We start from the raw sequence: 112,651 nt of genomic DNA, 5'->3' as shown, positions 1-112,651 counted from the left end.
CGGAGTGGATCTCGCGGTGGCGACGCCTCCCGAGGCGGCTGAACGCACGGAGCGGCGCCGCGCACCGGCTCGCGGCGGCGCCTTCGTCGACGAGTCGGCCCAGCGCGTGGTGTTCCTGGCCCGGGACGGGGCCCGAGGCTGGGGCGAGCTGTGCCGGCTGGTGAGCGCGGCGCATGCGGACACCGCCGGAGACCGGCGCCCCCTGCTGCCCTGGGAGGCCCTCGGCGGTGACCACCTCACCGTGCTGCTCGGTCCCACCTCGGACGTCGGCCGTGCCCTGGCCGCCGGGCGGCCGGACCGCGCCGCCCGGCTGCTCGCGCCCTGGCGGGAACGGTTCGAGGACTCGGCGCTGCGCGTCGAGGTCGTCTGCCACGGCCGCGGCGGCACCGGCGCCGGGTCGCTCGGGCTCGCGGCCCGCGCCCTCGGCTTCGCCGCGGACCAGAGGATCACGCCCGTCCTGAGCAACGCCGTACGCTATGCCGACCCCGGCCAGGGCCCGGTCGCGGACGTCCTGGACTCCGCGCGCCGCCTGGTGCCGATCGATCCGCGCGGCGAGCGCGACTGCGGTGAGCGGTGGCTGAAGCCGGCGGCGGACATGGCCCGTATCGCCGGTCAGGTCGCCGAAGCCGCCGGATACCGCGCGGACACCGCCCGCCGGCTGCTCGAGGTCACCGCGGAGACCGCCGCCGCATGCCGCGTCGACCCCGAGGACGACCTGGGGCTCGGCCGTGTGCACTTCCCCGAGCCGGAACTCGTCGGCGGTCACCGGCGCACCCCCGAGCGGGTGCTGCGTTCGAAGTGCGCCGCCGCCATGGTGCTGCGCGGCTACGACCGCGACCGCCGCCGATGGGCGCGGCTCGAGGACGAACTGCGCCTGATCGAGAGACTGGGATACGCCTCGTACTTCCTCACCGTTGCCCAGGTCGTCACCGACACCCGCGACCTCGGCATCCGGGTCGCCGCCCGCGGCTCCGGCGCGGGTTCCCTGGTCAACCATCTCCTCGGGATCGCCACCGCCGACCCCGTGGAGCACGGTCTGCTCATGGAGCGTTTCCTGTCCGACCGGCGTACGGAACTGCCCGACATCGACATCGACGTGGAATCCGCCCGGCGCCTGGAGGTCTACCGGGCGATCCTCGACCGCTTCGGCCCGGAACGGGTGGCCACCGTGTCCATGCCGGAGACCTACCGGGTGCGGCACGCCGTACGCGATGTCGGCCTCGCCCTCGGTCTGGCCCCGGCCGACGTGGACGGGCTTGCAAAATCGTTTCCTCACATCCGGGCCCGGGACGCCCGGGCCGCCCTGCGGGAACTGCCGGAACTGCGCGGCATCGACCCGGAGTCGTACGGCCCCCAGATGTGGGACCTGGTCGAGGCCCTGGACGCGCTCCCGCGCGGCATCGCCATGCACCCGTGCGGTGTCCTGCTCTCCGACGCGACGCTGCTGCACCGCACCCCGGTCATGCCGACCAGCGGCGAGGGGTTCCCCATGTCCCAGTTCGACAAGGAGGACGTGGAGGACCTCGGGCTGCTCAAGCTCGACGTGCTCGGCGTGCGCATGCAGTCCGCCATGGCGCACGCCGTCGCCGAGATCGAACGGGCCACCGGCCACCGCATCGACCTGGACGACAGCGCCCAGGTGCCGCCGGACGACCCGAAGACGTTCCAGCTGATCAAGTCCTCACAGACCCTGGGGTGTTTCCAGACCGAGTCGCCCGGCCAGCGCGACCTCATCGCCCGGTTGCAGCCCGAGACCTTCCACGATCTCGTCGTGGACATCTCGTTGTTCAGGCCGGGACCCGTCGCGGCCAACATGGTCGATCCGTTCATCAAGTCCCGGCACGGGCGCCAGGCACCCCGCTGTCCCCACCCCGACCTGGAGCCCGCGCTGCGGGAGACGTACGGCGTGGTGGTCTTCCACGAACAGATCATCCGGATCCTGTCGGTCATGACCGGCTGCACCCCGGCCTTCGGCGACTACACGCGGCGGGCGCTGTCGAACGCCGAGCAACTCGGACGAGTGCGGGCGTGGTTCGCGCAGGAGGCCCGCGGACGGGGATACGAGGAGGAGGTCGTCGAGCGGACCTGGGAGATCGTCGAGGCGTTCGGGGCGTACGGCTTCTGCAAGGCGCACGCGGTGGCCTTCGCGGTGCCCTCGTACCAGTCGGCGTGGCTGAAGACCCATCATCCGGCCGCCTTCTACGCGGGACTCCTCACGCACGACCCGGGGATGTACCCGAAGCGGCTGTTGCTCGCTGACGCCCGGCGGCGGGGTGTGCCGATCCTGCCGCTGGATGTGAACGCGTCGGACGCCGCTTATCGAATCGAACTGGTGTCTGATGCGCAGGGGGGTGGGCCCGTTCACGGGATCCGGCTCGCTCTGTGCGACGTGCGCGGGATGAGTGAGGGCGAGGCGGCGCGCATCGCGGCGGGGCGCCCCTACAGCTCGCTCCAGGACTTCGCCTCCCGGGCCCGGCCCTCCCGGCCCGTCGCCGAACGCCTCGCGCAGGTCGGTGCGCTGGACGCCTTCGGCCGCAACCGCCGCGACCTGCTGCTGCACCTCGCCGAGCTGCACCGCGGCCGGCGGAGCTCCGCGCAGGGCCAGTTGACGCTGGGGGAGGCCGGTGGGACCCACGGCACGGTCGCCCCCGCCGGTCTGCCCGACCTGGACGACACCGAGCGGCTCGGAGCCGAGCTCGGGGTGCTCGGCATGGACGCCTCCCGTCATCTCATGGGTGATCACCGGGAGTTGCTGGAAGAACTCGGCGTCGTCTCCGCGAAGCGGCTGCAGGACCTGCCGCACGGCCAAGTGGTGCTGGTCGCAGGGGCGAAGGGAGCCGTTCAGACCCCGCCGGTCCGCTCCGGCAAACGCGTCATCTTCACCACGCTCGACGACGCGACGGGCCTGGTGGACTGCGCGTTCTTCGAGGACAGCCACGAGGCCTGCGCGCACACCGTCTTCCATTCCTGGCTGCTGCTCGTGCGCGGAGTGGTGCAGCGCCGGGGAGGAGGCAGCGGAAAGGCGCTGTCGGTGACCGGCTCCGCCGCCTGGGACCTCACCGAACTGGCCGAGCTGCGCCGCGAAGGCGGTCTGTCCACGGTGACGGAACGACTCACCCGAGCCGACGCGACACCGGGCAGGGCCGAGAACGGCCGGAGCCTCCGGCTGGAAACCGGTTACGCGTTGCATCCCTGGGCGGATCTGCAGCCGCCCGGCGAGTCCGTCAAACAGAGCCGCAAGCTGTGGCACCAGAGTCCCGGGAGCGCAGGGTGAACATCCTTTACATCCACTTCCACGACCTGTCGGACGAGCAGCTCTACAGCCGTCTTCTCGCCCTGCTGGCCGAGTACACCCCGCTGGTGCAGGCGCTGCCCCCGGACGCCGCACTGGCCGATGTCTCCGGCAGTCTGCGCTACTTCGGCACGGACGCCACGGCGCTGGCCGAGCGCATCCGAGCGCGCACGGGCGGACTGTACGGACTCCGTTCGACGGTCGGTGTCGCGGCGAACCCCCTGCTCGCCCGCATGGTCGCCGCCGGCGGCCCGCCCTCCGCGGTCCGCACCCTGCCCGACGACATCGGCACGGTCGCCGCCTTCCTCGCGGAGAAACCCTCCGCCGCCCTGCAAGGCGTGGGACCGGCGACGGCCCGCACCCTGTCCTCGTACGGCCTGGACAGTGTCGGCAGGATCGCCGCCGCACCACTCGGTACGCTGCAGCGCATCCTGGGCACCACCGCCGGGCGCCGGCTCCACGACGCGGCCCGCGGACTCGACCCGACACCGGTGGTCCCCTCGGCCCCGCCCCGCTCGATGAGCGTCGAACACCGCTTCGCCCAGGACGAGCTGGACCGGGACCGGCAGCGCGCCGCCCTGCTCGCCCTCACCGACCGCCTCGGCCTGCGGCTGCGCGGCGAGTCCCAGGTGGCCTGCGCCCTCACGCTCACCGTCCGCTACGTGGACCGCTCCACGACCACCCGCACCCGCACGCTGCACGAGCCCACCGCCCACACGCGCGCTCTGACGGCACTCGCCTACGACCTCCACGACCGACTCGCTCTGCAGCGCGCCCGTGTCCGTACCGTCTCTCTGCGGGCGGAGAACCTGATCGCCGCCGAACGGGCCTCCCGTCAGCTGCTCTTCGAGCCGGCCGACGAGAAGGCCCGCCGTGTCGAGGCCGCCGCCGATCGCGCCCGGGAGCGGTTCGGCGCGCAGGCGGTGCGGCCGGCGGGAGCGGTGACGTTCCATGTCGCCTGACCGGACGCCCTGACGTCAGTTGGCCCACGGCGGCACGATGCGGGTGCCGTCGGCCAGTCGCGCCTCCAGACCGATCGAGGTGGTGACCCAGGAGACCGCGGTCCGGCCGGTCGGGTTCTCGACGGTCAGGGTGGCACCGGGGTTGATGATCACTGTGTCACCGGCCGCGATCCGCTCGGTGCGGCCGTCGAGGGTGATCAGTAGCTCACCGTCCAGCAGATGGAAGATCTCCTCCCGGCTGACCGTGTGCGCGGGCGCCTTGAGGCCGGCCGGGATCTCGCCGCGCCAGGCGCACAGCTCCTTGCTGCCGCTGCCGGGAGTGGCGTACGAGACGAAACGGGCGCCGTGGATCTCGTGGATGACGGCTTCGGACGATCGGACGACGGGCATGAGGCCTCCAAAGTGGTCAAGCTGCTTGACCATATAGTCAAGCAGCTTGACCATCACGTCAAGGGTGTTTCAATGCCCCTGTGCAGAACTCCGAGGCCATGGCCCTGTCAGCCGCCCTGCTCGCCGTCGCCGGCGGACTCACGCAACGCATCAACGAGGGCGTGATCGCCCGCGGCTTCGACGGGGTCCGGCCCGCGCACGGTTTCGCCTTCACCCGGCTCGCCCCGGACGGTGCGACGGTGACCGACCTCGCCGTCCACCTCGGGATGACCAAGCAGGCCGCGAGCCAGCTCGTCGACGAGCTGGTGCGCAAGGGGTACGCCGAGCGGCGGCCGCACCCCCGGGACGCGCGGGCGCGGCTGGTCGTGATGACCGAGCGGGGGTGGGCCTGCATACGGGCCGCGGAGGAGGTGGCGGCGGAAGCGGTGCGGGAGTGGACGGACCTGCTGGGGGAGCGGGAAGTGCGGACGCTGGCGGAGCAGTTGCTGCGGATCGCCCCGCGCGGGCCCGTACGGCCCGCCTGGTGAGGGGGTGTCGGCCCGGGCCGGTTGCCGCCACAAGTTTTTACTGACGCGTAACTTCCCAGTTTGGCTACCCGCCCGTAACTTGACGAATGAACAGCATCCCGTGATCCGGATCACAGGGCCCCGTGCCGTCGCACCTCCCTTGAGCCGCAAGGAGATCACCCGATGCTGCCCTGGAAACGAGTGCTCAGACCCCTGGCCGCGCTGCTGCTGACCGCCGCCGCCGTCACCGTCCCCGCCACCACCGCCCAGGCCGCCGGTGCCCCGAGCTCCGGCTGGAACGACTACTCCTGCAAGCCGTCCGCCGCCCACCCCCGCCCCGTCGTCCTGGTCCACGGCACCCTCGGGAACTCCGTCGACAACTGGCTGGGCCTCGCCCCCTACCTGAAGGTCCGCGGCTACTGCGTCTTCTCCCTGGACTACGGCCAGTTGGAGGGCGTCCCCTTCTTCCACGGCCTCGGCCCCGTCGACAAGTCCGCCGCACAGCTGAAGGACTTCGTGGGCATGGTGCTCACGGCCACCGGCGCCCCTGAGGCCGACGTCGTCGGACACTCGCAGGGCGGCATGATGCCCCGCTACTACCTCAAGTTCCTGGGCGGCGCCGCCCAGGTGCACGCCCTGGTCGGCATCGCGCCCAGCAACCACGGCACCGACCTGAACGGCTTCACCAAGCTGCTGCCCTACTTCCCGGGCGCGGCGGACCTGCTCTCGAAGAACACCCCCGCCCTCGCCGACCAGGTCACCGGCTCCGCCTTCCTCACCGAACTGAACGCGGGCGGCGACACCGTGCCCGGCGTGCGCTACACCGTCATCGCCACCCGGTACGACGAGGTGGTCACGCCCTGGCGAAGCCAGTACCTGAGCGGGCCGGACGTGCGCAACGTCCTGCTCCAGGACCTGTGCCCCGTCGACCTGTCCGAGCACGTGGCCGCCGGGCTGCTCGACCGGGTCGTCTTCCACGAGGTGGCCAACGCCCTCGATCCGGGACGCGCCACACCCACCACCTGCGCATCGGCCTTCGAATGACACGTGTCACCCTTTGGCGTGTCGCCCGTTGACACGTGTCAGGGAAACGTTTCGGGGCCTGTCCGGCCTGAGCCGCCGGACAGGCCCCGAGTCATGGGGCGGTGGTGGGGGTCAGCGGCCGTGCCGGCCGCCGCTCACCGCCCGGCGCCGGGCCGAGAGGAACAGGGCCGAGGCCCCCAGTGCCAGGGCCGCCGCGCCGCCGATCGCGACGTACGGCGTGGCGCCGTCCCCGCCGGTCTCGGCGAGGTTCTCCGTGGCACCGGCCGCCTTGGGCCGGTTGGGCGCGGGCGCGGCGGCCTTGGGCCGGTCCGGCGTGGCCTGCTTCTTCGGGGCCGCGGCCGGTGCCGCCGAGGTGGCGGGGTCGTCGTCGCCGTGCCCGTGGTGCTCGATGGTCGACTTGGCGTTGCCGTCCTTGATCTGCTTCTCGCTGGGAGCGGAGGCGGACGGGGCAGGAGCCGCGGCGCCGCCTGTCGCGGCGCCGCCGAAGCTGACGTCCGAGCAGGAGTAGAACGCCTCGGGGCTGTCCGACCGCTGCCAGACCGCGTACAGCACATGCTTGCCGGAGCGCTGGGGCAGCTTGCCGGAGAAGGTGTAGAAACCGCCGGTGGCGGCCGGGTCGGTGGAGGTCGCGACCGGCTTCGCGAGATCCAGGTCCTTCCAGGCGAGCGGCTTGGCCGGGTTGTAGCCGGGCTTGGTGATGTACACCTTGAAGGTGCCCTTGTGCGGGGCCGTCACGCGGTACTTGAAGGTGTGCGAGCCGCTGCGGACGCCGGTCGCGGGCCAGTCGCGGCGGGGGAGGTCCAGACCCTTGAACTCCGCGTTGTTCGCGCTGCAGAGCTTGCCGTCCGGTATGAGCTGCCGGTGCCGGCCGCCCGCGTCGCCGATGCGGATGCCGTTCCAGTCGTAGAGGGCCTGGGTGCCGCCCGCCGCGACCGCCGCCTTGCAGGCGGCCGACTTCGGGCTCTCGGGCCCCTCGGCGTAGCACTGCGAGACCCTGCTGACCGGGTCGCCCATCGACCCGTGCGCGGCGGCCGGGGCGGCGGTCAGCGCGGTCAGGGCGAGCGGGAGGCCGCCGAGGGCGGTGACGACTGCGGCCGTACGGCGTGCGGGCATGCGGGAACTCCTCGAAACGGTGCATGGGGCAGGTCCGGGCCCGAGTGGGCCGGATCCCGTGGGGTCGTTCGAAACTAACCCCGAAGAACCGTGAAATCGCCTGTTGGGAGCGGGTGGAGGAGATCCTTATGGCCCGCTTAAGGGAGTGTTCGGACTGGCATCAGGTAGGTACCGTCACGACATGGCAGACGAGGAGATCCGGCCGGCCGGGGCCGCCGACGTACAGGTCGTCGCGGAAGTGGTCGACGCGGCCTTCCGCCCCTACATCGAGCGCATCGGGCAGGTGCCCCAGCCCATGACGGAGGACCACGCGGCGAACGTGGCCGCGGGCAAGGTGTTCGTGACGGGCGATCCCGTGACCGGGCTCGTCGTGGTCGAGGCGTTCGACGACCACCTCTTTCTCGACATCGTCGCCGTCCACCCCGCCGCGCACGGCCGGGGAGTGGGGCGGCGACTGCTCCGGTTCGTCGACGCGCACGCGCGGACGCTCGGCCTGCCCGAGATCAGGCTCTGCACGAACGCCATGATGTGGGAGAACCAGCAGATCTATCCGAAGTACGGCTACGAACGCGTGGAACGCCGCGTGGACGGGCCCTACGACCGCGTCCACTACCGCAAGCGGCTGCTGTGAGCGTTGCGTCTCATGACCGGCACCGGCCGCTCAGGCGTCCGGCCACCAGGTGCGGGCGACGTCCTTGCGGACCTCCGGGCGCCCGGCGGGGCGCTCGTCGGCCTCCTCGAGGACCCGGCGGACGTCCGACTTCTTCAGGGGCTTCTGCACGGTCACACGGCGCATGGCTGCCTCCTTAAGGGTCTACCGGGTTCCGCGTTCTCACGGAGGTAGACCTTTCGGGGGAGGGTTACTCATCGCTCCTGGTCTGTCAGTGGCGGCAGTCACGATCCGAGTGTCAGTGGTGGGTGTCACCCTGGGGCCATGACCGACGTGGACTGGGACGCCGAGGCCGCCTCCTTCGACGAGGAGCCGGACCACGGCCTGCGCGACCCCGGGGTGCGCCGCGCCTGGGCCGGACGGCTGCGGGACTGGCTGCCGGGCCGGCCGGGCGACGTACTGGACCTCGGCTGCGGCACGGGCAGCCTGTCACTCCTCGCGTCCGAGCAGGGCCACCGCGTGACGGGCGTGGACGCATCGCCGGCGATGGTGACGCTCGCCCGCGAGAAGCTCGCCGGGCGCGACGCCGTGTTCCTCCTCGGTGACGCGGCGGCACCGCCGGTCGGGGAGCGGCGCTTCGACGCCGTGCTCGTCCGGCACGTCCTGTGGGCCCTGCCCGACCCCGGCCGCGCCCTGCGCCACTGGTACGGGCTGCTGCGTCCGGGTGGGCGGCTCGTGCTGGTCGAGGGCGTGTGGGGGAGCGTCCAGCCGGTCGGCATTCCCGCCGAGCGGCTCACCGGGCTGCTCGCTCCGGTCGCCGGGCGGGTGCGGGTGCAGCGGCTCTCGGACGATCCGCTGCTCTGGGGCGGCCCGGTGGCCGACGAGCGGTACGCGGTCGTCGCGCCGAGCGATGGCTCAGGCCAGGAGCGCGGTGAAGTCGCCGCCCCGGGCGAGTGACTCCAGTTCGTCGAGCGCGGCCAGCGCGGCCCGCGCCGCCTCGGGATCCGACTCGGTGAGGCCGCTCTCGGCGAACTCGTCCTCGTCCAGGCGGCGTACGTCCGTGCCGTCCGCCGAGCGCCACAGGTCGAGGTCGAGGTCCTCCACGACCAGCTCCGGCCCGGAGCGCCGGGCGGGGCGGGTGACGTCGCAGTACCAGCCCTTCAGCGCGCCCGTGGCGGAGCGCACCTCCTTGACCGCGTACCAGCGGTCGCGCCAGTAGTACTCCGTGAAGACGTCCCCCGACTCGAAGCGGACGAAGCCGAAGTCACGCACGCCGGAGCCCGCCCACGGGGCGCGGACCGCGACCCGCGTGCCGTCGTCCGACAGCAGCTCGCCCCGGTAACGGATCTTTGTACGGCCCGCCTTGACGAGCACGACGTCCAGCTGCGGGGCCCCGTCAGCCGAGTTCGCGGACATGGCGCACTTCCTTCGCACAGATCTCGTAACCGAACCACTTGTTGATGGCGATCATCGGCTCGTTGCCGGTGTCGTTGCCGGTGAACGCCTCCGTGCACCCCGCCGCGCGGGCGCGGTGCAGCGAGTCGTTCTTGGCGAGTTTCGCCAGGCCCCGGCCGCGGAACTCCCGCGCGGTGCCCGTCATCGCCGTGCCGTAGCGGGAGGCGCCGTCGGTGTGCGCCACGCTGAAGGCGGCGGGGCGCCCGTCGACGACCGCGACGGTGGTGAGCTCGCGGTTCAGCAGCGGATGCTTCCAGTACTCTTCGAGCCAGGCCTCGTAGTCCGTGAACTCCACGTCGATGTCGCCCGGTTCGTCCGACGCCGTCGCCGCGTCCAGTTCGAACAGGGGGCGCGGGTCGTCCGCGAAGTCGGCGGCCGTGCGCAGCTCCACACCGGCCGGCGGCTCCTCGCGGGGCGGAAGCGTGCCGCCCGCCAGGTCCAGGCGCAGGAAGAAGGCCGAACGGCTGGCCCGGAAGCCGTGCCGCTCGGCGAAGGCGCGGTTGTCCGGCTCGTCCAGGACCCAGGCGAACAGCTTCGTGACGCCCAGCCGCCCCAGACGATCCTCCGCGGTGCGCAGCAGCAGCGATCCGGCGCCGCGGTTCCTGCGGTCGGGGCGTACGTAGACGTTGGCGGAGCCCTGGCCGGGCTCCGGGCTGTCGTGGGCGACGCCGACCTGGGCGGTACCGATGATCTCGCCGTCCTCCTCGGCGACGAGCTGCGTGAAGTGGGCGTCGGGGTGGCTGCGCGTCAGGGCGTGCAGCACGGACTCCGGCGTGGACAGCATGTACGGCAGAGCGAGGCGACGGGTGTCGGAGAACCCCTCGGCGTCGGCTCGGACGTCGGGACGCAGGTCGCGCACGATCACGGTCATGGAGGCGCACGCTACGCGTGGACCCGTGCGGGTGCCTCTCATTTTCCGGCGGGTGCGCGACAATCGGGCCTGTGACCTTGAAGATCGACATCGACGACAGTGCTCCGCCCTACGAGCAGGTGCGGGCACGGATCTCCGAGCAGGCACGGTCCGGTGCGCTGCCGGTGGGCTACCGGCTGCCGACCGTCCGGGGGCTGGCCGAGTCGCTGGGCCTCGCCGCGAACACCGTCGCCAAGGCGTACCGGGCACTGGAGGCGGACGGGGTGATCGAGACGCGGGGCCGCAACGGCACGTTCGTCGCCGCCGCCGGCGCGGCGGCGGACCGCGAACTGGCCTCGGCCGCACAGGCCTATGCGGAGCGGGCCAGAAGGCTCGGACTGGGCGAGGACGACGCCCTCGCCGCGGTACGGGACGCCCTGCGGGCGGCGTACGGCGGCTAGCGGGCAGCGCGGGCCCCGACCGGAAGGGCCTGCGGCGGGCAGGGGCGCCGGAGTCCTGACCGGACGGCGTTCAGCGGGTGGGGGCACTGGAGGCCCCGTTCCGGCGGCCTGCGGCGGACGGGTAACAGCGCGGGCTAACCCGACGGCTGTGTCAGTCGCTGCGGGGTCCGTGTGATGTCCAGCCCCGCCGCCCGGCCCGTCCGTGCGAACGCCATCGCGTCCTCCACCGCCGCGCCGCCCGGGTCGTTGTTGAAGTACGCGTAGACGTCCTCACCGCCGGTCCAGGTCGTGGCGATGCGGTCGAGCCAGGTGGCCAGCGAGCGGCGGCCGTAGCGGGGCCAGGGCTTGGCGCGGCCCTGGTGGAAGCGGACGTAGCCCCAGTCGGCGGTGCGCCACAGCGGGGTCGCCGGGCGGGCCAGCACGTCGGCCCAGCACAGGGCGGCCCGCCGGGACTCCAGGACGCGCCGGACCTGCGGCGTCCACCACGAGTCGTGGCGCGGCTCGACCGCGACCCGGGTCGAGGCCGGGAAGCAGCCCAGGCACGCGTCCAGCAGCCCCGGGTCGGCGTGCAGGGTGGGCGGGAGCTGGAGCAGCACCGGCCCGAGCCGGTCGCCGAGGCCCGCCGCGTGGCTCATCAGCCGGTGCACCGGCTCCTCGGGGTCCTTCAGCCGTTTGATGTGGGTCAGATAGCGGCTCGCCTTGACCGCGACGACGAAGTCGCCGGGCACCCGCCGCCGCCAGTCCTCGAACGTCTCCCGGGCCGGCAGCCGGTAGAAGGCGTTGTTGATCTCGACGGTGGCGAAGTGCCCCGTGTACTCCTCCAGCCAGAGCCGCATCGGCAGCCCGGACGGGTACAGAACGTCCCGCCAGTCCTTGTACTGCCATCCGGACGTGCCGACGAACAGGGTCATACGTCCATCAAAACACCGCCGGGTGCCGGGCTCCTACAGATACAGGCCCGCGTCGACGCCCCCGCGCGGCTCGGGCAGGGCCGTCGGGGACGTGCCCCGGCGCAGCGCGTACAGTTCCGCCAGGGTCGCGCCCTCGCGGCCGACGCCGTCCTCCTGGCCCAGCCAGTTCACCGCCTCCGTCCGGGTCAGCGGTCCGACCTCGATGCGGGCGAGGCAACGGCCGGGACGGACCACGGCCGGGTGCAGGCGTTCCAGGTCCTCGTTGGTCGTGACGCCGACGAGCACGTTGCGGCCCTGGCCGAGCAGGCCGTCCGTCAGGTTGAGCAGCCGCGACAGCGCCTGGCCGGCCGTGTGCTTGGCCTCGCCGCGGATCAGTTCGTCGCAGTCCTCCAGGAGCAGCAGCCGCCAGCGGCCCTTGCCCGTCGCGTCCTCCTCGCCGATGGCGATGTCCATGAGGTAGCCGACGTCGGAGAAGAGCCGCTCGGGGTCCAGGACGCAGTCCACCTGGCACCAGTCGCGCCAGGATCGGGCCAGGGTGCGCAGCGCCGAGGTCTTGCCGGTGCCCGGCGGGCCGTGCAGCAGCAGGAGCCGGCCCGCGATGTCCTCCGGGGTCGTCTTCATCAGGCGGTCCATCGCGTCCGCCACCGGTGCGGTGTAGTTGGGCCGGACCTCGTCCCAGGTGCCGGCGGCGATCTGGCGGGTGGTGCGGTGCGGGCCGCGCCGCGGGGAGACGTACCAGAAGCCCATCGTGACGTTCTCCGGCTGCGGTTCGGGTTCGTCCGCCGCGCCGTCCGTGGCCTGGTCGAGGACCTTCTTCGCGAGTTCCTCGCTGGTCGCCGTCACGGTGACGTCGGCGCCCCGGTTCCAGCGGGAGACCAGCAGCGTCCAGCCGTCGCCCTCGGCGAGGGTCGCGCTGCGGTCGTCGTCCCGGGCCACGCGCAGCACCCGGGCACCCGGCGGCACCAGCGTCGCCCCGGACCGCACCCGGTCGATGTTCACCGCGTGGGAGTACGGCTGCTCGCCCGTCGCGAAGCGGCCGAGGAACAGCGCGTCGACGACGTCGGACGGGGAGTCGGAGTCGTCGACGTTGAGCCGGATCGGCAGCGCCTCGTGCGGGTTTCCAGACATGCCGCCATGATCCGGCACGGGAACGCCGCGTGCACCCGGTTTCCGCGTGCCCGCGGCATGTCGTCCCCGTGCAGGTCAGCCCCCGGAGCGCGAGATCAGCCGGCGTGCCTGCCGTGCCCTGCGGACCACGGCGTACCCCTTGGTCAGGGCCCGGTCCGCGGCGAACGTACGGGCGATCGCGCGGCCCTCGACCACCCGCTCGAACTCCTCGATGCCCGTGCCCCGGCGCACCGTCACCCGCCGCAGCGCGTACGGGCCCTGTGCGCGCCGCGCGAGACCGTTGCCGACGGCGAGCGCCTGGGCGTAGCCCGTCTCGCGCACGGCCTGCCGGACCCGGCGGCTGGAGTAGCCGTAGGGGTAGGCGAACGAGGCCGGGACCGAACCCAGTTGGTCCGAGACGATCTCCTTGCAGTGGATCAGCTCGAACCGCAGCGTGGCGTCGGAGACCTGGTCGAGCTGCGGGTGGCTGTGGCTGTGCCCGCCGATCTCGACGCCGGCCGCCGCGAGGTCGCGGACCTGGTCCCAGTCCAGCATGGTGTCCAGGCCGCCTCCGGTGTCGTACGGCCCCCTGAGCCACCCGGTCGAGACGAACAGGGTGGCCGGGAAACCGTGCTTGGCGAGCGCGGGGAGGGCGTGCCGGTGCACGCCCTCGTAGCCGTCGTCGAAGGTGATGAGGACCGGTCGCTCGGGCAGCGCGCGGCCGGAGCGCCAGCACGTCGCCAGTCCGGCCGTGGTGACCGGCGTCAGGCCCCGGTCGGCGAGCACCGCCATCTGCTCTGCGAACGCCTCCGGGGTCACGGACAGGGCGCGGGTCGCCTCGTTCGGGTCGGTCGCGACCGCGTGGTACATGAGGATCGGGACGCGGACGTCACTCACGGGCCGCCACCTCCACCTCGGGCACCTGAAACGTGGTCCCGCCCCGGCGTGCCCGGACGCTGCCGACGACGTAACCGCCCGCCGCCGTCAGCACCCCGGCCACGATCGCCCCCGCCCGGCCCGCACCGCCCGGCCGGGCCAGCAGGGCGTCCCGCAGACCCCGGGCCACCCCGGCGGGCAGGACCCGGGTGGCGTACCGGCGCTCCGACTCCAGTCCCTTCTCGGCTCCGACGCTCCGCGCCACCAGGGCCTTGGACAGGCCCTCGGCGTAGGCGCGGGTGCGGAAGTAGCGGAAGTGCTCACGGGCCTCGGGCACCCGGTGGTGGATCACCGCCCGGTCGTCGATCAGCAGCACCGCGTCGGGCCGGGCCCGGGACAGACGGATGCACAGTTCCGTCTCCTCGCAGCCCAGCGGGCGTTTGTCACCGTCCCGGCCGATGCCCGTGGCGAAGCCGCCCGCCGCGTCGAAGGCGCTGCGGCGGAACGAGGCGTTGCCGCCGAGCACGTTGCGCACCCGGACCCGGCCGCGCGGCAGGCCCCGGTAGGTGCAGCCCACCACCCAGTCGAACTCCTCGGGAAACCAGTCCGGCCGCCGCCCCGACGCCCAGACCGGCTCGGTGCGCCCGCCGACCGCCATCACCCGCGGGTCGGCGTACGCCTCGGCGAAGTGCCGCAGCCAGTCGCGCTCGGCCACGGCATCGTCGTCGAGGAAGGCCACGATCTCGCCCCGGGCCGCGGCGATGCCGGTGTTGCGGCCGGCGGACAGGCCGCGGGGGCCCGCGTTGGCGAGCACCCGCACCACGCCACCGCCGGCGGCCCCCCTGTCCTCCCGGTATTCCTTGTACTCCTTGGCCAGGCGCTCCCGCAGCGTCTCGTTGTGATCGACGACCAGCAGCGTCTCCAGGGCCGGCCGGGACTGCGCGCGGACCGAGGAGACCGCCGCGAGGATGTCCTCCCAGCGGTCCTCGGTGTACGCGCAGATCACGACGGAGATGCCGGGACCGCTCAAGACACCTCTCCCCGCATCGCGGCCGGCATCGACGACCGGGACGAACGGCGCCGCAGCGCACGGCGGGTGGAGCGCTCCTGGAGAATCACCTTCAGCACGCGAAGCCCGTCCCGCACGGCCCGCAGGTTGCTGACGCCGTGGATGCGCAGGTACTCGTGGCTCGGGATCTCCTGCACCTTGAGCCCGGCCTTGACCACCCGGATGTTCATCAGGGTCTCGACCTCGAAGCCGGTGCAGTCGAGGTCGATCTTGTCGAGGCAGTGCCGCCAGAACGCGTTGTAGCCGTAGCACAGGTCGGTGTAGCGGGCGCCGAACTTGCGGTTGACGGCCGTGCACAGGGCCCAGTTGCCCATCTTGCGGATGAAGGTCATGTCGTCGGTGCCGCCGCCGTTGGCGAAGCGGGAGCCCTTGGCGAAGTCCGCGCCGGAGACCAGGGCGGAGACGTAGCTGAGGATCTCCCCGCCGTCCGCCGAGCCGTCCGCGTCGACCATCACGATGATGTCGCCGGTGCAGGCCTGGAAGCCGGTGATCAGGGCGTCGCCCTTGCCCTTGCCGCGCTGTTCGACGACCTTCACCTCGGGCCACAGCTCGCGGGCCACTTCGACGGTGTTGTCGGTGGAGTTGCCGTCGACCAGGACCACTTCATGTATCCAGTCGGGCAGGGTCTTGAAGACGTACGGCAGGTTCTCCGCCTCGTTCATGGCCGGGATCACCACGCTCACCGGTGGCGCGATGGCCAGATGCGAGGAGACGGGCCGGTACTTGGAGGCGGTCGGCGGACGCTGCTGCGTCGCGGCCGGCTGCAGAACTGAGCTCATGAGTCTGGTCCCTCTCGTCCGGTGGACCGCCCCCCCAGGGCAGTCCGGATCCAGTCCGGTTCGAAAGGGGGGTTCTCACCCGAGGCACGCCGAGATGGCGAGGCATGCCGGGATGACGCTCCGGCACGCCGGGTGAGCTGGCAAAGCTGGCCGGCCGCGCACGACGGCAGCCGACCGCGCGGCACGGCCCGGAGACAGTTGCGGTCACCGAGCACGGCACCCCCCTACCGCGCCCCGCGCCGGTTCGTCGCGGTCCTTGAGCCCTCCCCTAGAGCCGCGTACTGACGGACCGATGCGGGTGAGATGTATGACGGTATTGACGATTGAACCCGTATGGCAAGACCTGGAACGGCCTCTCACGTTTTTGTTGGTTTGGTCGTTGCGAGAGGCGGGTTGTGCGACGCAAGTTGCACGTTCCCGTCCCATAAACATGCGTTCCCCGGAGGCGATCAGGGCCTCCGGGGAACGCATGTTCAGGTGCCGGTGCGGATGCCGGTCACTGCACGATCTGCAGCAGGCGGTTCGGCGAGCCGGACCCCGCGCTGGTGACCTTGCCGGTGACGGCGCCGTTCACCAGGGCCGTGGCGACCTGGGCCGGGGTGGACGAGGTGTGGCCGGCCAGGTAGACCGCCGCCGCGCCCGCGACGTGCGGGGTCGCCATCGAGGTGCCGGAGATGGTGTTGGTGGCGGTGTCGCTGGTGTGCCAGCCGGCCGTGATCGACGAGCCGGGCGCGAAGATGTCCAGGGCGGAGCCGTAGTTGGAGTAGCTCGCCTTGGCGTCGGTGCTGGTGGTGGCGCCGACCGTGATGGCCTCGGCGACCCGTGCGGGGGACGACGAGGAGGCGGTGGTGCTGCTGTTGCCCGCGGCGACGGCGTAGGTGACACCGCTGGCTATGGAGTTGCGGACGGCCGTGTCCAGGGTGACGGAGGCGCCGCCGCCGAGCGACAGGTTGGCGACCGAGGGACCCGAGTGGTTCTTCGTGACCCAGTCGATGCCCGCGATCACACCGGCGGTGGTGCCGGAGCCGCTGTTGTTCAGCACGCGCACGCCCACGATCTTGGCCTTCTTGGCGACGCCGTAGGTCGTGCCGGCGATCGTGGTGGCCACATGGGTGCCGTGGCCGTTGCCGTCCGAGGCGTCGTTGTCGCCGTCGACGGCGTCGTAGCCGTGCGAGGCGCGGCCGCTGATCTGCTGGTGGGTGATGCGTACACCGGTGTCGATCACATAGGCCGTCACACCGCTGCCCGCGCTGTCCGGGTAGGAGTAGGTGCCGGTCAGGGGCAGTGAGGCCTGGTCGATGCGGTCCAGGCCCCACGGGGCGTTGGTCTGGGTGGCGGCGAGCGTGACGCGCTGGTTCTGCTCGACGGAGGCCACCGCCGGGTCGGCGGCGAGCCGCCGGGCCTCGGCGGCGGAGAGGGTGGCGGAGTAGCCGTTCAGCGCCTTGCTGAACGTCTTGTCGACCGAGCCGCCGTACTCCTTCACCAGGCCCTTGCCCGCGGCGGAGGACGCCTTGAGGCCCGCGCTCTTCTTGAGCGTGACCAGGTAGCTGTCCTTGATCGCCGTCGGAGAGCCCGCGGCGAGCACCCGGCCCTCGGCGGGTGCGGCCTGGGCGGGAAGCGTGGTGAGCCCGCCCACGAGGGCGGCGGTCGCCAGCGAGGTGAGTGCGGCGAATCCGAGTCTCTTGCTGCGCTGTTGTGCCATTACGAGGGAGTCCTCCTCCAGGCGGCGCGCGCCTGGGTGGGGCGCGCGTCATGTGGGGGGTGTGCGCGTGCTCGCGCACACGAGCCGGGGAGCGTCGAGTTCCGCTCCCGGCCGGAGTAAAGCGTCTGCCAACTACCGGGGTGGAACAAGAGAGTTGAGGATCAGTCAACAAACCTGTCATGAGCACGCAACAAGAGGGGCTCGGGGCGTGACAAGAGGTGTGGGCTACGCGCCAGGAATCCGGGGAGGAAACGAAAAGGACTTGGCATGGACACTTCCTGTCAACACGCGTAGCTGCTACGACGGTTATGGCAGAGATCCTGCTAAAGGGAGGTTCCATGAGACGTTCCCGACTTGTCGTCCTCGTGAGCTCGCTCCTCCTCGCCGTCGGCACCGCCCTCACGGGGGCAGCGACGGCGCAGGCGTCCTCACTCGCCGCAACCGGCGGCTATGTGGCCCTCGGTGACTCCTACTCCTCCGGAGTCGGAGCCGGCAGCTACATCAGCTCCAGCGGCGACTGCAAGCGCAGCACCAAGGCCTACCCCTACCTGTGGGCCGCCGCCCACGCACCCTCGACCTTCGACTTCACCGCCTGCTCGGGCGCCCGAACGGGTGATGTTCTCGCGAGTCAGCTCACCCCGCTCAGCGCCTCCACCGCCCTCGTCTCGATCAGCGTCGGGGGCAACGACGCCGGTTTCGCGGACGTCATGACGACCTGTGTGACCCAGTCGGACAGCGCCTGTGTCTCCCGCATCAACACCGCCCGCGCGTACGTCGACTCCACGCTGCCCGGCAAGCTCGACGGCGTGTACTCGGCCATCCGCTCCAGGGCCCCCGCCGCCCGGGTCGTCGTCCTCGGCTACCCCCGCTTCTACAAGCTCGGCGCCACCTGCCTCGGTCTGTCCGAGACCAAGCGCAGGGCCATCAACGACGCCTCCGATCACCTCAACACCGCCATCGCCAAGCGGGCCGCGAACCACGGCTTCGCCTTCGGCGACGTACGCACCACCTTCACCGGCCACGAGATCTGCTCCGGCGACGCGTGGCTGCACAGCGTCAGCTGGCTCAACATCGGCGAGTCGTACCACCCGAAGGCCCCCGGCCAGTCGGGTGGCTACCTGCCCGTGCTCAACAGCAACGACTGACCGCTCAACCGTCCTCCGAGTCCGAGCCGGAGCCCGAGCCCGAGTCCGAGTTCGCGTCCGGATCCGTGGCGGAGGGAGAAGGGGAGGCCCCGCCCGTCGGGGTCTCCGTCTCACACGTCACCGAGAAGGGCACCGACTCGGACGTCGTACGCACCGGCTGCCGCACCTCGACGCCGATCTCGTTCTCGAACGTCCCGGTCTGCGCCTGGGTCGACACCCGCACCGTGTCCTGCTTCGAGCGGTCGCCGCCCTCCGGGAACGACAGGGTCTTCCAGCCCCCGTCGAGCACCTGGCCGTCCTGCGTCACCCAGCGGTAGCTGACCTCGGCCGGCAGCCGCCCCACCGTGAGCGTCGCCGTGAACTCGGGCGCCCGCGCGGCGGGCGGCGGGCACGTGCCCGAGTAGTCCGTGCGCCGGCCCTGGAGGGACACCTTCACCGACTGCGGCGGCGGACTGCTCTCCTTCGACTCGCTCGGGGTCGGCGACGGGCTGGACTTCTCCGTCGCGGTGTCGCGGGGCGGGCTCTTGGTCGCGGCGGGCGTGCTGTTCCCTGCCCCCTGGTCCCGGCCGCCGGAACCGTCCCCGTCGTTCAGCAGCGCGTACGTCAGCCCGCCCACCGCGAGCGCCAGCGCGATCACGCCCACGACCAGCACCCGGCCGGCCCGGCGGTCCCGGTCCTGGTCCGTGGCCGTCGTGGTCGCACCCGAACCGGCCGCCGCCGACTGCCCCGGGAACGCCATGGGAGGCGTGGGAGCGGGCTCGGGGTGGCCCACCACCGTCGGCGGGAACGGCACCGCCCGCGTGGTGTCCGCGCGCGGCGACCCGCCCGCGGCGACCACCCGCAGATCCTCCTCGGCCCGCTCGGGCGGCAGCCGCTGCTCGGGGTCCTTGCGCAACAGCCCCTCGATCACCGGGGCGAGCGGCCCGGCCCGGTACGGCGGCGGCAGCTCCTCGTCGACGATCGCCCGCAGTGTGCTCAGCGGGGTGTCGTGACGGAAAGGGGAGTGGCCCTCGACCGCCGCGTACAGCAGCACACCGAGCGACCACAGGTCCGACTCCGGGCCCGGCGTACGGCCCAGGGCCCGCTCCGGGGCGAGGAACTCGGGCGAGCCGATGACCTCGCCGGTCATGGTCAGCGCGGAGCTGCCCTCGACCATGGCGATGCCGAAGTCGGTGAGCACGATCCGGCCGTCGTTCGAGATCAGCACGTTGGCCGGCTTCACGTCGCGGTGCAGCACCCCGGCCTCGTGCGCGGCCCGCAGCGCGGCCAGCACCTCCGCACCGATGTGCGCCGCACGCTCCGGTGCCAGCGGACCCTCGGCGTCCAGGACCTCGGCCAGCGACAGACCACGCACCAGTTCCATGACGATCCACGGCCGGCCGTCGTCCGTCGCCACGTCGTACACCGTCACCACGTTGCGGTTGGCGACCCGGGCCGCCGCCCACGCCTCGCGCTCCAGCCGGGCGTACATCCGCTGCACGTCGTCGCCCGCCAGCCCGGAGGGGGCACGCACCTCCTTGACGGCGACCTCGCGGTGCAGCACCTCGTCGCGGGCGCGCCACACGGTGCCCATACCGCCCTCGCCGAGCGGCGCCAGGAGCCGGTAGCGGCCCGCGATCACACGCTCACGGCCCGGTTCTTCGAACACGGCGCCCCCATTCGCAGCCGGGCGAAATCTCCATGGGGAGTGTCTTCCCCACGCGGTCGGATTTCCTCACGACGTCCGCTTTTTCTCCTGACGTCCGATGCCTCACGAACGTAACTCAGCCGAGTGCGGATGCCGCCCCCTTGAACACGAGTCCGGCCCCGAGAACCAGCACGGCGAGGGCCGAGCCGAGGGGTGCGGTCCGGCGTACCAGGGCGGCCATCGGGCCCGCCGTCCAGCGGGGGCGCCGGTCCAGCAGCCGGGTCATGCCACTGCCCGCCTTGACGACCGCATACCCGGCGGCCGTGAGGGTCAGCGCCAGCCCGACGCCGTATGCGACGACGAGCAGCAGACCGAACCAGGCCTGTCCGAGCGCGGCGGCGCCGACCAGCACCACGACGGCGGACGGGCTGGGCACGAGGCCGCCCGCGAAGCCCATGAGGATCGTGCCGCGGAGGGTGGGGGCGACGGGGTGGGAGTGGGTGAAGCCACCGTGGGTGTGCTCGACCGTGTGGGGGTGGGAGTGCGGGTGGGCGTGATCGTGCGGGTGGTCGTGGTCGTGGTCGCGGTCGCGATCCTTGTGGTTGTGCGCGTGGTCGTGCTCGTGGTCGTGGTCGTGCGGGTGACCGTGGTGGTGGTCGCCGTCGTGGGTGTGGTTTCCGTGGAGGTGCGGGCCGTGCGGATGGTGGGTGTGAGCGCGGTTGCGCAGGGCGCGCCGGACCAGGCTCGCGCCCGCCAGGGTCACCAGCAGGCCGCTGGCGACACCGAGCCAGGCGATCACCGAGGGGGCCGCCGCCGAACCGGCCGTGACCAGCAGGCCCAGGGCGACCACGCCGAGGGTGTGCGTGACGGTCACCGAGGCGGCCATGGGCAGGACGTCCTTCATCCGGGCCCTGCCGCCCCGGGCCGCCGCCGTCGCGGCCATGATGGTCTTGCCGTGGCCCGGGGCGAGAGCGTGCATCGCGCCGAGGACGACGGCGATGAGGAGGGCCAGTGCGGCAAAGCCGGCGGTGAGGTCCTGCCGGGCCACGAGGTCGTCCAGGGCACGTGTCCAGCGGTCAGCGCCGCGCGGGAGCACGGACGCCGCCGGCGCGTCCGACTCCTCACCGTCCTCCTCGGCGAGGGCGGCGCCGCCGGGGCGCACCCGCAGGGCGGCCGACGCGGTGTCGGCCGGGGAGGACAGCAACTCCTCCGGGTAGCTGGTCAGTTCGTCCGAGACCGACTTCTCCGGCACGTCCGACGCGGCGAGCGTCATCCGGTCGCCCCGAGCCGTGATCTCCCGCCAGCCCGGGCCGGTGGAGGTGCCCGCGCCGCGGAAGCCGAGGGCCACGGTCCTGTTCGCCGAGGGGAGTGCGGCGGTCAGCTCGCACTCCACCCGGAGGGTGTCGAGCCCGGCCTGTCCGGGCCGCACGCGCGCGCGGCTGCGCTCGGCGGTGAGGGCGACCCGGCGGCCGTCGACCGTCGCCCGGCTGTCCTCGGCGGCCGTGGCGCACCGCTCGCGCGCCCACAGGGCGATGCCGAGCCGCTCGATGTCCGGACCCGCCTGGGTCGCCGGGATCTCCGCGAGGTCCTCGACGTGGTGGACCCGCAGTTCACCGGGGGCGGCGACAAGCCCGTCGTAACGGTTGACGGTGAAGTTGCCCAGCGGGTGGGCGCTGGCCGTGGCGGCGGGCAGCAGGGTGAGCGCGCAGGCGGCCGTGAGGACGGCGCTACCGGACGCGAACAGCCGGCGCAGGGTCACCGGTTCCCCTCCAGGTCCTTGAGTGCGGTACGGGCCTCGCGCGCGCCGAGCGGCGAGAAGCCGGGGTTCAGGTCCAGGGACGCCTTCAGGTGCGTGCGGGCCTCCCGGTCGGCGCCGGTGACGCGTTCGATGACACCGCGGTGGTAGAGGAAGACGGCGTTGCGGTAGCCGGTGGCGGTGGCCCGGCGGGCGTACGGCAGGGCCTCCTCGTCACGGCCGTTGACGTGCAGGGCCCACGCGAGGGCGTCGGCGGTGTGCACGCTGTGGCGGCGGTCCCACTCGGCGCGGGCGGCGCGCAGGGCTTCCTTCTTGTCGCCGTGGTCGGCGGCGGCCATGGCCGTCTCGAGGTCGGTGTTGGCGCCGCCGGCGCGGGCCAGGGCCGTCCAGGCGTCGACGAGGGCGTACTGGTCGCCGGCCTTCGCACGGTCGCCGTCGGCGCCGCGGTCCTCGTACAGCTCGCCGAGCGCGACGAGCGGGCCGGGCAGCGGGAAGCGGGCGACGACCTGCTCCAGCCCCTTCACCGCCGCCGCCCGGTCACCGCTCGCGGCCTGGGCACGGGCGCGGCCCTCCAGGGCGGGCAGATAGGCGTCGTCGGCGGCGAGGGCGCGGGCGTAGTGGCCGAGGGCCGTCCTGTACTCGCCCTGGTTCCACGCGAGCTGGCCGAGGGCCGTGGCGACGTACGCGACGTCGCCGGGCGCGTTCGCCGAGCTCAGGGCGCGCTCCAGTACGGCGCGCGCCGTACGGACGTCGCCGCGCAGCTCGTGCACGTACGCGTACCGCGTGAAGACGGGGACGCCCGGGCGCCGGTCGTCGGCGGTGTCGGCGGCCTGCGCGGCGTCGTCGTACCGGCCGAGTTCGACGAGGGCGTCGATCCGGGTGCACAGGGCGCGTTCGCTGTAGGGGTTCTGCTTCAGGGCCCGGTCGGCGTAGGACAGGGCGCCGGGGAAGTCGTGCCGGGCGGCGGCGAGGGCGGCGCGGCCCGCCAGGGCCTGGTCGTTGCCCGGTTCCAGGTCGAGGGACCGCTTCAGGGCGCGCTCGGCCTGCGGGTACCGGGACGGGTCGCCCTTCGTACGGGCCTGCTCGACGTAGGCCAGACCGAGGGTGGCCCAGCTGCCGTGGTCCCGCGGCTGGGCGCGCAGGTGCTTCTGCAGGGACGCGATGCCCGCGTCGAGGTCGCCCCGGGCGAGTTCGCCGGGCGACAGGGCCCCGGCCGCCGACACGGCGTCGACCCCTGCCCCTTGATCCTGCACGCCCCCGACGGCGATGGCCCCGCCGGTCACCGCGACCGCCAGCAGCACCGCGCACCCGGCGACGTGCAGGGCCCGCCACCGCCGCCCCCCGTCGGCGGCCCGCCGCACGGCGGCGACCCGCCGGCCGGCGTCCGGCCCGGAGCCGGAGTCGCTCTCGTCGGGGCGGTCGCCGGCGGTGCCGTCGCCGGAGCGGGAACCGACCGTGCTGGAGCCGGCCGTGTCGGAGTCGACCGTGCAGGAGTCGACAGAGTTGGAGCCGGCCGAGCCGGAGTTGGCCGTGTCGGGGCCGACCGTGTCGGAGCCGGCCGCGCCGAGGCCGACCGCCCCGGAGCCGACCGCGCCGGAGCCGGCCGAGCCGGAGTCGGCCCCCGCCCCGGCGGCAGAATCACCGGGCCGCCCCTGGGGCTCCGGGTGCACCGGGGACGTCGACGGCGATCGGTCGTCGTCGGGGCGTCCCGATGTGCTGTCGGTCGTACGCGGGGGCATGACCACTCCTCGGTCGGATGTGCGGGTGCGGAAGTCGGCGGCGCGGCCCGCGCCGTGGGGGATGTGGAACGGGCCGCGCCAGTCGGTGGCAGCGGAGCGGGTCAGTACGCCCGGTTCCGCATGCGGCGCCACCACATCAGGGCCGCGCCGATCAGGACGATGCCGCCCGCCCCGGCCCCCGCGGAGGCGGCCATCAGACCCATGTCGTCCGAGCCCTGCGCACCGGCCGGCTGGAGCGCGTCGCCCAGCTGGCTGCGGACGTCGTTGCCGCCGTCCACGCCCTTGGCGAGCGGGCCGCGCGAACCCTCCGTCGGCAGAGCCACGTACGGGAAGTACTTCTCGAACTTCTTGTCGTTCTTGTCGACCGCGTCACCGAGGTCGTTCTTCGCACCGAGCAGCTCACCCTCGACGACCTGCAGCGACGCGTCGATCACGTCGTCGGTGAGGCGACGGCCGTTCGGGAAGCCCGCGTTGTCACCGTCCAGGACACCCAGGCGCTTGGGCTTGGCGGCCGGCTTGATGGACGTGTTGAGCCGCAGCTGCTCCGACGGCGTCACGTGCGGCGGCTGGTTGAGGTCCTTCACTCCCTTGAGGAAGACGTCGACCAGGTCGTTGCGGGGCTCGGCCGGGGCCGGGATCTTGTAGATCGCCTCGATGAGCTTCGGCAGCTCCGGGTTGGTGACGTTCTTCAGGAACTGGGCGTCGTCGCGCGGGGTGGACGCGTTGAACGTGTCCTTGTCCTTGATGGGGTTGACGACCTCGTTGACCAGCGGGTTGCCGAGGCGCGAGACCTGAGTGAAGTAGCCCTTGGCGTTCTTGCGCTGGGTCGTCGACCAGATGCCGACGACCGGCTGCTCGTGCGACTCGGTGATGAAGCTGTTGGGGACCTGCAGGGCGATCGAGTTGACGTTGTAGCCCTTGAGGGTGTCGTTGCCGACCTCGGAGAGGTTCCCGCCGTACAGCAGGTCGAAGACGCGCAGGTCCAGGAAGAACGGGTCGTCGGCCTGACCGGCGAACGTCTGCGCGCCCCCGGCGAGTTTGTGCACGGCCTGCTGGCGCAGGGCGTTGTAGTCCGGCATCGACGCCTTGCCGACGTTCGACGGCGCGACCGGCACGTCGTCGGCGACCTTGGTCTTCGACACGGCCTTCAGGTGCTTCAGCTTGATCAGTTCGAGGTCGTAGGTCTGCGTGATGTTGAGGTCGGGGTCGTCGAGGCTCTCGACCGGGCCCGTGTTGTAGAGGAACGTCTTGTCGTTCTTCGTGTGTGTCTTGAACGTGTACCGGAAGAGCAGGTCCTCCTGCGCGTCACCGTTGCTGTCGATGCGCAGGTCGTACTGGGCGTCCTCGGCGAACGTGAAGAAGTTGGGCCCGCCGGCCGGTTCCTCGAAGGGGATCCAGTTCGCGACAATGGTCGTCGTGTCCGGCTTGTCCGGGCTGACGAACGCGTACACGTCGGTGTTGTCGTACTGCGGGGTCCCCGAGATCAGCGGGGCCTCGCGGTGGCTGGAGGCGGAGGCCTCCTCGGGTACCAGCGCGGTCACACCGGCGGCTGCGAGCCCGCCGGCGGCCAGCGCGCCACAGATCACGGTCGCGATGCTCGCGCGTCCCGCACCGGTCCTGGAGATAGGTGTCATGCCGTCCGTCCTCCGTGCCAACTTGCCTGACACACGCCATTCGGAGCGGTCGGCGAAGCGGATTGGTCGAATCTCAAACGTTCTTACGGCGCATCGGGAAAGTTGTTTCATCGCCGCGTGACCCGCGTTTTCGGCGCGCTGATCCGTAACCCCATCCGGAGGTGTGTGCGTTGCGAATGCCTCGTGTGAGGGGACAGGCCCGGTGCGGCCTCGGGAAGGGGGACCGAGTGGAGGCGGACGAGCTGCTGCTGCTCGTGGCAGGGGGCGACCAGAAGGCCTTCGAGGAGTTGTACGGACTGGTGTCCGGTCCGGTGTTCGGACTCGTACGGCGTGTGGTGCGCGACCCCGCCCAGTCGGAGGAGGTGGCTCAGGAGGTGCTGCTCGAACTGTGGCGCTCGGCGGCGAAGTTCGACCCGGGCCGGGGCAGCGCGATGTCGTGGATCCTCACCCTCGCCCACCGCCGGGCCGTCGACCGGGTGCGCAGCGCCCGCGCGGCCGGTGAACGCGAGCAGCGCGAGGCACTGCGCGCGAACCAGCCCGCCTTCGACCAGGTCACCGAGGAGGTCGAGGCCGGACTCGAACGGGAATGGGTGCGCCGCTGCCTCGACCGGCTCACCGTCCTGCAGCGCCAGTCGGTCACGCTCGCCTACTACGAGGGCTACACCTACCGTGAGGTGGCCGAGCAGCTCTCCCTGCCGCTGGGCACCGTCAAGACCCGGATGCGGGACGGGCTGACCCGTATGCGTGAGTGCCTCGGAGGTGTGGCATGAGCCTCTTCCGCCGCGAGGACCTGCACTCGCTCGCCGCGCCCTACGCGCTCGACGCCCTGGAGCCCCCGGAGCGGGTCCGCTTCGAGCGGCACCTCGCGGACTGCGACCGCTGCGGCGCCGAGGTGCGCGCCCTTTCCGAGGACGCCGTGCGGCTCGCCTGGTCCACGACCGCCCCGCCCCCGGCCGCCCTGCGCGAGCGGGTCATGCTCGCCGTACGGACGACTCCTCAGGACCCGGCGCCGCAGGGGGCGGTGCGTGAGCCGGCGCGGGCGCGGGCAGCTCAGCTGCCCCCGCACGTGTGGGGCGCCCAGCCGCCGCCGCGGCAGCGGCAACGCCGTCGCATCCCGCTGTTCGTGCCCTTCGCGACGGCCACCGCCGCCGCGGCCCTCGTCGTCGCCTCGTTGTTCGCCGTGCAGGCGAACCGGACCCAGGACCGGCTGACCGCGGAGCAAGATCGGTCACGTGAGATCGCCCACGTTCTGGCCGCTCCGGACGCCCGTGCGAGCACCGGCCGGGACGGACGGGGGCGTACGATCGGAGTGATCGCTTCCGCCACGGAGGGGAGTGCGGTCGTCACCCTCGGCGGATACGGCGCCCCGGCGGGCGGCCGCGTGCACCAGTTGTGGCTCATGCGCCCGGGCGCGCAACCACGCTCCCTCGGCCTCTTCCAGGGCGACACGCCCCTGGTCGCGACGGGTTTGGGGACCTCCGCGACGTCACTGGCCGTGACCGTCGAGCCCGCCGGGGGATCGCCGCAGCCCACTACCCAGCCGTTCGTCCAACTCGCCCTGAAATCTGTTGGATTCGGTGAGTGATCGCAGATACATCGTCAACCCCCTTACGGGGAAGGTGAATCCTGTGACCGCGATACACGAGTGCCGGGACGGGGCGATAGGGTTAGCCTGCCCGGGCCGGGTGGACTCGTACGGGTGGGGAGTGACATGGAACAGATAACAGTGCGCAGCAGGGCCAGGGTCCCTGCGATCACTTGCGGGAGCAGCGCGACCAGTTCGCGCCTCGACCGCCATCTCTCGGTGCTGGGCGGCCCCGCCGTCCCCCAGCGGGAGACGGTCGAGGCGACCTCGTTGATGCGGGAACTGACCGCGCGTCAGTCGCACGACCGCAGTGGCAGGGGTGCGCGCGTCCGTCGCGTCTCCCTCTTCGCGCCGCTGCGACGACTGCGCCGCTCCCTTTTCGGCAGCAGGTAGGGGCCCGCGCTCGGGCGGTCACACCGCCCCCGCGCCGGCGCTGCGACACCCTCAGTCCGTCATCCCCGCGGCACGCAGCGGCGCCAGGTGTGTTCCCGAGCGCGGTACGCCCCCTGTCGGTGCCTCTCCCCGCCCGGCAGTGACCGGGGGCTGTGTCCGCGGCTGCGGCCGCCCGTTCAGCGATCCCCGTGCGCGTACTGACGCACGGCCAGCGGCACGAACACCCCGAGCAGCACGGCGCACCACACGAGCGATCCCGCGACGGGATGGGCCACCGGCCAGGCCGCCCCCGCGGGCACCGGCGCGTTGCCGAAGAGGTCCCGCAGGGCCGTCGCCACCGCGCTGATCGGATTCCACTCGGCGACCGTCCGCAGCCAGCCCGGCAGCCCGCTCGTGGGGATGTACGCGCTGGACAGCAGCGGCAGCAGGAATGTCGCCCCGCCCAGCTGGCCGGCCGCCTCCTCGTTCCGGGTGAGCAGGCCGAGGTGGATCCCCGCCCACGTGCACGCGAAGCGGAACAGCAGCAGCAGCGCGAACGCTCCCACGGCCGCGAGCGCGCTCCCCTCGACCCGCCAGCCCACCGCCAGGCCAACCAGCACGAACGGCACCGTGCCGAGGGCCGTGGCCACCAGGTCCGCCGCGGCCTGTCCCAGCGGCACGGCCGCCCGGCTCACCGGCAGCGTGCGGAAGCGGTCGGTCACCCCCCGGTGCGTGTCCTGGGCCGCCTGGAACATTCCGGCCATGATCCCGCCCGAAGCGGTCGCCACCAGCAGGCCCGGCACGAGGAAGGACCGGTACGCCTCGCCCGGTACCGCCAGCGCGCTGCCGAAGACGTAGCCGAAGAACAGCAGCATGCTGATGGGCATCGTCTGGGTGAGGATCAGCAGGCCCGGGTTGTTGCGCAGCCGCAGCAGCTGGCGGCCCAGCATCGCGGTCCCGTCGTACGCCAGCATGCTCATGCGGCACGCTCCCTCTCGCCGGCCGTCCCGGTCGTCCCGGTCTGCGCGGTCTGCTCGGTCGTCGTCTCGGTCGTCTCGGTCTTCTCGGGCGCGGGCTCCGTGAGGCGCAGGAACACGTCGTCGAGGGTCGGCGGGCGCAGGCTCACGTCGAGCAGCGGCACGCCCGCGGTGTCCAGGGCGCGCACCAGCAGCGGGATCGTGAGCGTCGGGTCCTTGCTGACGGCGCCGACGGCGTTGCGCTCGTGGTCGAGCGTCGGCTGCGCGCCGGTCAGCCGGTCGAGCACGGCCGCCGCCTTCGCGAGGGCCCCGGCGTCCGGCACCACGACCTCGGCGTGCGCCCCGACCAGCGCCTTGAGCTGCGCGGGAGACCCGGTCTGCGTGACCCGTCCCCGGTCCACCAGAGCGATGTCGTCGGCCAGTCGGTCGGCCTCCTCCAGGTACTGCGTGGTGAGCAGCACGGTCGTGCCCTCGTCGGTCAGGCCGCGCACCACGTCCCAGATGAGGGTGCGGCTGACTGGGTCCAGGCCGGTCGTCGGCTCGTCCAGGAAGAGCACGTCGGGGCGGCGGATCAGGCTCGCCGCGAGGTCCAGGCGGCGGCGCATCCCGCCCGACCAGGTGGACGCGGGGCGGTCGGCGGCCTCGGTCAGGCCGAAGCGGTCCAGCAGTTCCGCGCTCCGGCCGGCCGGACCGCGTACCCGGTGCAGCCGGCCGAACAGCCGGAGGTTCTGACGCCCGGTGAGGTCCCCGTCGATCGAGGTGTCCTGCCCGGTGACGCCGATCCTCCGGCGTACGGCGGCGGCCTCGCGGACGAGATCGTGCCCCGCGACCCGGGCGGAGCCGGCGTCCGGCCGCAGCAGTGTGGTCAACAGCCCCACGGCCGTCGTCTTCCCCGCCCCGTTCGGCCCGAGGATCCCGCAGACCGTCCCCTCCGCGACCGCGAGGTCCAGTCCGCGCAGGGCGTGGACCTGCCCGAACCGCTTCTTCAGACCTTCACTAAGTACAGCGTACGTAGAAGTCATGGCAGGACCATAGCGCACTACGTACGTTGTACGTAACTAGGATGGTGGCCGAGGTGATGACCGATGGCGGGCCGAGCTGCCGTACCCGAAGTGATCTGGGCGCGCCCCGAGCGCACCGGCCGTGGGCCGAAACCGGCGTTCACCCGCGCCGACATCGCGGCGGCGGCCGTGCGGATCGCCGACGCCGAGGGGCTGGACGGGGTCACCATGCGGCACGTCGCCGCGGAGCTGGGCTGCGGCACCATGTCGCTCTACAACTACGTCCCCCGCAAAGAGGACCTGTACGAGCTGATGATCGACGCCATCGGTGCCGAGCACGAGATGTTCGAGCCCACGGGCGACTGGCGCGCCGACATGCTGCGCAACGCCGAGGAGACGCGCGCCATCATGCACCGCCACACCTGGGCGCCGCGCCTGATGGCGGGCGTGTTCGGCTTCAGCCCCAACACCCTGCGCTACCTGGAGCACTGTCTGGCCTGTCTCGAACCGCTCGATGTGCCGGCCGGTACGAAGACGGAGCTGGTCGCGCTGCTCAACGGCGTCGTGACGACGTACACCGGGAACGACATCGCGACCGCCGAACGCGCCCGCTCCATGCCGTGGTCGGCCGAGGAGGAGAACGCGGTCCGCATGGCCTACCTGGGCGGCCAGATCGCCACCGGCGCGTATCCGCGGCTGGCCGCGGCCTTCATGGAGCAGAGCGGGCCCGTCGATCTGGAGGCGGTGTTCCGGCGGGCCCTCGAACGCGTCCTGGACGCCTTCGACCCGGAGCTGCGCTGAGCGGCCCGCAGCTGCGCTGGAGGCGGCAGCCCCTGCGCCTAGAGCAGCGCCAGTTGACCCTCGGGGCCCTCCTCGGGCCCCTCCAGCACCGACGCCGGGCGGCGGGCCGCGCCCGGTACCGGGAGGACGCCCGCCTCGGACAGCTCCTTCGCCGTGACCGGGTCGGGGACCTCCGGCTCCTCCGTCGTGCGCAGCTCGGCCAGGAGCGCCAGGACGGTGATGAGCTCCAGCAGCTCCGACGTCCAGGCCTGCGGCCAGGTGGCGGGGCGGATCGCCGCCAGCGTGCCCGGCTCGGGGACCGCGACGCGGGTGGCGAACCACTCCTGGAGGACGCGGACCCCTCCCGCCTCGAAGTCCCAGGCCTCCGGCGGCACCGGGGAGATGCGGCCGTCGTCCAGGAACAGAGCCTCCTCGTCCCGGTCGTAGCGCAGCGCCACCGGGCGGGAGGGCAGCGGGGCGCGGACGTAGGGCCGGCGGCCGCCGGGGAGCTTGGGGCGGTCGCCGTCGCGGCGCATGAGCCACAGCAGCCGGCGGCCCCGTTCGAGGCCCCGCTCCCACGCGGCGGCGTCCCCGGTGAGCGGGACGGTGAGGTCCGGGCGGGCCGTGGCCGCGATCCAGGCCAGGACGTCCAGCGGGGCCGGGACGCCGCCCAGGCGGGCGCCGAGGTGCTCCAGCAGGCCCGGGGCCAGGTTCGGCTCGCGGCCGCCGGGGCGCCGGAACAACGGGCGGATCCGGCCGGGGCGCAGCAGCGGCGGCAGCGAGGTGACGAGCAGGGGCGGGTCGGCCTCGGGTGCCTCCACGACGAAGACCTGCCGCTCGTCCGCCACCCGCCACAGTTCCGGGCGGGCCGCGTCGATCAGCCGCTGGTCGGGGATGAGCCACTGCTCGTCGTAGGGGGCGAGCAGGACGCGCACCGGCTCCGGGCAGGGCCCCGAGGCACGCACCAGCTTCTCGGTGCCGCTGCTGGTCCGGCCGGGCAACTGGCCGACGGCCGTGTGGAGTGTGCGCGAGCGGGTCGGCTCGAACAGGGACGCGCGGTCGGGTCCCTCGGCCTTCACCAAGGCGTCCCAACGGGCTTTCAGGGACGCCGCGTCCGGCGCCGCCGGCCAGCCCCGGCCGAGCCGCGGCGGTGCGACGGACCACGGCATGAGGTCCGCCAGCAGCGGAGCGTCGTCGTGCGTCACGCCGGGCATCGTACGACGCGTCCGAGGGGTGCGGGGCCGGGCCCTGGGCGGTTCCGCCGCGCGGGCGCGGCCGGCCCCCGGGGGACCGGGGGCCCTTCCCTACGCATCCAGGGTCACTGTGAAGGAGAACCGGTCGCCGCGGTACTGGATGACGGCCACGTCCAGCGTCCGCCCCTCGCTGTCGTACGTCACGCCCGTGTAGTGCAGGATCGGGCTCAGCAGAGGGATGCGGAGCAGCTTCGCGGTCTCCGGGTCGGCCAAGCGTGCCTCGACCGTGTCCGTGATGCGGCTGATGTCCGCGCCCACCACGTCCCGCAGCACCTTGGTCATGGGCCACCGGACGAGGTCGTCCGGGTCGAGGCGCGCGGCCAGTTCGGGACGGACGTAGTTGCGGGCGTGGTTGGTGGGCTCACCGGTCTTCTCGTCGCTGCGCAGCCGGTGGTACGTCGACACCTCCCGCACCTCCGGGAAGTACTCGGCGAGTTCGCCGGGGACGGGCGCGCTGCCGTGCTCCAGCAGCTCGGTCGTCATGCCGGACTGCTGGGCCACGATCGCGTCCACCGAGCCGAGCAGACGCACCGGAGAACCCCGGCGCGCGTGCGGCTCGATGAACGTGCCCCGGCGGCGGTGACGCGTGATCAGCCCCTCGTCCTCCAGCTCCTTCAGCGCCTGCCGCATCGTCAGCACACTCACGCCGTAGTGCCCGGCCAGCTGCTCCTCGGTGGGCAGCCGCAGCGGGTCCTGCGGCGAGCGGCCGAGGATCGAGGCACGCAGCGACTGCGACACCTGGTACCAGAGCGGCAGCTTGCGGTTCAGGACGATCGAGTCCGGGGCGAAGGAGGTCACGGGGCCATCCGTACCGTCAGGAAATGATCAGTGCAAGGGGCGGAAGTGCCGTTCCAGGCCCTGCCAGACGTCGTCGTAGTGCTGCTGGAGGTGGTCCGCCTCGGCCGCGTGCGGGGTGAGGGTGAGGGGCCAGCGGGTCTCGAACATGAATGCCAGGCCGTCGTCGATCTTCTGCGGCTTCAGTTCCGCGGCGCTCGCCCGGTCGAAGGTCTCCCGGTCCGGGCCGTGCGCCGACATCATGTTGTGCAGCGAGCCGCCGCCCGGCACGAAGCCCTCCGCCTTCGCGTCGTACGCGCCCTCGATCAGGCCCATGTACTCGCTCATCACGTTCCGGTGGAAGTACGGCGGCCGGAACGTGTCCTCGCCCACCAGCCAGCGCGGTGCGAACACCACGAAGTCGACGCCGGCCAGGCCCGGGGTGTCCGACGGGGACGTCAGCACCGTGAAGATCGACGGGTCCGGGTGGTCGTAGGTGATGGTGCCGAGCACATTGAAGCGGTGCAGGTCGTAGACGTACGGCACATGGTTGCCGTGCCAGGCGACCACATCGAGGGGGGAGTGGTCGTAGGTGGCGGTCCACAGGTTGCCGCAGAACTTGTTCACCACCTCCACCGGCCCCTCCACGTCCTCGTACGCGGCGACGGGGGCGCGGAAGTCCCGGGGGTTGGCGAGCCCGTTGGCCCCGATCGGGCCCAGGTCGGGGAGGGTGAAGGGTGCGCCGTAGTTCTCGCACACATAGCCTCGGGCGGAGGCGTCGAGCAGTTCCACACGGAAGCGGACACCACGCGGAATCAGCGCCACATGTCCCGGCTCCACATGGAGCAGACCGAACTCGGTGCGCAGCAGCAGCCCGCCGCGCTCCGGGACGATCAGCAGCTCGCCGTCGGCGTCGCTGAACACCCGGTCCATGGAGGTGTCGGCCGCGTACAGGTGCACGGCGATGCCGGTGCGCTGGGTGGCGTCGCCGTTGCCGCCCAGGGTCCACAGTCCCGCCAGGAAGTCGGTCCCGGGCGCCGGGTCGGGCAGCGGGTTCCAGCGCAGGCGGTTGGGGTCGGGCACGGTCTCGGTGAAGGGGGCGGTGCGGACCGCGCCGTTGTCGGTGCGGGTGAACGCCGGGTGCGCGGCCGAGGGGCGGATCCGGTAGAGCCACGAGCGCCGGTTGTGCGCCCGCGGCTCGGTGAACGCCGTACCGCTCAGCTGCTCCGCGTACAGCCCGAGGGGGGCCCGCTGCGGCGAGTTGCGGCCCTCGGGCAGCGCGCCCGGGACCGCCTCCGAGCTGTGCTCGTTGCCGAAGCCGGACAGGTAGGCCAGGCCTTCGGCGGTCTTCCGCGCTTCCCCGCGCTCGAACGTGCTCGCGCGGGTGGTACCCCCATCGCCCATGATCGCTGCTCCCTTGCGGCCGTGACAGGCTCATCCGATTCCTATGCGACACCGTAGGATTGCGATTTCCCCGACGCAAGAGGGGCACGCGCCCTCCTCTTCACGGATGACCGGAACCAGACTTGAGAATGATCCGCGGGGCCGGACGTGTGTTCTACGCTCCCGAACATGTCGTGGACACGGAGACCCTGCGCCGCGCTCGTGGCCGGTGTCCTGCTCGTGACCGGCTCCACGGGCTGCGGCTCCGACGACGCCCGCAAGGACGGCGCATCGCCCGCACCGGTCGGCAAGATCCTCGCTGACCGGGACCAGGACGGGCGGCCCTACCGCGAGGTGGGACGCGAGGACGCCCCCGGCGTCGGCATCGAGGTGCAGCCCGACGCGGCCGGCGGCTGGGACGTCCACCTGACCCTGCGCAACTTCCGCTTCTCACCGGCCGGCGCGGCGGCCCGCCCGGTGGCCGGGCGCGGCCTCGCGCGCCTCTTCGTCGACGACCGCCCCGTGGCCCGGCTCCGCACTCCCGGGCACCGGCTGGACACCCGTCTCGTGCCGCGCGGCACGCACCGTGTCACGGCCCGTCTCTACGCCGACGACGGCACCGTGTGGGCGGTGGACGGCAAGCCCGTGGAGAGCACGGCCGACATCACCGCGTCGGAACCGGGACCGGGGACGAGCCCCGACGCCGCCTCCCGGCGCACGGCCCGGACGCAGGACCCGCTCACCGGGGGGCGAGGTTCACCGGACCGCGCCCGAGGGGCATCATGAAGCCCGTGCCCCACGCGACATCGCTCCGTCGCGCGCCCGTGCAGCGGCGCAGCGCAGAACGCCTGACCAGGATCCTCGACGCCTGCGCCGACCTCCTCGACGAGGTCGGATACGACGCCCTGAGCACGCGAGCCGTCGCCCAGCGGGCCTCGGTCCCGATCGGCTCGGTCTACCGCTTCTTCGGCAACAAGCGCCAGATGGCCGACGCCCTGGCCCAACGCAACCTCGAGCGGTACTCCGAGCGCGTCACGCAGCGCCTGCGGGACGCCGGTGAGGACGGGGGCTGGCGTACGGCCATGGACGCCGTCCTCGACGAGTACCTGGACATGAAGCGCACCGCGCCCGGCTTCTCCCTCGTCGACTTCGGCAACCAGATCCCGGTCGGCGCCCGCCAGGCGGAACCCAACCACCGCGTCGCCGACCGCCTCACCGAACTCCTCTCCGGTCACCTCGGCCGTGAACCCGACGAGGACCTGCGGCGCGTCTTCCTCATAGCGGTCGAGACCGCGGACACCCTCGTGCACCTGGCGTTCCGTGTCGCCCCGGAGGGGGATCAGCGGATCATCGACGAGGCGCGGGAGATGCTGCGGGCCTATCTCGCCAGGGTGCTCGACTGACCTCGTCCGAGTACTCGACCGACCTCACCACCGGCCTCGCCGGGATGCCTGGCCGGCCTCGATCCGGTCAGGGCCTCCCCACCATGCATACCGGTCGGTATGCTCGGCGCGTCAGCGTAGTCGCCGCCCCCGGGAGGACCCGTGTCCCGCACCGCCCTGCGTATCTGCCCCCTGTGCGAGGCCACGTGCGGCCTCACTCTCACCATCGACGGCACGCGCGTCACCCACGCCCGCGGGGACCGCGACGACGTGTTCAGCCGGGGGTTCATCTGCCCCAAGGGCGCTTCCTTCGGCGCGGTGGACTCCGACCCCGACCGGCTGCGCACGCCGCTCGTGCGCCGCGACGGGGAGCTGCGCGAGGCCACCTGGGCGGAGGCCTTCGACGCGGTCGCGGCCGGTGTCCGCCCGGTCGTGGAGCGCCACGGCCCGAACTCCGTCGGGGTCGTGCTCGGCAACCCGAACGTGCACACCATGGCCGGCGCCCTCTACCCGCCCCTCCTGCTCGCCGGGCTCGGCACCCGCAGCGTCTTCACCGCCTCCACGGTCGACCAGATGCCCAAGCACGTCTCCAGCGGCCTGCTCTTCGGCGACGCGAACGCCATCCCGGTGCCCGACCTCGACCACACCGACCACCTGATCCTGATCGGCGCCAACCCGCTGGAGTCCAACGGCAGTCTGTGCACCGCCCCCGACTTCCCCGGCAAGCTGAAGGCGCTCAAGGCCCGCGGCGGCACCCTCGTCGTGATCGACCCGCGGCGCACCCGCACCGCCAAGCTCGCCGACCGTCACATCGCCGTCCGGCCCGGCACCGACGCGCTGCTGCTGGCGGCGATGGCGCGGGTGCTCTACGACGAGGGCCTCGTCGAGCCGGCACCGCACGTGCGGGGCGTCGAGGAACTGGCCCCGCAACTGGCGGAGTTCACCCCCGAAGCCGTCGCCGAGGCGTGTGACGTCGACGCCGGCGTCATCCGCACCCTCGCCCGCGAACTCGCCGCCGCCCCCACCGCCGCCGTCTATGGCCGTATCGGCAGCTGCACCGTCCCGCACGGCACCCTCGCCAGCTGGCTCGTCGACGTCCTGAACATCCTCACCGGCAACCTCGACCGGCCCGGCGGCGCGCTCTTCCCGCAGGCCGCCACCGACAAGACCCCCCGCCCCGCCGGCCCGGGCCGCGGCTTCGCCCTGGGGCGCTGGCACTCCCGGGTGAGCCGGCACCCCGAGGCGAAGGGCGAACTGCCCCTGTCCGCCCTCGCCGAGGAGATCGACACCGCCACCGAGGAGGGCGAGCCGGTGCGGGCGCTGATCGTCGTGGCCGCCAACCCCGTGCTGTCCGCGCCCGACGGCGACCGGCTCGACAAGGCGCTCGGCTCACTCGACTTCATGGTCAGCGTCGACCCCTACCTCAACGAGACCTCCCGCCACGCCGACGTCGTCCTGCCCCCGCCCCCGCCCTCCCAGAGCCCCCACCACGACTTCGCCTTCAACACGCTCGCCGTACGCAACCAGGTCCGCTACACCCGCCCCGCGATCCCGCTGGAGCCGGGCCGCATGGCGGAGACGGAGATCCTGGCGCGGCTGATCCTCGCCGTCACGGGCATGCACGGAGCCGACCCGGCGGCCGTCGACCAGATGGTCATCGACCAGACCCTCGGCAAGGCGGTGGAGGAACCGCACTCCCCGGTCCACGGCGGCGATCCGCGCGAGCTCGCCGGCCGGCTCACCGGCGACACCGGCCCCGAGCGCCGGCTCGACATGATGCTGCGCCTCGGCCCCTACGGCGACGGCTTCGGCGTACGACCGGACGGGCTCAGCCTGGAGAAGCTGCTCGCGCACCCGCACGGCATCGACCTCGGCCCGCTGCGGCCCCGCCTTCCGCAACCCCTGAAGACCCGCAGCGGCGAGGTGGAACTGCTGCCCGGCCCGATCGCGGACGACCTGCCCCGCCTGCGCGCGGCCCTGGCCGAACGCCCCGCGGAACTCGTCCTGGTGGGCCGCCGACATCTGCGCTCCAACAACAGCTGGATGCACAACGTGCCCGCCCTCACCGGCGGCTCCAACCGCTGCACCCTGCATCTCCACCCCGAGGACGCCGAGCGGCTGGGCGTCGAGGACGGGGCCGCCGTGCGCGTGAAGGGCGCCGGGGGAGAGGTCGTCGCACCCGCCGAGGTCACGGACGCGATCCGCCGGGGTGTGGTGAGCCTGCCGCACGGCTGGGGCCACAACCGCCCCGGCATCCGCCTGAGCCACGCCTCCACGGACCCCGGCGTCAACGTCAACCAGCTCCTCGACGGCCGTCTCCTCGACCCGCTGTCGGGCAACGCGGTCCTCAACGGAGTGCCCGTCGAGGTCGCCCCCGTGGGCTCCGCCGCACCCTCCGCCGTGACCGAAAAGCTCACCGCTCTGACCTGAGCGAAGCTGTGACCAGCAGTTTTGCGCTTATTGCTCGCAGGTCAACGTCTTGTTAACGCTGCTTGACGGGACCTAACGTCTCGGGAACCGCCGGCCCTGGTGGGATGTTCAAGGGCGAACGTTAGGTATCCACTCATGCTGACCATCCTCGGCTTCGCCATGATCGCGACCTTCCTGGTCCTGATCATGATGAAGAAGATGTCGCCGATCGCGGCGCTCGTGCTGATTCCCGCGCTCTTCTGCGTGTTCGTCGGCAAGGGCGCCAAGCTCGGTGACTACGTCCTCGACGGCGTGACCGACCTCGCCCCCACCGCGGCGATGCTCATGTTCGCGATCGTCTACTTCGGCGTGATGATCGACGTCGGTCTCTTCGACCCGATCGTCCGCGGCATTCTCAAATTCTGTAAGGCCGACCCGATGCGGATCGTCGTCGGCACCGCCGTGCTCGCCGCGATCGTGTCGCTGGACGGCGACGGCTCGACCACCTTCATGATCACCGTCTCGGCGATGTACCCGCTGTACAAGCGCCTGAAGATGAGCCTGGTCGTGATGACCGGTGTCGCCGCCATGGCCAACGGCGTGATGAACACCCTCCCGTGGGGCGGCCCGACCGCCCGCGCCGCCACCGCGCTGAAGCTCGACGCCAGCGACATCTTCGTCCCGATGATCCCGGCGCTCCTGGTCGGCCTGCTCTTCGTCTTCGTCCTCTCCTACGTGCTCGGTGTGCGCGAGCGCCGGCGGCTGGGCGTGCTCACCCTGGACGAGGTGCTGGAGGAAGAGAACGAGACCGAGACGGTCCTCGTCGGCTCCGGTGCCTCCGGCGACGGCAAGGTCTCGATGAACAAGGGCGGCACGGCCACCGCGGGCTCCGGCACGGACGCCCCCACGGGTGCCACGGGCTCCGCCGACTCCGCCGCCCACGGTGACGACGACGGTTTCCAGGGCCTCGACCCGAACCGGCCCACCCTGCGTCCCAAGCTGTACTGGTTCAACGCGCTGCTCACGGTCGGCCTGCTCACCGCCATGATCATGGAATGGCTGCCGATCCCGGTACTGTTCCTCATCGGCGCCGCGCTGGTCCTCTCCGTGAACTTCCCGCACATCCCCGACCAGAAGGCCCGCCTGGCCGCCCACGCCGACAACGTCCTGAACGTCTCCGGCATGGTCTTCGCCGCCGCCGTCTTCACCGGCGTCCTCCAGGGCACCGGCATGGTCGACCACATGGCCAAGTGGATGGTGGACGTCATCCCTGGCAGCATGGGCCCGCACATGGCCCTCGTCACCGGCATCCTGAGCCTGCCGCTCACCTACTTCATGTCCAACGACGGCTTCTACTTCGGTGTCCTGCCCGTCCTCGCCGAGGCGGGTGCCGCGCACGGCGTCACCCCGCTGGAGATGGCCCGCGCCTCGCTGGTCGGCCAGCCGCTGCACATGTCCAGCCCGCTCGTCCCGGCCGTCTACGTCCTGGTCGGCATGGCCAAGGTGGAGTTCGGCGACCACACCAGGTTCGTCGTGAAGTGGGCCGCCCTCACCTGCCTGGTCATCCTCGGCGCGGGCATGCTGTTCGGAATCATCTGAGCCACTTCTTGGAGGACGTCGTCGTGAGGCCCGGTGGGAACCGCGGCTGGCTGCTCCGCCTCGTCATCGCCTTCTCCTTCGCGCAGGGGGCGGTGTCGATGGCCCGGCCCGCCGTCTCCTACCGGGCCCTCGCGCTGGGCGCGGACGAGCGCGCCGTCGGTGTGATCGCCGGTGTCTACGCGCTGCTGCCCCTGTTCGCCGCCGTGCCCCTGGGCCGGCGTACCGACCACGGCCGCTGCGCGCCGCTGCTGCCGGCCGGCGTGGTGCTCATAGCCGGCGGCTGCGCCCTCAGCGGCGTGGCCGGCTCCCTGTGGACGATGGCCCTGTGGAGCGGGGTGATGGGCCTCGGGCACCTGTGCTTCGTCATCGGCTCCCAGTCCCTCGTCGCCCGCCAGTCCGCGCCGCACGAACAGGACCGCAACTTCGGCCACTTCACCATCGGCGCCGCCCTCGGTCAGCTGGTCGGGCCGGTCGCCGCGGGTGCGCTGATCGGGGGCGAGGACATGGCGGGCAGCAGCGCGCTCGCCCTGATCGTGGCGGGCGCGACCGCGGCCGTCGCGTTCACCTCGCTGTGGCGCATCGAGCATCGCCGTACGCCGTCCGCGTCCGGGGCGGGCAAGGGGGCCCGGGTCCCCGTCCGCGGCATCCTGCGCGCCCGGGGGGTGCCGGCGGGCATCCTCATCAGCCTGGCCGTGCTGTCCGCGACCGACATCCTGACCGCCTACCTGCCGGTGGTCGGCGAGCACCGCGGCATCGCCCCGTCCGTGATCGGCGTCCTGCTCAGTCTGCGCGCGGCGGCGACGATCGCCTGCCGCCTGGTGCTGACGCCCCTGCTGCGGTTGCTCGGCCGGACCCTGCTGCTGACGCTCACCTGTCTGCTGGCGGCCCTGCTGTGTGCGGGCATCGCCCTGCCGGTGCCGGTGTGGGCGCTCGGACTGCTGCTGGTAGCGCTGGGTTTCTGCCTTGGCGTCGGGCAGCCGCTGTCGATGACGACGGTGGTCCAGGCGGCCCCCGACGACGCCCGTTCCACCGCCCTGGCCCTGCGGCTGACCGGCAACCGGCTCGGGCAGGTCGCCGCGCCCGCCGCGGCCGGTCTGATCGCCGGGGTCGCGGGTGTGGCGGCGCCGTTCGTGATGCTGGGCGTGCTGTTGCTGCTGTCGTCGGGGGTCGCATCGAGGTCGCCGCGGGGGCCGGAGGAACAGCAGGAGCCCGGCGGGCCGGAGGAGGCGGAGGGCGAGTCCCCGGAGGAGCGAAGAGGCCCCAGGCGCGGGGCGTCACTGCGCGGTGAGAGCGAGGGCGGTACAAGCTGACGTGGCTTCGGCCAGGCCCACGGTGGCCCGTTCACGGTGCCCAGGGCCGACTGCCCGATGTGCAGGCCGACGACGCGGGTCGGCCGCCCACCCGCGGGCGGGCCGCGTCGCCCGCGGTGAGGCCTTCACGCCGGTCAGCGGCGCGGCCGCGATCGGCCTGGCCACCGTCGCCCGGGCGGTCCGGGTCCGGCTGCAGGCGATGCGGGGCGTCCGGGGCCGCCCCGAGCTGCGGCTGATCACCCGCGGCGGTGGCCACGACCGCAGGAAGGCCACTTAGGGTCTGTCGTTTGGATCATGACGCAGACGCGGGGCCTGGCACGCGCATCTGCCGCGTTGTCGTCACTCGCCGATGCTCCGCATCGACTCCCTCCTCCGCCTTGCAGCTGCACGCACCAGGCCCCGCTCACCGGCGTTCACAGGTGCTGCCGATGCCCTGCGCCATGATCCAAACGACAGGCCCTAGGGAACCTGGTCGTCTGCGCCCACCTCACCGTCGTCCGCCGGCCCGGACCGGCCCCGGCCGACAGCCGATCCGGTCCGTCCGCCTTCTCACCAGATGGACCGGAGCCCCCGATCCTGTCCGGTGTCTTCCCCAGGCCGCACACATTCCGTTAACTTCCGTGACCCACAGCCCCGTACGACCCGCACGGGGCTTCCGACCGCGGAGCACCAGCGCCCTGATGACCCCTCGGGGGCCCCTCATGACACGCGCCATCTCCCTGCACGACGTGAGCAAGGCCTACACGCGGGGCGCCCGCGTGGTCGACCGGCTGACGCTGGACATCACGCCCGGCGAGTTCCTCGTGCTGCTCGGCCCGTCCGGCTGCGGCAAGTCGACCGTGCTCAGAATGATCGCCGGGCTGGAGGAGATCGACGAGGGCCGGCTGCTGCTCGACGGCGAGTACGCCAACGACCTGCCGCCCTCCGGCCGGGACATGGCGATGGTCTTCCAGAACTTCGCCCTCTACCCGAACATGACCGGCCGCGACAACATCGGCTTCCCGCTGCGCATCGAGTCCCCGGGCGCGGACCCCCGCCCCCGCGTCGACGCCACCGCCCGCATGCTCGGCATCGAGGATCTCCTCGACCGCCTGCCCGGCCAGCTCTCCGGCGGCGAACGCCAGCGGGTCGCCATGGGCCGGGCCATCGCCCGCCACCCCTCCGCCTTCCTGATGGACGAGCCGCTGTCCAATCTCGACGCCAAGCTCCGCACCCATCTGCGGGCCGAGATCTCCCGGCTCACCCAGGAACTCGGCGTCACCACGATCTACGTCACGCACGACCAGGCCGAGGCCATGTCGCTCGGCGACCGCGTCGCGGTGCTGCGCGGCGGCGTGCTGCAGCAGGTCGACACCCCCCGTGTGGTCTACGCGCTGCCCGGCAACGTCTTCGTCGCCGCGTTCATCGGCACCCCGCGCATCAACCTGCTGCGCGGCCTGGTGCGCGCCCCGCTGGACGGGGCGATGACCATCAGCCTGGGCAAGCAGTTCCTGCGGCTGCCCGAGCCGCTCTCCCTCGACCACCAGTTGCTGCGGGTCCAGCAGGGCCGCGAGGTCATCGTCGGCCTGCGCTCGGAGGCCGTCCGGATCGCCAAGCACAGCGCGGCCCGCCCCGGCGAGGTGCCGATCACCGGCCTCGTCGAGCACGTGGAATTCCAGGGGCACGAGATCCTCGTCCACTTCAACACCGGCTCCAGCCCGGCCGTCGTCCCCGAACTGGAGGCTCCGCGCCCCCGCCCCGGCCGCCCCGTCCGGCGGCGGCGCCGCGACGGCTCGGTCCTGACCCGGCTGCGGGAGCGGACCGGGGCCGGGCGGGCCGGGCCCGTGATCGCCGTGGACCGTCCCGAGGCCGCCGCCCCCGCCACCGCCGACGTGCGCCTGCCCGGCGACCTCATCGTCCGCACCACCCCGGACCTGGCCCTCCGTCACGGCATGCAGGTGCCGCTCCTCGTGGACCTCGCCCACCTCTTGGTCTTCGACCAGCACGGCGACCGCATCTGCCCGCACCCGGACCGGCTGCCCGACCTGGGGGAGTGAGGAGCGGCACATCCGGGAGTGACCGTCCGCGTGCTCTGATGACCGGTGGTGTCTGGCGCCAGAAAACTATCGTCGCTAGTTTATGTGCCGGACGACGACACCCCCGGAGGAAGCGCGATGAAGGCACACGACGGCATGTACATCGACGGCGCCTGGCGCCCCGCCGCCGGCCCGGACGTGATCGAGGTCGTGAACCCGGTCGACGAGCAGGTCATCGGCACGGTCCCGGCGGGCACCGCCCAGGACGTCGACAACGCCGTACGGGCCGCTCGCGCCGCCCTGCCCGGCTGGGCCGCGACCCCGCCCGCCGAGCGCGCGGCGCGGCTGGCCGCCCTGCGGGACGTGCTCGTGGCCCGCGCGGACGAGATCGCCGAGACCGTCACGGCCGAACTGGGCTCGCCGCTGAAGTTCTCGCAGGCCGTCCACGCCGGTGTGCCGATCGCGGTGGCGGGCTCCTACGCCGAACTGGCGGCCACGTACGCCTTCGAGGAGAAGACCGGCAACTCGGTCGTGCACCAGGAGCCGGTCGGAGTCGTGGCCGCGATCACGCCCTGGAACTACCCCCTGCACCAGATCGTCGCCAAGGTCGCCCCGGCCCTCGCGGCGGGCTGCACGATCGTGGTGAAGCCCGCCGAGGACACCCCGCTGGTCGCCCGCCTGTTCGCCGACGCCGTGCACGAGGCGGGCCTCCCGGCCGGTGTCTTCAACCTGGTCACCGGCCTCGGCCCGGTCGCCGGCCAGGCCCTCGCCGAGCACCCCGGTGTCGACCTCGTCTCCTTCACCGGCTCCACCGCCGTCGGCCGGCAGATCGCCGCGATCGCCGCCGGACAGATCAAGAAGGTCGCACTGGAGCTGGGCGGCAAGTCAGCCAACGTCATCCTCCCGAGCGCCGACCTGGCCAAGGCGGTCAACGTCGGGGTCGCCAACGTCATGTCCAACTCCGGTCAGACGTGCAGCGCCTGGACGCGGATGCTGGTCCACCGCGACCAGTACGACGAGGCCGTCGAACTCGCCGCCGCGGCCGCCGCCAAGTACGGCGACCGCATCGGCCCGGTCGTCAACGCCAAGCAGCAGGCCCGGGTGCGCGGCTACATCGAGAAGGGCATCGCGGAAGGCGCCCGGCTGGTCGCCGGCGGCCCCGAAGCCCCGCGCGAGAGCGGCTACTTCGTCAGCCCGACCGTCTTCGCCGACGTCACCGAGGACATGACCATCGCCCAGGAGGAGATCTTCGGCCCCGTCCTGTCGATCCTCGCCTACGAGGACGAGGAGGACGCCCTGCGCATCGCCAACGGCACCGTCTACGGCCTGGCCGGTGCCGTCTGGGCCGGGGACGAGGCCGAGGCGGTGGCCTTCGCGCGCCGTATGGAGACCGGCCAGGTCGACATCAACGGGGGCCGCTTCAACCCCCTCGCGCCCTTCGGCGGCTACAAGCACTCCGGCGTCGGCCGCGAACTCGGCGTGCACGGCCTGGCCGAGTACCTCCAGACCAAGTCCCTCCAGTTCTAGCCAGTGCCAGCCAGTTCTAGCCAGGGAGTTCCCACCGTCATGGCTGTCCGCGCCGCCGTTCTGCCCGCCGTCGGCTCCCCGCTGGAGATCACCGGCATCGAGCTGCCCGACCCCGGACCCGGCCAGGTCCGCGTCCGGCTCGCCGCCGCCGGGGTCTGCCACTCCGACCTGTCCCTGTCCGACGGCACCATGCGCGTGCCCGTCCCCGCCGTCCTCGGCCACGAGGGCGCCGGCACGGTCGTCGCCGTCGGCGAGGGCGTCACCCACGTCGCACCCGGCGACGGGGTCGTCCTCAACTGGGCCCCGTCCTGCGGCGCCTGCCACGCCTGCTCGCTCGGCGAGGTGTGGCTGTGCGCCAAGGCCCTCAGCGGCACCGGCGACGTCTACGCCCGCACCACCGGGGGCACCGACCTCCACCCCGGCCTGAACGTCGCCGCGTTCGCCGAGGAGACGGTCGTCTCCGCGGCCTGCGTGCTGCCCGTCCCCGGCGGCGTCCCGCTCACCGACGCCGCCCTCCTCGGCTGCGCCGTCCTCACCGGCTACGGCGCCGTCCACCACTCGGCCCGGGTCCGGCAGGGCGAGACGGTCGCGGTGTTCGGCGTCGGGGGAGTGGGCCTGTCCGCCCTCCAGGCGGCCCGGATCGCGGGCGCCTCGCAGATCGTCGCGGTGGACGTGTCCGCGGAGAAGGAGGAGCTGGCCAGGGCGGCCGGTGCCACCGACTACGTCGTCGCCTCCGACACCACCGCCCGCGACATCCGCGGCCTCACCGGCAAGCAGGGCGTGGACGTGGCCGTGGAGTGCGCCGGCCGCGCGGTCAGCATCCGGGCGGCCTGGGACTCCACCCGCCGGGGCGGCCGCACCACCGTCGTCGGCATCGGCGGCAAGGACCAGCAGGTCACCTTCAACGCCCTGGAGATCTTCCACTGGGGCCGCACCCTCTCCGGCTGCGTCTACGGCAACTCCGACCCGGCGGTGGACCTCCCGGTCCTGGCCGGCCACATCCGGGCGGGCCGCCTCGACCTGGGCGCGCTGGTGACCGAACGCATCTCCCTGGACGGCATTCCGGCGGCCTTCGAGAACATGCTGGCGGGCAAGGGCGGCCGGGCCCTGGTCGTCTTCTAGCCCCCGGTTCCGGCGTACCCCGGCCTCCTGACGAGGCCGGGGCCTTCGGCATGCCCGGGCCCGTGGTCGATGCCAAGTACAGGTAAAAGTCCTGGTGCACGACCCGTTGACGGGCATACCGTCCGGTCAGTACGTTCCCGGAACCCGAGCCACCCCCCGTTCCGTCCCCCGCACCCCCCGGAGCGTGCACCGCATGGACACGGCACCTTCCGCTCAATCCGTCACGACCTCACCCGCCGTCGGCAACCGCCGCCGGGTGGCCACCGCGGCCGCGCTCGCCTCGGCCGTCGAGTGGTACGACTACTTCGTCTTCGGCATCGCCGCCGCCCTCGTACTCGGCGACCTCTACTTCCCCTCCGGCAGCGCCACCGCAGGCGTTCTCGCCTCGTTCGCGACCTTCGCCGTCGGCTTCCTCGCCCGCCCCATCGGCGGCATCGTCGCCGGCCACCTCGGCGACAAGCGCGGCCGCAAGCCGATGCTCGTCCTCGCGCTCACCCTCATGGGCGTCTCCACCACCGCCATCGGCCTGCTGCCGACCTACGACACGATCGGCGTGGCCGCCCCGATCCTGCTCGTCCTGCTCCGGGTCGCGCAGGGCGTCGCCGTCGGCGCCCAGTGGGGCGGCGCGATGCTCCTGGCCACCGAGTACGCCCCGGAGGGCAAGCGCGGCGTCTACGGCAGCGTCGTCCAACTCGGCGTCCCCATCGGCGTGGTCACCGCCAACACCGTCTTCCTGCTGGCCGGGGCGCTCACCACCGACTCGGCGTTCGCCGCCTGGGGCTGGCGCGTGCCGTTCCTGGTCGGTCTGCTGGTGCTCGGCCTCGCCTGGTACATCCACACCCGCGTCGAGGAGACCCCGGCGTTCCGGGAGGCCGAACGGGCGCTCGCCGAGAAGGAGAAGTCCGAGCAGAACTCCCCGCTGCGCACCATCCTGCGCGGCCACCTGGGCACGGTGTTCCTGGCCGGCGGCTCGTTCGCGGTGAACACCGCCACCTTCTACATCCTCATCACCGGCGTCCTCGACTACACGACCCGGGAACTGGACATGAAGAAGGGCCCGGTGCTCCTGGTCTCGCTCTGCGTCAGCCTCACCCAGCTGGTGCTGATCCCGGCCGCCGCCGCGCTCTCCGACCGCGTGGGCCGCATCCGGATCTACGCCTTCGGCGCGGTCGGCATCGCCCTGTGGGCCGTACCGCTCTTCCTGCTGATCGACACCGGCTCGCTGCTGTGGCTCGCGGTCGGCACGTTCGTCGCGAGCTGCTTCCTGAGCATCATGTACGGTCCTCAGGCCGCCCTGTTCGCCGAGCTGTTCACGCCCGAGATGCGCTACACCGGCGCCTCCCTCGGCTACCAGATCGCGGCCGTCGCGGGCGGCGGGCTCGCGCCCTTCATGATGGTGCTGCTGCTGGAGGCGACGGGCACGTCGATGGCCGTGTCCGGCTACATCGTCGTGCTGTCGGTGATCGCCCTGGTGTCGATCAAGATCCTCGCGGACCGGGCGCGCGGCGCCGCAGCGCAGAGCGCGCCGGAGGCGAAGGCCGAAGCGGAGACGCAGGCGGAGTCAGCGGGCTGAGTCCCCGGTCTCCTCGGGCAGTGGCTCCGGAACCGCTTCCGGAGTCACCGCCCGGGCCGCCGTCCGCGACCGCGACCGGGACACCGCCACGCCCGCCAGGCACAGCACACCGCCCACCAGGGTGAGCAGCCCCGGCACCTCGCCGAGGAACAGCCAGGACATCAGCACGACCAGCGCGGGCGCCGCGTACGTCGTCGCGCCCATCCGGCTCGCGGTCGTGCGGGACAGGGCGTACGCCCACGTCGTGAAGGCGAGGGCGGTCGGGAAGACGCCCAGGTAGAGCATGTTGAGCGTCGCCGAGAGGGGAGCCGTGGCGGCCTCCTGGAGGAGCTGCCCGGCGAACGGCAGGCACAGCACCGCGCCGACCAGACACCCGAACGTCGTCACCTGCAAGGGGCTCGCCGAGCCCAGCGCGGGCTTCTGCGCCACGACACCCGCGGCGTACGCGATCGCCGCCAGCAGGCACAGCACGACCCCGAACACCGAGGAACCACCCTCGCCCGACATCGAGAGACCCACCGTCACGGCACCGGCGAACGACACGGCCATCCCCGCCAGCAGCCGCGGCGGCATCGGGTCGCCCAGCAGCCGGGCCCCGAGCAGCGCGATGAGGATCGGCCCGGTGTTCACGACCAGGGCGGCCGTCCCCGCGTCGACCTGCTGCTCGCCCCAGTTCAAGGCGACCATGTAGAAGCCGAACCACAGCACGCCGGATATCGCGATCCCGCGCCAGGCCGAGCGCGGTGGCAGCCCCTCCCGCCGCAGCAGACAGATCACCCCCAGCATCAGTGCCCCGGCCAGCAGCCGCCCGAGGGCCAGGGCGCCCGGCGCGTAGGCGTCACCGGCGCTGCGGATCGACACGAAGGCGGAAGCCCACAGCACGACGGTGACCGCGGCCGCACCGGCAGCCAGCAGCTCAGCCCGGCGGCCGGGACGGGACGGGGAGTTCGACATCATGCTCCAGAGGCTAGGAAGGGGAGGGACCGGAAGGCTCGCGGATTTCGGACGGAGCATCGGGCGCACCGGGGAAAGCGCCGTACCGGGCCGGACGACGCGCCATGTGCGCGGCGGGGGATCGCGTCGTGCAGGTGGGCCGTTGGTATCGCGCTCGGCCGGGGATTGCGCCGTGCTGGAGCGGCCGGGCGCCGGACGGGGCTATCGCAACGCGACGGCTTCCAACCCCAGCAGGTCGAACAGGGCGCGTTCGCCGGCCGCCGTCACCTTCACGGCGCGCTCGGAGCCGATGCGCACGCACCAGCCCGTGTCCAGGGCGTGCCGGCACAGGGCCGCGCCCGCGACACCGGCCAGGTGAGGACGGCGCTCGGTCCAGTCGAGGCAGGCCCGGGCCAGGGGGCGCCGGCCACGCCGCTCCAGGCCGATCCCGGCCGACGCGAACCAGGCCAGCCCGGCGTCCGTGAGTGCGAACCCCCTCTCCTGCTCCAGCAGCCCGCGTGCCGTCAGCGCGTCGGTGACCGCGATGCCGAGCCGCCCGGCGAGATGGTCGTAGCAGGTGCGGCCCCGGGCCATCGCCGAGCCGGCGCTCGACGCCCGCAGCGTGCGCGGCCGTTCCGCCCTTTCCGGTGTGACCTGGGCGGCCAGGTCCTCCAGCAGCTGCGCGACCCGGGCGTCGGCCAGCCGGACGTACCGGTGCCGGCCCTGCCGCTCCTCGGTGAGCAGCCCGCCCGCGACGAGCCGGCTCACGTGCTCGCTCAGCGTCGACGCGGCGACCCCCGCGTGCCGCGCCAGCTCGCTCGCGGTCCAGGCCCGTCCGTCGAGCAGCGCCAGCAGGCACGCGGCCCGGGTCTCGTCCGCGAACAGCGCGGCGAGCCGTGCCAGGGCCGTCGCCTGCGGATCCCTCGTGGTCATGCCTCCAGCATGGGACACGGACGGTTCGGCCGGCGCCGAAACGTCCGTGGCGTGGCCTACGCCGTACGCCGCACCTGCTCGTACTGCCGCGCCAGCCCGTCCAGCAGTGCCGTCAGTCCGGTCTCGAAGGCCCTCTCGTCGATCTTCTCCTGCTGTTCGGCCAGGCGGTGGGCCTGCTGGAGGTGGGGATAGTCGGCCGGGTCGTAGGCGCTCGCGTCGTCCACGAAGCCCCCGGCGAACGAGCCGAGAGCCGAGCCCATCACGAAGTACCGCATCAGCGCGCCGATGGACGTGGCCTGGGCCGGCGGCCAGCCCGCGGCGACCATCGCGCCGTAGACGGCGTCCGCGAGGCGAAGTCCGGCCGGGCGGCGGCCCGGGCCGCGGGCCAGCACCGGGACGATGTTCGGGTGGTCGCGCAGCGCTGCCCGGTAGGAGACGGCCCAGTCGTGCAGCGCGGTCCGCCAGTCCCGGCCGTCCTGGAACATCGACAGGTCCACCTGGCCGCTCACCGAGTCGGCGACCGCCTCAAGGATCTCGTCCTTGGTGCGGAAGTGGTTGTACAGCGACGGCCCACTGACCCCCAGTTCGGCCGCGAGGCGCCGCGTGGAGACGGCGGCCAGACCCTCCGCGTCCACGAGCGCGCGGGCCGTCTCGACGATCCGGTCGGTGCTGAGCAAGGGCTTGCGCGGTCGGGCCATGGCGCACATAGTAGGGCTGCACGGAGAAACTAGCAGTGCTAATTTAAACGTACAGCTTTCGGCTTTCAGTGGGGTGACCTGTGGTGAATCTGGGGCTCAGCGAAGAGCAGAGCGCGGTCCGTCAGCTCGCGCGGGACTTCGTGGAGCGCGAGATCACCCCGCACGTCGTCGCCTGGGACCGTGCCGAGGAGGTCGACCGGGGCATCGTCAAGAAGCTCGGCGACGTCGGCTTCCTCGGCCTGACGATCGACGAGGAGTACGGCGGCTCCGGCGGCGACCACCTCGCGTACTGCCTGGTCACGGAGGAACTGGGGCGGGGCGACTCGTCCGTGCGCGGCATCGTCTCCGTCTCCCTGGGGCTGGTCGCCAAGACCGTCGCCGCCTGGGGGAGCGAGGAGCAGAAGCGGCGCTGGCTGCCCGGCCTGACCTCCGGCGCGGCGGTCGGCTGCTTCGGCCTGACCGAGCCCGGCACCGGCTCCGACGCGGGCAACCTGGCGACCCGGGCGGTACGGGACGGTGACGACTACGTCCTCAACGGCACCAAGATGTTCATCACCAACGGCACCTGGGCCGATGTGGTCCTGCTCTTCGCCCGCTCCACGGACGCCCCCGGACACAAGGGCGTCTCCGCCTTCCTCGTCCCCACCGACACGCCCGGCCTGACCCGCCGCACCATCCACGGCAAGCTCGGGCTGCGCGGCCAGGCCACCGCCGAACTGGTCCTGGAGGACGTGCGGATACCGGCCTCCGCCCTGCTCGGGGAGGAGGGCAAGGGCTTCTCGATCGCCATGTCGGCGCTCGCCAAGGGCCGGATGTCGGTCGCCGCGGGCTGCGTCGGCATCGCCCAGGCCGCCCTCGACGCGGCCGTGCGCTACGCGGGGGAGCGCGAGCAGTTCGGCAAAACCATCGCCCACCACCAGCTCGTGCAGGAACTGCTCAGCGACATCGCCCTGGACGTCGACGCCGCGCGGCTGCTGACCTGGCGGGTCGCCGACCTGATCGACCGGGGGCGGCCGTTCGCGGTGGAGTCGTCCAAGGCCAAGCTGTTCGCCTCGGAGGCCGCCGTCCGCGCCGCCAACAACGCGCTCCAGGTCTTCGGCGGCTACGGCTACATCGACGAGTACCCGGCGGGCAAACTGCTGCGGGACGCCCGGGTGATGACCCTCTACGAGGGCACGAGCCAGATCCAGAAGCTGGTCATCGGGCGGGCGCTGACGGGCGTGTCGGCGTTCTGAGTACGTTTCTGAGTACCTCGGCGGATGTGGCGCGGGCCACGTCCGCCGATGCTGTCGCCCATGAGTGACACACCGGGCAAGCAGCAGAACACGGCAGCCTTCTACGGACAGGCCGTCGCCTCCTTCGCCGTCGCCATGGCCGCCACCGCCATCGGCATCTACCAGCTGAGCGCCGACGCCTGGGTGCGGGCCTTCCTCGCCATCGCCGTCCTGTACCTGGTCACCTCGGCCTTCACCCTGTCCAAGGTGATCCGGGACCGCCAGGAGGGGACGGGCGTGGCCCCCTCGTACGCCCCCTACGAGAAGCGCTGAGCGGCCACACTAAGCGCTCGCTCACCTTCGGCGGTATGGTGTTGCTCCTGCCAGTGGAGAGGGGCGAGCGATGAGTACGGCGGAGGAGACGGCCGGCGGCGAGGCGCAGGCGTGGGGCGAGGTCACGCCCGACGCGGCGCGGCGGCTGCTGGTGGCCGCGGTGGAGGCCTTCGCCGAGCGTGGCTACCACGCGACGACGACCCGGGACATCGCGGGCCGTGCCGGCATGAGCCCGGCGGCGCTCTACATCCACTACAAGACCAAGGAGGAGCTGCTGCACCGCATCAGCAGGATCGGGCACGAGAAGGCCCTGGAGATCCTGCGGACGGCGTCCCGGCGGGAGGGCACCCCCACCGAGCGGCTCGCCGGCGCGGTCAGCTCCTTCGTGCGCTGGCACGCGGGCGGACGTACCACCGCGCGGGTCGTGCAGTACGAACTCGACTCGCTCGGACCCGACGCCCGCGCCGAGATCCTCGCGCTGCGCCGCGAGGTCGACGGCGAGGTGCGCCGGATCATCGAGGAGGGCGTGGAGTCGGGCGAGTTCGACGTCCTCGACGTGCACGGCACGACGCTGGCCGTGCTCTCCCTCTGCATCGACGTGGCCCGGTGGTTCAGCGTCGGCGGGCCCCGGACGCCGGAGGAGGTCGGCGAGCTGTACGCCGACCTCGTCCTGCGGATGGTCGGGGCCCGGAACCCGGCGGCCTGAGGCCGGGAGCCCCGGCCTCAGAAGTAGTAGCGCGCCACGGACTCGGCGACGCAGACCGGCTTGTCGCCGCCCTCGCGCTCGACGCTGAAGGCGACGGCCACCTGGACGCCGCCCGGCACCTCGTCGACGGCGCTGATGGCGGCGGTGGCGCGCAGCCGGGAGCCGACCGGGACGGGGGCGGGGAAACGCACCTTGTTCGTGCCGTAGTTGACGCCCATCTTGACGCCCTCGACGGCGATCAGCTGCGGTCCGAAGAGGGGCAGCAGGGACAGGGTCAGATAGCCGTGCGCGATGGTGGTGCCGAAGGGGCCCGCGGCGGCCTTCTCCGCGTCGACGTGGATCCACTGGTGGTCACCGGTGGCCTCCGCGAAGAGGTCGATCCGCTTCTGGTCGATGTCGAGCCAGTCGGTGTACCCCAGCTGTTCGCCCACCGCCGCCCTCAGGTCGTCGACGGACGTGAAGATCCTCGGCTCTGCCATGTTCTTCCAGGCCTCTCGTGTCCAGGGAGTCTGCCCGCTCATATGTCTAAGCGACTGCTTAGCATGGTCGCCCGCCGGGGCTGTGTCAACGGACTCGGTAGGGTTCGCGGGGTGCACCGGATTCCAGAGAAGATCCATGAGCTCACGGTCGGCCAGCTCGCGGCGCGCAGCGGCGCCGCCGTCTCCGCCCTGCACTTCTACGAGTCCAAGGGCTTGATCAGCAGCCGCCGGACCTCGGGCAACCAGCGCCGCTACGCCCGCGACACGCTGCGCCGGGTCGCGTTCATCAGGGCCGCGCAGCGGGTCGGTATCCCGCTGGCGACGATCCGTGAGGCGCTGACGCAGCTTCCGGAGGAGCGGACGCCGACCAGGGAGGACTGGGCGCACCTCTCGGAGACCTGGCGCACCGAACTGGAGGAGCGCATCAAGCAGCTCAACCGCCTCCGGGACCATCTGACCGACTGCATCGGCTGCGGCTGCCTCTCCCTGGACACCTGTGTCCTGTCCAACCCGGACGACGCCTTCGGCGAACGCCTCACCGGTTCCCGCCTGATGGTCGACCGGGGCGGTCGCGGGTAACGCCCGCCCGGCTCGCCCCGTACTCCGCGAGCCCCGCCGCGACCAGGTCCGCGTTGGATCCCGCCCGCTTTCCGTCCGGCAGGACCAGGGCGTCCTCCAGTCCGATCCGCGTGGCCAGGCCCAGACCGCCCGAGAGTCGCAGCACCGGCCACGCGCCTGCGTCCTCCCCGTGCAGCAGGACCGGGCGGCCGTGCGCGGACCCGATGGCGGACAGCAGTTCATGCGCGGCAGCGACCGCGTCCGAAGGGTCGGTGTCCGTCACCTCCGCCAGGACCCTCAGCACCCTCGGCCCGAGCGGCGAGGCAGCGAACCGCTCCGCCCCGTCCGTGCCCGACCAGATGCCGGCCTCCACCCCCACCCCGAGCTCCATGAGCAGCGCGGCCGTCTCCTCCGCCCCCGGCTCGTGCCAGTTGACCGAGGCGTGGTCGGGCAGCACGGTCCAGGCGCGGATCCGCTCCAGCCGGGCCGCGGGGTCGGGCTCCGCCCACGCGCCCGTGGTCACACCGACCGGCACCGCCACCCGCTCCCGGATCGCCGGCAGTGTCTGTGCGAGCACCCGCGGCGACAACGTGTCCTGCCCGCAGGGCGTCTTGGGATGGACGTGGATGTCCGTCGCCCCGGCGGCCACCGCCCCGGCGGCGGAGTCGGCCATCGCCTCGGGCGTCAGCGGCACGGCCACGCCGTCGGCGGCCGTCCGCGAACCGTTCAGGCACACCTGCATCATGGCGTCGATGGTGCCAGTCACCACCGACAGTCGGGGGTGCGGCATCCCCGGCGCACCCCCCGCGCACCCGCATCCGTCAAGCCGACACCAACAACCTCGCCCGCCTGGCGTAGGCCAGGGACTCGGGCGTGAGCACGGGACGCGGCACGAGGATGCCGCAGTCCGCGCAGACCGGACCGGACGACGGTTCGTGGTCCAGGTCGTACCTCCAGACCAGTTGCTCCCCGCCGCACACCGGGCACGCCGAGCCCGGCTCGCGCTCCAGCGCGGCGATCAGCCGGCGCAGCACCTCGGCCAGCGGTTCACGGGGATGGACCGCCGGGTCGTCGCACCACGCCACGCCGAAACCGCCCCAGGTCAGCCGGTGCCAGTCGTCCACGCTGCCCGGCCTGCGCAGTCCGTCGTGCTTCTCCTTCTTGCGGCGCTCGGCGAACTCGACCTCGTAGGCCAGCCAGACCGCCCGCGCCTCCTCCAGTTCGTCCAGTGCGGCCACGAGCCGCACCGGATCGGGGGAGCGGTCCTCGGGACCGAACCCCGCCCGGGAGCACAGATGGTCCCAGGTCGCCCTGTGCCCGTAAGGGGCGAACCTCTCAAGGCACTTGCGCAGCGAATAGCGTCGCAAGGCCAGATCGCACCGCGGGTCGCGGACCTGTCTCGCCAGACTCCGGAAACCGGCCATCGTCCTGCACCTCCGTCACACCTGCACCTGTAATCCGGTCACTTCGGCGTCGTCGTAAGGACGTCGCCGAATAGACGTATCGACAAGCGAATCGGCTCCATCCGATTTCAAATGGCCTCCATAAGCGGCCCCAAGGGGCTCGCATGTCGACTGCCGTGATCCGTGTGCCTGTTGTGCCGACGCCGAAAAGTGACGCTTGTTCATCTTCAAGCCGGGGGATACCGGCGGTAACATCCCGCCCACCCCCGTCGGGAGGAGCCCCCATGCCACGGCGTGCCCCACGCACCGTTCTCGACAGAATGAGAACTCCCAGCGGAATCCCCGGGTTCCTGACAACGGCATCGGTATGCGCCCTGATCGCAGGTCTCTTGTCGCCGCTTGCCCCGGCTGCCGCCGCGGAAACAGCGACCACGCAGCCCACCGCCGTGGCGAACGACCACTGCGGCAACCGGTGTTCGGACATCCTCCCGCCCGGTCAGAACGGCAACGCCACCCTCGCCCAGATCCTCCTCAACCAGGCCTTCGGCACCCAGCCCGAGCACGCCGAGGACCAGCTCGGGCCCTACGCCAACCTCGCCAAGGGCTATCCCGGCCTCACCAACGACAAGATCAACACCTTCTTCAACGACGCCTCCTTCGGAGTCCCCCCGGACCAGGTCGCCTCCAGCCTCGAACCGGCCGGACGCAGGGACGTGACGATCGTCCGCGACAAGAAGACCGGTGTGCCGCACATCACCGGTACCACCCGATACGGCACGGAGTTCGGCGCCGGCTACGCGGCGGCCCAGGACCGGCTGTGGCTGATGGACGTCTTCCGGCACGTCGGGCGCGGTCAGCTGACCTCCTTCGCGGGCGGTGCGCCCTCCAACCAAGGCCTCGAACAGCAGTTCTGGCGGCACGCCCCCTACAGCGAGGCCGATCTGCAGGCACAGATCGACAACGCCGTCGCCACCAACGGCGAGCGCGGACAGCAGGCACTCGCCGACGTCAAGGCCTATCTCGACGGCATCAACTCCTACATCGACGCCTCCGACAGCGGGCGCTACTTCCCCGGTGAGTACGTACTCACCGGGCACAAGGACTCAGTCACCAACGCCGGGACCATCGAGCACTTCAAGATCACCGACCTGGTCGCGCTGGCCTCCGTCATCGGCGCGCTGTTCGGCTCCGGCGGCGGCGGTGAGGTGAACAACGCCCTCTCGCTGCTCGCCGCCCAGGAGAAGTACGGCGTCACCGAGGGCACCGAGGTCTGGGAGTCCTTCCGGATGCGCAACGACCCGGAGGCCGTCCTCACCCAGCACGACGGCAGCTTCCCGTACGGCACCAGGCCCGCCGACCCGCAGGGCGCCGCACTGCCCGACGCGGGCTCGGTGGAGCCGGAGCCGCTCGTGTACGACCGCACCGGCAGCGCCACGACGGCCGGTGCGACCGGCGCCTCCGGCACGGCGCTGAAGGCCGCCACGTCGTCGGCGAGGCGCGGCATGTCCAACGCCCTCGTCGTCAGCGGCGAACACACCGCGAGCGGCCATCCCGTCGCCGTGTTCGGCCCGCAGACCGGTTACTTCGCCCCCCAGTTGCTCCTGCTCCAGGAGATCCAGGGCCCGGGCATCAGCGCCCGCGGCGCCTCCTTCGCCGGTCTGAGCATGTACGTCGAGCTCGGCCGCGGCCAGGACTACGCGTGGAGCGCCACGACCTCGGGCCAGGACATCATCGACTCCTACGCCGTCGAACTGTGCCAGGACGACTACCACTACGTGTACCGCGGCACCTGCACGCCGATGGAGAGGATCGAGCAGAAGAACGCCTGGAAGCCCACCACCGCCGACGGCACCGCGGCAGGCTCGTACACCCTGCGCGTCTGGCGCACGAAGTACGGCCCCGTCGAGTACCGGGCGACGGTCGGCGGCAAGAAGGTCGCCTACACCACCCTGCGCTCGTCCTTCCTGCACGAGGCCGACTCCATCATCGGCTTCCAGATGCTGAACGACCCGGACCACGTCAAGGGCCCGGACTCCTTCCAGAAGGCCGTGCAGCACATCAACTACACCTTCAACTGGTTCTACGCCGACGCCGAGCACACCGCGTACTACAACAGCGGCGACAACCCCGTGCGCGCGGCCGGCGTCGACGCCGAGTTCCCGGCGTGGGCCCGGCCTGCGTACGAGTGGCGGGGCTGGGACCCGAAGACCAACACGGCCGACTACACCCCGCCGTCCGCCCACCCCCACTCCACTGATCAGGACTCCTACGTGTCCTGGAACAACAAGCAGGCCAGGGACTACACGACCGCGCCCTGGGGCAACGGCTCCGTGCACCGCGGCAACCTCCTGGAGGACCGGGTGAAGAAGCTGGTCCAGCAGGGCGGGGTGACCCGGGCCTCCCTGGTGAAGGCCATGGCGGACGCCGGGCTGGCCGATCTGCGCGCGGAGGACGTCCTGCCCAAGCTCCTGAAGGTCGTCACCAGCGCACCCGTCACCGACCCGGCCGCATCGGCCGCCGTGAGCAAGCTCCAGGCCTGGGTCGCCGCCGGCGGCAAGCGCACGGAGACCGCGGCCGGATCCAGGAAGTACGCCGACGCCGACGCGATCCGCATCCTGGACGCCTGGTGGCCGCTCCTGGTCGAGGCCGAGTTCGAACCAGGCCTCGGCAGCGACCTGTACACGGCGTTCACCGCCGGTCTCCCCGTCGACGAGTCCCCGTCGGCCGCGCACGGCCCCACGGGCTCGCACGCGGGAAGCTCCTTCCAGTACGGCTGGTGGAGCTACGTCGACAAGGACGTCCGCGCGGTGCTCGGCGAGCAGGTGAAGGGGCCGCTCGCCCGGACGTACTGCGGCGGCGGCAGCCTCGCCGCCTGCCGGGACGCCCTCGTCGGCACCCTGAAGCAGGCGGCCGGCAGGACCGCGGCCCAGGTCTACCCCGGCGACGAGGTGTGCGCGGCGGGCGACCAGTGGTGCGCCGACTCGATCAACCACCGCACCCTCGGCGGCGTCAGGCACGGCAAGATCGGCTGGCAGAACCGGCCGACCTACCAGCAGGTCGTGGAATTCACCTCGCACCGGTGACGCACCGCCCGGCGGCGGGTCAGCGCACGTGGCCCGCCGCCAGCACCAGCCGGACCAGCTCCTCGTGCAGGATGTCGCTGTGCGCGCCGGCCGGCGGCCCGCCGCGTCTGACCACGGCGGCCGCGTCGACGTTCACGCACCCCGAGGCGGGCAGCTTCGCCCGCAGCGCCTCGGCGAGGGTGTACGTGCGCGTGCCCGGCACGGCCTGCACCCCGTCGTGGCCCATCGCGCCCCACTTGGCGCCCAGCATCCGCCCGACGGCCCCCTCGGCGGCCGACCGGCTGTCGCCCGCCATCCGCGACGCCAGCGGGTACATCGTGCCCAGCGCCGCGTCGTGCCGGGAGTGGCAGCACACGAGGGGCCCGTCGACGCGGTTCTGCTGTCCCTGGAGCACCCCTCCGGCCCGGGCGTCGTGCGGCAGCCGGGCCGCGAACGCGTAGTGCGAGAACGCCCCTTGGAGCAGCGTCACCGACTTCACCGTGCGCACGCCCTCCGGAAGACCCCGCAGCGCGAACGACACCAGCCGCGCGCCGAAGCTGTGCCCGACCAGGTGCACCCGCACACCCGGGGCCGCCTTCGCGAGCTGCCCGACGACCCGGCCGAGCCCCCGCTCGCCGACGGTCCCCGCGCGCCGCTTCATCGCGAAGTACGTCGCCTGCCGCAGCAACTCGTGCGCGCCGTCCCAGGGGTTGGGGATCCTGAACCCCTGTGTCCGGGACGCCTCGCACTCCGCCAGCGCCCCCGCGAACGCCTCGCAGGCCGCCGCCGACGGTCCGGCGAACATCTCCGGCTCGCTCTGCGGCACGCCCTCCGCGACCGTGTCCGCCGCGAACAGCGCCTGCGGCCCGGGCGCCACCACCTCCACCAGCGTCCGCACCAGCCGCCCGAACTCCTCCAGCTCGGCCTCCTCCGGCGGCTGCTGCTCCAGCAGCCGGGCGATCTGGTCCACCAGGATCGCCCGGCCGGGGAAGGTCTCCAGCAGCGCGTGCCGGGTGTCCTTGTCCAGCACCGGTCGCCTCGGCGGATCGGCCGCCACCGCCCGCGGGAAGTCCGGGATCGGCTCGTCGGAGAACCGCATCGCCGGCCACAGCACCCCCACGTAGCCGACCCGGGCCGTCGGGGCCAGCCGCGGGACGGGCGCGAAGAAGCGGTCGTACAGACGGGTCGCCCCGGATCGGTCGCTGTTCCAGCCGTGCGCGAAGACGATCAGATCGCGCACGCCCCGCTCAGACACCCCGGCGAGGAGCCGGTCGCGCCGACGGCCGTCCGGGTCCCCGTCCGCGTCGAAGACCAGCTCCCAGTAAGGAGTCACGCTCATCGCCGGATCCGCCATGACAGGCCCCCCTGGTTCCCGGGTGACGCCCTGCTGTGGGCGCATCGTCCTGCCAACGGGGGAGCTTGGCCATACGTCACGGCGCGTCGGCCTCAGCGGCGGTGGGAAGCCCGTGCGATGGAGACCTCAGCGGTACAGGAGGTACTCCCGGCGCATCCTGCGGAAGCCCGCCAGATCCTCCTGCCAGCCGGCCACCACCTCGTCGGTGTCCGCGCCCGCATCGATCATCGTGCGCACGCGTGTGGAGCCGGTGAGCTTGTCGATCCAGTGGTCCGGGCGCCAGGCGAAACCGCTCCAGACCCGCTTCGCGGTGACGAGCAGGGCGATCCCCGTGCGGACGGGGTCGAAGGCGGCCCGGTCGTGCACATGGAGCTGCACACCGCCGATCGTCTTCCCCTGGAACTTCGAGAAGGTCGGCGCGAAGTACGCCTCCCGGAACCACACGCCGGGCAGGGCGAGTTCGTTCGCCGCGGCCGCCCAGCGCCGGTCGAGGCCCTCCGCGCCCAGCAGCTCGAACGGCCGGGTCGTGCCGCGCCCCTCCGACAGGTTCGTGCCCTCGAACAGGCACGTTCCCGAGTACACCAGGGCCGTCTCGGGTGTCGGCATGTTCGGGCTGGGCGGCACCCAGGGCAGCCCGGAGGCGTCGTAGAACTCCGAGCGCCTCCAGCCCGACATCGTCACGGTCTCCAGCGGCACGGGATCGGTCAGGAACTCCGCGTTGAACAGCCGCGCCAGTTCCGCGACGGTCATCCCGTGGGCCTGGGAGATCGGCTGCCGCCCGACGAACGTGGCGAACTCCCTGTGCAGGACCGGGCCGAGGGCCGCGCGGCCGGTCACCGGGTTCGGCCGGTCCAGCACCACGCACCGCTTGCCGGCGAGCGCGGCGGCCTCCATGCAGTCGTACAGCGTCCAGATGTACGTGTAGAAGCGGGCGCCGACGTCCTGGATGTCGAAGACGACCGTGTCGACGCCGGACGCGGTGAAGACGTCCGCGAGCGGCCGGCCGCTCTTGAGGTAGGTGTCGTAGACGGGCAGGCCGGTCGCCGGGTCGTCGTAGCGGCCTTCGGAGCCGCCGGCCTGGGCGGTGCCGCGGAAGCCGTGCTCGGGGCCGAAGACGGCGGTAAGGTCGACGCGGGCGTCGGCGTGCATCACGTCGACGATGTGGCGGGCGTCGCGGGTGATGCCGGTGGGGTTGGTGACGATGCCGGCCTTCTGGCCGTGGAGCAGCGCGTAGCCGTCCTGGGCGAGGCGTTCGAAGCCGGTGCGAAGGTGTTGGTGGGGCCGGGCTGCGGCGGTACCGGGGGTGGCCGCGACGGCTGCCGCCGTGGCCGAGGTGAGGATGGCTCGTCTCGAAGGGCGCATGCGGTGACCTCCTTGAGCGGGGACGGCCGGCATGGGCACGGTATGCGCTCCCGCCGGTCGTGGGGAGGCCGCGGGCCGGGGGTGGCTTTCGCGCAGTTCCCCGCGCCCCTTTCAGGGGCGTTGCCGGTGCCCTTCCCTGGTACATACCGACCGGTTAGTCTGGCGGCATTGCTGAGCCGCGTTTAAGGAGACCGATGGTGGGAGCCTTTCAAGAGGCCGGAGTCGTTGTCACGGGGGCCGGCGGTGGCATAGGGGCCGCGCTCGCCCGGCGGTTCGCCGCCGAGGGGGCCCGGGTCGTCGTCAACGACCTCGACGCCGAGCGGGCCAAGCAGGTCGCGGACGACATCGGCGGCATCGCCGTGGCCGGGGACGCCTCGGCGATCGTCACGGACGCCCGGGACGCACTCGGCGGAACCGTCGACGTCTACTGCGCCAACGCCGGTGTCGCCGCCGACGGCATCGACCCCGGGCAGCCGCTGGACGAGAAGGCGTGGGCCCTCTCCTGGGACGTCAACGTCATGGCCCATGTGCGGGCCGCGCAGGAACTGCTCCCCGCCTGGCTGGAGCGCGGCAGCGGCCGGTTCGTGTCCACGGTGTCCGCCGCCGGGCTGCTCACCATGATCGGGGCCGCTCCCTACGCCGTCACCAAGCACGGCGCCCTCGCCTTCGCCGAATGGCTCTCGCTGACGTACCGGCACCGGGGCGTGAAGGTGCACGCCATCTGCCCGCAGGGCGTGCGCACCGACATGCTGGCCGCGACCGGCAGTGCCGGCGACCTGGTGCTCCGGCCGACCGCGATCGAGCCGGAGGACGTGGCGGACGCCCTGCTCAAGGGCATCGAGGAGGACAGGTTCCTGATCCTGCCGCACCCCGAGGTCGCCGCCTACCATCAGTCCCGGGCCGGCGACCCCGACCGGTGGCTGTCCGGCATGAACCGCATCCAGCAGCAGTGGGAGGCCGACCGGTGACCGCGTCCCGTTACGCCGCCAAGCCCTGGCTCGCCCTGCTCAGCGACGCCCAGAAGGGCGCGATCAGCCCTCCGGACTCCCTCGTGCACGCCCTGCGCGGCGCCGTGGCCGAGACGCCCGGGAGCGACTTCCTGGCCTACTTCGACGGCCGGCTGACCTACCGGGAGGTCGACGAGCTCAGCGACTCCGTCGCCGGGCACCTCGCGGAGCGCGGTCTCCGGCGCGGCGACCGGGTCGCGGTGCTGCTGCAGAACTCCCCGCACTTCGTGCTCGCCCTGCTGGGCGCGTGGAAGGCGGGCGCGGTCGTCGTGCCCGTCAACCCGATGTACAAGTCGGGCGAGGTGGCGCACGTCCTGAAGGACGGCGAGGTCGCCGCGCTGATCTGCTCGGACCGGGCCTGGGAGTCGTATCTGCGCGAGACGGCCGCCGGCTCGCCCGTGCGGATCGTGCTCACCGGGTGCGAGCTGGACTTCCAGAGCCGCGGCGACGCGCGCGTGCTGGCCTTCGAACGGCTGCCGCAGGCCCCGGACGCCGACGACCTGGTGACCGTGGCGCGGGCCGGGCACAAGGCGCCGCAGGACCGGGATCCCGACCCGGCCGACATCGCGCTGATCAGCTACACCTCGGGCACCAGCGGCACCCCCAAGGGCGCCACCAACACCCACCGCAACATCATGTACAACTCCGAGCGGCAGCGCACCGGCCTGGGACTGCCCGAGCGGCCCGTCTACTTCGCCCTGGCACCGCTGTTCCACATCACCGGCATGGTCTGCGAGTTGGGCGCCTGCCTGAACAGCGGGGGCACGCTCGTGCTGGCCTACCGCTTCGAGGCCGGTGCGGTGCTGGACGCCTTCGCCGAGCACCGGCCGCACTACACCGTCGGCCCGTCCACGGCCTTCATGGCCCTGGCCGCCCACCCCGCCGTCACCCGGGACCACTTCTCCTCCTTCCGGGTGATCTCCTCCGGCGGCGCCCCGCTGCCCCCGGCGCTCGTGGAGAAGTTCCGGGCGGGCTTCGGCCCGTACATCCGCAACGGCTACGGGCTGACCGAGTGCACCGCGCCCTGCGCCTCCGTGCCGCCCGGGCTGGAGGCGCCGGTCGATCCGGCGTCCGGGACCCTCGCCGTGGGGCTGCCCGGCCCCGACACGGTCGTCCGGATCGTCGACGACACCGGCCGGGAGGTGCCCTTCGGCGAGCAGGGCGAGATCGTCGTCAGCGGCCCGCAGGTCGTGCCCGGCTACTGGCGCCGCCCCGACGCCACCGCCGAGACCTTTCCCGGCGGCGAACTGCGCACCGGCGACATCGGCTTCATGGACGAGCAGGGCTGGCTGTACGTCGTCGACCGCAAGAAGGACATGATCAACGCGTCCGGCTTCAAGGTGTGGCCCCGCGAGGTCGAGGACGTCCTCTACACGCACCCCGCGGTGCGCGAGGCCGCCGTGGTCGGCGTGCCCGACGGCTACCGCGGGGAGACCGTCAAGGCGTACATCAGCCTGCGCCCGGACGCCGACACGGACCCGGATGCACTCGCCGCCTACTGCAAGGAGAGACTGGCCGCCTACAAATATCCGCGCCAGGTGGAGATCCTGCCGGACTTGCCGAAGACGGCCAGTGGGAAGATCCTCCGGCGGGAACTGCGTTCCCGTACGCAAGGCAACTGACAGCAGAACGGAAAGGCAGGTGGCGGCAGTGCCCAGGACCACGGACTCGGACGGCACGCCCGTGCCTCAGCGGCTCCTGGCCGCCGCCACCCGGCTCTTCGCCGACCAGGGCTACGACCGCACCTCGGTGCAGGAGATCGTCGAGGCGGCCGGTGTCACCAAGGGTGCGCTGTACCACTACTTCGGTTCCAAGGACGACCTGCTGCACGAGGTGTACGCACGCGTGCTGCGCATCCAGCAGGAGCGGCTGGACGCCGTGGCCGGCGCCGACGAGCCGGTCGAGAAGCGGCTGCGGGCCGCGGCCGCGGACGTCGTGGTGACGACCATCGACAACCTCGACGACGCGATGATCTTCTGGCGCTCCATGCACCACCTCAGCCCCGAGAAGAACAAGCAGGTCCGCTCCGAGCGGCGCCGCTACCACGAGCGCTTCCGTGCGCTCGTCGAGGAGGGCCAGGAGTCCGGCGTCTTCTCCGGGGCGACCCCGGCGGACCTGGTGGTCGACTACCACTTCGGCTCGGTCCACCACCTGTCCACGTGGTACCGCCCCGACGGTCCCCTCACGCCCCAGCAGGTCGCCGATCACCTCGCCGACCTGCTGCTGCGCGCCCTGCGTCCCTGAGAGTGCCACCGCCCCGGCTCAGGTGCGGCCGTGGCCGCTCTCGGCCGGCGGCTCGGACTGCTGGGCTGTCGTCAGGTACTCGTAGGTGCCGGTGAGTTCCAGCAGGCGACGCAGCGCCGGGCCGATGTCGTCCAGGTGGAAGGCGATGCCGTCCCGGCAGGCGGAGCGGTGGATCTGCAGCAGGGTCGACAGCCCCATGGAGTCGACCAGCCCCAGCCGCCCGCAGTCCAGGCGGAGTTCCCCGATGTCCTCGCGACCCTCCAGAGCCGCCCCCACCCGCTGGAGCAGTTCCGCGCAGGTGTCGTAGTCGAGGTCACCGGTGAGAGCCAGCCGCACGGTGTGCGGGCCGGAGCCGAGGGAGGGTGTCACGGGTTCGTCCAGCAGGTCGGGGTCAGGGGCAGGGGGTGAGCGCGGTGCGCCCGGCGTCGAGGAGCCGGCAGGCGCGGGGGAAGTCGTGCAGCTGCTCCTTCAGCAGGTCCAGGCACGGCAGCAGCGAGCGCGCCGGGACGCCGCGCGCGCTGAGCACCTCGGCGGTCCAGACGAGGAAGTCGCCGAAGACCTCGTCGGCGTCCACGTACAGGGCCGCCGTCAGGAAGGTGACGATGTGGGCGATGTCCTCGGCGGTGCGCTCACGCTGCTCGTCGCTGTAGTCCCGCATCGCGGGGAAGCGCTGCTCCAGCGACCGGAAGGTGTCGCGCACCAGACGGGGCGAGGACTTCGCGACCAGCGTGTACTCCTGGTCGCGAAGATGCGGCAGGTCGTCGGTCGCCTGGTGGGCGGGCGTCGGCCGGCTCAGGGGACCGGCCGCGAGCCGGTCGGCGGCGGCGCGCGCGTCGGGCGCCCAGGCGTCGGCGCCCAGCAGGCGGGCGTAGCGGCCGTCGGCACCGAAGGCGAGGCCGCCGGCCATGACCGGGGTACCGGCGGCCTGGACGGCGGTGATGGCGCTGTGCGCGAGGGGCAGCCGGGTGGGCAGCGAGCTCGACAGGCACACCGCGTCCGGCCCGGTGCGGTGGATGTGGCTGATCAGATGGGCGGTGGGGACCTGCGCCCCGAGGTAGTCCACCTGCCAGCCGCGCAGCCGCAGCGTCTCGGAGACCAGCCGCGCGGGCAGGGCGTGCCACTCCTGGTCCACGCAGGCGACCGTGATCCGGCCCCGGCTGTCCGCCGGGCGCCGTACCGGCAGGACGGCGATGACCCGGTCGTTGATGGCGGTGGCGGCGTGCTCGTCGGCCACGCTCATGCGGTTGGCCGCCCACTCGGTGCCGACCTTGCGCTGGACCGCGCCGATCACGTCCAGCAGCACCGACTCGGGATCCAGCCCGGCGGCCAGGGCGTCGGCGACGACGTCGAGGCCCGTGTACTCGTCCGCCGCCCGGACGGCGGTCCACAGCTTGTCCGCCCAGGGAGCCGCTGCGTCGTCGCCGTGCGGTGCGGGGAGGCGGCCGCCCACGTCGTGGCGGCCCGGTCTGTCCGTGTGTTCGGTGAGGTGCCCGGTCATGCGGTGTACCTGCCCCGGGTCGCGCCGTCCACCGCACTGAGGTGGGCACCGCGGGGTGCGGTGATGGCCAGGACCGCGATGTCGTCGTGGCGTCCGTCGCCGATCCACTGCGAGGTGACCATCTGGATGCGTTCCACGACCGCCTCCGCGGGCATGCCGGCGCACTCGGCCGCGGCGCGCCTGAGGCGCCGGTCGCCGAACATGGTGTCGCCCAGCGGGCCGCCCCGGGCCTCGGTGACGCCGTCGGTGAACAGCAGGCAGGTCTCCCCCGGAGCGAGGCGGACCCGCGCGGTGCGGGAGGTGACGGCCGGCAGGACGCCGATGAGGGTGCCGCGCGTGTCGGCCTCCTCCACGGTGCCGTCCCGCCGGATGATCAGCGGCGCGGGATGCCCGGCGGAGGTGAGCCGCAGCACGACCTCGCGTTCCTCCCGGCGGACCGACGCCATCACGAGGGTGGCGAACCGGGTGTGGTGGCTGGTCCGCATGGCGTTGTTCACCAGACGCAGCATCCGGCCGTGGTCGTCGGCCATGGGCAGCAGGGCGTGCAGGGTGTTGCGGATCTTGCCGGTCAGCACCGCCGCTTCCAGCCCCTTGCCGGCCACGTCGCCCAGCACCACGAGGGTCTCGGGGGAGTCCTCGGTGGGCGGGTGGACGTCGTAGAAGTCGCCGCCGATGCGTTCGGTGTCCCTGCTGGCCCGGTAGCCGCCCGCGAACTCCACGCCCTGCATCTGCCGCAGGGTGGGCGGCAGGAGCTCCCGCATGAGGGTGTCGGAGATCGCGTTCTGTTCCGCGTAGAGGCGGGCGGCCGACATCGCCGCGCCGGCCCGGGCGGCGAACAGCCCGGCCAGCGACTCCTCCGCCTCGGAGAACGCGTCCTGCTGCACCCGGCGCAGCAGGACCAGCGCCCCGGCCGGTACGCCGAGGCCCGGGAGCGGCGTGATCACCAGCGAGCCGACCTCGCCGAACCCCGGCGGGATCAGCCAGTCGGGGGCCGTCGCCGGGTCTATCCACCGCGAGGGCACCGGAGGGAAGCCCCGCAGCGCCTCGGCGAGGCCCGGCACGGTGTCCGGCGCCTCGGTCACGGTGCTGCGGGTGACCTGGCCCCGGTGGTCACAGGCGACCACCGGCAGTGTCCTGGCGGCGGTGGGCGCGATGACCAGCGCGGCGTCGGCCAGGTGCTCGGTGGCGAGGCGCGCCGTCACCTCCATGGAGCGCTCCAGGTTCAGCGAGGCCAGCAGCGCGCTGGAGGCGTCGGTGAGGAAGCGGGTGCGGCTCCGCTCGGCCTCCAGCTCACCGACCGCCGTGCGGTAGGCGGTCTCGTCCGTCAGCCACCACACCGTCCGGCCGTCCGCCAGCACGGACGGGTGCGCCGAGAACGACCGGTCGCCCACCTCCCCGTCGACGGGCTCCGGCCGGGTGCCGTCGGCGGTGGCGAGCCAGGCGGGGGAGGACAGGGGCCGCCCGGCACGGGCGGCGGGCAGCAGCGCGCGGGCCGCGTCGTTGAGTTGCGCGACGTGCCCGCCCGCGTCCAGGACCACCACCGGGCAGGGGGCGGCCGCGACGCTCACGGTGCTCGGCGCACCGGTGCGGGGCCTGGCCGGGGAAGAAGTCATGTACGGGGCCCCTACGCGTGACCCACACCTCACTCTGCGAAGACGAACGTGGACTGTCTCGGTGCACGGTCCCGCAGTCCGGGTGTGTGGTGCAACCATCGGACTCGCCCAGGATGCGACAAGGAGCGAGTTCGGCGTGGGAAACCGGCCGAAACGGCCTTCCTACCCCGGCGGCCGGTCGTGAGACCGTGCGAAGTTTCACACCTCGTACACAACCGGGGCGGCCCCTCCTCGCGGCCGGAAGGAGCGCGGCGGCGGAGGCGCGAACCCCCACCGCCCGCGCCGCTCACAGGTATTGCTTCAGCTCCCGCCGCGCCAGCGACCGCTGGTGCACCTCGTCCGGCCCGTCCGCGATCATCAGCGTCCGCGCCCCCGCGTACAGCTCCGCCAGCGGGAAGTCCTGGCTCACCCCACCGGCACCGTGCAACTGGATCGCGCGGTCGAGGATGTCCACCACGGCCCGGGGCGTGGCGATCTTGATGGACTGGATCTCGGTGTGCGCACCGCGATTGCCCACGGTGTCCATCAGCCACGCGGTCTTCAGCACCAGCAGCCGCAACTGCTCCACCGCGACCCGGGCGTCCGCGATCCAGTTGTGGACCACGCCCTGTTGCGCCAGCGCCTTGCCGAACGCGGTCCGGGACACGGCCCGCCGGCACATCAGCTCGATCGCCCGCTCGGCCATGCCGATCAGCCGCATGCAGTGGTGGATGCGCCCGGGGCCGAGCCGCGCCTGCGCGATGGCGAAGCCGCCGCCCTCCTCGCCGACCAGGTTCGACACCGGCACACGCACCTGGTCGAAGATCACCTCGGCGTGGCCGCCGTGGTAGTGGTCCTCGTACCCGAAGACCTGCATGGCCCGCTTGATCGTGACGCCCGGGGTGTCGCGCGGCACCAGCACCATCGACTGCTGGCGGCGGATGTCCTCACCCCCGGGGTCGGTCTTGCCCATCACGATGAAGATCTTGCAGTCGGGGTGCATCGCCCCGGAGATGTACCACTTGCGGCCGGTGATGACGTACTCGTCGCCGTCCCGCTCGATGAGCGTGGTGATGTTGGTGGCGTCCGAGGAGGCCACGTCCGGCTCGGTCATCGCGAACGCCGAGCGGATCTCGCCGGCCAGCAGCGGCTCCAGCCACTGCTTGCGCTGCTGCTCGTCGCCGAACTGGGTGAGCACCTCCATGTTCCCGGTGTCGGGCGCCGCGCAGTTCGTCACCGTCGGCGCCAGCTGCGGGGAGCGGCCCATGATCTCGGCGAGCGGCGCGTACTGGAGGTTGGTGAGCCCCGCCCCGTACTCGGAGTCCGGAAGGAAGAGATTCCACAGGCCCTGCCTGCGGGCCTCGGCCTTCAGCTCCTCGACCACGGGCACGGTCTCCCACGGCGAGTCGCGCCGCTCCCGCTGCTCGTGCGTGACGGCCTCGGCCGGGTAGACGTACTCGTCCATGAAGGCGAGGAGCTTGGCGCGCAGCTCTTCCGTGCGCGCGTCGAAAGCGAAGTCCATGTGGATCAGCCCTCCTGGAGGCCTTCGTGGAGCGTGGTCAGACCGTGCCGGACGAAGACGGGGACGAGGTCGCCGATGCGGTCGAAGCCGCGCCCCACCGTCTGGCCCAGGGTGTAGCGGTAGTGGATGCCCTCGAGGATCACGGCGAGCTTGAACCAGGCGAAGGCCGTGTACCAGGCGACCGCGGAGACGTCGCGCCCCGAACGCTCGGCGTACCGCTCGATGAGTTCCGACGGCGCCGGATGCCCGGGCGCCTCGGCGGTGGTGGAGACCGGGGAGTCGGGCATGCCGAGCGGCATGCTGTACATCACCAGCAGGCCCAGGTCGGTGAGCGGGTCGCCCAGCGTCGACATCTCCCAGTCGAGAATCGCCTTGATCCGGTCGTCCTCGCCGATCAGAACGTTGTCGAGGCGGTAGTCGCCGTGCACGACGGCCGGGGCGGGGGAGCGGGGCAGCTCGCGCCCGAGGGCGGCGTGCAGCTCGTCGATGCCGTCCAGGTCCCGGTTGCGGGAGGCGTCCAGCTGCTTGCCCCAGCGCCGCAGCTGCCGGTCCAGGAAACCCTCGGGCCGGCCGAAGTCCGCCAGGCCCACCTCGCCCGGGTCGACGCCGTGCAGCTCCACCAGCGTGTCGACGAGGTTCAGCACCGCGCCCCGGGTCCGCTCCGCACCGATCGGGGCGAGCTGGTCGGCGGTGCGGTAGGGCGTGCCCTCGGCGAACTCCATGATGTAGAAAGGCGCTCCGAGCACCTCCTCGTCCTCGCACAGCAGCACCGGCTGCGGGACGGGTACGGCGGTCGGGTGCAGCGCGCTGATCACCCGGTGCTCGCGCTTCATGTCGTGCGCGGTGGCCAGGACGTGGCCGAGCGGGGGACGGCGCACGACCCACCGGGAGGTGCCGTCGGAGAGCGCGTAGGTGAGGTTCGACCGTCCGCCCTCGATCAGCCGGCCGGTCAGCGGGCCGGTCACCAGACCGGGACGCTCGCGGTCGAGCAGGTCGCGCAACCGTTCGAGATCCAGTCCGGGCGGATGGTCGGGGCTCATGTGGGGCTCCTACGGGCAGGTGGACAGTTCCCGCCTAATGATGCCGACCGGTCGGTATGTCGTCCAGAGGGGGGCCGAAACGTGATCGGTGCCACGATAGGCCGACGCCTCCCCCCGCGAGGAGCCCGGGGAGGTCTCCGCAGGTTCGTTCAGATCGTCCGGCTTGCGTGTCGTGCGGCGACCCCGGAAGGTCGGAGCCATGAAGGCCATCAGCTACTCACGGTACGGCGGTCCCGAGGTGCTGGCGTTCGGGGAGGTCCGCGATCCGAAGGTCGGCCCGGACGCGGTGCTGGTCAAGGTGCGGGCGGCGGCCGTGAACCCCGTGGACTGGAAGTGCCGCGAGGGATACCTCGACGGGATCCTCGCCCCCGTCTTCCCCGTGGTGCCCGGCTGGGACGTCTCGGGCGTCGTCGTGCGACCGGGCGTGGCCGTCTCGGAGTTCGGGGTCGGGGACGAAGTCATCGGCTACGTGCGCGAGGACTTCCTCTCCCGCGGCACCTTCGCCGAGTACGTGGCCGCACCCTTGCGCACGCTCGCGCGCAAGCCGCGCAACCTCTCCTTCGAGGAGGCGGCCGGACTGCCGCTGGTCGGGCTCACCGCCTACCAGGTACTGAACAAGGTGCTCCAGGTGAAGCGGGGTGAGACCGTCCTGGTGCACGCCGCGGCCGGCGGCGTCGGCTCGATCGCCGTTCAGCTCGGCGTCCATCTCGGCGCCCGGGTGATCGGTACGGCGAGCGAGCCGAACCACGACTTCGTACGGGGCCTCGGCGGGGAACCGGTGGTGTACGGCGAGGGCCTCGGCGAGCGGGTGCGGGGACTGGCCCCGGAGGGCGTGGACGCGGTGTTCGACACCGTCGGCGGCGACGCCCTGAAGGTGTCGGCGAACCTGCTGGCGCCCGAGGGCCGCCTGGTCTCGATCGCCGACAACGACGTCGTGGCCTACGGCGGCCGCTACTACTTCGTCCGCCCCGACGCCCAGGACCTCCAGCGCCTGTCCGACCTTGCGGAGCAGGGCGTGATCAGCGTGCACGTCGACGAGGTGTTCCCCCTGGAACGGGCGGCCGACGCCCACCGCCTGAACCAGGAGGGCCGCACCCGCGGCAAGATCGTCGTGACGGTGGACTGGGAGAGCGAGGGCGAGGCACCGGCCTAGAGTCCTCGCGGCGCACCCGAGACCTCGCCCTGGCATCTCCCGGGCAGAATGGGCCCCGTGGGTGTGGAGAAGAACGCAGTGTTCACCCTGCCGCGAGGCGCCACGGGCTTCTTCCGGCCGGCGGACGGGCCGTTGCCGGAAACCGGCACGCGGGCGTTCCGGACGGCGCTGTACGCGGCCGCCCGGGCGTCCCGGGGCCGAGTGGGCGGGATGGAGGAACAGGAGTACCCCCGTACCTTCCACACCGCGACGGTCGTCGAGGGCGCCGACACGCATGTCGTCCTCTGTCACGTGCACCACCCCTGGATCGCCTTCGCCCGGGAACCCCGGGACTGGTACACCGACGAGTTCCTCGCACCGCCACCGTGGGCCCGGACCTTCACCGACCTGGGTTTCACCGTGCTCGACCGCGTGCGGCTCCTCCTGCCGCTGTCCGAGGCCGACACCTCGGCCCTGACGCGGGACGAGTGGCGCCTGGTGCGCCTCCACGGCATCACCACACTGGGCGGAGTGCTCTTCAACGCGTGGGACTGAATCCGGCGGGACGGTGTGCCGGACGGAGGTCAGAGCAAGAGGGCGGCTCCGCACAGTGCCATCGCCACCGTGCACAGCACCGCCGCCGCCGCGTGCCGGGGGGTGAACACCACGGGGCTCGCGGTGGTCGCGAGGGCGCGGATGCGCCGGTGGGCGACGCTCAGGAAGCCCAGCCAGAGCACACAGCACACGGCGCAGGCGACGACCCCGGCCGCGGAGGTCCCTCCGTGCAGCGCCGCCTTCACCGCGAGCACCGCGACGACGGTGCCCGACAGCGTCGTACGCCGCCAGGCGAGCCGGGTCCGCTCGGGCTGCAGCCCGGGATCACGGTCGGGGTCCCGCCGCCCGGGGACGGGTCTGCTCACCCCTCCCACCCGACGAGCACCACCACGACCATGGCGACGGCCACGACCGCGACGACGAGGCTCAGCAGCGCCGGGAACCGGGACACCGGCAGGTCCTCACCCCGGCGCATGGCCCGCTCGCAGCGCACCCAGTGGTTGACCGCCCGCAGGGAGCACAGCACGCCCGCGGCCAGCAGCGCGAGCGCCAGCCCGGCCCGCCAGGCCCAGCGCAGGTCCGGCAGGAACTGGTCCACGGCGAATCCGCCGCCGATCAGCGCGAGCGCGGTGCGCACCCAGGCGAGGAAGGTGCGTTCGTTCGCCAGCGAGAACCGGTAGTCGGGCGTCTCGCCGTCCTCCCGGATCTCCGCGGGCGCGAACCACAACCGGACGTTCCGTACGAACTCGATCACGTGCGCGACCCTACCCGGGAGCCCTGTCCCGCCCGGTTGCGCCCGCCGCCCGGAACGCCTTGAGCCGCTCGTACGCGGCCAGCCCGTCCGGCACCCACTCCCAGTCGCGCAGGCGCCGCTCGACCTCGGCGTCGGGCAGGAAGCCGTGCCAGGCCACCTCCTCGGCCTGGGGCTGCACGGGGAGGTCGCACCGCACCTCGTAGACCGCCGACCACCAGGTCCGGCCGGAGCCGTCGTCGTAGAGGAACGTGAAGAGGTGCCGCGGCCGGGGCAGGCCGGTCACGCCCAGTTCCTCCTCGGCCTCCCGCAGGGCCGCCGTGTCGTAGGACTCGCCCGCGCCCACGACCCCGCCGACGAACATGTCGTACAGGGAGGGGAAGACCAGCTTGGTCGCGGTGCGCCGGTGCACGAAGATCCGGCCCTCGGCGTCCCGGGCCTGGACGAACACGCAGCGGTGGCGCAGGCCCCGGGCGTAGACCTCGCCGCGCGGGGCCTGCCCGACGACCCGGTCGTTCTCGTCGACGACGTCGAGGATCTCGTCAGCAGCGCTCATGCCCTCATCCAAGCAGGGCACCGGAGCGCCGCGGGGCGGGGCCCGTCAGGGCGAGGCCGGGCTCACCGCGGGGGCGGTCACCCGGGCGCGCTCGGGGGCTCCGCACGGCATCGCCGGGTGCATGCCGAGCAGCACGATCCCGGCGACCACGGCCAGCAGGCCACCGGCCTCCCAGCTCAGAGCCACCGCGTCGGTGCGCAGCCGGTCGCCCAGGAACCCGACACCGCAGACGATCCCGGCGAGGGGCTGCGCCGCGGTCAGGGCGGGCAGCGACTTGCGCAGGGAGGCGGTCTCGAACGCGCTCTGCACCAGGACCAGCCCCGTGACGCCCAGTGCGAGCACCGCGTACGGCTCCCAGCCGGTGAGCAGCCCGGCGAAGCCGCCGTCGGAGACCTTCTGCCCACTGACCCGGGTCAGCGCGTCCTGCACGCCGTACAGCAGCCCGGCGGCGAGGGCCAGCAGCACCGGGCCGGAGCTCAGCCGGGACCGTTTGCCGCGGGTCGTGAGCAGCAGGGCGAGGCCGATCATGACCCCCATGATCACCCATTGCCGCGCCGGCTCGGCCGTCGCGGCGCCGCCCTCCGGCCGGCCCGCCACGATGAACGCGGTCACCCCGCCGGCCAGCAGCACGAGGCCGGCCCAGCCCTGCCGGCCCAGCGGCTGCCGGCTCTGCCTGCGGGAGAGCGCGAGCGCGAACAGCAGGTTCGTCGCCAGCAGCGGTTCCACCAGGGAGAGCTCACCCTGCCCCAGGGCGGCGGCACCCAGCCCCATGCCGACCACCATCAGCGCGATGCCGCCGAGCCAGCGGGGCACCTTCACGAGGTCGATCAGCAGGCGGAAGGAGAGGAAGTCGCTCAGCGGGGCCCGCTGGGCCGCGTTCTGCTGGAGGACGAAGCCGAAGCCGAGACAACAGGCGGCACCCAGGGCGAGCGCCAGAACTAGAACCGACACGCGGTGTACCTCGATCGTCAGGTCGGGTCACGGTTGCGTAGGGGCCGACTGTACCGGCCGGCTCCACCCGGCGCGCCCGTACGTCCTGCCATCGTCGGGGGCGATCCCGGCCCACGCTATGACGTACGTCACATTGGACGTAACGGATAAAACGGATGCCGGTCACGCTGGCCCCAGAGGCCCTGTGGATCACAAAAACCTCACGACTAACGACAGTTGACGCGTGTAACGGCCTTGCGGGCCTTGACGGCAACCGTTGGCTGGGGGTTTGCTGTGTGTGATCAGTTCATGGCGATGCGCACATACGCGCTCCTTCTCCCGTCGTGAGCCGAAACACCAGAAGAGCGCGTGAGGAAGTCCCGCGGTGCCCCCACCCCCGCCTCCCCTCGGCCGTGGCCGCAGACGTGCGGCGCAGGCCTTCGACGAGGCCCTCGACGACGCGGACCTCATGACCGCGCGTGCCGCGCTGGCGCAAGGCCGCTGGCAGAACGCCCGTTCCCTGCTGGTGCACACCGGGGACGACTGGGACCGGCGCGGCCACCGCGTCACCGTCCTCGCCCGCGAGCCCTCCTGCGCCGCGTGGGCCCGGGAGTGGCTGCTCGCCGAACCCGAGTCCGCCGACGCCTCCGTCCTGCTCGCGCTCGCGCAGGTCAGGCGCGCCCTCCAGGGCAAGGCCAAGCCCGACGGCGCCCGTGAGGCGTGCCGGTACGCCGCGGACCGGGCCCCCGCCGATCCCACCCCCTGGCTCGGCCTGCTCATGCTGGAGTGCGCGCTCGGCAGCGACCAGGACGCCGTGCGCAGCTTCGAGGCGGTCCGCGGCCGGTACTCCGACCACCACCACGCCCACCATCTGATGGTCGCCCGGCTCGCCGGCCGCCGCACCGAGGCCGGCCCGGACCCGCTGCACGAGGTCTACGACTTCGCCAACTGGGCCGCCGAACAGGCACCCGCCGACTCGCCGCTCGCCATCCTGCCGGTGATCGCGCACGCCGAGCGCTACCGCGTGCTGGCCGCCGCGGGGCTCGAAGCGGCCGACCCGGCCGCCTCCGGCCACTGGGCGGGCCGCCGCGCACGGCAGGTCATGAAGGCCGCCTTCGACTGGTGGCTGGAATGGGAGCTGGAGGGGCACCCGCGGCGGCTGATCGACCTGAACTTCCTCGCCCACGCCAAGTTCTGCGAGGGGCGGGGCGCCGAGGCCGCCGCCCTCTTCCACCGGATCGGCCGGTACGCCACACCCGCTCCCTGGTCGTACCCGGACCGGGACCCGCACAACGCCTTCGCCGCCGCCCGCGCCGCCGCGCTCGGTACGGCCTGACACCCCGCCCCGACAGTGAGGACGCTCCCCCGATGACCACCGACAGTTCGAGAACGAGCCCGTCCGCCCCCGGCGGCATCAGTACGTTCAAGGGGCAGGAGCGTGCCCTGCGGGCCGACCGGCTCGGCACCGGCGGGCTGCTGCTCTCCGTCCTCGCGGCGACCGCACCCCTCATGGTCGTCGCGGGTGTCATGCCCACCACATACGCGGTGATGGGCATCGTCGGCCAGCCGCTGCTCTTCGTCCTCCTCGGCGTCGTCCTGATCCTCTTCAGCGTCGGGTACGCCGAGATGAGCCGCCACGTCCACAACGCCGGCGCCTTCTACGCCTACATATCCCGCGGTCTCGGCGCCACCGCGGGCGCGGGCGCCGCCCTGGTGGCCCTCGTCGCCTACAACGCGCTCCAGGTCGGCATCTACGGCATCTTCGGCTTCGAGGTCTCCGGGCTCCTCGCCACCTACGCCGACGTGCAGATCGCCTGGTGGATCCCGGCGCTCGTGGCCGCGCTCGCCGTCGGACTGCTGGGCTGGCTCAAGATCGACGTCAACGCCCGCGTCCTCGGCGTGCTGCTCGTCATCGAGGTGCTCCTGGTGGTGATCTTCGACGTCGCGGCCCTGGCCGACCCCGGCACGGAGGGCCTGTCGCTGCACGCCTTCAACCCGGACACCCTCACCGGCGCCGGTGTCGGCACCGCGCTGTGCTTCTGCATCGCCGCCTTCCTCGGCTTCGAGCAGGCCCCCGTCTACGCCGAGGAGACCAGCCGCCCGCACGTCCTCGTGCCGCGTGTGATGTTCCTCGCCGTCGGCGGCGTCGCCGTCTTCTTCGCGCTGAGCAGCTGGGCCCTCACCGTCGCCACCGGCCCCGGCGCCATCGTCGGCACGGCCCGGAAGCAGAGCGCGGGGCTGCTGTTCTTCCTCACCGAGTCCCGCCTCGGCGGCGCCTTCACGGACGTGCTGCACGTCCTGTTCGTCACCGGCATGTTCGCCGCGCTCCTCAGCTTCCACAACGTCGTCGCCCGCTACGCCTTCGCCATGGGCCGCGAGGGCCTGCTGCCCGCCGCCTTCGGCCGCACCAGCGGCAGCAGCGGCGCCCCGGGCACCGGCTCGCTGCTCCAGACCGTCGTGGCCGTGCTGGTCGTGGCCGCCTTCGCGATCGCCGACGACAGGCCGGCCGGTGACCCCACCGCACCCGTCCTGCAGCTGTTCACCTGGTTCGGCAACATCGGCGCCCTCGGCGTGATCGTGCTGATGGCGGCGGCGTCCCTGTCGGTCGTCGTCTTCTTCGTCCGCCGCGGCGCCGCCGGCGCCCAGGCCTGGCGGCTGGTCACCTCCGCACTGGCGGGCATCGCCCTGCTGGTGATCGCCGGCTACACGGTGAAGGACTTCGAGGTGCTGGTCGGCGCCGGCCCCGACTCCTCGCTGAGCTGGGTACTGCCCGGCACCATCGGCCTGGCCGCGCTCGCCGGCGTGGTCCTCGGCCTGGTGATGCGCGCCCGCGCCCCCGAGAAGCACGCCCGGATCGGCCTCGGCAACGAGGCGTTCCAGCTGGACAAGGCGGCCTCCTCCTGAGGGAGCCCGTACAAGAAGGGGTTACGGAAGTCTGACGCGCACCCGCGAGCCCTGTCGTACCGGGGCCGCGGGTGTTCGAATGAGTACGTGAACGAGGACGTACACCAGGGTGTGAACGACGAGCACCCCGAAGAGCGGGGCACCCCGATCGGCCGTCGCGTCTTCCTCGGCACCCTCGCCCTGGGCGCCGCGGGCGTGGTCGCCGCGCCCCCGCTCCAACGCGGCCTGGAGCGCTTCCTCGGCGGCGCGGCCGACAAGGACCCCACCGGCCTGACCGGCCTGCTCCCCAACGGCGGCGGCTTCCGCTACTACTCGGTCGCCTCCTCCGTCCCCCGCAAGAACGCCGGCACCTACCGCCTCACCGTGGACGGCCTGGTCGAGCGCCCTGTGACCTACACCCTCGACGAGCTCAGGGCCATGCCCCAGACCCGCATGGTCCGCGACGTCCAGTGCGTCACGGGCTGGCGCGTCCCCGACACCCCCTTCGAGGGCGTACGCCTGTCCCGGCTCCTGGACGCCGCCCGGCTGCGCCCCACGGCCAGGGCCGTCCGCTTCACCTGCTTCGACGGCACCTACACCGAGAGCCTCACCCTCGACCAGGCCCGCCGCGCGGACGTCCTGGTCGCCCTGCGCATGCAGGACAAGGACCTCGGCCATTCCCACGGCGGCCCGGTCCGCCTCTACGTGGCCCCCATGTACTTCTACAAGTCCGCCAAGTGGCTCTCCGGCATCACCGTCACCGACGAGGTCCGGCCGGGCTACTGGGAGGAGCGCGGCTACGACGTCGACGCCTGGGTGGGCCGCTCGAACGGACGGGACGATGACCCTACGAGCTGACACGCCCCCGACGACGGCGAAGGTCCGGCGCTTCAGCACCGCGCAGCGCTGGGTCCACCGCACCACGGCCGCGCTGATGGGCGTCTGCGTCGCCACCGCCGCCTGCCTCTACGTCCCGCAGCTCGCCGAACTCGTCGGGCGCCGCGACCTGCTCGTCACCGTGCACCAGTGGTCCGGCCTCGCCCTGCCCGTCCCCGTCCTGGCCGCCCTCGCCTCCCGGGCATTCCGCGCCGACCTCGGCCGCCTCAACCGCTTCGGGCCGCACGACCGCACCTGGCTGCGCGCCGCCCTGCACCGCGACAAACGCCCCGCGTCCCGCCCGGCGGCCAAGTTCAACGCCGGGCAGAAGCTCTACGCCGCGTGGATCGCCGGCGCCACGCTGGTCATGCTCGCCACGGGCCTGATGATGTGGTTCACCCACCTCACCCCCCTGCTCTGGCGCACCAGCGCCACCTTCGTCCACGACTGGCTGGCCCTCACCATCGGCATCGTCCTGGCCGGCCACATCGGCATGGCCCTGGCGGACCCGGAATCCAGAAGAGGCATGCGCACAGGCAAGGTGAGCAGAGACTGGGCAGACCGAGAGCACCCCCTATGGCGCCCGTAGCTCCCCCCTTCAGCGTCGCGCGGAACCGCGCGAACACCCAACGCACCCGCACCCTCTAGAACACCCGCAGCCCAGACCGCGCGCCAGGGCGAGTCCGATGCCCCGGCTGGAGCCGGTCACCAGGGCCGTACGGCCGCCGATGCCGAAGAGGGGTGAGCCGTCATCGCCGTACTCCTAGATCACGAGGGACAACAGCAGGACCAGACCGCCGGCGACCACCGAGATGATCGTCTCCATGACGGACCAGGTCTTGATGTTCTGGCCGACGCTCAGCCCGAAGTACTCCTTCACCATCCAGAACCCGGCGTCGTTGACATGGCTGAAGAAGAGCGAGCCGGCGCCGATGGCGAGGACGAGCAGGGCGGCGTGGGTGGTCGACATGTCGGCCGCGAGCGGGGCGACCAGACCGGCCGCCGAGACCGTGGCCACCGTCGCCGAACCCGTCGCGAGGCGGATCACCACCGCGATCAGCCAGGCCAGCAGCAGCGCGGGGATGGCCCAGTCCTTGGAGATGTCCAGGACCATCTGCCCCACGCCCGTGTCGATCAGCGTCTGCTTGAAGCCGCCACCCGCGCCGACGATCAGCAGGATGCCCGCGATCGGCATGAGGCTCTTCTCCACGAGCGGCGAGATCCGCTCCTTGGAGAACCCGGCGGGCCGCAGCAGCGTGAAGATGCCGACCAGCACCGAGGCGAGCAGGGCGATCATCGGGGCGCCGATCACGTCGAAGACGCGCTGCACCGGGTTCTCCGGGTCGTCCACGATGATGTCGACCAGCGCCTTGGCCAGCATGAGGATCACCGGCAGCAGCACGGTGAAGAGCGTCGTACCGAAGCCGGGGCGCCTGTCGAGCTCCTCGGACGGGCGCTGCGGGATCATCTTCTCGGGGGCTGGCACGTCGACCCAGCGGGCGGCGTACTTCGAGAACACCGGCCCGGCGATGATCACGGTGGGTATGGCGACGAGGACGCCGAGCGCCAGCGTCACGCCGAGGTCGGCCCCGACGGCGTCGATCGCGACCAGCGGGCCGGGGTGCGGCGGCACCAGGCCGTGCATCACGGACAGGCCGGCGAGCGCCGGGATGCCGATGCGCATCAGCGAGTAGTTGCCGCGCTTGGCGACCATCAGCACGACCGGGATCAGCAGCACGATGCCGACCTCGAAGAACAGCGGCAGTCCGATCACGGAGGCGATCAGCACCATCGCCCACGGCATCGACCGTCCGCCGGCCTTCTCCAGGATGGTGTCGACGATCTGGTCGGCGCCCCCGGAGTCGGCGAGCATCTTCCCCAGGACGGCCCCGAGGGCGATCAGCACCCCCACCCCGGCGACGGTGGTGCCGAGGCCGGTGCTGAAGCTGGTGAGCACCTTGTCCAGCGGTGCCCCGGCGATCGCGCCGAGCACCAGTGACCCGATGGTCAGGGACAGGAACGCGTGCAGCTTGAACTTGGTGATGAGCAGGACGATGACGGCGATGCCCGCCAGGACGGCGATGCCCAGCTGAGCGTGGCCGGCCGAGGTGATCGGCTCGGGTGCGTCCGCTGCCAGCATCTCGACGCTGAGTCTGGTCACGGGTGGGTTCCCTTGCGTTGGGGAGTAGGGGAGGGAATCGGCCGGCAGGGACTACTGCACGGGTTCGGGGAGGTCCTCCAGGGCGAGCGCCGCTCGCCGGGTGATCTCCTCCGGACTGCCCGAGACGTTCACCTCGACGCCCGCCTCGTCCGCCTCCAGGGGCTGGAGCGTGGCGAACTGGGAGTCGAGCAGCGCCGTGGGCATGAAGTGTCCCTGCCGGTGTGACATCCGGTCCTCGATCAGCGCGCGGTCACCGGCGAGGTGCACGAAGACCACACCGGGTGCGGCGGCCCGCAGCCGGTCGCGGTAGGACCGCTTCAGCGCCGAGCAGCTGACCACCCCGCCGAGCCCCGTCCGGCCGTGCGCCCACGCGCCGATGGCGTCCAGCCACGGCAGGCGGTCCTCGTCGGTGAGCGGGGTGCCGGCCGACATCTTGGCGATGTTGGCCTGCGGGTGGAAGTCGTCGCCCTCGGCGTAGGGGACGCCGATCCGGGCCGCGAGCAGGGGACCGATCGTGGTCTTGCCGGTGCCCGCTACGCCCATGACCACGACGACGTGGGGGGTGTTCATCGCTGCCTCACTGTCTGCTGTCCGAGGTCGACACCTGATGTCGACGCAACTGAAACCCATTAGGTACGACTAATTCAAGAGCCTGTCATGGATAAGTCTGACTTTTTATCTCCGTGATCTACCCCGTACGCTGAGTGCATGAGCACACCGGGCCGGGGGCTGCACGGCCATGTACTGGACACCCTCGGCCCCGAGATCACGGCGGGGGAGTACCCGCCGGGCAGTGTCCTGCGCACCGACGAGCTCGCCCAGCGTTTCGACGTGTCGCGCTCCGTGATGCGCGAGGCGGTCCGCGTCCTGGAGTCCATGTACCTGGTCGAGTCCCGCCGCCGCGTCGGCGTGACGGTCCGCCCGAAGTCCGAGTGGAACGTCTACGACCCGCAGGTGATCCGCTGGCGCCTGGCCGGCTCGGACCGGCCCTGGCAGTTGCGGTCCCTCACGGTGTTGCGCTCGGCCGTCGAACCGGTCGCGGCCGGCCTCGCCGCCCGGCACGCCACGGCCGAGCAGTGCGCCGAACTCACCGAATGCGCCCTCGGCATGGTCGCCCACTCACGCGGTCACAAGCTGGAGGGCTATCTCCTGCACGACGTCGCCTTCCACCGCGTCATCCTGGAGGCCTCCGGCAACGAGATGTTCGCCCGCCTCGGCGACGTCGTCGCGGAGGTCCTCACCGGCCGCACCCAGCACGACGTGATGTTCGAGGACCCCGACCCGGCCGCCGTCACCCTGCACGTCCAGGTCGCCGAGGCGGTCCGCGCGGGCGACTCCGCCCGGGCGGAGGAGCTGACCCGCGAGATCACGGTCGGCGCCCTCCAGGAACTCGACATCCTGGCGCCGTAGCACCGCTACGCCGGGAACTCCCCGTCGACGTACACCCAGGCCCCGTCGACCCGCTCGAACCGGCTCCGCTCGTGCAGCGACCCGCCCCGGTACGACGCCCGGAACTCCACGGTCCCGGTGGTGTGGAACGCCGAGCCGCCGCTCACGCCCAGGATCTCCAGCCCGGTCCACCGCATGCCCGGATCCGGCTCCAGCGTCCCGGGCCGCGTCCGCGGATGCCAGGTCCGCAGCAGATACGCCACGTTCCCCCGCACGAAGGCGCAGTACCGGGACCGCATCAACGCCTCGGCGGTCGGCGCGGCAGCGGCCCCGGAGTGGAACCGCCCGCAGCACGCCGCGTACGCCTCGGGGAGCCCGCACGGGCAGGAACGCCTGGTCATGGTCACCTTTCCGCGGAAACGCCCGAGGGCCGTGACCTCGCGGTCACGGCCCTCAGTTCATGTGTCCGAGGGGGGACTTGAACCCCCACGCCCGATAAAGGGCACTAGCACCTCAAGCTAGCGCGTCTGCCATTCCGCCACCCGGACAAGGTGTCTGTCGCGTGGGTTCTCCCCGCGGCGACGACGTAAACATTACCAGGCTTTCGGGGGTGGCCGATCACCCCCCGTCCGCACCCCGGCGAGGCGTGAACGGCGTGTGACGGGCCGGGAGCGCTCTTGGGGTGCGGGCCGGGGAGAGAGAGGATGAGGGGGACCCACCAGCAGTGACACCGGGAGGAAGCACGTGAGCGAGACGGACACGGCCAGGAGCGTCACAGGCGAGGACGAGGTCGTGGACCTCTGCCGCGAGCTGATCCAGATCGACACCAGCAACTACGGCGACCACTCGGGTCCGGGCGAGCGCAAGGCGGCGGAGTACGTCGCCGAGAAGCTCGCCGAGGTCGGGCTCGAACCGCAGATCTTCGAGTCCCACCCGGGCCGCGCCTCCACGGTCGCCCGGATCGAGGGCGAGGACCCCTCCCGGCCCGCGCTCCTCATCCACGGCCACACCGACGTCGTCCCGGCCAACGCCGACGACTGGACCCACCACCCCTTCTCCGGCGAGGTCGCGGACGGCTGCGTGTGGGGCCGCGGGGCCGTCGACATGAAGGACATGGACGCGATGACCCTCGCGGTCGTCCGCGACCGGCTGCGCAGCGGGCGCAAGCCCCCGCGGGACATCGTCCTCGCCTTCCTCGCCGACGAGGAGGCGGGCGGCACCTACGGGGCCAAGCACCTCGTGCGCAAGCACCCCGAGCTGTTCGAGGGCGTCACCGAGGCGATCAGCGAGGTGGGCGGGTTCTCGTTCACCGTCAGCGAGCAGCGGCGGCTCTACATGATCCAGACGGCCGAGAAGGGCATGCACTGGATGAAGCTCACCGTGGCCGGCACCGCCGGGCACGGATCGATGATCCACCGGGACAACGCGATCACCGAGCTGTCGGAGGCCGTCGCGCGGCTCGGGCGGCACAAGTTCCCGGTGCGCGTCACCAAGACCACCCGCGCCTTCCTCGACGAGCTCGGTGACGCGCTCGGCACCGAACTCGACCCGGAGGACATGGAGTCGACCCTCGTCAGACTCGGCGGCATCGCCAAGTTCATCGGCGCGACGCTGAGCAACACGGCCAACCCGACGCAGCTCGGCGCCGGTTACAAGGTCAACGTCATCCCGGGCGAGGCGACCGCGCACGTCGACGGGCGGTTCCTGCCCGGCCACGAGGAGGAGTTCCTCGCCGACCTCGACCGGATCCTCGGCCCGAACGTACGGCGCGAGGACGTGCACGCCGACAAGGCCGTGGAGACCTCCTTCGACGGGGCGCTGGTGGGGGCGATGCAGTCCGCGCTGCTGGCGGAGGACCCGACCGCCAAGGCGATCCCCTACATGCTCTCCGGCGGGACGGACGCCAAGTCCTTCGACGACCTGGGCATCCGGGGCTTCGGCTTCGTGCCGCTGAAGCTGCCGCCGGAGCTGGACTTCGCCGGCATGTTCCACGGCGTGGACGAGCGGGTTCCGGTGGAGGGCCTGCAGTTCGGCGTGCGCGTGCTCGACCGTTTCATCGACCTGTCCTGACCGGCCCCGTGGACGGGCTATTCGGTCGCGCGTGCGGGATCGACTGGGAAGAGTGAATGCGACCATAAGCTCGTAGCCTCATTACTCCCTCCTCGTTACAGGTAATGCGATCGCAAGATGGGTCGCTTTGCCAACTAGGAGGAATAATGATCAAGAAGGTCGTCGCTGCTGCGACTGCCACCGGTGGGCTGGTTCTCGCGGGCGCGGGCCTGGCCGTCGCCGACTCGGGTGCTCAGGGTGTCGCCGCGCACTCCCCGGGCGTCCTGTCCGGCAACGTTGTCCAGGTGCCCGTTCACGTCCCGGTGAACGTCTGCGGCAACACGGTCTCCGTGATCGGGCTGCTGAACCCCGCCTTCGGCAACACCTGCATCAACAAGTGATGCTTTCCCCTCGCTGAGGGAAGTCCACAAGCCATCGGTCCCGGAGTGCGTGCCATGCGCTCCGGGACCGAACGCTTCTTTCGAGGAATTCGAGAAGCATTCGAGAATTCAAAAATTCGAGACAGGGTCGAAGGCAGGTATTCAGTAAATGCGACAGGTCACCCGCAAGGGTCTGATGACCGTGGCGGCCGCGACCGGCGTGATCGCCGCCGCGGGCGGCTCCGCGCACGCCGACTCGGGCGCCCAGGGCGCGGCGTCGGGTTCGCCCGGCGTGCTGTCCGGAAACTCCGTGCAGGCGCCGGTGTACGCGCCGGTCAACGTGTGCGGGAACACCGTCAACGTCGTCGGTGTCCTCAACCCGTCGGTGGGCAACTCCTGCGCCAACAAGGGCGGTGGATCGCCATCGGGGGGATACGGCGAACAGGGCGGCAAGGGCGGTCACGGCGGCTCCCACGCGGGCGGGCACGCCACCGGCTCACCCGGCGTCGGCTCCGGCAACCACGTCCAGGCGCCGGTCCACGTGCCGGTGAACGTCTGCGGCAACAGCGTCGACGTCATCGGCGTCGGCAACCCCAGCACGGGCAACGACTGCTCGAACGGCGGCGGCCACCACGGCACCCCGCCCGGCGGCGGCCACGAAACCCCGGGCGAACCCGGCGGCCCGGGCACCCCGGGGAACCCCGGCAACCCCGGCAACCCCGGTAACCCCGGCAACCCGGGGAACCCTGGGAACCCCGGCAACCCGGGGAACCCTGGCACCAACCCCGGCAACCCTGGCACCAACCCTGGCAACCCTGGCACCCCGGGCAACCCCGGTGAGCCCGGCCACCCCGGCACCCCGGGCACCCCGCCCGGCGCCGGCGGCCAGACCCCGGGCGGCTCCTCGCACGGCAACGAGCCGGGCGGCCGGTTCGTCACCCAGCCCCACGGCGAGGCCCAGCTCGCCAGCACCGGCAGCGACCTGCCGCTCGGCCTGGTCCTCCCGGCCGGCGCCGGGGCGCTGCTCGCCGGCGCGATCCTCTACCGCAAGGCGCGCGCCTCGGCCTGACCCCCCGCACAACGGAGCGGGCCCCGCCGACGCGGGGCCCGCTCCGTCATGTGTCTTCTTCTCGTGCTCCGTCGTCGCTCACCACGTGGCCCGCACCTGGCGGATGATCCGTCGGCGCAACCGCACCCTGCGGCTGCCGTCACGCAGCAGGCTCAGGCGGTACAACTCCCAGTGTCCGTACTCCGCGTGGTCCGTCAGCAGACGTGCCGTTTCCTTACGGGAGACCCCGCGCGGCACGTACACGTCGACAAATTCGTATTCCGGCATCGCATCTATTGTGCGGGCTGGGCCCCGGTACGGATAGCGTCTGCACTATGTCTGATGCTGCGCAGCCCACCGCTGCCGAGGTACGCGCCGCCGCCGAGGCGGTCAAGACCGCGCTCGACCGCCACCTGGCCGCGGTCGAACGCAGGTCGGGGGAGGACGACCCGGCCGTGTTCGAGGCGTTCAACCAGCTGGCCGCGGCCGCAGAGGTGTACGACGAACTGCTCTACGACCGCTACGACGAGGTCACACCCTTCGAGATCCCCGGCGCCGAGGACGCCCTGCCCCCGTACACCGGACCAGAGGAACCGAACGCGCTGAGCGTACTGATCCGTCGCGACTACGCCGTCGCCGAACCGCAGCGTCTGCTCGCCCAGGCGCAGCGGATCGAGGCCGTGGAGGGGGACGAGGGCTCTCCGGCCTCCGGGACGGTGCACGGGGCGCTCGGACTGCTCTTCGGGGAGTTCGAGCCCGACGAGATCGCCTCCCGGCACAAGGAGTTCGGGCTGGAGGAGGGCGACTCCACGCTCTGGGTGACGGCGGCGGACGAACCGGCCGAGCCCGGCGAGTGGCTGGAGGCACCGTTCGAGCAGGTCGATCCACAGCAGGTGGTCTGCCGCTTCGACGTCAGCGCCGTCTTCGACGACGAGATCGACGACGTCGACGAGGACGAGGACGACGACGGCGACGAGGGCGACGGTTTCGAGGACGACCTCGCCGGCGACCTGGACGAGGATCTGGAGCCGCTGGACGGGGACCGCCGCTGAGCGCACACGTCGGCGACCACGGAGGCGGGGGTCAGGGGCCGGGTCCTGACCCCCGCGCCCGTCAGTCGCCGCTGATCTGAGGTGCGAGCAGCACCGGAAGCCGGGTCGTGCGCGGCTTAGCCGGGACCTCGGCCACGGCACGCGGCAGCGCCTGCTCCACCCCGTGCACCACCGACAGATGCCGGTCGGCCCGCCCGAACGCCGTGTACACCCAGGGCCGGCTGAGCGCCTGCGCCGCATCGCCGGGCAGCACCACGACCACCGCGGGCCACCGGCTCCCCACAGCCTGGTGCGCGGTCAGCGCCCACCCGTGCCGTACCGCCTGCTCCACCCGCTCCTTCGGGACGACGACGTTCTCGCCCTCGCACGACAGGTGCAGTCCCTCGGCGTCCGCGGTCACCACCCGGCCCGGCAGCGCACGGCCGGGAACGGGGGAGTAGACGATCCGGTCACCGGGGTCGAAGCCGCCGAAGCGGCCCGGGCCCGGATTGAGCCGCTCCTTCAGGGCGGCGTTCAGCACCCGCGTCCCCACGGCCCCGCCGTGCCCGGGGGTGATCACCTGTGTCTCCGCGGCCGGCACACCGATCGCCCGCGGCACCGAGTCCACGACGAGCTGCACCGTCCGGTGCACGGCCTCGCCCGCGTCCCGCACCGGCACGATCACGATCTCCTTGCCGGGGGCCTCGACCTGGTTCAGCTCGCCGACGCCGACACCGGAGACCAGCTCCCCCAGCGGCCCGGGATCCGGCCGCCGCGAGGCCACCTGCGGGCAGATCCGCGCCGCGAGCAGATCCGCGAACACCCGGCCCGGCCCCACCGACCACAACACCGCCGGATCGCCCGACAGGACCAGGCGTGCCCCGTCCGGCATCGACTCGGTCAGCAGGGCCGCCGTCTCGACGTCCAACTGGGGTGCGTCGAGTACGACGAGCAGGTCGAGATCGAGGACACCGTCCGCGTCCCGGCCGGGACCTTCGCGGCCGGCGAGCAGGCCGGAGACGGTGGCGACGGGGGGTGCGGCGCCCATCGGACCGTCGGCCGTCGTGGGCCGGTCCGGTGCGTCCCCGGCGGACCGCGTGACGCTGTCCGAGGAGCCGCGCGCGCCCGGCTGCCGGGAGGCGTCAGCCGCCTCGCCCGCGGGCCCACCGGCGCGCCCCAGCAGGGCCGCGAAACGGGTGCGGCCGATCGGGCCGTGCGTGGCCGCCCAGGCCCGCAGCCCGAACGACCGCGCGGCGTCCAGCAGCGCCGCGGGCTCGGCCAGGGACGCCTCCCCGCCGGTGTGCAGTACCAGGCCCTGACCGGCCACCGCACGGATCAGCTCCGCCGTGGACCCCTGGGCCGCCGCGGCGGCCCGCTCCCAGTCCGCTGCCGAACCGTCCTGCTTGGGCGTCGAGTTGACCAGCCGGGCCAGGCCGTCGGCGAGGCTCTCCTCCGCCAGCGCGTACCGCTCCAGACCGACCAGGACGCGGACCGGACGCTCCTCGTCCTCCAGCGTGTCGTCCTCGTCGGCGGCCCGGGCCGGGGCACCGGCCTCCTCCAGGGCGTCCTGGAAGACCAGGGCCTCGCCCTCCGCGATCGCGCCCTGCACGGCACCGTCGGGTTCCGGCACGCCGCGCTGCGCCAGGGCCGCGAGGAGCGCCGGCATCTCCAGGGCGGTGTGCCCGGCCAGCGCCGCCTGCTCCAGGAGCCAGCCGGTGACGGCCCGGCCGCGCCGCTCGTCGTCCGGGCCGCACTCGGCACCGAGAAGCGCCCGGGCGAAACCGTCGGCCTGCTCGGGGCGCACGCCCGGGATCCGCAGCAACTGCCAGGGGTCGGCCCGCAGCTGCGCGTCCGCACCCTCGCCCAGGGCCGCGGCCACCTGGGGCGCGAGCACTTCCGGGGCGCCGCCCTCGCCGAGTACCCGCCGGACGGCCTGGACCGCCTCCGGTGCGGGCACCGCCTGCGTGGCGACCGGCTCGGGCGGCACCGGCTGCGGCCGCCGCTCCGGCTCGGGGGCGGAGCGGCGGGGGGCGGGCCGGGGCTCTTCGAAGACCGGGGCCACCGACTTCTCGCCGCTCTCGACGGCCCGTACGGCCGCGAGCAGATCGGCGGCCTTGCCGCTCAGCTTGGTGCCGCTGCGGATCGGCCCCTTCTTCTCGGCCTTGCGCTGCTCGATGCGCTCCCGCTCGATCTGCTGCGCCCGAAGCTCGGCCTCCGCCTCGGAAACCTGCCCGCCGTCAGCGGCATCACCACCTGCGTCGCCACCCTCCGCCCCGGCAGACTGCCCGTCCCCGGCGCCCACGCTCTCTTCTTCGGCAGACTGCCCGGCTCTCGCGCCAGTGCCCTCCGTCGCGGCCGTCTGCTCGGCCCCCGCGTCGCTGCCCTCCGTCTCGGCCGTCTGCTTCGCCCCCGTGTCACCGCCCCCTGAGTCGGGCGTCTGCTCGGGGTCGGGGGCGTCGCCGCTCCCGGTCCTGTCGGCCTTCGCAGCCTGTGCGGCCTCGGCGCCCGGCGTCCCCGGCTCGGTGTCCTCCCTGGTCTCGGGCTCCGTGCTCACAGCGTGCTCCAGTCGTGATCGGGATAGCGGTGCACGGGCGCCGACACATCGTCGAGCGCCCGGCAGATCTCGTCAGGAAGACTAAGGGTCTCCACTGACAACGCCGCCGTGAGCTGCTGCGCGTTGCGCGCGCCGACGATCGGGGCGGTCACGCCGGGCCGGTCGCGCACCCACGCCAGGGCCACCTGGAGCGGCGTCACCGCGAGCCCGTCGGCCGCGGTGGTCACGGCGTCCACGATGCGGCTCGCCGTGTCGTCGAGGTACGGCGCGACGAAGGGCGCCAGGTGCTCGGAGGCACCGCGAGAATCCGGCGGCATCGCGTCGCCCCGGTACTTGCCCGTCAGCACGCCGCGCCCGAGCGGCGAGGAGGGCAGCAGGCCTATCCCCAGGTCCATCGCGGCCGGCAGCACCTCCCGCTCCACTCCGCGCTGCAGCAGGGAGTACTCCAGCTGCGTCCCGGCCAGCCGGGTCCGGATGCCCGGGGCCGCCAGCTGCCAGGTCGCGGCCTTGGCCAGCTGCCAGCCGCAGAAGTTGGAGACGGCCGCGTAGCGCGCACGCCCGCTGGAGACCGCCAGGTCGAGTGCCTGGAGGGTCTCCTCCAGCGGGGTCTCCGGGTCGAAGGCGTGCACGTGCCACAGGTCGACGTAGTCCGTGCCGAGCCGGGTGAGCGAGGCGTCCAGCGCGGAGAGCAGATGGCCGCGGGAGCCGTCGAAACGGCGGTCGGGGTCGGGCACGCTGCCGGCCTTGGTCGAGACGACCAGGTCCCGGCGGGGCACCAGCCCTTCCATGAGCCTGCCGAGCAGGTACTCGGCCTCGCCGTCCCCGTACACGTCCGCGGTGTCGACGAGGGTCCCGCCCGCTTCCCAGAAGGTCTTCATCAGGTCCGCGGCGTCGTGCTCGTCGGTGTCCCGCCCCCAGGTCAGGGTGCCGAGCCCGATGCGGGACACACGAAGGCCGGTGCGGCCGAGATGCCTCTGCTCCATGAACGCCGAGATTACTGGCCAGAACCTACGGTGTGAGTGGCCGCGGACGACGGATTTCCGGAGGCGGCCGCCCGGTCGTCCCACACCACCCGCCCGCCGCCGCCCCAGGTGGGCACCCCGCGCTCGGGCACCGCCCGCCCGCCACCGCCCTCGATCGCCACCGGCCGTTCGGGCACCGACCGCCTCCGCCGCCCTCGGTCAGCACCTCCCGTCCCACACCGGCAACCCTTGTTGGCGCCCGCGGTCCGGCTCACCACGGCCGCTGCGCAGCCCGCCAGTACCCGGCCTCGTCGGTGGAGAAGGAGCCGAGGACGTCCTTGGAGTCCTCGAGGATCGCTGCGGCCGCCGCCCGGAGGCCCAGGGGGAGTACTCGCTTCACCCTTGCCTCTCCGTCCAACGCGTCGGCGGCGGCCGTATCCGTCCCCCCGGCCCGCGCGCTAGGGTGCCCGCACAGGCACGTTACTGATCAGTAAGGGGATGTGGCATGCAGCTCGGTATCAACCTCGGCTACTGGGGTGCCGGAATGGACGCGGACAACCTGGCCGTCGCCCAGGAGGCCGACCGTCTCGGCTACGCCGTCTGCTGGGCCGCCGAGGCCTACGGCTCCGACGCCGCCACCGTGCTGAGCTGGGTCGCCGCCCAGACCGAGCGCATCGACGTCGGCTCGGCGATCTTCCAGATCCCGGCCCGCCAGCCCGCCATGACGGCCATGACCGCCGCCACCCTCGACTCCCTCTCCGGCGGCCGCTTCCGCCTCGGCCTCGGTGTCTCGGGCCCGCAGGTCTCCGAGGGCTGGTACGGCGTCAAGTTCGACAAGCCGCTCGCCCGCACCCGCGAGTACGTCGAGATCGTCCGCAAGGCCATGACCCGCGAGCGCCTGTCCTACGAAGGACAGCACTGGACGCTGCCCCTGCCCGGCGGCCCCGGCAAGCCCATCAAGCTCACCGTGCACCCGCAGCGCGAGCACATCCCGCTGTACATCGCCGCGATCGGCCCGAAGAACCTCGAACAGACCGGCGAGATCGCCGACGGCGCCCTGCTGATCTTCCCCTCCGCCGAGCACCTGGAGGACACCACGATCACGCACCTGCGCGCCGGGCGCGAGAAGGCCGGCAAGACCCTCGACGGGTTCGACGTCTGCCCGACCCTGCCGCTCGCCGTCGGCGACGACAAGGACGTGACCGCGCTCGCCGACACCTTCCGCCCCTACACCGCCCTGTACGTCGGCGGCATGGGCAGCCCCAAGCAGAACTTCTACAACCAGCTCGCCCAGCGCATGGGCTACGAGCAGGAAGCCGCCGAGATCCAGAGCAAGTACCTCTCAGGCGACAAGCAGGGCGCCGCGGCCGCCGTACCGCACGACCTGATCGACAAGACGACCCTGCTCGGCTCCGTCGACCGGATCGCGGACCGGATGAAGGCCTACGCCGCGGCCGGGGTCACCACCCTGTCCCTCGCACCGGCGGGCTTCACGCTCGACGAGCGGCTCGCGTCCCTCAGGGCCGGCACGGAGGCCCTGGAGCGCGCCGGGCTCGCCTGAGCCGACCGGGAGTTTCACCGGCCGTGGTGGGGGCTCGGGGGTCTTCCCCGCCACGGCCGTCACGCGGAACAACGCGCCGGGGGCGCCCACGGTTACGGCACAGCGGCCTCTTCCCCCGTCCCGGGTCCCGCGGCCCCCGAGTCCTCCATTCGGCGGAGTTGTCCCTCACACCTGTTGCAGCGCCCCCCACCCCGCACTTGACTCGTTGTTCGCGGAACCCTGCGGAATGTCGCAGTACGCCCACGCGCGCGGGAGAGGTGCCCACGATGCTTTCGGCCAAGAGTCTGTTCCAGGAGATCCTCGACAACGACGAGTCCTTCGCCCTGTTCTGCTCCATCGCCGCGAGCGGTGAGTCCCAGGGCGGCTGGGAGAACGCCCGGATCGCCGCCCTCGTGCCCGAGGCCGAGCGGGAACTCGCCCCCAAGATCAGCCGGCACGGCGCCGACGAGGACAAGCACGGCCGCATCTTCAACGCCCTGATGAAGAAGCGGGGTCTCGCCCCCGTGCCGGTCCCGCCCGAGACCGACTACACCATGCTCCTGGAGAAGAACGGCATCGGCCTCGCGCACGATCAGCTGCGGCGCGACGAGCGGCTCACCGTCCAGGACATCGTCACCTACCTCTCGCACAGCAGGGTCACCGAGCAGCGTGCCTCGGAGCAGATGGACCTGCTCCGCAAGCACTTCGCCGACCACCCCGACATCGGCCGCGCGGTCAAGCAGATCTCCAACGACGAGGACAACCACCTCGCCTACTGCCACGAGGAGCTGCTGCGCTTCGCCTACGCGGGCCACGGCCGGGTCATCCAGCGCACCCTGCGCGACTGCGCGCTGGCCGAGATCCGGATCTACCGCGACGTCAGCCTCGCCGTCATGGCGGACATGGGCCGCATTCTCGGCTGGTCCAGGGCCAAGTCGGCCGTGCTCGCGGCCGGCATCCACGCCGTCTACGCCTACGAACGCCTGGGCGGCTGGCGCCGGATGGTGTCGCTGACGCCGCCCGAGCGCCGCAACGCCCTCGGCGGCCCCGCGACCCCGGAACCCGAGTTCGTCTGAACCGGCCCGGCTACAACCACCCCCGGCGCTTGAACAGCCGGAAGACCATGATCTCCAGGACGGTCATCAGGGCGATCAGCGCCGGATAGGACCAGACCCAGCGCAGCTCGGGCATGTGCTCGAAGTTCATGCCGTAGATCCCCGCGAACATCGTGGGGATCGCGGCCATGGCCGCCCACGCGGAGATCTTCCGCATGTCGTCGTTCTGCCGGACGCTCATCTGCGCGAGGTGCGCCGAGAGGATGTCCGACACCAGCCGGTCCAGGTTCTCCACGGACTCGTTCACGCGCGTGAGGTGATCGCTGACGTCACGGAAGAACGGCCGGGCCCGGTCGTCCACGAACGGCACGGTCACGCCGGTCGTCGCCGTGCCCGCCAGCCGGCTCATCGGCGGGGCCAGCGGCCCGGTCGCCCGGCGGAACTCCAGGACCTGCCGCTTGAAGTCGTAGATCCGGGACGCCGTGTTCCGTGAGCCCCCGCCGTCCGGCGAGAAGACCTCCGCTTCCAGACCCTCCAGGTCCGTCTGAAGTTCGGTCGCCACGTCCAGGTAGTGGTCGACGGTGGCGTCGGCGACCGCGTACAGCACGGCCGTGGGGCCTTTGCCGAGCAGCTCCGGCTCGTGCTCCAGCCGTTGCCGTACGGCCTTGAGCGGGGTGCCCTCGCCGTGCCGGACGGTCACCACGAACGAGTCGCCCAGGAAGATCATGATCTCGCCGGAGGAGACGGTGTCGCTCTCCGGCTCGTACGCCACCGGCTTGAGCACCACGAAGAGCGAGTCGTCGTACACCTCCAGCTTGGGCCGCTGGTGGGCCTTGAGGGCGTCCTCGACGGCCAGTGGGTGCAGCCCGAACTCCCGGGTCACATGCTCGAACTCGCTCTCGGTCGGCTCGTGCAGCCCGATCCACACGAACCCGCCCGCCGTGCGGGCCTCACCCAGGGCGTCGGAGAGGTCCTCGGGCCCTTCCGACCGCTGTCCTTCGCGGTAGATGGCACAGTCGACGATCACGAAGGAACTCTCCCGTCACTCGAACGACACCGCACGAACGCGTGCGCCTACGCTGGACCGCATGCCCACGCTGATCCTGGTCAGGCACGGACGCTCCACCGCCAACACCGAGGGACTCCTCGCCGGCTGGACGCCCGGCGTCGCCCTCGACGAACGCGGCGCCGCACAGGCCGCCGCGCTCCCCGGGCGGCTGGCCGAACTGCCCCTCGCCGAAATCGTCACCAGCCCGCTCCAGCGCTGCCAGGAGACCGTCCGGCCGCTGCTGGAGGCCCGGCCCGGACTGAGCCCGCACACCGACGAACGCATCGGCGAGTGCCACTACGGCGACTGGTCCGGACGCAAGCTCGCCGAGCTCAAGGACGAGCCCCTGATGGAGGTGGTGCAGGCGCACCCCTCCGCCGCGGCGTTCCCCGGAGGCGAGTCGATGCGGTCCATGCAGACCCGCGCCGCCGAGGCCGTACACGAGTGGAACGCGCGCGTGGAGCGCGACCACGGCGCCGACGCCGTCTACCTGATGTGCTCGCACGGCGACATCATCAAGTCGCTCGTCGCGGACGCCCTCGGACTTCACTTGGACCTCTTCCAGCGGATTTCCGTTGAACCGTGTTCCATCACCGCGATCCGCTACACCCGGCTGCGGCCGTTTCTCGTCCGCCTCGGCGACACCGGTGACTTCACGTCCCTCGTGCCGCGCGAAGAGCCGCCGGCCGGCGAGGCCGAAGTCGGGGGTGGTGCGGGCGCACCGTGATCGTTCGCCGCAGTAGGGTGAAGCGGTCGCAGCAGTGCCGTGGTCACACGGTTCCCACGATTCCAATGGAGACAGGACGTGTCCCGTCAGGTGTTCCTCTACGACCATCCGGAGCGTTTCGTGGCCGGTACGGTCGGACTGCCCGGGCGCCGTTCGTTCTTCCTCCAGGCCTCCGCCGGCTCCCGGGTGACCAGCGTGGCCCTGGAGAAGACCCAGGTCGCCGCCCTGGCCGAGCGCATGGACGAACTGCTCGACGAGGTCGTACGCCGTAGCGGGGGCAGCGCCCACGTCCCCGCGGTCGCACCCTCGGACACCGACACCGCGCCGCTGGACACCCCCATCGAGGAGGAGTTCCGGGTCGGCACCATGGCGCTGGCCTGGGACGGCGACGAGCAGCTCATGATCGTCGAGGCGCAGGCGCTCGTGGAGCTCGACGCGGAATCCGAGGAGGACCTCGCCGAAGCCGAGGAGCGACTGCTCCAGGACGAGGAGAACGGCCCGCCGATGCTGCGGGTCCGGCTCACCGGCGCGCAGGCCAGGGCCTTCGCCAAACGCGCCCTCGACGTCGTCAACGCCGGACGGCCGCCGTGCCCGCTGTGCAGCCTCCCGCTCGACCCGGAAGGACACGTATGTCCGCGCCAGAACGGATACCGCCGCGGAGCGTGACACCTCCCGCGCACGCCGCCGAGCTGCTCGCCCGGGGTGAACTGACCGTACGCGGACGCATCCGTGAGGCCTCCAACGCGGCCCTGTACTGCACGGTGTCGTACGACGGCGAGGACGCGGCCTGTGTCTACAAGCCGGTCGCGGGGGAGCGGCCCCTGTGGGACTTCCCCGACGGGACGCTGGCCCAGCGTGAGGTCGCCGCGTACGCGGTCTCCGAGGCGACCGGCTGGGGCCTGGTGCCGCCCACCGTGCTGCGCGACGGCCCGTACGGCGAGGGCATGTGCCAGCTGTGGGTCGAGGTGACCCCCGAGGCGGAACTCCTCGCCCTGGTCGACGGCGAGGAACCGGAGCCGGGCTGGAAGGCGATCGGCTTCGCCGAGGTCGGCGAGGGACGCACCGCGCTCCTCGTGCACGCCGACGACGAGCGGCTGCGGCGGCTCGCGGTCCTCGACGCCGTCATCAACAACGCCGACCGCAAGGGCGGACACCTGCTGCCCACCGGTGAGGGACGGCTGTACGGCATCGACCACGGGGTCACGTTCAACGCCGAGAACAAGCTGCGGACCCTGTTGTGGGGCTGGGCGGGGGAGCCCCTCACCCAGGAGGCGACCGACGTCCTGGAAGGCCTCAGGAAGGACCTCGCCGAGGGCGGGGCGCTCGCCGCGCGGCTCGAACCGCTGATCACCGGCGCCGAGATCGACGCCACCCGCGCGCGGGTCGGGGCGCTCCTCGCCGCGGGGACCCACCCCGAGCCGAGCGGGGAATGGCCGGCGATTCCCTGGCCACCCGTGTAGCAGCACAGTCGCCGGATCACCGCAAGAGCGCCTTCTCGGCCGAGTGGACCGCTCCCATTCGTATACGGAACTCCAGTCCGGTTAGGCTCAAGGCATGCATGCCTGGCCCGCTTCCGAGGTCCCCGCCCTGCCTGGTCAGGGCCGCGACCTGAGGATCCACGACACCGCGACCGGCGGCCTGGTCACCCTCGACCCCGGTCCCGTCGCCCGTATCTACGTCTGTGGCATCACCCCGTACGACGCCACACACCTGGGACACGCGGCGACGTACAACGCGTTCGACCTCGTGCAGCGCGTGTGGCTCGACACCAAGCGGCAGGTTCACTACGTCCAGAACGTCACCGACGTCGACGATCCGCTCCTGGAGCGGGCCCAGCGTGACGGCGTCGACTGGGTCGCGCTCGCCGAGAAGGAGACGGCCCTCTTCCGCGAGGACATGACGGCGCTGCGGATGCTCCCGCCGCGCCAGTACATAGGCGCCGTCGAGGCCATACCCGGGATCGTCCCGCTCGTCGAGCGGCTCCGGGACGCCGGCGCGGCCTACGAGCTGGACGGGGACGTCTACTTCTCCGTCGAGTCCGACCCGCACTTCGGCACGGTCTCGAACCTCGACGCCGCGGCGATGCGGCTGCTGTCCGCCGAGCGCGGCGGCGACCCCGACCGCCCCGGCAAGAAGAACCCGCTCGACCCGATGCTGTGGATGGCGGCCCGTGAGGGCGAACCCAGCTGGGACGGCGGCTCGCTGGGCCGCGGACGCCCCGGCTGGCACATCGAGTGCGTGGCCATCGCCCTCGACCACCTGGGCATGGGCTTCGACATCCAGGGCGGCGGCTCCGATCTCGCCTTCCCGCACCACGAGATGGGCGCCTCGCACGCCCAGGTCCTCACCGGCGAGTACCCCATGGCCAAGGCGTACGTGCACGCCGGCATGGTCGCCCTGGACGGCGAGAAGATGTCCAAGTCCAAGGGCAACCTGGTGTTCGTCTCCAAGCTCCGGCACGACGGCGTCGACCCGGCCGCCATCCGGCTCACGCTGCTCGCCAACCACTACCGCGCCGACTGGGAGTACACCGACCAGGTCCTCCAGGACGCCGTCGCGCGGCTCGGCCGCTGGCGGGCCGCCGTGTCCCGGCCCGACGGGCCGCCGGCGGAGGCCCTCGTCGACGAGATCCGCGCGGCCCTCGCGAACGACCTCGACGCCCCGGCCGCGCTCGCCGCGGTCGACCGCTGGGTGGAGCTCCAGGAGCGCAGCGGCGGCACGGACATCGGCGCACCGGGGGTCGTCTCCCGGGCCGTGGACGCGCTGCTGGGCGTGGCGCTGTGACGAGAAGCGCGCACGGCACAGAGGTATAGCAGCACGCACAGGGGCGTCTCCCGTTCGGGAGACGCCCCTGTGCGTATGCGGCGGTGTGGCTCAGTCCTCCGACGACTCGTCGTCGTCCGTGCCCGGTTTGGGAGGCTTCGGCGGACGGGTGCGGCCACTGGGGTTGTCCCGCAGGTACGACGTGCTGTCGCTGCCGTCGGCCGTGGCGTGACCGCCGGGCGCGGGCGGCCCGCCGCCGTCGTGGCGCCGCAGATAGCGCTCGAACTCCCGGGCGATGGCCTCCCCGGACGCCTCCGGCAGCTCGGCGGTGTCCCGGGCCTCCTCCAGCGACTGGACGTACTCGGCGACCTCGCTGTCCTCGGCGGCCAGCTGGTCCACGCCGACCTGCCAGGCGCGCGCGTCCTCGGGCAGCTCGCCCAGCGGGATGCGCACGTCGATCAGGTCCTCCAGGCGGTTCAGCAGGGCCATCGTGGCCTTGGGGTTCGGCGGCTGCGACACGTAGTGCGGCACCGCCGCCCACAGCGAGACGGCCGGGACACCCGCGTGCGTGCAGGCCTCCTGGAGGACGCCGACGATGCCCGTGGGGCCCTCGTACTTGGTCTCCTCCAGGTCCATGCGGCGGGCCAGGTCCGGGTCGGACGTCGTGCCGCTGATGGGAACCGGACGGGTGTGCGGGGTGTCACCGAGCAGGGCGCCCAGGACGACCACCAGTTCCACGCCCAGTTCGTGTGCGAAGCCCAGCAGTTCGTTGCAGAACGAGCGCCAGCGCATGGACGGCTCGATGCCCCGCACCAGGACGAGGTCGCGCGGCTTCTCCCCGCCGACCCGGACCACCGACAGCCTGGTCGTGGGCCAGGTGATCTTGCGGACGCCCGCTTCCATGAACACCGTGGGGCGGTTGACCTGGAAGTCGTAGTAGTCCTCGGCGTCCAGCGCCGCGAACACCTCGCCCTTCCATTCCCTGTCCAGATGCGCGACCGCGGTGGAGGCGGCGTCGCCGGCATCGTTCCAGCCCTCGAACGCGGCCACCATGACCGGGTCGACCAGCTCGGGAACCCCCTCGAGCTCGATCACCCAGCGCCTCCTTCCGACGTGCCCTCGCTTGACCACCCAACCTTACGGCGTGCCGCGGGGGCGCCCGCAGCCCCCTTGCAGGGGGAGTGACCCCATCACTGCCCCGCGATCCGCCCCTGAACACCCGCGACTCGCCCGAGCGGTCCGCGCGGCCCTGGTCACAGCGAGGAGCGCAGCCACTGCTCCACACTCGCGATGTGGACGGTCGCCCAGGAGCGTGCCGTCTCGGCGTCCCGGTCGCGCAGCGCGGCGAGGATCGCGCGGTGCTCGCGCAGGGTGCGGGCGACGGCGTCCTCCTGGGTGAGGCCGCGCCAGATGCGGGCGCGGGTCGTGGGGCCGGAGATCCCGTCGAGCAGTGAGCACAGCACGGAGTTGCCGGAGCTCTGCACGATGCCCCGGTGGAACTCCAGGTCGCAGGCGACCAGCTCCTCCACGGACGGGCTGTCGCCGAGCCTGTCCAGCTGGGCGGCGATCGCGTCCAGTTGCTGCTCACCGATGCGCAGCGCGGCCATGGCGGTCGCCGCCGGCTCCAGGATGCGACGTACGGCCAGGAACTCCAGGACCGTGTCGTCCCGGTGGAAGTCGACGACGAAGCTCATCGCCTGGAGCAGGAGTTGCGGGTCGAGGCTGGTGACGTACGTGCCGTCGCCCTGCCGTACGTCGAGGATGCGGATCAGCGACAGGGCGCGCACGGCCTCCCGCAGGGAGTTGCGCGACAACCCCAGGCCGGCGGCGAGTTCGCTCTCCCTGGGCAGCCGGTCACCCGGGCGCAGCGCGCCGGAGACGATCATCCCCTTGATCTTCTCGATCGCCTCGTCGGTGACTGCCATGGGGGCTCCCTGTGCGTTGAAGACCTCCGACGTATCGGGTCATTATGCGGGCGCGGGAATGCGGCAGGGGCGGCTCCGTCGGCGTGGAGCCGCCCCTGCCGGGATGGGGTCCCGGACCCGTGGCTACTTCTTGTCGAGCACGTCCTGCACCTTGGCGCGGACGTCGTCCGTGGCGAGGCCGCGGATCGTCAGCGTCGTGCGGCGGCGCAGCACGTCGTCCTGCGTCTCGGCCCACTCGTGGTCCCGGGCCCAGACGACCTGTGCCCAGATCTCCGGGGCGTCGGGGTGGACGCGCTCGGCGAGTTCGGGGCTCTCGTTGGCCAGGCGGGCGATGTCGAAGGCCAGCGAGCCGTAGTGGGTGGCCAGGTGCTTGGCCGTGTCCGCCGCCATGCGCGGGCCCGGCGCCGGCCGGTCGGTGAGCAGCCGGTGGGCGACCGCGCGCGGGTTGGCGATGCCGGGCAGCGGCAGCTTCTTCGGCAGCGTGCTGATCGGCTCGAAGTCGTCGCCCAGCGGGTGACCCGGCAGCGACTCCAGCTTCTTCATGATCGTCCGGCCGATGTGGCGGAACGTGGTCCACTTGCCGCCCGCGACGGACAGCATGCCGCCCCGTCCCTCGGTCACCACCGTCTCGCGCTTGGCCTTGGAGGTGTCGCCGGGACCGCCCGGAAGCACCCGCAGGCCGGCGAAGGCGTAGGTGATGAGGTCACGCTCCAGCTGCTGGTCACGGACGGAGAAGGCGGCCTCGTCGAGGATCTGGGATATGTCCTTCTCCGTGACGGAGACGTCCGCCGGGTCGCCCTCGAACTCCTCGTCGGTGGTGCCGAGCAGCAGCATGTCCTCCCAGGGGAGGGCGAAGGTGATGCGGTACTTGTCGATCGGGGTCGCGAGCGCGGCCTTCCAGGGGGAAGTGCGCTTGAGGACCAGGTGCGCGCCCTTCGACAGGCGGATGGACGGCGCGGCGTTCGGGTCCTCCATCTTGCGCAGGTGGTCGACCCACGGGCCGGTCGCGTTCAGCACCAGCCGGGCGCTGACGCCGAACTCGTCCCCGGACAGGCGGTCCTTCAGCTCCGCGCCCGTGACCCGGCCCTGCGTGAAGCGGAGCCCGGTCACCTCGGCGTGGTTGAGGACGACCGCACCCGCCTCGACGGCCCCGCGGACCGTCATCAGCGCCATGCGGGCGTCGTTCATCTGGTCGTCGCCGTAGACGGCCACGGCCTTGAGGTTCTCGGTGCGCAGCTCGGGCACGTCCTGCGCCGCCTTGGCGGGGGACAGGAGGTGGCCGACGCCGTCGCCGAACGCGGAGAGCGCGGAGTAGGCGAAGACGCCCGCGCCGAGCTTCGCCGCGCCGTGCGGCCCACCCTTGTACACGGGGAGGTAGAACGTGAGCGGGTTCGCCAGGTGGGGAGCCACCTGACGGGAGACCGCACGGCGCTCGAAGTGGTTCTCCGCCACCAGCTTCACCGCGCCGGTCTGCAGGTAGCGCAGACCGCCGTGGAGGAGCTTGGAGGAGGCGGAGGACGTGGCGCCGGCGAAGTCGCCGGCGTCCACCAGAGCCACCCTGAGGCCGGACTGCGCGGCGTGCCAGGCGGTGGAGATGCCCAGGATGCCGCCGCCGATGACGAGAAGGTCGTACGACGCCTTGGAGAGCTGCTCCCTGGTCTCGGCTCGGCTCGGGTTCGAGCCGGAGGCCGGGTGCGTCCCCAGGGCAGGCACGGACTGCAGGGTGGACTTGGTGGTCATGCTGTTTCTTACTCCTCGTCCTCGAGCCAGCCCATGGTCCGCTCGACGGCCTTGAGCCAGTTCTTGTACTCATGGGCGCGCTTTTCCGCGTCCATGCGGGGGGTCCACTCGGCGGCCCGGCGCCAGTTGGCGCGCAGGTCGTCGGTGCTGTTCCAGAAGCCGACGGCGAGGCCGGCGGCGTAGGCGGCGCCGAGGCAGGTGGTCTCGGCGACCATCGGGCGCACCACGGGGGCGTCCACGAAGTCGGCGAGGGTCTGCATCAGCAGGTTGTTGGAGGTCATGCCGCCGTCGACCTTGAGGGCGGTCAGCTCCACGCCGGAGTCCTTCGTCATGGCGTCGGCGATCTCACGCGTCTGCCAGGCGGTGGCCTCCAGGACGGCGCGCGCGAGGTGCGCCTTGGTGACGTACCGGGTCAGGCCGGCGATCACACCGCGGGCGTCGGAGCGCCAGTACGGGGCGAACAGGCCGGAGAAGGCCGGCACGAAGTAGGCGCCGCCGTTGTCCTCGACCGACAGGGCGAGGGTCTCGATCTCGGCGGCGGTGGAGATCAGGCCCATCTGGTCGCGCATCCACTGCACCAGCGAACCGGTGACGGCGATCGAGCCCTCCAGGGCGTAGACCGTCTTCTGGTCGCCGATCTTGTAGCCGACCGTCGTCAGCAGGCCGCTGTAGGAGTTGATGATCTTGTCACCGGTGTTCATCACCATGAAGGTGCCGGTGCCGTAGGTCGACTTGGTCTCGCCCTCGGCGAAACAGGTCTGGCCGAACAGGGCCGCCTGCTGGTCACCGAGCGCGGAGGCGACCGGGATGCCGCCGAGCAGGTCGCCCAGCTTCCCGCCGGTGATCTCGCCGTAGACCTCCGCGGAGGAGCGGATCTCCGGCAGGATCTGCTGCGGGACGCCGATGGACTCGCAGATCTTCTCGTCCCACTCCATGGTGTGGAGGTTCATGAGCATGGTGCGGGAGGCGTTGGTGACGTCGGTGACGTGCTTGCCGCCGTCGGCACCACCGGTCAGGTTCCAGATGACCCAGGTGTCCATGGTGCCGAAGAGGATGTCGCCCGCCTCGGCGCGCTCCTTCAGACCGTCGACGTTGTCGAGCAGCCAGCGGGCCTTGGGGCCGGCGAAGTAGGAGGCGAGCGGCAGGCCCGTCTCGCGGCGGAAGCGGTCCTGGCCGACGTTGCGGCCGAGCTCGCGGCAGAGGGCGTCGGTGCGGGTGTCCTGCCAGACGATGGCGTTGTGGACGGGCTCACCGGTGTTCTTGTCCCACAGCACGGTCGTCTCGCGCTGGTTGGTGATGCCGATGGCCTTGATGTCGTCGCGGGTGATGCCGGCCTTCTCGATGGCGCCGGCGACGACCTCCTGGACGTTCGTCCAGATCTCGGTGGCGTTGTGCTCGACCCAGCCCGGCTTCGGGAAGATCTGCTCGTGCTCCTTCTGGTCGACGGAGACGATCCGGCCGTCCCGGTCGAAGACGATGCAGCGGCTGGAGGTGGTGCCCTGATCGATGGCGGCGATGAAGGGGCCGGCGGTGTGCGCGTCGGTCACTGTGTGCTCCTGGTAATTCCGGGTTTAAGGGGCTTTACGTACGGCGCGTGCTGGAAGTTTCGCTCAGGCGCGAGGATCGGGCCTAGGCGAATGCGACGTTGTAGATGCCCGCCGCGATGGCGCCGCCGATCAGCGGACCCACCACGGGGACCCAGGCGTAGCCCCAGTCGGAGCCGCCCTTGTTGGGCAGGGGAAGCAGGGCGTGCACGATGCGCGGACCGAGGTCACGGGCCGGGTTGATCGCGTACCCCGTCGGGCCGCCGAGCGAGAGGCCGATGGAGACCACGACGAACGCGGTGATCAGGGCGCCCAGGGGGCCCAGACCGTTGCCCTCGTTGTTCAGGCCCTGGGTGAGCACCGCGAGGATCAGCACGATGGTGCCGATGACCTCCGTGGCGATGTTCTGCCAGGCGACCCGGACCTCGGGGCCGGTGGAGAAGACGCCCAGCACAGGGCCTGCGCCCTTCTCCTGGGCCTCGACGGCCTTGACCGTGGTGTCCTGCGCGCCCGGCCCGCCGACGATCTCGCGGTCGGTGAGGTGGGCGTGGAACTGACCGTAATAGGTGATCCAGACCAGGGCCGCGCCGATCATGGCGCCGAGGACCTGTCCGGCCCAGTAGACCGGAACGTTCTTCCAGTCACCGTCCTTGATCGCGAGAGCGAGGGTGACGGCCGGGTTCAGATGGGCACCGGAGAGCGGCGCCGTGGTGTAGACGGCCGTGAGCACCGCGAAGCCCCACCCGAAGGTGATGGCGAGCCAGCCGGCGTTGCGGGCCTTGGAGGCCTTCAGCGTGACGGCGGCACAGACGCCGCCGCCGAGGAGGATGAGTATGGCGGTACCGATGGTCTCGCCGATGAAGATGTCGGAGCTGGACACCCGCGACTCCTTTGTCCTACGTCCAGGGAAGTTCGATACCGGCCTGGCGTTGTCACACTCTAGCGCGTATTGCCGGTAGCTGTTCGACAATGTCGACCGATGGACGGGAGTCTTGCTTCGGCGTTACGAGCACGTCAAGGGCTGTGGACTCGAAAATCTGATCGTTACTGATCGCCTCGGGCTCAGTGATCTTTGCCGCAGGTGAGCGCGGACATGCCGAGGACCGGAACGCCGTACGGCGTCCCGGTCCGCTGGTGTGCCCTCAGAACCGCCCGGCGCCCAGGTCTCGCGACACCGCGCGGGCGCAGTCCCGGACCGCCGCGATGAGCTCGGGCCGCAGCGCCGCCTCGTCGTCGGGCCGGCACAGCCGCTCCACGGCGCCCGTGATGCCCACCGAGCCGACCGGCATCCGCCGGCGGTCGTGGATGGGGGCGGCGATGGAGGCAACGCCCTCCCAGGTCTCCTCCACGTCCGCCGCGTACCCCCGCGCGCGGGTGACGTCGAGGATGTGCTCGAAGTCCTCCGGCTCGCACACGGTCCGGTCGGTGAACGCCTTGCGGTCGGCCTCCAGGGCCTCGCTGTGCGCCACCGGGTCGTAGGCGGACAGCACCTTGCCCAGAGCCGTGGAGTGCAGTGGCTGCATGGCCCCTATCTCCAGGACCTGCCGGCTGTCGTCGGGCCGGAAGACGTGGTGCACGATCAGCACGCCCTGCTGGTGCAGGACGCCCAGATAGACGCTTTCGCCACTGGAACGGGCCAGGTCGTCGGCCCACACCAGGGCGCGCGCCCGCAGCTCGTGCACATCGAGGTAGGTGGTGCCCAGGCGCAGCAGCTCCGCGCCCAGCTGGTAGCGCCCGGAGGCGTCGTCCTGCTCGACGAAGCCCTCCTGCTGCAAGGTGCGCAGGATGCCGTGGGCGGTGCCCTTGGCCAGGCCCAGCGACGAGGCGATGTCCGACAGGCCGAGCCGCCGCTCGCCGCCCGCCAGCAGCCGCAGCATCGCGGCCGCCCGTTCGAGCGACTGGATGTTCCGTGCCATCGCCGTACTGCCTCCGTCCCCTTCGACCGCCGACAAGCGGCACCACAGCCCTCGTTCGGCAATGTCGAACACTACCGGTCGATGCGGACCTCTCGCTAATGGCACGTCGCCATTTGTTGCGTCGAGATGGCCGACACGCCGCCGTTACGCCGCGACGACGCCGACCGACACGCCGCCGTGCCGCCGTCCCCACGGTGACCGACACCGCGCCGTCGGACCGTGCAGAGGTGACGGCACATGATGACGGCACATGGTGGCCCGCAGGCCGCCGCCGGGCCGTTCGCGCGACGGCCGGCACGTCGCCGTGCGGCCGTTCCGGCGCCATCGGAGTCCGCCCCGTGGACGCGCTGCCCATCCAAGCCCACTCCCGGTTACGCTGGCGCGGTGCGCCCTTCCCCGGGATGCCTCGTGGTGCCCGGGAAGCCGCAAAGCCGACAGCCGTCGCATCCGAGGGAGCCTCATTCATGGCCGCGTTGCCGCCGACCCCTTCCGCAGACAGCCGGGCCCGTGTGTCCGCGCTCCGAGAAGCCCTGGCCACCCGAGTGGTCGTGGCCGACGGAGCCATGGGCACCATGCTCCAGGCGCAGGACCCCACGCTCGAGGACTTCGAGAACCTCGAAGGCTGCAACGAGATCCTCAACGTGACGCGGCCGGACATCGTCCGTTCGGTCCACGCCGAGTACTTCGACGCCGGTGTGGACTGCGTGGAGACCAACACCTTCGGCGCCAACCACACCGCCGCCGCCGAGTACGACATCTCCGACCGTGTGCACGAGCTGTCCGAGACGGGCGCCCGGATCGCCCGCGAGGTGGCCGACGAGTACGCCGCCCGGGACGGCCGCCCGCGCTGGGTGCTCGGCTCGGTCGGCCCCGGCACCAAGCTGCCCACGCTCGGCCACGTCCCCTACGCCACGATCCGCGACGGCTACCAGGCCAACGCCGAGGGCCTGCTCGCGGGCGGCGCGGACGCGCTGCTCGTGGAGACCACCCAGGACCTGCTCCAGACGAAGGCCTCCGTGCTGGGCGCCCGCCGCGCCATGGAGGCCACCGGCGTCGAGGTGCCGCTGCTGTGCTCGATGGCCTTCGAGACCACCGGCACCATGCTGCTCGGCTCCGAGATCGGCGCGGCGCTGACCGCGCTGGAGCCCCTCGGCATCGACATGATCGGCCTGAACTGCTCCACCGGCCCGGCCGAGATGAGCGAGCACCTGCGCTACCTGACGCGCCACTCGCGCATCCCCCTGCTGTGCATGCCGAACGCCGGCCTGCCGATCCTCACCAAGGACGGCGCGCACTTCCCGCTCGACCCCGAGGGCCTCGCCGACGCCCAGCAGACCTTCGTCCAGGACTACGGCCTCTCCCTCGTCGGCGGCTGCTGCGGCACCACCCCCGAGCACCTGCGCCGGCTGGTCGAGCGCGTCCGCGACCTGGCCCCCTCCGAGCGCAGCCCGCAGCCCGAGCCGGGCGCGGCCTCCCTGTACCAGTCCGTGCCGTTCCGGCAGGACACCTCCTACCTGGCCATCGGCGAGCGCACCAACGCCAACGGCTCGAAGAAGTTCCGCGAGGCCATGCTGGAGGGCCGCTGGGACGACTGCGTGGAGATGGCCCGCGACCAGATCCGCGAGGGCGCGCACATGCTCGACCTGTGCGTGGACTATGTCGGCCGCGACGGCGTCGCCGACATGGAGGAGCTCGCCGGCCGCTTCGCCACCGCCTCCACCCTGCCGATCGTGCTGGACTCCACCGAGGTCGACGTCATCCGGGCGGGCCTGGAGAAGCTCGGCGGCCGCGCAGTGATCAACTCGGTCAACTACGAGGACGGCGACGGCCCCGAGTCCCGCTTCGCCAAGGTCACGGCCCTGGCCAAGGAGCACGGCGCGGCCCTGATCGCGCTGACCATCGACGAGGAGGGCCAGGCCCGCACCGCCGAGAAGAAGGTCGAGATCGCCGAACGACTCATCGCCGACCTGACCGGCAACTGGGGGATCCACGAGGAGGACATCCTCGTCGACTGTCTGACCTTCACCATCTGCACCGGCCAGGAGGAGTCCCGCAAGGACGGCATCGCCACCATCGAGGGCATCCGCGAGCTGAAGCGGCGCCACCCGAAGGTGCAGACCACCCTCGGCCTGTCCAACATCTCCTTCGGCCTCAACCCGGCCGCCCGCATCCTGCTGAACTCCGTCTTCCTCGACGAGTGCGTCAAGGCGGGCCTGGACTCGGCCATCGTGCACGCCTCGAAGATCCTCCCGATCGCGCGCTTCAGCGAGGAGGAGGTGCAGACGGCCCTGGACCTCATCCACGACCGCCGCGCCGAGGGCTACGACCCGCTGCAGAAGCTCATGCAGCTCTTCGAGGGCGCCACCGCCAAGTCCCTCAAGGCCGGCAAGGCCGAGGAACTGGCCGCCCTGCCGCTGGACGAGCGCCTGAAGCGCCGCATCATCGACGGCGAGAAGAACGGCCTCGAGGCGGACCTGGACGAGGCCCTCCAGGAGCGGCCCGCCCTGGACATCGTCAACGAGACCCTGCTGGACGGCATGAAGGTCGTCGGTGAACTGTTCGGCTCCGGCCAGATGCAGCTGCCGTTCGTGCTCCAGTCCGCCGAGGTCATGAAGTCGGCCGTCGCCCACCTCGAACCGCACATGGAGAAGTCCGACGAGGCCGGCAAGGGCACCATCGTGCTCGCCACCGTCCGCGGCGACGTGCACGACATCGGCAAGAACCTCGTCGACATCATCCTGTCCAACAACGGCTACAACGTCGTCAACCTGGGCATCAAGCAGCCGGTCTCCGCGATCCTGGACGCCGCCGAGGAACACCGGGCCGACGTCATCGGCATGTCCGGACTCCTGGTCAAGTCCACCGTGATCATGAAGGAGAACCTGGAGGAGCTGAACCAGCGCGGCCTGGCGGCGAACTTCCCGGTCATCCTCGGCGGCGCCGCCCTGACCCGGGCCTACGTCGAGCAGGACCTGCACGAGATCTACGAGGGGGAGGTCCGCTACGCCCGCGACGCCTTCGAGGGGCTGCGTCTGATGGACGCCCTGATCGGCGTCAAGCGGGGCGTGCCCGGCGCCAAGCTGCCCGAGCTGAAGCAGCGCCGCGTCCGGGCCACCGCTCCGGCCGCCGTGGAGGAGCGCCCCGAGGAGGGGCACGTCCGCTCCGACGTCGCCACCGACAACCCCGTCCCCGAGCCGCCCTTCCGCGGCACCCGCGTGATCAAGGGCATCCAGCTCAAGGAGTACGCGAGCTGGCTCGACGAGGGCGCCCTGTTCAAGGGCCAGTGGGGCCTGAAGCAGGCCCGCACCGGCGAGGGCCCCTCGTACGAGGAGCTCGTCGAGAGCGAGGGACGGCCCCGGCTGCGCGGCCTGCTGGACCGGCTCCAGACGGAGAACCTGCTGGAGGCGGCCGTGGTCTACGGCTACTTCCCGTGCGTCTCCAAGGACGACGACCTGATCATCCTGGACGAGCAGGGCAACGAGCGCACCCGCTTCACCTTCCCGCGCCAGCGCCGCGGCCGCCGACTGTGCCTGGCCGACTACTTCCGCCCGGAGGAGTCCGGCGAGACCGACGTCGTCGGCCTCCAGGTCGTCACCGTCGGCTCCCGCATCGGTGAGGAGACCGCTCGGCTCTTCGAAGCCAACGCCTACCGCGACTACCTGGAGCTGCACGGCCTGTCCGTGCAGCTGGCCGAGGCGCTCGCCGAGTACTGGCACGCGCGCGTGCGCTCCGAACTCGGCTTCGCGGGTGAGGACCCGGACGAGATGCAGGGCATGTTCGAGCTGAAGTACCGGGGCGCCCGCTTCTCCCTCGGCTACGGCGCCTGCCCGAACCTCGAGGACCGGGCGAAGATCGCCGACCTGCTGGAGCCGGAGCGCATCGGCGTCCAGCTGTCCGAGGAGTTCCAGCTGCACCCCGAGCAGTCCACGGACGCCATCGTGATCCACCACCCGGAGGCGAAGTACTTCAACGCCCGTTGAGGGCATCTCCGGCGCACGTCACAGCCACCCCCGGTGTATCCACGGTGTGCCCCGGGGCACAGCTGCTAAACGAGGCACATCGCTCACGGACGACGTAGACTGGTCGGTCCACTGCAGGCCGGTTCCCCGTGTGGGAACCGGCCTGATCGTCCCTCAAGGAGGTAGGTGGATGACCAGTACGGTCCCCGCGCTCGGTACCCGGTCGGCAGAGGGGTCGGCCCTGCAGGCCGTGCTCCTCGACATGGACGGCACCCTGGTGGACACGGAGGGCTTCTGGTGGGACGTCGAGGTCGAGGTCTTCGCCTCCCTCGGCCACACGCTCGACGAGTCCTGGCGCCATGTCGTCGTGGGCGGGCCGATGACCCGCAGCGCCGGGTTCCTCATCGAGGCCACCGGCGCAGACATCACCCTGGACGAGCTCACCGTGCTTCTGAACGACGGCTTCGAGGACCGCATCGGCCGCGCCCTGCCGCTGATGCCGGGCGCCGGCCGGCTGCTCGCCGAGCTGTACGCGTACGAGATCCCCACCGCCCTCGTCTCCGCCTCGCACCGGCGCATCATCGACCGGGTGCTCACCTCGCTCGGCGCCCACCACTTCGGCCTGACCGTGGCCGGCGACGAGGTGCCGCGCACCAAGCCCCACCCCGACCCGTACCTGGCCGCCGCCGCCGGGCTGGGCGCCGACCCGGCCCGGTGTGCCGTCATCGAGGACACCGCGACCGGCGTCGCCGCCGCCGAGGCCGCGGGCTGCCATGTCGTGGCGGTGCCCTCCGTGGCCCCCATCGCCCCGGCCCTGCGCCGCACGGTCGTCACCTCCCTCGAAGAGGTGGACCTGGCATTTCTGCACGGCCTGATGACGGAAATGCGCTAGACGTTCACCCAGCGTGCGGCGGCCTTAGCACGGCAATTCCGAAGTGAATTCGATCTCCTCCCGGCGATCGAATTCCCGTACCCCGGAACCCGTTTCGCGTGTGACGTTCCCCACGCGGTCCGGGGTCGACAGTCGATCCGGTGTGTGCTGCGCACCCCTCCAGGGGGGTCTCAGGCGTGTCCTTGTGTCCCGATTGGTGAAACACTGCACCAAAGCTTCCACTGTCGGGTTTTCGGTCTGTCCGCGCCCGGTTCCGCAGCGTGATGGGTGCTCAACTCCGGTGGCTGCGAACCCTCCTGCCGGCCCGGACTAATCTCGTCGCGAGAACATCGCCCCACCCCCCGTGATCCGCTGCGCCACCCCTGCATGCCGGGTACACGGAGTCGACAGCTCTGGAGAAACTCGAGCATGAACCGCAAGACTTTGGTGCTGCCGGCCGTGATCGGCCTGCTCGCGCCGGTGCTCGCCGCCTGCGGCGGGACCGACAGCGGGAGCAGTGACGGGGACGCGATCGTTGTCGGCACCACGGACCGGTTCACCGCCTCGAAGGACGCCCCCGCGCCCCTCGACCCGGCGTACGCCTACGACGTGGGTACCTGGAACATCCTGCGCCAGACCGTGCAGACCCTGATGATCCAGCCGCGCGGCGAGGGCGAGCCGGTGCCGGAGGCCGCGGAGCGGTGCGGCTTCACCGACACCGGCAACGAGCGCTACGCCTGCACCCTGCGCGAGGGCCTGACGTTCTCCAACGGCAACGCTGTCACCGCGGCCGACGTGAAGCACTCCATCGACCGCGCCCGCGCCCTCAAGGCCGACAGCGGGGTGTTCGCGCTGCTGTCCACCATCGACACCGTGGAGACCCAGGGCGACCGCGAGGTCATCTTCCACCTCAAGACGGCCGACGCGACCTTCCCGTACAAGCTGTCGACCCCCGTCGCCGGCATCGTCGACCCCGAGGACTACCCGAAGAACAAGCTGCGCGACGGCTTCGACCTGGAGGGCTCCGGCCCGTACACCCTCAAGGCCGACGTCGAGAACGGCGAGCTGACCAAGGCCGAGTTCACCAAGAACCCCGACTACAAGGGCACCCTCAAGGTGAACAACGACAAGGTCGACATGGTGTCCTTCAAGGACGCGGGTGCCATGGGCGAGGCGCTGGACAAGGGCGACATCGACCTGATGACCCGGGCCATGTCGCCGGATCAGATCCGCACGCTCTCGGGCGACGCCGACACCGACGTGGACCTCGTCGAGATGCCCGGCCTGGAGATCCGCTACCTGGGCTTCAACACCGACGCACCGACGGTGAAGTCCAAGGCCGTGCGCCAGGCGATGGCTCAGGTCGTCAACCGCAGCGCCCTGGTCTCCAAGGTCTACGGCTCCCAGGCCGAACCGCTCTACTCGCTGGTTCCGGCCAGCGTCACCGGCCACTCCAACTCGTTCTTCAACAAGTACGGCGAGCCGAACGTCTCCAAGGCCCGTGCCCTGCTCAACCAGGCGAACATCACCACCCCGGTGAAGCTGACGCTGCACTACACCACCGACCACTACGGCCCGGCCACCAAGAAGGAGTTCGAGGTCCTGCGCGACCAGCTGAACTCCAGCGGCCTGTTCGACGTCGGCATCAAGGGCACTCCCTGGGACACGTTCCGCCCGGCCGAGAAGAAGGGCGAGTACGACGTCTACGGCATGGGCTGGTTCCCGGACTTCCCGGACGCCGACAACTTCCTCGCGCCGTTCCTCGACGCCGACAACACCCTCGGCTCGCCGTACGACAACAGCCGCATCCGCAACACCCTGATCCCGGAGTCCCGCCGAGAGGCGGACCGGCTGTCCGCCTCGACCAGCCTGACGGACATTCAGGACATCGTCGCCGGCGACGTGCCGGTGCTGCCGCTGTGGCAGGGCAAGCAGTACGTCGCCGCCCGCGACGACGTCACGGGTACCGCGTACGCGCTCAACTCCGCCTCGACGCTCCAGCTGTGGGAGCTCGGGCGGGGCGTGAGCGGCTGACGCACCCGCTGGATCCCCGGGGCCTGTGACCGCGGCCCTCGGGGAACCGTGCCCCGGAGCCAGAACATGCTCCGGGAGTTCTCGAGAACCGACGACAAGGCACACACGTGAAGATACGCAACCAGTGGCCGGTCCTGCCCATCGTGGCGGGCCTCGCCTCCGGACTGCTGACCGGCTGTGGCACGGAGAGCGGAGACTCCGCGGGGGACGGCTCCAACGTGGTGGTGGGGATGTCCGACGACGTCCTGGCCACGGACCCGGCCTCCGGCTACGACCCCGGCTCCTGGCTGTTGTTCAACAACGTCTTCCAGTCCCTGCTGAGCTTCCCCAAGGGCGCCACGGAACCCCAGCCGGAGGCCGCCGAGGCCTGCGCCTTCAGCGACACGCAGACCCGGGTCTACAAGTGCACGCTGAAGGACGGCCTGAAGTTCAGCAACGGTGACGCGCTCACCTCCGAGGACGTGAAGTTCTCCTTCGACCGCATGCTGAAGATCAACGACCCCGACGGGCCCGCGATCATGTTCCCCACGCTCGACAAGGTCGAGACCCCGGACGAGAAGACGGTCGTCTTCCAGCTGAACACGGCCGACGCCACCTTCCCGAGCAAGATCGCCTCCGGTGCCGGTTCGATCGTCGACCACAACGAGTACGAGGCGGGCAAGCTCCGCAAGGACGGCCAGGCCGTCGGCTCCGGTCCGTACAAGCTCGACTCGTTCGACGACGGGCAGGCCGTCTTCTCCGTCAACGAGAACTACCAGGGCACCGCCAAGGTGAAGAACACCGGCGTGACGCTGAAGTTCTTCGACGGCGACCAGACCGCCCTGAAGCAGGCCATCCAGAACGAGGAGGTCGACATCGCCTACCGCGGTCTCACCGCGGGCGACGTCGCCGGCATGGAGAAGGCCGACGACGGCACCGGCACGGAGGTCGTCGAGGGCAGCAGCGCCGAGGTCCAGCACCTGGTGTTCAACATGGACGACCCGGTCGCCGGAAAGCTCGGCGTGCGCAAGGCCATCGCCCACCTGCTCGACCGCGAAGCCCTCATCAAGGACGTCTACCAGGGCACCGCGACCCCCCTGTACTCGATCATCCCGGCCGGTATCGCGGGCCACAACACGGCCTTCTTCGACACCTACGGCGCCCGCCCCTCCCGGGCCAAGGCCCAGGCCGCGCTGCGCGAGGACAACATCACCGGCAAGGTGAAGCTCACCCTCTGGTCGACCCCGTCCCGCTACGGCCCCGCCACCGACCAGGAGTTGAACGCCATCGCCGGCCAGCTCAACGCCAGCGGCCTGTTCGACGCGAGCGTCAAGTCCGTGCCCTTCGGCCAGTACGAGAAGGACATCGCCGCCGGCAAGTACGGCGTCTACGTCAAGGGCTGGGTGCCGGACTACCCGGACGCCGACAACTTCACGGCCCCCTTCTTCGGCAAGGGCAACGTGCTGAGCAACAACTACGACAACAGCACGATCACCGGCTCGCTCATCCCGCGCACCGCCGCCACGACCAACCGGGCCTCCACGGACAAGGAGTTCGGGGAGCTGCAGGACATCGTCGCCGACGAACTGCCCGTCCTGCCGGTGTGGCAGGCCAAGCAGTACGCGGTCGTCCGCGACGGCGTCTACGGCCTGGAGTACTGCCTCGACGCCTCCACGGTGTTCCGCTTCTGGGAACTCAGCAAGGACGCCTGACGCACCGGCGTGAGAAAGGGCGCCTCCCGCTCGGCGGGGGGCGCCCTCTCGCGTACCGGCTCGCGGCCGTCACTGCGCGCCGGGACGCACCAGCCCGCTCTCGTACGCGTACACCGCCGCCTGCACGCGGTCGCGCAGACCCAGCTTCGTCAGCACATGCCCGACGTGCGTCTTCACGGTGGTCTCGCTGACGAACAGGTCGGCGGCGATCTCCGCGTTGGACAGCCCGCGCGCCACCAGCTTCAGCACCTCGACCTCGCGGTCGGTGAGCGTGTGCAGGGTGTCCGGCACCGGCTCGTCACCCGACGGCAGATGCGTGGCGTACTTGTCGAGCAGCCGGCGGGTGATGCTCGGTGCGAGCATCGCCTCGCCCGCGGCGACGACCCGGATGGCCTGCACCAGCTCGTTGGCGGGAGCGTCCTTCAGCAGGAACCCGCTGGCACCGGCGCGCAGCGCCTCCACCACGTACTCGTCGAGGTCGAACGTGGTCAGCACCAGCACCTTCGCCGGGCCGTCCCGCCCGGGCCCGGTGATCTGCCGGGTCGCCTCCACACCGTCCATGCGCGGCATGCGGATGTCCATCAGAACCACATCGGGCTGTAGCGCACGCACCTGGTCGAGTGCCTGCAGTCCGTCACCGGCCTCCCCGACGACCGCGAGGTCCTGCTCGGCCTCCAGGATCATCCGGAAGCCGGTACGCAGCAGCGGCTGGTCGTCGACCAGTAGGACGCGGATGGCCACGTAAGTCTCCTTCGCTAGTCCGGCCCCATTCTGCCCTGCGCGGGCCCGCCGGACTCAGCCGCCCTCACCGGCGACGGGCTGCGCCACGGGCCCCGTCTCGCGCACTGGCAGCGGATACGGCGGGGGAGTGCCCCCGAACTCCGGGCAGTGCGCCTGGTGGTCGCACCAGCCGCACAACTTCGTGGGGCGGGGCCGCCAGTCGCCCGTCTCGGTGGCGAGCCGGATCGCGTCCCACAGGGCCAGCAGCTTGCGCTCGACCCGCTCCAGGTCGGCGAGGACCGGGTCGTACGTCAGCACCTGGCCGCTGCCGAGGTAGACCAGCTGCAGTCGCCGCGGCACCACGTTCTTCAGCCGCCACACCACCAGGGCGTAGAACTTCATCTGGAACAGGGCGCCCTCGGAGTACTCCGGCCTCGGCGCCTTGCCCGTCTTGTAGTCGACGATCCGGACCTCGCCCGTGGGGGCCACGTCGACCCGGTCGATGATGCCGCGCAGCCGCAGCCCCGACTCCAGCTCGGCCTCGACGAAGAGCTCCCGCTCGGCCGGCTCCAGACGGCTCGGGTCCTCCAGGGTGAACCAGCGCTCGACGAGCTGCTCCGCCTCGCCCAGCCAGCGCGCCAGCCGCTCGCCCTCGGGGTCGTCGGCGAACAGCTCCCCGACCTCCGGCCGGGTCTCGCGCAGCCGGTCCCACTGGCCGGGGATCAGGGACTTCGCCCGCGGCGCCGTGCGCTCGGCGGCCGGTGCGTCGAAGAGCCGCTCCAGGACCGCGTGCACCAGCGTGCCCCTGGTCGCGGCCTCGCTCGGCTTCTCCGGCAGCCGGTCGATCACCCGGAAGCGGTAGAGCAGCGGGCACTGCATGAAGTCGCTGGCACGGGAGGGGGACAGCGAGGCGGGCGGTAGGGCGGCGGACCCGGTCACCAGGTCGCTCACGGCGGCGGTCTCGGCCGCTGCTTCCGCCACGGACTGTGCCTCCGCCGCGGACGGTGCCCCTGCCGCCGGTGCCTCCGCCGCCGTGTGCGCAGGCGTCTCCGCGGGCCCGGCCGGTGCCGGCGGATCCACCGCCGCGGCCGGGCCGCTGTCGGGCTGCGCCGCGCCCTCGGTGCTCGTCTCCATGCCCCAGACCTTACGGCCCGCCACTGACAGTGACCCGGCCGCGGTGCGTGAGGGAAGCCGGGAGAGGAGGTCGACGTACGGGAAACACAGGGGTGCCGGGGCGAAACGCACCGCGACGGACGCATACCATCGACTCGAGACCCTCCCGTCCGGCAGGCACGGGAGACGCTTCGATCGAGGGGACACCGGTGGACGAGAGCGGCGGGCGCGGGCGGCCGCGGTCCGGCAACGACGAGTCGGCCGAGCGCCACGCGGGGCCTCCGGTCCGGGCCACCGACCCGACCCTCGCCGGCGAACGGCCCACGGACGAGCACCGCTTCACCCCCGAGCAGCCCGCCCCGACGCCGGAACCGGACCCGACGGCCCCCGCGCCCCCCACAGACACCCCGGCCGCCCCCCGGAACGACCCGGCAGCGGCCCCGACCCCCTCGGCCGACACGTCACAGGCCCCACGGACGCCGGACGACGGGACTGCGTCCGGCCGGACTCCGGACGACCAGCCTCGGGACGTCCGGACCCCGGACGGCCGGACACCGGACGGGCAGCCTCGGGACGGCTTGACGCCGAACGGCCGGACGCCGGACGAGCGGACTGGGGGCGACCAGACCCCGGACGGCCGGACACCGGACGGGCAGCCTCGGGACGGCTTGACGCCGAACGGCCGGACGCCGGACGAGCGGACTGGGGGCGACCAGACCC

At 72.0% G+C, this 112,651-nt stretch carries 103 protein-coding genes, 1 tRNA gene and 3 pseudogenes (1 of these 107 only partly in view); 51 read left to right on the top strand and 56 right to left on the bottom strand.

The genetic code is table 11. The features are described from left to right. Together ACFZDI_RS33600 and ACFZDI_RS33595 are read left to right on the top strand one after the other, a co-directional pair. Positions 1-3,274, top strand: the 3' portion of a protein-coding gene (locus tag ACFZDI_RS33600; protein WP_391255870.1) for a DNA polymerase III subunit alpha. Its footprint begins 191 nt before the window's first position; 3,274 of the gene's 3,465 nt are visible here — the last part of the coding sequence; its start codon lies off the left edge, out of view; it ends in the stop codon at positions 3,272-3,274. Further along, positions 3,244-4,254 (top strand): hypothetical protein, encoded by a 1,011-nt coding sequence (locus tag ACFZDI_RS33595; protein WP_391255866.1) that lies wholly within the window; start codon positions 3,244-3,246, stop codon positions 4,252-4,254. Before ACFZDI_RS33600 ends, ACFZDI_RS33595 begins: the two co-directional genes overlap by 31 nt. Before the next feature lie 15 nt (positions 4,255-4,269). On the opposite strand, the gene ACFZDI_RS33590 is transcribed toward ACFZDI_RS33595, so the two are convergent. Beyond that, positions 4,270-4,644, bottom strand: coding sequence for a cupin domain-containing protein (locus ACFZDI_RS33590; protein ID WP_391255863.1), 375 nt, complete (start codon positions 4,642-4,644; stop codon positions 4,270-4,272). Between the two features lie 80 nt (positions 4,645-4,724). Here ACFZDI_RS33590 and ACFZDI_RS33585 point away from each other — a divergent pair, with 80 nt between their 5' ends. Together ACFZDI_RS33585 and ACFZDI_RS33580 are read left to right on the top strand one after the other, a co-directional pair. Beyond that, positions 4,725-5,171 (top strand): MarR family transcriptional regulator, encoded by a 447-nt coding sequence (locus ACFZDI_RS33585; RefSeq protein ID WP_391255861.1) that lies wholly within the window; start codon positions 4,725-4,727, stop codon positions 5,169-5,171. A 162-nt stretch (positions 5,172-5,333) separates the two neighbouring features. Continuing rightward, positions 5,334-6,194 carry an alpha/beta fold hydrolase gene (locus tag ACFZDI_RS33580; protein WP_391255858.1) on the top strand — a complete coding sequence of 287 codons (861 nt, stop codon included), beginning with the start codon at positions 5,334-5,336 and terminating at the stop codon, positions 6,192-6,194. 111 nt (positions 6,195-6,305) lie between these two features. On the opposite strand, the gene ACFZDI_RS33575 is transcribed toward ACFZDI_RS33580, so the two are convergent. Continuing rightward, the gene (locus ACFZDI_RS33575) at positions 6,306-7,307 is read right to left on the bottom strand and encodes a lytic polysaccharide monooxygenase (protein ID WP_361117373.1); all 1,002 of its coding nucleotides are present in this window, start codon (positions 7,305-7,307) and stop codon (positions 6,306-6,308) included. Positions 7,308-7,488: 181 nt separating this feature from the next. Here ACFZDI_RS33575 and ACFZDI_RS33570 point away from each other — a divergent pair, with 181 nt between their 5' ends. Continuing rightward, positions 7,489-7,938 carry a GNAT family N-acetyltransferase gene (locus tag ACFZDI_RS33570; protein ID WP_391255855.1) on the top strand — a complete coding sequence of 150 codons (450 nt, stop codon included), beginning with the start codon at positions 7,489-7,491 and terminating at the stop codon, positions 7,936-7,938. 30 nt (positions 7,939-7,968) lie between these two features. Here the strand turns inward: ACFZDI_RS33570 and ACFZDI_RS33565 are convergent, their stop codons facing one another. Next, on the bottom strand, positions 7,969-8,103 hold the full coding sequence (locus tag ACFZDI_RS33565; RefSeq protein ID WP_391255852.1) for a hypothetical protein: 135 nt from the start codon (positions 8,101-8,103) through the stop codon (positions 7,969-7,971). 138 nt (positions 8,104-8,241) lie between these two features. Here ACFZDI_RS33565 and ACFZDI_RS33560 point away from each other — a divergent pair, with 138 nt between their 5' ends. Further along, the gene (locus tag ACFZDI_RS33560) at positions 8,242-8,874 is read left to right on the top strand and encodes a class I SAM-dependent methyltransferase (RefSeq protein WP_234848194.1); all 633 of its coding nucleotides are present in this window, start codon (positions 8,242-8,244) and stop codon (positions 8,872-8,874) included. Here ACFZDI_RS33560 and ACFZDI_RS33555 read toward each other — a convergent pair. Both ACFZDI_RS33555 and ACFZDI_RS33550 read right to left on the bottom strand, forming a co-directional pair. Further along, positions 8,833-9,333, bottom strand: coding sequence for a DUF402 domain-containing protein (locus ACFZDI_RS33555; protein WP_234848195.1), 501 nt, complete (start codon positions 9,331-9,333; stop codon positions 8,833-8,835). The two genes, ACFZDI_RS33560 and ACFZDI_RS33555, sit on opposite strands and share 42 nt — an antisense overlap. Further along, positions 9,314-10,243, bottom strand: a complete 930-nt coding sequence (locus ACFZDI_RS33550; RefSeq protein ID WP_391255847.1) for a GNAT family N-acetyltransferase — start codon at positions 10,241-10,243, stop codon at positions 9,314-9,316. Before ACFZDI_RS33550 ends, ACFZDI_RS33555 begins: the two co-directional genes overlap by 20 nt. 71 nt (positions 10,244-10,314) lie before the next feature. Here ACFZDI_RS33550 and ACFZDI_RS33545 point away from each other — a divergent pair, with 71 nt between their 5' ends. Next, positions 10,315-10,683 (top strand): GntR family transcriptional regulator, encoded by a 369-nt coding sequence (locus ACFZDI_RS33545; RefSeq protein ID WP_234848197.1) that lies wholly within the window; start codon positions 10,315-10,317, stop codon positions 10,681-10,683. Between the two features lie 134 nt (positions 10,684-10,817). Here the strand turns inward: ACFZDI_RS33545 and ACFZDI_RS33540 are convergent, their stop codons facing one another. The 6 genes from ACFZDI_RS33540 to ACFZDI_RS33515 form a co-directional block, all read right to left on the bottom strand. Then, on the bottom strand, positions 10,818-11,594 hold the full coding sequence (locus ACFZDI_RS33540) for a DUF72 domain-containing protein (protein WP_391255844.1): 777 nt from the start codon (positions 11,592-11,594) through the stop codon (positions 10,818-10,820). A gap of 33 nt (positions 11,595-11,627) precedes the next feature. After that, positions 11,628-12,722, bottom strand: a complete 1,095-nt coding sequence (locus ACFZDI_RS33535; protein ID WP_234848199.1) for a DUF5925 domain-containing protein — start codon at positions 12,720-12,722, stop codon at positions 11,628-11,630. A 75-nt stretch (positions 12,723-12,797) separates the two neighbouring features. After that, positions 12,798-13,598, bottom strand: a complete 801-nt coding sequence (locus ACFZDI_RS33530) for a polysaccharide deacetylase family protein (protein WP_391255840.1) — start codon at positions 13,596-13,598, stop codon at positions 12,798-12,800. Beyond that, entirely contained in the window at positions 13,591-14,607 is a 1,017-nt protein-coding gene (locus ACFZDI_RS33525) for a glycosyltransferase (protein ID WP_391255837.1), read from the bottom strand. The genes ACFZDI_RS33530 and ACFZDI_RS33525 overlap by 8 nt, the downstream gene beginning before the upstream one ends. Next, complete coding sequence (locus ACFZDI_RS33520; RefSeq protein ID WP_234848202.1) at positions 14,604-15,425, bottom strand: glycosyltransferase family 2 protein; 822 nt, start codon at positions 15,423-15,425, stop codon at positions 14,604-14,606. Before ACFZDI_RS33520 ends, ACFZDI_RS33525 begins: the two co-directional genes overlap by 4 nt. Positions 15,426-15,921: 496 nt before the next feature. Further along, positions 15,922-17,127 (bottom strand): S8 family serine peptidase, encoded by a 1,206-nt coding sequence (locus tag ACFZDI_RS33515; RefSeq protein ID WP_391255833.1) that lies wholly within the window; start codon positions 17,125-17,127, stop codon positions 15,922-15,924. A gap of 338 nt (positions 17,128-17,465) precedes the next feature. Here ACFZDI_RS33515 and ACFZDI_RS33510 point away from each other — a divergent pair, with 338 nt between their 5' ends. Then, positions 17,466-18,272 (top strand): SGNH/GDSL hydrolase family protein, encoded by an 807-nt coding sequence (locus tag ACFZDI_RS33510; RefSeq protein WP_234848204.1) that lies wholly within the window; start codon positions 17,466-17,468, stop codon positions 18,270-18,272. Positions 18,273-18,276: 4 nt separating this feature from the next. Here ACFZDI_RS33510 and ACFZDI_RS33505 read toward each other — a convergent pair whose 3' ends face one another. The 4 genes from ACFZDI_RS33505 to ACFZDI_RS33490 form a co-directional block, all read right to left on the bottom strand. Then, positions 18,277-19,920: a protein kinase gene (locus tag ACFZDI_RS33505; RefSeq protein WP_391255830.1), complete on the bottom strand. Its 1,644-nt coding sequence runs from the start codon at positions 19,918-19,920 to the stop codon at positions 18,277-18,279. A 115-nt stretch (positions 19,921-20,035) separates the two neighbouring features. Next, a complete protein-coding gene (locus ACFZDI_RS33500) occupies positions 20,036-21,658 on the bottom strand; it encodes a nickel transporter (protein WP_391255827.1) in 1,623 nt (540 codons plus the stop codon). Further along, positions 21,655-23,394 (bottom strand): tetratricopeptide repeat protein, encoded by a 1,740-nt coding sequence (locus ACFZDI_RS33495; RefSeq protein ID WP_391255824.1) that lies wholly within the window; start codon positions 23,392-23,394, stop codon positions 21,655-21,657. Before ACFZDI_RS33495 ends, ACFZDI_RS33500 begins: the two co-directional genes overlap by 4 nt. Positions 23,395-23,495: 101 nt before the next feature. Beyond that, positions 23,496-25,028: a DUF4331 family protein gene (locus ACFZDI_RS33490; RefSeq protein WP_391255821.1), complete on the bottom strand. Its 1,533-nt coding sequence runs from the start codon at positions 25,026-25,028 to the stop codon at positions 23,496-23,498. 227 nt (positions 25,029-25,255) lie between these two features. Between ACFZDI_RS33490 and ACFZDI_RS33485 the strand changes: the two genes are divergently transcribed. The 3 genes from ACFZDI_RS33485 (at position 25,256) to ACFZDI_RS33475 (ending at position 27,006) form a co-directional block, all read left to right on the top strand. Then, positions 25,256-25,798: a sigma-70 family RNA polymerase sigma factor gene (locus ACFZDI_RS33485; protein ID WP_033312815.1), complete on the top strand. Its 543-nt coding sequence runs from the start codon at positions 25,256-25,258 to the stop codon at positions 25,796-25,798. Beyond that, entirely contained in the window at positions 25,795-26,613 is an 819-nt protein-coding gene (locus tag ACFZDI_RS33480; RefSeq protein ID WP_234848209.1) for an anti-sigma factor domain-containing protein, read from the top strand. Before ACFZDI_RS33485 ends, ACFZDI_RS33480 begins: the two co-directional genes overlap by 4 nt. Before the next feature lie 126 nt (positions 26,614-26,739). Continuing rightward, positions 26,740-27,006 (top strand): hypothetical protein, encoded by a 267-nt coding sequence (locus ACFZDI_RS33475; RefSeq protein ID WP_234848210.1) that lies wholly within the window; start codon positions 26,740-26,742, stop codon positions 27,004-27,006. A 176-nt stretch (positions 27,007-27,182) separates the two neighbouring features. On the opposite strand, the gene ACFZDI_RS33470 is transcribed toward ACFZDI_RS33475, so the two are convergent. Next, a complete protein-coding gene (locus tag ACFZDI_RS33470; protein ID WP_391255816.1) occupies positions 27,183-27,965 on the bottom strand; it encodes an ABC transporter permease in 783 nt (260 codons plus the stop codon). Continuing rightward, positions 27,962-28,984, bottom strand: a complete 1,023-nt coding sequence (locus ACFZDI_RS33465) for an ATP-binding cassette domain-containing protein (RefSeq protein WP_391255814.1) — start codon at positions 28,982-28,984, stop codon at positions 27,962-27,964. The genes ACFZDI_RS33470 and ACFZDI_RS33465 overlap by 4 nt, the downstream gene beginning before the upstream one ends. 63 nt (positions 28,985-29,047) lie before the next feature. Here ACFZDI_RS33465 and ACFZDI_RS33460 point away from each other — a divergent pair, with 63 nt between their 5' ends. Next, positions 29,048-29,764 carry a TetR/AcrR family transcriptional regulator C-terminal domain-containing protein gene (locus tag ACFZDI_RS33460; protein WP_391255811.1) on the top strand — a complete coding sequence of 239 codons (717 nt, stop codon included), beginning with the start codon at positions 29,048-29,050 and terminating at the stop codon, positions 29,762-29,764. Between the two features lie 38 nt (positions 29,765-29,802). Here the strand turns inward: ACFZDI_RS33460 and ACFZDI_RS33455 are convergent, their stop codons facing one another. The 3 genes from ACFZDI_RS33455 to hmgA form a co-directional block, all read right to left on the bottom strand. After that, positions 29,803-30,957: a type ISP restriction/modification enzyme gene (locus tag ACFZDI_RS33455; RefSeq protein ID WP_391255809.1), complete on the bottom strand. Its 1,155-nt coding sequence runs from the start codon at positions 30,955-30,957 to the stop codon at positions 29,803-29,805. Between the two features lie 90 nt (positions 30,958-31,047). Beyond that, positions 31,048-31,794: a GntR family transcriptional regulator gene (locus tag ACFZDI_RS33450; RefSeq protein WP_234848215.1), complete on the bottom strand. Its 747-nt coding sequence runs from the start codon at positions 31,792-31,794 to the stop codon at positions 31,048-31,050. Positions 31,795-31,821: 27 nt separating this feature from the next. Continuing rightward, on the bottom strand, positions 31,822-33,174 hold the full coding sequence (gene hmgA, locus ACFZDI_RS33445) for a homogentisate 1,2-dioxygenase (protein WP_391255803.1): 1,353 nt from the start codon (positions 33,172-33,174) through the stop codon (positions 31,822-31,824). A gap of 168 nt (positions 33,175-33,342) precedes the next feature. Here hmgA and ACFZDI_RS33440 point away from each other — a divergent pair, with 168 nt between their 5' ends. The 9 genes from ACFZDI_RS33440 (at position 33,343) to ACFZDI_RS33400 (ending at position 46,090) form a co-directional block, all read left to right on the top strand. Further along, on the top strand, positions 33,343-33,939 hold the full coding sequence (locus ACFZDI_RS33440; RefSeq protein ID WP_391255800.1) for a hypothetical protein: 597 nt from the start codon (positions 33,343-33,345) through the stop codon (positions 33,937-33,939). Beyond that, positions 33,936-34,556 (top strand): TetR/AcrR family transcriptional regulator, encoded by a 621-nt coding sequence (locus ACFZDI_RS33435; RefSeq protein WP_234848218.1) that lies wholly within the window; start codon positions 33,936-33,938, stop codon positions 34,554-34,556. Before ACFZDI_RS33440 ends, ACFZDI_RS33435 begins: the two co-directional genes overlap by 4 nt. Positions 34,557-34,697: 141 nt before the next feature. Then, on the top strand, positions 34,698-36,965 hold the full coding sequence (locus tag ACFZDI_RS33430; protein WP_391255796.1) for a molybdopterin-dependent oxidoreductase: 2,268 nt from the start codon (positions 34,698-34,700) through the stop codon (positions 36,963-36,965). A 99-nt stretch (positions 36,966-37,064) separates the two neighbouring features. Beyond that, positions 37,065-38,543 carry a citrate:proton symporter gene (locus tag ACFZDI_RS33425; protein WP_391255793.1) on the top strand — a complete coding sequence of 493 codons (1,479 nt, stop codon included), beginning with the start codon at positions 37,065-37,067 and terminating at the stop codon, positions 38,541-38,543. A 23-nt stretch (positions 38,544-38,566) separates the two neighbouring features. Then, complete coding sequence (locus ACFZDI_RS33420) at positions 38,567-39,853, top strand: MFS transporter (RefSeq protein ID WP_234847699.1); 1,287 nt, start codon at positions 38,567-38,569, stop codon at positions 39,851-39,853. 701 nt (positions 39,854-40,554) lie between these two features. Beyond that, a complete protein-coding gene (locus ACFZDI_RS33415) occupies positions 40,555-41,889 on the top strand; it encodes an ABC transporter ATP-binding protein (protein ID WP_234847698.1) in 1,335 nt (444 codons plus the stop codon). 117 nt (positions 41,890-42,006) lie between these two features. Next, positions 42,007-43,395, top strand: coding sequence for an aldehyde dehydrogenase family protein (locus tag ACFZDI_RS33410; RefSeq protein ID WP_361117288.1), 1,389 nt, complete (start codon positions 42,007-42,009; stop codon positions 43,393-43,395). A gap of 39 nt (positions 43,396-43,434) precedes the next feature. Beyond that, a complete protein-coding gene (locus ACFZDI_RS33405; RefSeq protein ID WP_391255788.1) occupies positions 43,435-44,517 on the top strand; it encodes a zinc-binding dehydrogenase in 1,083 nt (360 codons plus the stop codon). Positions 44,518-44,710: 193 nt separating this feature from the next. Beyond that, complete coding sequence (locus ACFZDI_RS33400) at positions 44,711-46,090, top strand: MFS transporter (RefSeq protein WP_234847695.1); 1,380 nt, start codon at positions 44,711-44,713, stop codon at positions 46,088-46,090. Here the strand turns inward: ACFZDI_RS33400 and ACFZDI_RS33395 are convergent. From ACFZDI_RS33395 to ACFZDI_RS33385, 3 genes are all read right to left on the bottom strand, one after another. After that, complete coding sequence (locus ACFZDI_RS33395) at positions 46,079-47,047, bottom strand: EamA family transporter (protein WP_391255783.1); 969 nt, start codon at positions 47,045-47,047, stop codon at positions 46,079-46,081. The two genes, ACFZDI_RS33400 and ACFZDI_RS33395, sit on opposite strands and share 12 nt — an antisense overlap. A 198-nt stretch (positions 47,048-47,245) precedes the next feature. Further along, the gene (locus ACFZDI_RS33390) at positions 47,246-47,956 is read right to left on the bottom strand and encodes a helix-turn-helix domain-containing protein (RefSeq protein WP_391255781.1); all 711 of its coding nucleotides are present in this window, start codon (positions 47,954-47,956) and stop codon (positions 47,246-47,248) included. Positions 47,957-48,012: 56 nt separating this feature from the next. Further along, the gene (locus tag ACFZDI_RS33385; RefSeq protein ID WP_184844357.1) at positions 48,013-48,663 is read right to left on the bottom strand and encodes a TetR/AcrR family transcriptional regulator; all 651 of its coding nucleotides are present in this window, start codon (positions 48,661-48,663) and stop codon (positions 48,013-48,015) included. 74 nt (positions 48,664-48,737) lie between these two features. On the opposite strand from ACFZDI_RS33385, the gene ACFZDI_RS33380 reads away from it, so the two are divergent. The 3 genes from ACFZDI_RS33380 (at position 48,738) to ACFZDI_RS33370 (ending at position 50,907) form a co-directional block, all read left to right on the top strand. Beyond that, the gene (locus ACFZDI_RS33380) at positions 48,738-49,889 is read left to right on the top strand and encodes an acyl-CoA dehydrogenase family protein (protein WP_391255777.1); all 1,152 of its coding nucleotides are present in this window, start codon (positions 48,738-48,740) and stop codon (positions 49,887-49,889) included. Positions 49,890-49,949: 60 nt separating this feature from the next. Next, complete coding sequence (locus tag ACFZDI_RS33375) at positions 49,950-50,201, top strand: YiaA/YiaB family inner membrane protein (protein WP_234847692.1); 252 nt, start codon at positions 49,950-49,952, stop codon at positions 50,199-50,201. Positions 50,202-50,271: 70 nt separating this feature from the next. Continuing rightward, positions 50,272-50,907: a TetR/AcrR family transcriptional regulator gene (locus ACFZDI_RS33370; RefSeq protein ID WP_234847691.1), complete on the top strand. Its 636-nt coding sequence runs from the start codon at positions 50,272-50,274 to the stop codon at positions 50,905-50,907. Positions 50,908-50,924: 17 nt separating this feature from the next. Here the strand turns inward: ACFZDI_RS33370 and ACFZDI_RS33365 are convergent, their stop codons facing one another. Next, positions 50,925-51,386, bottom strand: a complete 462-nt coding sequence (locus ACFZDI_RS33365) for a MaoC family dehydratase (RefSeq protein WP_234847704.1) — start codon at positions 51,384-51,386, stop codon at positions 50,925-50,927. A gap of 111 nt (positions 51,387-51,497) precedes the next feature. On the opposite strand from ACFZDI_RS33365, the gene soxR reads away from it, so the two are divergent. Then, complete coding sequence (soxR, locus tag ACFZDI_RS33360) at positions 51,498-51,965, top strand: redox-sensitive transcriptional activator SoxR (RefSeq protein WP_234847690.1); 468 nt, start codon at positions 51,498-51,500, stop codon at positions 51,963-51,965. Here the strand turns inward: soxR and ACFZDI_RS33355 are convergent. Both ACFZDI_RS33355 and ACFZDI_RS33350 read right to left on the bottom strand, forming a co-directional pair. Beyond that, positions 51,922-52,689, bottom strand: coding sequence for a 3-keto-5-aminohexanoate cleavage protein (locus tag ACFZDI_RS33355; protein ID WP_391255962.1), 768 nt, complete (start codon positions 52,687-52,689; stop codon positions 51,922-51,924). The two genes, soxR and ACFZDI_RS33355, sit on opposite strands and share 44 nt — an antisense overlap. A 76-nt stretch (positions 52,690-52,765) precedes the next feature. Next, positions 52,766-53,368, bottom strand: coding sequence for a hypothetical protein (locus ACFZDI_RS33350; RefSeq protein WP_175431628.1), 603 nt, complete (start codon positions 53,366-53,368; stop codon positions 52,766-52,768). A gap of 263 nt (positions 53,369-53,631) precedes the next feature. Between ACFZDI_RS33350 and ACFZDI_RS33345 the strand changes: the two genes are divergently transcribed. Then, positions 53,632-56,430, top strand: coding sequence for a penicillin acylase family protein (locus ACFZDI_RS33345; protein ID WP_391255773.1), 2,799 nt, complete (start codon positions 53,632-53,634; stop codon positions 56,428-56,430). 19 nt (positions 56,431-56,449) lie between these two features. Here the strand turns inward: ACFZDI_RS33345 and ACFZDI_RS33340 are convergent, their stop codons facing one another. Together ACFZDI_RS33340 and ACFZDI_RS33335 are read right to left on the bottom strand one after the other, a co-directional pair. Continuing rightward, entirely contained in the window at positions 56,450-57,763 is a 1,314-nt protein-coding gene (locus ACFZDI_RS33340) for a serine-threonine protein kinase (protein ID WP_391255770.1), read from the bottom strand. A 126-nt stretch (positions 57,764-57,889) separates the two neighbouring features. Then, positions 57,890-59,125: an exo-beta-N-acetylmuramidase NamZ domain-containing protein gene (locus tag ACFZDI_RS33335; protein ID WP_234847687.1), complete on the bottom strand. Its 1,236-nt coding sequence runs from the start codon at positions 59,123-59,125 to the stop codon at positions 57,890-57,892. Between the two features lie 194 nt (positions 59,126-59,319). Here ACFZDI_RS33335 and ACFZDI_RS33330 point away from each other — a divergent pair, with 194 nt between their 5' ends. From ACFZDI_RS33330 to ACFZDI_RS33320, 3 genes are read left to right on the top strand one after another with little or no spacing between them, the layout of a single operon-like run. Next, a complete protein-coding gene (locus ACFZDI_RS33330) occupies positions 59,320-60,093 on the top strand; it encodes an SDR family oxidoreductase (RefSeq protein ID WP_234847686.1) in 774 nt (257 codons plus the stop codon). Next, positions 60,090-61,754 carry a class I adenylate-forming enzyme family protein gene (locus ACFZDI_RS33325; protein WP_234847685.1) on the top strand — a complete coding sequence of 555 codons (1,665 nt, stop codon included), beginning with the start codon at positions 60,090-60,092 and terminating at the stop codon, positions 61,752-61,754. The genes ACFZDI_RS33330 and ACFZDI_RS33325 overlap by 4 nt, the downstream gene beginning before the upstream one ends. Positions 61,755-61,782: 28 nt before the next feature. After that, a complete protein-coding gene (locus ACFZDI_RS33320) occupies positions 61,783-62,376 on the top strand; it encodes a TetR/AcrR family transcriptional regulator (protein ID WP_234847684.1) in 594 nt (197 codons plus the stop codon). Positions 62,377-62,394: 18 nt separating this feature from the next. Here the strand turns inward: ACFZDI_RS33320 and ACFZDI_RS33315 are convergent, their stop codons facing one another. From ACFZDI_RS33315 to ACFZDI_RS33295, 5 genes are all read right to left on the bottom strand, one after another. Further along, entirely contained in the window at positions 62,395-62,745 is a 351-nt protein-coding gene (locus ACFZDI_RS33315) for an STAS domain-containing protein (protein ID WP_391255764.1), read from the bottom strand. A gap of 22 nt (positions 62,746-62,767) precedes the next feature. Beyond that, positions 62,768-63,874 (bottom strand): cobalamin-dependent protein, encoded by a 1,107-nt coding sequence (locus ACFZDI_RS33310; RefSeq protein WP_391255761.1) that lies wholly within the window; start codon positions 63,872-63,874, stop codon positions 62,768-62,770. After that, positions 63,871-65,487 carry a SpoIIE family protein phosphatase gene (locus ACFZDI_RS33305; protein WP_391255758.1) on the bottom strand — a complete coding sequence of 539 codons (1,617 nt, stop codon included), beginning with the start codon at positions 65,485-65,487 and terminating at the stop codon, positions 63,871-63,873. Before ACFZDI_RS33305 ends, ACFZDI_RS33310 begins: the two co-directional genes overlap by 4 nt. A 286-nt stretch (positions 65,488-65,773) precedes the next feature. Next, the gene (locus tag ACFZDI_RS33300) at positions 65,774-66,988 is read right to left on the bottom strand and encodes an acyl-CoA dehydrogenase family protein (RefSeq protein WP_391255755.1); all 1,215 of its coding nucleotides are present in this window, start codon (positions 66,986-66,988) and stop codon (positions 65,774-65,776) included. Between the two features lie 5 nt (positions 66,989-66,993). Continuing rightward, complete coding sequence (locus ACFZDI_RS33295) at positions 66,994-68,028, bottom strand: phosphotransferase family protein (protein ID WP_234847679.1); 1,035 nt, start codon at positions 68,026-68,028, stop codon at positions 66,994-66,996. A gap of 199 nt (positions 68,029-68,227) precedes the next feature. Between ACFZDI_RS33295 and ACFZDI_RS33290 the strand changes: the two genes are divergently transcribed. Both ACFZDI_RS33290 and ACFZDI_RS33285 read left to right on the top strand, forming a co-directional pair. Continuing rightward, the gene (locus tag ACFZDI_RS33290) at positions 68,228-69,181 is read left to right on the top strand and encodes an NADP-dependent oxidoreductase (protein ID WP_234847678.1); all 954 of its coding nucleotides are present in this window, start codon (positions 68,228-68,230) and stop codon (positions 69,179-69,181) included. 48 nt (positions 69,182-69,229) lie between these two features. Next, positions 69,230-69,715, top strand: coding sequence for a hypothetical protein (locus tag ACFZDI_RS33285; protein WP_391255750.1), 486 nt, complete (start codon positions 69,230-69,232; stop codon positions 69,713-69,715). A gap of 29 nt (positions 69,716-69,744) precedes the next feature. On the opposite strand, the gene ACFZDI_RS33280 is transcribed toward ACFZDI_RS33285, so the two are convergent. The 4 genes from ACFZDI_RS33280 to ACFZDI_RS33265 are packed head-to-tail and all read right to left on the bottom strand — an operon-like array spanning position 69,745 to position 71,973. Further along, entirely contained in the window at positions 69,745-70,089 is a 345-nt protein-coding gene (locus tag ACFZDI_RS33280) for a DUF202 domain-containing protein (protein ID WP_391255747.1), read from the bottom strand. Continuing rightward, on the bottom strand, positions 70,077-70,469 hold the full coding sequence (locus ACFZDI_RS33275; RefSeq protein WP_234847675.1) for a DUF202 domain-containing protein: 393 nt from the start codon (positions 70,467-70,469) through the stop codon (positions 70,077-70,079). Before ACFZDI_RS33275 ends, ACFZDI_RS33280 begins: the two co-directional genes overlap by 13 nt. Positions 70,470-70,479: 10 nt before the next feature. Further along, positions 70,480-71,022, bottom strand: a complete 543-nt coding sequence (locus ACFZDI_RS33270; RefSeq protein WP_391255743.1) for an NUDIX domain-containing protein — start codon at positions 71,020-71,022, stop codon at positions 70,480-70,482. A gap of 45 nt (positions 71,023-71,067) precedes the next feature. After that, positions 71,068-71,973, bottom strand: a complete 906-nt coding sequence (locus tag ACFZDI_RS33265; RefSeq protein WP_391255738.1) for a DMT family transporter — start codon at positions 71,971-71,973, stop codon at positions 71,068-71,070. Between the two features lie 364 nt (positions 71,974-72,337). Between ACFZDI_RS33265 and ACFZDI_RS33260 the strand changes: the two genes are divergently transcribed. The 4 genes from ACFZDI_RS33260 to ACFZDI_RS33245 all read left to right on the top strand — a co-directional run bounded on the left by ACFZDI_RS33260 (position 72,338) and on the right by ACFZDI_RS33245 (position 76,300). After that, positions 72,338-73,288 carry a hypothetical protein gene (locus ACFZDI_RS33260; RefSeq protein WP_391255735.1) on the top strand — a complete coding sequence of 317 codons (951 nt, stop codon included), beginning with the start codon at positions 72,338-72,340 and terminating at the stop codon, positions 73,286-73,288. A gap of 32 nt (positions 73,289-73,320) precedes the next feature. Further along, entirely contained in the window at positions 73,321-74,856 is a 1,536-nt protein-coding gene (locus ACFZDI_RS33255; RefSeq protein ID WP_391255732.1) for an APC family permease, read from the top strand. Between the two features lie 111 nt (positions 74,857-74,967). Beyond that, positions 74,968-75,693 (top strand): molybdopterin-dependent oxidoreductase, encoded by a 726-nt coding sequence (locus ACFZDI_RS33250; RefSeq protein WP_391255959.1) that lies wholly within the window; start codon positions 74,968-74,970, stop codon positions 75,691-75,693. Then, positions 75,677-76,300, top strand: coding sequence for a cytochrome b/b6 domain-containing protein (locus tag ACFZDI_RS33245; RefSeq protein ID WP_234847670.1), 624 nt, complete (start codon positions 75,677-75,679; stop codon positions 76,298-76,300). Before ACFZDI_RS33250 ends, ACFZDI_RS33245 begins: the two co-directional genes overlap by 17 nt. Before the next feature lie 57 nt (positions 76,301-76,357). On the opposite strand, the pseudogene ACFZDI_RS33240 reads toward ACFZDI_RS33245, so the two are convergent. From ACFZDI_RS33240 to ACFZDI_RS33230, 3 genes and pseudogenes are all read right to left on the bottom strand, one after another. Beyond that, positions 76,358-76,441: pseudogene (locus tag ACFZDI_RS33240) on the bottom strand (gluconate 5-dehydrogenase); the annotation flags it as partial. A 33-nt stretch (positions 76,442-76,474) separates the two neighbouring features. Then, a complete protein-coding gene (locus ACFZDI_RS33235; protein WP_391255728.1) occupies positions 76,475-77,872 on the bottom strand; it encodes a gluconate:H+ symporter in 1,398 nt (465 codons plus the stop codon). Positions 77,873-77,923: 51 nt separating this feature from the next. Continuing rightward, positions 77,924-78,442, bottom strand: coding sequence for a gluconokinase, GntK/IdnK-type (locus ACFZDI_RS33230; RefSeq protein ID WP_391255725.1), 519 nt, complete (start codon positions 78,440-78,442; stop codon positions 77,924-77,926). Between the two features lie 138 nt (positions 78,443-78,580). Here ACFZDI_RS33230 and ACFZDI_RS33225 point away from each other — a divergent pair, with 138 nt between their 5' ends. Beyond that, positions 78,581-79,282: a FadR/GntR family transcriptional regulator gene (locus tag ACFZDI_RS33225; protein WP_234847667.1), complete on the top strand. Its 702-nt coding sequence runs from the start codon at positions 78,581-78,583 to the stop codon at positions 79,280-79,282. Positions 79,283-79,287: 5 nt separating this feature from the next. Here the strand turns inward: ACFZDI_RS33225 and ACFZDI_RS33220 are convergent, their stop codons facing one another. Then, complete coding sequence (locus ACFZDI_RS33220; RefSeq protein ID WP_391255721.1) at positions 79,288-79,662, bottom strand: YchJ family metal-binding protein; 375 nt, start codon at positions 79,660-79,662, stop codon at positions 79,288-79,290. A gap of 62 nt (positions 79,663-79,724) precedes the next feature. Beyond that, positions 79,725-79,809: transfer RNA gene (locus ACFZDI_RS33215), tRNA-Leu, on the bottom strand. A 196-nt stretch (positions 79,810-80,005) separates the two neighbouring features. Here ACFZDI_RS33215 and ACFZDI_RS33210 point away from each other — a divergent pair. From ACFZDI_RS33210 to ACFZDI_RS33200, 3 genes are all read left to right on the top strand, one after another. Then, positions 80,006-81,331 (top strand): M20/M25/M40 family metallo-hydrolase, encoded by a 1,326-nt coding sequence (locus ACFZDI_RS33210; RefSeq protein ID WP_234847665.1) that lies wholly within the window; start codon positions 80,006-80,008, stop codon positions 81,329-81,331. A gap of 146 nt (positions 81,332-81,477) precedes the next feature. After that, on the top strand, positions 81,478-81,711 hold the full coding sequence (chpH, locus tag ACFZDI_RS33205; RefSeq protein ID WP_234847664.1) for a chaplin ChpH: 234 nt from the start codon (positions 81,478-81,480) through the stop codon (positions 81,709-81,711). 148 nt (positions 81,712-81,859) lie between these two features. Continuing rightward, positions 81,860-82,759, top strand: coding sequence for a chaplin family protein (locus ACFZDI_RS33200; protein WP_391255716.1), 900 nt, complete (start codon positions 81,860-81,862; stop codon positions 82,757-82,759). Between the two features lie 78 nt (positions 82,760-82,837). Here the strand turns inward: ACFZDI_RS33200 and ACFZDI_RS33195 are convergent, their stop codons facing one another. Then, entirely contained in the window at positions 82,838-83,026 is a 189-nt protein-coding gene (locus ACFZDI_RS33195; RefSeq protein WP_030244084.1) for a DUF5703 family protein, read from the bottom strand. Positions 83,027-83,073: 47 nt separating this feature from the next. Here ACFZDI_RS33195 and ACFZDI_RS33190 point away from each other — a divergent pair, with 47 nt between their 5' ends. Beyond that, a complete protein-coding gene (locus tag ACFZDI_RS33190) occupies positions 83,074-83,790 on the top strand; it encodes a hypothetical protein (protein ID WP_234847662.1) in 717 nt (238 codons plus the stop codon). Between the two features lie 61 nt (positions 83,791-83,851). Here ACFZDI_RS33190 and ACFZDI_RS33185 read toward each other — a convergent pair whose 3' ends face one another. The 4 genes from ACFZDI_RS33185 to ACFZDI_RS33170 all read right to left on the bottom strand — a co-directional run bounded on the left by ACFZDI_RS33185 (position 83,852) and on the right by ACFZDI_RS33170 (position 87,685). Then, on the bottom strand, positions 83,852-86,323 hold the full coding sequence (locus tag ACFZDI_RS33185) for a helix-hairpin-helix domain-containing protein (RefSeq protein ID WP_391255711.1): 2,472 nt from the start codon (positions 86,321-86,323) through the stop codon (positions 83,852-83,854). Next, positions 86,320-87,306, bottom strand: coding sequence for an aldo/keto reductase (locus ACFZDI_RS33180; protein WP_391255708.1), 987 nt, complete (start codon positions 87,304-87,306; stop codon positions 86,320-86,322). Before ACFZDI_RS33180 ends, ACFZDI_RS33185 begins: the two co-directional genes overlap by 4 nt. Before the next feature lie 11 nt (positions 87,307-87,317). Then, positions 87,318-87,482 carry a hypothetical protein gene (locus tag ACFZDI_RS33175; protein ID WP_391255706.1) on the bottom strand — a complete coding sequence of 55 codons (165 nt, stop codon included), beginning with the start codon at positions 87,480-87,482 and terminating at the stop codon, positions 87,318-87,320. Between the two features lie 74 nt (positions 87,483-87,556). Next, positions 87,557-87,685: a hypothetical protein gene (locus ACFZDI_RS33170; RefSeq protein WP_268839632.1), complete on the bottom strand. Its 129-nt coding sequence runs from the start codon at positions 87,683-87,685 to the stop codon at positions 87,557-87,559. Between the two features lie 105 nt (positions 87,686-87,790). Between ACFZDI_RS33170 and ACFZDI_RS33165 the strand changes: the two genes are divergently transcribed. Together ACFZDI_RS33165 and ACFZDI_RS33160 are read left to right on the top strand one after the other, a co-directional pair. Next, complete coding sequence (locus ACFZDI_RS33165) at positions 87,791-88,846, top strand: LLM class F420-dependent oxidoreductase (RefSeq protein WP_234849455.1); 1,056 nt, start codon at positions 87,791-87,793, stop codon at positions 88,844-88,846. 266 nt (positions 88,847-89,112) lie between these two features. Continuing rightward, complete coding sequence (locus ACFZDI_RS33160; RefSeq protein WP_391255701.1) at positions 89,113-89,901, top strand: ferritin-like domain-containing protein; 789 nt, start codon at positions 89,113-89,115, stop codon at positions 89,899-89,901. A 10-nt stretch (positions 89,902-89,911) separates the two neighbouring features. Here the strand turns inward: ACFZDI_RS33160 and corA are convergent, their stop codons facing one another. Next, a complete protein-coding gene (gene corA, locus ACFZDI_RS33155; RefSeq protein WP_391255698.1) occupies positions 89,912-90,907 on the bottom strand; it encodes a magnesium/cobalt transporter CorA in 996 nt (331 codons plus the stop codon). Between the two features lie 61 nt (positions 90,908-90,968). Here corA and ACFZDI_RS33150 point away from each other — a divergent pair, with 61 nt between their 5' ends. The 4 genes from ACFZDI_RS33150 (at position 90,969) to mshC (ending at position 94,439) form a co-directional block, all read left to right on the top strand. After that, a complete protein-coding gene (locus ACFZDI_RS33150; RefSeq protein WP_234849452.1) occupies positions 90,969-91,655 on the top strand; it encodes a histidine phosphatase family protein in 687 nt (228 codons plus the stop codon). Between the two features lie 78 nt (positions 91,656-91,733). After that, positions 91,734-92,321, top strand: a complete 588-nt coding sequence (locus ACFZDI_RS33145; protein ID WP_033311881.1) for a DUF3090 domain-containing protein — start codon at positions 91,734-91,736, stop codon at positions 92,319-92,321. Continuing rightward, a complete protein-coding gene (locus ACFZDI_RS33140) occupies positions 92,285-93,115 on the top strand; it encodes an SCO1664 family protein (protein ID WP_234849451.1) in 831 nt (276 codons plus the stop codon). The genes ACFZDI_RS33145 and ACFZDI_RS33140 overlap by 37 nt, the downstream gene beginning before the upstream one ends. A gap of 94 nt (positions 93,116-93,209) precedes the next feature. After that, a complete protein-coding gene (gene mshC / locus ACFZDI_RS33135) occupies positions 93,210-94,439 on the top strand; it encodes a cysteine--1-D-myo-inosityl 2-amino-2-deoxy-alpha-D-glucopyranoside ligase (protein WP_391255694.1) in 1,230 nt (409 codons plus the stop codon). Positions 94,440-94,529: 90 nt separating this feature from the next. On the opposite strand, the gene ACFZDI_RS33130 is transcribed toward mshC, so the two are convergent. The 6 genes from ACFZDI_RS33130 to ACFZDI_RS33105 all read right to left on the bottom strand — a co-directional run bounded on the left by ACFZDI_RS33130 (position 94,530) and on the right by ACFZDI_RS33105 (position 101,543). After that, on the bottom strand, positions 94,530-95,513 hold the full coding sequence (locus ACFZDI_RS33130; protein WP_234849449.1) for a PAC2 family protein: 984 nt from the start codon (positions 95,511-95,513) through the stop codon (positions 94,530-94,532). Between the two features lie 158 nt (positions 95,514-95,671). Next, on the bottom strand, positions 95,672-96,343 hold the full coding sequence (locus ACFZDI_RS33125; RefSeq protein WP_391255691.1) for an FCD domain-containing protein: 672 nt from the start codon (positions 96,341-96,343) through the stop codon (positions 95,672-95,674). A 123-nt stretch (positions 96,344-96,466) separates the two neighbouring features. Further along, positions 96,467-98,083 (bottom strand): FAD-dependent oxidoreductase, encoded by a 1,617-nt coding sequence (locus ACFZDI_RS33120; RefSeq protein WP_391255688.1) that lies wholly within the window; start codon positions 98,081-98,083, stop codon positions 96,467-96,469. 8 nt (positions 98,084-98,091) lie between these two features. Further along, positions 98,092-99,630: a glycerol kinase GlpK gene (gene glpK, locus ACFZDI_RS33115; RefSeq protein ID WP_234849445.1), complete on the bottom strand. Its 1,539-nt coding sequence runs from the start codon at positions 99,628-99,630 to the stop codon at positions 98,092-98,094. An 82-nt stretch (positions 99,631-99,712) separates the two neighbouring features. Next, positions 99,713-100,507 (bottom strand): MIP/aquaporin family protein, encoded by a 795-nt coding sequence (locus ACFZDI_RS33110; protein WP_234849443.1) that lies wholly within the window; start codon positions 100,505-100,507, stop codon positions 99,713-99,715. Between the two features lie 262 nt (positions 100,508-100,769). Further along, positions 100,770-101,543, bottom strand: coding sequence for an IclR family transcriptional regulator (locus ACFZDI_RS33105; RefSeq protein WP_234849442.1), 774 nt, complete (start codon positions 101,541-101,543; stop codon positions 100,770-100,772). Positions 101,544-102,007: 464 nt separating this feature from the next. Here ACFZDI_RS33105 and metH point away from each other — a divergent pair, with 464 nt between their 5' ends. The 4 genes from metH to ACFZDI_RS33085 all read left to right on the top strand — a co-directional run bounded on the left by metH (position 102,008) and on the right by ACFZDI_RS33085 (position 110,098). Next, the gene (metH, locus tag ACFZDI_RS33100) at positions 102,008-105,523 is read left to right on the top strand and encodes a methionine synthase (protein ID WP_234849441.1); all 3,516 of its coding nucleotides are present in this window, start codon (positions 102,008-102,010) and stop codon (positions 105,521-105,523) included. Between the two features lie 169 nt (positions 105,524-105,692). Continuing rightward, the gene (locus ACFZDI_RS33095; protein WP_234849440.1) at positions 105,693-106,394 is read left to right on the top strand and encodes an HAD family phosphatase; all 702 of its coding nucleotides are present in this window, start codon (positions 105,693-105,695) and stop codon (positions 106,392-106,394) included. A 408-nt stretch (positions 106,395-106,802) separates the two neighbouring features. Then, entirely contained in the window at positions 106,803-108,407 is a 1,605-nt protein-coding gene (locus ACFZDI_RS33090; protein ID WP_234849439.1) for an ABC transporter substrate-binding protein, read from the top strand. A gap of 107 nt (positions 108,408-108,514) precedes the next feature. After that, entirely contained in the window at positions 108,515-110,098 is a 1,584-nt protein-coding gene (locus tag ACFZDI_RS33085) for an ABC transporter substrate-binding protein (protein ID WP_234849438.1), read from the top strand. Positions 110,099-110,167: 69 nt separating this feature from the next. On the opposite strand, the gene ACFZDI_RS33080 is transcribed toward ACFZDI_RS33085, so the two are convergent. Continuing rightward, positions 110,168-110,839, bottom strand: coding sequence for a response regulator transcription factor (locus tag ACFZDI_RS33080; protein WP_030606450.1), 672 nt, complete (start codon positions 110,837-110,839; stop codon positions 110,168-110,170). A gap of 14 nt (positions 110,840-110,853) precedes the next feature. Continuing rightward, positions 110,854-111,952: pseudogene (locus ACFZDI_RS33075) on the bottom strand (RecB family exonuclease). Between the two features lie 188 nt (positions 111,953-112,140). Between ACFZDI_RS33075 and ACFZDI_RS33070 the strand changes: the two are divergent. Continuing rightward, a pseudogene (locus ACFZDI_RS33070) lies at positions 112,141-112,651 on the top strand (hypothetical protein); the annotation flags it as partial.

It is taken from the genome of Streptomyces sp. NPDC007907 (genome assembly GCF_042959365.1).
Taxonomy (GTDB): domain Bacteria; phylum Actinomycetota; class Actinomycetes; order Streptomycetales; family Streptomycetaceae; genus Streptomyces; species Streptomyces indiaensis.
The sequence above is the reverse complement of the archived record's forward strand: the minus strand, read 5'-3'. Positions and strand labels throughout refer to the sequence as shown.

Bases quoted from the DNA above. Each gene is read 5' to 3' on its own strand.
- ACFZDI_RS33510 (WP_234848204.1), top strand. From the start codon at position 17,466: ATGAGACGTTCCCGACTTGTCGTCCTCGTGAGCTCGCTCCTCCTCGCC.
- ACFZDI_RS33285 (WP_391255750.1), top strand. From the start codon at position 69,230: ATGGGCCCCGTGGGTGTGGAGAAGAACGCAGTGTTCACCCTGCCGCGA.
- ACFZDI_RS33590 (WP_391255863.1), bottom strand. From the start codon at position 4,644: ATGCCCGTCGTCCGATCGTCCGAAGCCGTCATCCACGAGATCCACGGC.
- ACFZDI_RS33295 (WP_234847679.1), bottom strand. From the start codon at position 68,028: ATGAGCCCCGACCATCCGCCCGGACTGGATCTCGAACGGTTGCGCGAC.
- ACFZDI_RS33095 (WP_234849440.1), top strand. From the start codon at position 105,693: ATGACCAGTACGGTCCCCGCGCTCGGTACCCGGTCGGCAGAGGGGTCG.
- ACFZDI_RS33435 (WP_234848218.1), top strand. From the start codon at position 33,936: ATGAAGCCCGTGCCCCACGCGACATCGCTCCGTCGCGCGCCCGTGCAG.
- ACFZDI_RS33540 (WP_391255844.1), bottom strand. From the start codon at position 11,594: ATGACCCTGTTCGTCGGCACGTCCGGATGGCAGTACAAGGACTGGCGG.
- ACFZDI_RS33475 (WP_234848210.1), top strand. From the start codon at position 26,740: ATGGAACAGATAACAGTGCGCAGCAGGGCCAGGGTCCCTGCGATCACT.
- ACFZDI_RS33480 (WP_234848209.1), top strand. From the start codon at position 25,795: ATGAGCCTCTTCCGCCGCGAGGACCTGCACTCGCTCGCCGCGCCCTAC.
- ACFZDI_RS33230 (WP_391255725.1), bottom strand. From the start codon at position 78,442: ATGAACACCCCCCACGTCGTCGTGGTCATGGGCGTAGCGGGCACCGGC.
- ACFZDI_RS33440 (WP_391255800.1), top strand. From the start codon at position 33,343: ATGTCGTGGACACGGAGACCCTGCGCCGCGCTCGTGGCCGGTGTCCTG.
- chpH (WP_234847664.1), top strand. From the start codon at position 81,478: ATGATCAAGAAGGTCGTCGCTGCTGCGACTGCCACCGGTGGGCTGGTT.
- ACFZDI_RS33365 (WP_234847704.1), bottom strand. From the start codon at position 51,386: ATGGCAGAGCCGAGGATCTTCACGTCCGTCGACGACCTGAGGGCGGCG.
- ACFZDI_RS33310 (WP_391255761.1), bottom strand. From the start codon at position 63,874: ATGACCGGGCACCTCACCGAACACACGGACAGACCGGGCCGCCACGAC.
- ACFZDI_RS33390 (WP_391255781.1), bottom strand. From the start codon at position 47,956: ATGACCACGAGGGATCCGCAGGCGACGGCCCTGGCACGGCTCGCCGCG.
- ACFZDI_RS33560 (WP_234848194.1), top strand. From the start codon at position 8,242: ATGACCGACGTGGACTGGGACGCCGAGGCCGCCTCCTTCGACGAGGAG.
- ACFZDI_RS33180 (WP_391255708.1), bottom strand. From the start codon at position 87,306: ATGGAGCAGAGGCATCTCGGCCGCACCGGCCTTCGTGTGTCCCGCATC.
- ACFZDI_RS33105 (WP_234849442.1), bottom strand. From the start codon at position 101,543: ATGGCACGGAACATCCAGTCGCTCGAACGGGCGGCCGCGATGCTGCGG.
- ACFZDI_RS33225 (WP_234847667.1), top strand. From the start codon at position 78,581: ATGAGCACACCGGGCCGGGGGCTGCACGGCCATGTACTGGACACCCTC.
- ACFZDI_RS33165 (WP_234849455.1), top strand. From the start codon at position 87,791: ATGCAGCTCGGTATCAACCTCGGCTACTGGGGTGCCGGAATGGACGCG.
- ACFZDI_RS33580 (WP_391255858.1), top strand. From the start codon at position 5,334: ATGCTGCCCTGGAAACGAGTGCTCAGACCCCTGGCCGCGCTGCTGCTG.
- ACFZDI_RS33565 (WP_391255852.1), bottom strand. From the start codon at position 8,103: ATGCGCCGTGTGACCGTGCAGAAGCCCCTGAAGAAGTCGGACGTCCGC.
- ACFZDI_RS33305 (WP_391255758.1), bottom strand. From the start codon at position 65,487: ATGACTTCTTCCCCGGCCAGGCCCCGCACCGGTGCGCCGAGCACCGTG.
- ACFZDI_RS33410 (WP_361117288.1), top strand. From the start codon at position 42,007: ATGAAGGCACACGACGGCATGTACATCGACGGCGCCTGGCGCCCCGCC.
- ACFZDI_RS33120 (WP_391255688.1), bottom strand. From the start codon at position 98,083: ATGACCACCAAGTCCACCCTGCAGTCCGTGCCTGCCCTGGGGACGCAC.
- ACFZDI_RS33160 (WP_391255701.1), top strand. From the start codon at position 89,113: ATGCTTTCGGCCAAGAGTCTGTTCCAGGAGATCCTCGACAACGACGAG.
- ACFZDI_RS33370 (WP_234847691.1), top strand. From the start codon at position 50,272: ATGAGTACGGCGGAGGAGACGGCCGGCGGCGAGGCGCAGGCGTGGGGC.
- ACFZDI_RS33570 (WP_391255855.1), top strand. From the start codon at position 7,489: ATGGCAGACGAGGAGATCCGGCCGGCCGGGGCCGCCGACGTACAGGTC.
- ACFZDI_RS33455 (WP_391255809.1), bottom strand. From the start codon at position 30,957: ATGCCCGGCGTGACGCACGACGACGCTCCGCTGCTGGCGGACCTCATG.
- ACFZDI_RS33495 (WP_391255824.1), bottom strand. From the start codon at position 23,394: ATGCCCCCGCGTACGACCGACAGCACATCGGGACGCCCCGACGACGAC.
- ACFZDI_RS33405 (WP_391255788.1), top strand. From the start codon at position 43,435: ATGGCTGTCCGCGCCGCCGTTCTGCCCGCCGTCGGCTCCCCGCTGGAG.
- ACFZDI_RS33150 (WP_234849452.1), top strand. From the start codon at position 90,969: ATGCCCACGCTGATCCTGGTCAGGCACGGACGCTCCACCGCCAACACC.
- mshC (WP_391255694.1), top strand. From the start codon at position 93,210: ATGCATGCCTGGCCCGCTTCCGAGGTCCCCGCCCTGCCTGGTCAGGGC.
- ACFZDI_RS33555 (WP_234848195.1), bottom strand. From the start codon at position 9,333: ATGTCCGCGAACTCGGCTGACGGGGCCCCGCAGCTGGACGTCGTGCTC.
- ACFZDI_RS33345 (WP_391255773.1), top strand. From the start codon at position 53,632: ATGCCACGGCGTGCCCCACGCACCGTTCTCGACAGAATGAGAACTCCC.
- ACFZDI_RS33190 (WP_234847662.1), top strand. From the start codon at position 83,074: ATGTCTGATGCTGCGCAGCCCACCGCTGCCGAGGTACGCGCCGCCGCC.
- ACFZDI_RS33490 (WP_391255821.1), bottom strand. From the start codon at position 25,028: ATGACACCTATCTCCAGGACCGGTGCGGGACGCGCGAGCATCGCGACC.
- ACFZDI_RS33125 (WP_391255691.1), bottom strand. From the start codon at position 96,343: ATGGCAGTCACCGACGAGGCGATCGAGAAGATCAAGGGGATGATCGTC.
- ACFZDI_RS33195 (WP_030244084.1), bottom strand. From the start codon at position 83,026: ATGCCGGAATACGAATTTGTCGACGTGTACGTGCCGCGCGGGGTCTCC.
- ACFZDI_RS33535 (WP_234848199.1), bottom strand. From the start codon at position 12,722: ATGTCTGGAAACCCGCACGAGGCGCTGCCGATCCGGCTCAACGTCGAC.
- ACFZDI_RS33270 (WP_391255743.1), bottom strand. From the start codon at position 71,022: ATGAGCGCTGCTGACGAGATCCTCGACGTCGTCGACGAGAACGACCGG.
- ACFZDI_RS33330 (WP_234847686.1), top strand. From the start codon at position 59,320: ATGGTGGGAGCCTTTCAAGAGGCCGGAGTCGTTGTCACGGGGGCCGGC.
- ACFZDI_RS33395 (WP_391255783.1), bottom strand. From the start codon at position 47,047: ATGATGTCGAACTCCCCGTCCCGTCCCGGCCGCCGGGCTGAGCTGCTG.
- ACFZDI_RS33415 (WP_234847698.1), top strand. From the start codon at position 40,555: ATGACACGCGCCATCTCCCTGCACGACGTGAGCAAGGCCTACACGCGG.
- ACFZDI_RS33255 (WP_391255732.1), top strand. From the start codon at position 73,321: ATGACCACCGACAGTTCGAGAACGAGCCCGTCCGCCCCCGGCGGCATC.
- ACFZDI_RS33140 (WP_234849451.1), top strand. From the start codon at position 92,285: ATGTCCGCGCCAGAACGGATACCGCCGCGGAGCGTGACACCTCCCGCG.
- ACFZDI_RS33520 (WP_234848202.1), bottom strand. From the start codon at position 15,425: ATGAGCTCAGTTCTGCAGCCGGCCGCGACGCAGCAGCGTCCGCCGACC.
- ACFZDI_RS33400 (WP_234847695.1), top strand. From the start codon at position 44,711: ATGGACACGGCACCTTCCGCTCAATCCGTCACGACCTCACCCGCCGTC.
- ACFZDI_RS33300 (WP_391255755.1), bottom strand. From the start codon at position 66,988: ATGGACTTCGCTTTCGACGCGCGCACGGAAGAGCTGCGCGCCAAGCTC.
- ACFZDI_RS33470 (WP_391255816.1), bottom strand. From the start codon at position 27,965: ATGAGCATGCTGGCGTACGACGGGACCGCGATGCTGGGCCGCCAGCTG.
- ACFZDI_RS33090 (WP_234849439.1), top strand. From the start codon at position 106,803: ATGAACCGCAAGACTTTGGTGCTGCCGGCCGTGATCGGCCTGCTCGCG.
- ACFZDI_RS33220 (WP_391255721.1), bottom strand. From the start codon at position 79,662: ATGACCAGGCGTTCCTGCCCGTGCGGGCTCCCCGAGGCGTACGCGGCG.
- metH (WP_234849441.1), top strand. From the start codon at position 102,008: ATGGCCGCGTTGCCGCCGACCCCTTCCGCAGACAGCCGGGCCCGTGTG.
- ACFZDI_RS33550 (WP_391255847.1), bottom strand. From the start codon at position 10,243: ATGACCGTGATCGTGCGCGACCTGCGTCCCGACGTCCGAGCCGACGCC.
- ACFZDI_RS33465 (WP_391255814.1), bottom strand. From the start codon at position 28,984: ATGACTTCTACGTACGCTGTACTTAGTGAAGGTCTGAAGAAGCGGTTC.
- ACFZDI_RS33375 (WP_234847692.1), top strand. From the start codon at position 49,950: ATGAGTGACACACCGGGCAAGCAGCAGAACACGGCAGCCTTCTACGGA.
- ACFZDI_RS33515 (WP_391255833.1), bottom strand. From the start codon at position 17,127: ATGGCACAACAGCGCAGCAAGAGACTCGGATTCGCCGCACTCACCTCG.
- ACFZDI_RS33385 (WP_184844357.1), bottom strand. From the start codon at position 48,663: ATGTGCGCCATGGCCCGACCGCGCAAGCCCTTGCTCAGCACCGACCGG.
- ACFZDI_RS33340 (WP_391255770.1), bottom strand. From the start codon at position 57,763: ATGGCGGATCCGGCGATGAGCGTGACTCCTTACTGGGAGCTGGTCTTC.
- ACFZDI_RS33575 (WP_361117373.1), bottom strand. From the start codon at position 7,307: ATGCCCGCACGCCGTACGGCCGCAGTCGTCACCGCCCTCGGCGGCCTC.
- ACFZDI_RS33350 (WP_175431628.1), bottom strand. From the start codon at position 53,368: ATGGCCGGTTTCCGGAGTCTGGCGAGACAGGTCCGCGACCCGCGGTGC.
- ACFZDI_RS33460 (WP_391255811.1), top strand. From the start codon at position 29,048: ATGGCGGGCCGAGCTGCCGTACCCGAAGTGATCTGGGCGCGCCCCGAG.
- hmgA (WP_391255803.1), bottom strand. From the start codon at position 33,174: ATGGGCGATGGGGGTACCACCCGCGCGAGCACGTTCGAGCGCGGGGAA.
- ACFZDI_RS33200 (WP_391255716.1), top strand. From the start codon at position 81,860: ATGCGACAGGTCACCCGCAAGGGTCTGATGACCGTGGCGGCCGCGACC.
- ACFZDI_RS33290 (WP_234847678.1), top strand. From the start codon at position 68,228: ATGAAGGCCATCAGCTACTCACGGTACGGCGGTCCCGAGGTGCTGGCG.
- ACFZDI_RS33335 (WP_234847687.1), bottom strand. From the start codon at position 59,125: ATGCGCCCTTCGAGACGAGCCATCCTCACCTCGGCCACGGCGGCAGCC.
- ACFZDI_RS33245 (WP_234847670.1), top strand. From the start codon at position 75,677: ATGACCCTACGAGCTGACACGCCCCCGACGACGGCGAAGGTCCGGCGC.
- ACFZDI_RS33355 (WP_391255962.1), bottom strand. From the start codon at position 52,689: ATGATGCAGGTGTGCCTGAACGGTTCGCGGACGGCCGCCGACGGCGTG.